General features: G+C 67.1%; 104 protein-coding genes and 1 tRNA gene (2 of these 105 running past the window's edge). 48 read left to right on the forward strand and 57 right to left on the reverse strand.

Annotation, left to right across the window (positions count from 1 at the left end; all coding sequences use genetic code 11):
- Both IEW24_RS03645 and IEW24_RS03650 read right to left on the reverse strand, forming a co-directional pair.
- Positions 1-853 carry the 5' portion of a hydantoinase B/oxoprolinase family protein gene (locus IEW24_RS03645; protein ID WP_188575494.1) on the reverse strand. It extends 836 nt beyond the left edge of the window, so 853 of the gene's 1,689 nt are visible here — the first part of the coding sequence; it begins with the start codon at positions 851-853; the stop codon falls past the left edge of the window.
- Positions 850-2,886 (reverse strand): hydantoinase/oxoprolinase family protein, encoded by a 2,037-nt coding sequence (locus IEW24_RS03650; protein ID WP_244644133.1) that lies wholly within the window; start codon positions 2,884-2,886, stop codon positions 850-852. Before IEW24_RS03650 ends, IEW24_RS03645 begins: the two co-directional genes overlap by 4 nt.
- A gap of 480 nt (positions 2,887-3,366) precedes the next feature.
- On the opposite strand from IEW24_RS03650, the gene IEW24_RS03655 reads away from it, so the two are divergent.
- The gene (locus tag IEW24_RS03655; RefSeq protein ID WP_188575498.1) at positions 3,367-4,233 is read left to right on the forward strand and encodes a LysR family transcriptional regulator; all 867 of its coding nucleotides are present in this window, start codon (positions 3,367-3,369) and stop codon (positions 4,231-4,233) included.
- Positions 4,234-4,285: 52 nt separating this feature from the next.
- Here the strand turns inward: IEW24_RS03655 and IEW24_RS03660 are convergent, their stop codons facing one another.
- From IEW24_RS03660 to IEW24_RS03735, 16 genes are all read right to left on the reverse strand, one after another.
- The gene (locus tag IEW24_RS03660) at positions 4,286-5,068 is read right to left on the reverse strand and encodes a MipA/OmpV family protein (RefSeq protein ID WP_188575499.1); all 783 of its coding nucleotides are present in this window, start codon (positions 5,066-5,068) and stop codon (positions 4,286-4,288) included.
- An 11-nt stretch (positions 5,069-5,079) separates the two neighbouring features.
- The gene (locus IEW24_RS03665; protein WP_188575501.1) at positions 5,080-6,462 is read right to left on the reverse strand and encodes a sigma-54-dependent transcriptional regulator; all 1,383 of its coding nucleotides are present in this window, start codon (positions 6,460-6,462) and stop codon (positions 5,080-5,082) included.
- A 1-nt stretch (position 6,463) separates the two neighbouring features.
- Entirely contained in the window at positions 6,464-8,263 is a 1,800-nt protein-coding gene (locus IEW24_RS03670; RefSeq protein ID WP_188575503.1) for an ATP-binding protein, read from the reverse strand.
- A 6-nt stretch (positions 8,264-8,269) separates the two neighbouring features.
- On the reverse strand, positions 8,270-8,743 hold the full coding sequence (locus IEW24_RS03675) for a DUF2147 domain-containing protein (RefSeq protein WP_188575505.1): 474 nt from the start codon (positions 8,741-8,743) through the stop codon (positions 8,270-8,272).
- On the reverse strand, positions 8,731-9,156 hold the full coding sequence (locus IEW24_RS03680; protein ID WP_188575507.1) for a DMT family transporter: 426 nt from the start codon (positions 9,154-9,156) through the stop codon (positions 8,731-8,733). The genes IEW24_RS03675 and IEW24_RS03680 overlap by 13 nt, the downstream gene beginning before the upstream one ends.
- The gene (locus IEW24_RS03685; RefSeq protein ID WP_188575509.1) at positions 9,153-10,364 is read right to left on the reverse strand and encodes a GNAT family N-acetyltransferase; all 1,212 of its coding nucleotides are present in this window, start codon (positions 10,362-10,364) and stop codon (positions 9,153-9,155) included. The genes IEW24_RS03680 and IEW24_RS03685 overlap by 4 nt, the downstream gene beginning before the upstream one ends.
- The gene (locus IEW24_RS03690; RefSeq protein ID WP_188575511.1) at positions 10,354-11,238 is read right to left on the reverse strand and encodes an alpha/beta hydrolase; all 885 of its coding nucleotides are present in this window, start codon (positions 11,236-11,238) and stop codon (positions 10,354-10,356) included. Before IEW24_RS03690 ends, IEW24_RS03685 begins: the two co-directional genes overlap by 11 nt.
- Entirely contained in the window at positions 11,211-11,603 is a 393-nt protein-coding gene (locus tag IEW24_RS03695; RefSeq protein ID WP_188575513.1) for an EamA family transporter, read from the reverse strand. Before IEW24_RS03695 ends, IEW24_RS03690 begins: the two co-directional genes overlap by 28 nt.
- Positions 11,600-12,523 carry a hypothetical protein gene (locus IEW24_RS03700; RefSeq protein ID WP_188575515.1) on the reverse strand — a complete coding sequence of 308 codons (924 nt, stop codon included), beginning with the start codon at positions 12,521-12,523 and terminating at the stop codon, positions 11,600-11,602. Before IEW24_RS03700 ends, IEW24_RS03695 begins: the two co-directional genes overlap by 4 nt.
- A gap of 5 nt (positions 12,524-12,528) precedes the next feature.
- Entirely contained in the window at positions 12,529-13,950 is a 1,422-nt protein-coding gene (locus IEW24_RS03705) for an aspartate aminotransferase family protein (protein WP_188575517.1), read from the reverse strand.
- Entirely contained in the window at positions 13,943-14,635 is a 693-nt protein-coding gene (locus IEW24_RS03710; protein ID WP_188575518.1) for an HAD-IB family phosphatase, read from the reverse strand. Before IEW24_RS03710 ends, IEW24_RS03705 begins: the two co-directional genes overlap by 8 nt.
- A 277-nt stretch (positions 14,636-14,912) precedes the next feature.
- On the reverse strand, positions 14,913-15,674 hold the full coding sequence (locus IEW24_RS03715; protein ID WP_188575520.1) for a DeoR/GlpR family DNA-binding transcription regulator: 762 nt from the start codon (positions 15,672-15,674) through the stop codon (positions 14,913-14,915).
- A 12-nt stretch (positions 15,675-15,686) separates the two neighbouring features.
- Positions 15,687-16,760, reverse strand: coding sequence for an ABC transporter ATP-binding protein (locus tag IEW24_RS03720; protein ID WP_188575522.1), 1,074 nt, complete (start codon positions 16,758-16,760; stop codon positions 15,687-15,689).
- 11 nt (positions 16,761-16,771) lie between these two features.
- Positions 16,772-17,662: a carbohydrate ABC transporter permease gene (locus IEW24_RS03725; protein WP_188575524.1), complete on the reverse strand. Its 891-nt coding sequence runs from the start codon at positions 17,660-17,662 to the stop codon at positions 16,772-16,774.
- Positions 17,663-17,664: 2 nt separating this feature from the next.
- The gene (locus tag IEW24_RS03730) at positions 17,665-18,567 is read right to left on the reverse strand and encodes a carbohydrate ABC transporter permease (protein ID WP_188575525.1); all 903 of its coding nucleotides are present in this window, start codon (positions 18,565-18,567) and stop codon (positions 17,665-17,667) included.
- Between the two features lie 66 nt (positions 18,568-18,633).
- Positions 18,634-19,944 carry an ABC transporter substrate-binding protein gene (locus IEW24_RS03735; RefSeq protein WP_188575527.1) on the reverse strand — a complete coding sequence of 437 codons (1,311 nt, stop codon included), beginning with the start codon at positions 19,942-19,944 and terminating at the stop codon, positions 18,634-18,636.
- Positions 19,945-20,249: 305 nt separating this feature from the next.
- Between IEW24_RS03735 and IEW24_RS03740 the strand changes: the two genes are divergently transcribed.
- The 4 genes from IEW24_RS03740 to IEW24_RS03755 all read left to right on the forward strand — a co-directional run bounded on the left by IEW24_RS03740 (position 20,250) and on the right by IEW24_RS03755 (position 24,133).
- Positions 20,250-21,014 carry a phosphodiesterase gene (locus IEW24_RS03740; protein ID WP_188575529.1) on the forward strand — a complete coding sequence of 255 codons (765 nt, stop codon included), beginning with the start codon at positions 20,250-20,252 and terminating at the stop codon, positions 21,012-21,014.
- A 196-nt stretch (positions 21,015-21,210) separates the two neighbouring features.
- Positions 21,211-22,257, forward strand: a complete 1,047-nt coding sequence (locus tag IEW24_RS03745; protein ID WP_188575531.1) for an ABC transporter substrate-binding protein — start codon at positions 21,211-21,213, stop codon at positions 22,255-22,257.
- 115 nt (positions 22,258-22,372) lie between these two features.
- The gene (locus IEW24_RS03750) at positions 22,373-23,230 is read left to right on the forward strand and encodes an ABC transporter ATP-binding protein (protein ID WP_188575532.1); all 858 of its coding nucleotides are present in this window, start codon (positions 22,373-22,375) and stop codon (positions 23,228-23,230) included.
- A 21-nt stretch (positions 23,231-23,251) separates the two neighbouring features.
- Positions 23,252-24,133, forward strand: coding sequence for an ABC transporter permease (locus tag IEW24_RS03755; protein WP_188577326.1), 882 nt, complete (start codon positions 23,252-23,254; stop codon positions 24,131-24,133).
- A gap of 17 nt (positions 24,134-24,150) precedes the next feature.
- Here IEW24_RS03755 and IEW24_RS03760 read toward each other — a convergent pair whose 3' ends face one another.
- From IEW24_RS03760 to IEW24_RS03770, 3 genes are all read right to left on the reverse strand, one after another.
- The gene (locus IEW24_RS03760; protein ID WP_188575534.1) at positions 24,151-25,569 is read right to left on the reverse strand and encodes a sensor histidine kinase; all 1,419 of its coding nucleotides are present in this window, start codon (positions 25,567-25,569) and stop codon (positions 24,151-24,153) included.
- Complete coding sequence (locus IEW24_RS03765; protein WP_188575536.1) at positions 25,559-26,227, reverse strand: response regulator; 669 nt, start codon at positions 26,225-26,227, stop codon at positions 25,559-25,561. The genes IEW24_RS03760 and IEW24_RS03765 overlap by 11 nt, the downstream gene beginning before the upstream one ends.
- A gap of 69 nt (positions 26,228-26,296) precedes the next feature.
- Positions 26,297-27,121: an AraC family ligand binding domain-containing protein gene (locus IEW24_RS03770; RefSeq protein ID WP_188575538.1), complete on the reverse strand. Its 825-nt coding sequence runs from the start codon at positions 27,119-27,121 to the stop codon at positions 26,297-26,299.
- 185 nt (positions 27,122-27,306) lie between these two features.
- Between IEW24_RS03770 and IEW24_RS03775 the strand changes: the two genes are divergently transcribed.
- From IEW24_RS03775 to IEW24_RS03790, 4 genes are read left to right on the forward strand one after another with little or no spacing between them, the layout of a single operon-like run.
- Positions 27,307-29,466: a TonB-dependent siderophore receptor gene (locus IEW24_RS03775; protein WP_188575540.1), complete on the forward strand. Its 2,160-nt coding sequence runs from the start codon at positions 27,307-27,309 to the stop codon at positions 29,464-29,466.
- 8 nt (positions 29,467-29,474) lie between these two features.
- A complete protein-coding gene (locus IEW24_RS03780) occupies positions 29,475-30,614 on the forward strand; it encodes an ABC transporter substrate-binding protein (RefSeq protein WP_188575542.1) in 1,140 nt (379 codons plus the stop codon).
- Positions 30,611-31,672, forward strand: coding sequence for a FecCD family ABC transporter permease (locus IEW24_RS03785; protein ID WP_244644135.1), 1,062 nt, complete (start codon positions 30,611-30,613; stop codon positions 31,670-31,672). The genes IEW24_RS03780 and IEW24_RS03785 overlap by 4 nt, the downstream gene beginning before the upstream one ends.
- Entirely contained in the window at positions 31,672-32,451 is a 780-nt protein-coding gene (locus tag IEW24_RS03790) for an ABC transporter ATP-binding protein (protein ID WP_188575544.1), read from the forward strand. Before IEW24_RS03785 ends, IEW24_RS03790 begins: the two co-directional genes overlap by 1 nt.
- Before the next feature lie 78 nt (positions 32,452-32,529).
- Here IEW24_RS03790 and IEW24_RS03795 read toward each other — a convergent pair whose 3' ends face one another.
- The 7 genes from IEW24_RS03795 to IEW24_RS03825 form a co-directional block, all read right to left on the reverse strand.
- Positions 32,530-33,105 carry a tyrosine-protein phosphatase gene (locus IEW24_RS03795; RefSeq protein ID WP_188575546.1) on the reverse strand — a complete coding sequence of 192 codons (576 nt, stop codon included), beginning with the start codon at positions 33,103-33,105 and terminating at the stop codon, positions 32,530-32,532.
- Between the two features lie 51 nt (positions 33,106-33,156).
- Entirely contained in the window at positions 33,157-36,258 is a 3,102-nt protein-coding gene (locus IEW24_RS03800; protein ID WP_188575548.1) for an efflux RND transporter permease subunit, read from the reverse strand.
- Positions 36,258-37,406, reverse strand: coding sequence for an efflux RND transporter periplasmic adaptor subunit (locus IEW24_RS03805; RefSeq protein ID WP_244644136.1), 1,149 nt, complete (start codon positions 37,404-37,406; stop codon positions 36,258-36,260). Before IEW24_RS03805 ends, IEW24_RS03800 begins: the two co-directional genes overlap by 1 nt.
- A gap of 515 nt (positions 37,407-37,921) precedes the next feature.
- The gene (locus IEW24_RS03810; RefSeq protein WP_188575552.1) at positions 37,922-38,140 is read right to left on the reverse strand and encodes a hypothetical protein; all 219 of its coding nucleotides are present in this window, start codon (positions 38,138-38,140) and stop codon (positions 37,922-37,924) included.
- Positions 38,137-38,883 carry a COG4280 domain-containing protein gene (locus IEW24_RS03815; protein WP_188575553.1) on the reverse strand — a complete coding sequence of 249 codons (747 nt, stop codon included), beginning with the start codon at positions 38,881-38,883 and terminating at the stop codon, positions 38,137-38,139. Before IEW24_RS03815 ends, IEW24_RS03810 begins: the two co-directional genes overlap by 4 nt.
- 396 nt (positions 38,884-39,279) lie before the next feature.
- Positions 39,280-40,635: a sensor histidine kinase gene (locus tag IEW24_RS03820; protein WP_188575555.1), complete on the reverse strand. Its 1,356-nt coding sequence runs from the start codon at positions 40,633-40,635 to the stop codon at positions 39,280-39,282.
- Positions 40,622-41,305 carry a response regulator transcription factor gene (locus IEW24_RS03825; RefSeq protein ID WP_188575556.1) on the reverse strand — a complete coding sequence of 228 codons (684 nt, stop codon included), beginning with the start codon at positions 41,303-41,305 and terminating at the stop codon, positions 40,622-40,624. The genes IEW24_RS03820 and IEW24_RS03825 overlap by 14 nt, the downstream gene beginning before the upstream one ends.
- Before the next feature lie 198 nt (positions 41,306-41,503).
- On the opposite strand from IEW24_RS03825, the gene IEW24_RS03830 reads away from it, so the two are divergent.
- A complete protein-coding gene (locus IEW24_RS03830) occupies positions 41,504-42,181 on the forward strand; it encodes a response regulator transcription factor (RefSeq protein ID WP_188575557.1) in 678 nt (225 codons plus the stop codon).
- Between the two features lie 28 nt (positions 42,182-42,209).
- Here IEW24_RS03830 and IEW24_RS03835 read toward each other — a convergent pair whose 3' ends face one another.
- Positions 42,210-42,710, reverse strand: a complete 501-nt coding sequence (locus IEW24_RS03835) for a hypothetical protein (RefSeq protein WP_188575559.1) — start codon at positions 42,708-42,710, stop codon at positions 42,210-42,212.
- Positions 42,711-43,176: 466 nt separating this feature from the next.
- Here IEW24_RS03835 and IEW24_RS03840 point away from each other — a divergent pair, with 466 nt between their 5' ends.
- The 3 genes from IEW24_RS03840 (at position 43,177) to IEW24_RS03850 (ending at position 44,722) form a co-directional block, all read left to right on the forward strand.
- Entirely contained in the window at positions 43,177-44,079 is a 903-nt protein-coding gene (locus IEW24_RS03840; protein WP_188575561.1) for a MurR/RpiR family transcriptional regulator, read from the forward strand.
- A gap of 197 nt (positions 44,080-44,276) precedes the next feature.
- Positions 44,277-44,489 carry a Trm112 family protein gene (locus IEW24_RS03845; RefSeq protein ID WP_188575562.1) on the forward strand — a complete coding sequence of 71 codons (213 nt, stop codon included), beginning with the start codon at positions 44,277-44,279 and terminating at the stop codon, positions 44,487-44,489.
- A gap of 32 nt (positions 44,490-44,521) precedes the next feature.
- Positions 44,522-44,722 (forward strand): hypothetical protein, encoded by a 201-nt coding sequence (locus IEW24_RS03850; protein WP_188575564.1) that lies wholly within the window; start codon positions 44,522-44,524, stop codon positions 44,720-44,722.
- 179 nt (positions 44,723-44,901) lie between these two features.
- Here the strand turns inward: IEW24_RS03850 and IEW24_RS03855 are convergent.
- Positions 44,902-44,976, reverse strand: a tRNA-Thr gene (locus IEW24_RS03855).
- A 422-nt stretch (positions 44,977-45,398) separates the two neighbouring features.
- Here IEW24_RS03855 and IEW24_RS03860 point away from each other — a divergent pair.
- From IEW24_RS03860 to IEW24_RS03890, 7 genes are all read left to right on the forward strand, one after another.
- Positions 45,399-46,571, forward strand: a complete 1,173-nt coding sequence (locus tag IEW24_RS03860) for an ABC transporter ATP-binding protein (RefSeq protein WP_188575567.1) — start codon at positions 45,399-45,401, stop codon at positions 46,569-46,571.
- A gap of 35 nt (positions 46,572-46,606) precedes the next feature.
- Positions 46,607-47,524, forward strand: coding sequence for an ABC transporter permease (locus IEW24_RS03865; RefSeq protein ID WP_188575569.1), 918 nt, complete (start codon positions 46,607-46,609; stop codon positions 47,522-47,524).
- On the forward strand, positions 47,521-48,336 hold the full coding sequence (locus IEW24_RS03870) for an ABC transporter permease (protein ID WP_188575571.1): 816 nt from the start codon (positions 47,521-47,523) through the stop codon (positions 48,334-48,336). Before IEW24_RS03865 ends, IEW24_RS03870 begins: the two co-directional genes overlap by 4 nt.
- 68 nt (positions 48,337-48,404) lie before the next feature.
- Entirely contained in the window at positions 48,405-49,421 is a 1,017-nt protein-coding gene (locus tag IEW24_RS03875) for a TRAP transporter substrate-binding protein (protein WP_188575574.1), read from the forward strand.
- 237 nt (positions 49,422-49,658) lie between these two features.
- Positions 49,659-49,913 (forward strand): NINE protein, encoded by a 255-nt coding sequence (locus IEW24_RS03880; protein WP_210324122.1) that lies wholly within the window; start codon positions 49,659-49,661, stop codon positions 49,911-49,913.
- A 230-nt stretch (positions 49,914-50,143) separates the two neighbouring features.
- The gene (locus tag IEW24_RS03885; protein WP_188575578.1) at positions 50,144-52,081 is read left to right on the forward strand and encodes an acyltransferase family protein; all 1,938 of its coding nucleotides are present in this window, start codon (positions 50,144-50,146) and stop codon (positions 52,079-52,081) included.
- Positions 52,082-52,149: 68 nt separating this feature from the next.
- Complete coding sequence (locus tag IEW24_RS03890) at positions 52,150-52,488, forward strand: DUF6968 family protein (protein ID WP_188575580.1); 339 nt, start codon at positions 52,150-52,152, stop codon at positions 52,486-52,488.
- A gap of 24 nt (positions 52,489-52,512) precedes the next feature.
- Here the strand turns inward: IEW24_RS03890 and IEW24_RS03895 are convergent, their stop codons facing one another.
- The 5 genes from IEW24_RS03895 to IEW24_RS03915 form a co-directional block, all read right to left on the reverse strand.
- Entirely contained in the window at positions 52,513-53,265 is a 753-nt protein-coding gene (locus IEW24_RS03895) for a hypothetical protein (protein ID WP_188575582.1), read from the reverse strand.
- 195 nt (positions 53,266-53,460) lie between these two features.
- Positions 53,461-55,527, reverse strand: coding sequence for a hypothetical protein (locus IEW24_RS03900; RefSeq protein WP_188575585.1), 2,067 nt, complete (start codon positions 55,525-55,527; stop codon positions 53,461-53,463).
- A gap of 64 nt (positions 55,528-55,591) precedes the next feature.
- The gene (locus IEW24_RS03905) at positions 55,592-58,414 is read right to left on the reverse strand and encodes a DUF4159 domain-containing protein (RefSeq protein ID WP_188575586.1); all 2,823 of its coding nucleotides are present in this window, start codon (positions 58,412-58,414) and stop codon (positions 55,592-55,594) included.
- 46 nt (positions 58,415-58,460) lie between these two features.
- Complete coding sequence (locus IEW24_RS03910) at positions 58,461-59,408, reverse strand: DUF58 domain-containing protein (RefSeq protein ID WP_373869999.1); 948 nt, start codon at positions 59,406-59,408, stop codon at positions 58,461-58,463.
- 4 nt (positions 59,409-59,412) lie between these two features.
- Positions 59,413-60,417, reverse strand: a complete 1,005-nt coding sequence (locus IEW24_RS03915; protein WP_188575587.1) for an AAA family ATPase — start codon at positions 60,415-60,417, stop codon at positions 59,413-59,415.
- Positions 60,418-60,696: 279 nt separating this feature from the next.
- Here IEW24_RS03915 and IEW24_RS03920 point away from each other — a divergent pair, with 279 nt between their 5' ends.
- From IEW24_RS03920 to IEW24_RS03935, 4 genes are read left to right on the forward strand one after another with little or no spacing between them, the layout of a single operon-like run.
- Positions 60,697-61,338, forward strand: a complete 642-nt coding sequence (locus IEW24_RS03920; RefSeq protein ID WP_188575589.1) for a DUF1285 domain-containing protein — start codon at positions 60,697-60,699, stop codon at positions 61,336-61,338.
- Complete coding sequence (locus tag IEW24_RS03925; protein WP_188575591.1) at positions 61,335-62,006, forward strand: CoA pyrophosphatase; 672 nt, start codon at positions 61,335-61,337, stop codon at positions 62,004-62,006. The genes IEW24_RS03920 and IEW24_RS03925 overlap by 4 nt, the downstream gene beginning before the upstream one ends.
- On the forward strand, positions 62,003-62,263 hold the full coding sequence (locus IEW24_RS03930) for a DUF6111 family protein (protein ID WP_188575593.1): 261 nt from the start codon (positions 62,003-62,005) through the stop codon (positions 62,261-62,263). Before IEW24_RS03925 ends, IEW24_RS03930 begins: the two co-directional genes overlap by 4 nt.
- Positions 62,260-63,522 (forward strand): CCA tRNA nucleotidyltransferase, encoded by a 1,263-nt coding sequence (locus IEW24_RS03935; protein ID WP_188575595.1) that lies wholly within the window; start codon positions 62,260-62,262, stop codon positions 63,520-63,522. Before IEW24_RS03930 ends, IEW24_RS03935 begins: the two co-directional genes overlap by 4 nt.
- Before the next feature lie 21 nt (positions 63,523-63,543).
- Here IEW24_RS03935 and IEW24_RS03940 read toward each other — a convergent pair whose 3' ends face one another.
- The 4 genes from IEW24_RS03940 to IEW24_RS03955 form a co-directional block, all read right to left on the reverse strand.
- Positions 63,544-63,753 carry a YodC family protein gene (locus IEW24_RS03940; RefSeq protein ID WP_188575597.1) on the reverse strand — a complete coding sequence of 70 codons (210 nt, stop codon included), beginning with the start codon at positions 63,751-63,753 and terminating at the stop codon, positions 63,544-63,546.
- Between the two features lie 67 nt (positions 63,754-63,820).
- On the reverse strand, positions 63,821-64,768 hold the full coding sequence (locus IEW24_RS03945; protein WP_188575600.1) for a hypothetical protein: 948 nt from the start codon (positions 64,766-64,768) through the stop codon (positions 63,821-63,823).
- Between the two features lie 73 nt (positions 64,769-64,841).
- Positions 64,842-65,726 (reverse strand): oxygen-dependent coproporphyrinogen oxidase, encoded by an 885-nt coding sequence (gene hemF, locus IEW24_RS03950; protein WP_188575604.1) that lies wholly within the window; start codon positions 65,724-65,726, stop codon positions 64,842-64,844.
- Positions 65,727-65,803: 77 nt separating this feature from the next.
- Complete coding sequence (locus tag IEW24_RS03955; RefSeq protein WP_188575606.1) at positions 65,804-66,271, reverse strand: tRNA (cytidine(34)-2'-O)-methyltransferase; 468 nt, start codon at positions 66,269-66,271, stop codon at positions 65,804-65,806.
- A 253-nt stretch (positions 66,272-66,524) separates the two neighbouring features.
- Here IEW24_RS03955 and petA point away from each other — a divergent pair, with 253 nt between their 5' ends.
- From petA to IEW24_RS03975, 4 genes are all read left to right on the forward strand, one after another.
- The gene (gene petA, locus IEW24_RS03960; protein WP_188575608.1) at positions 66,525-67,049 is read left to right on the forward strand and encodes a ubiquinol-cytochrome c reductase iron-sulfur subunit; all 525 of its coding nucleotides are present in this window, start codon (positions 66,525-66,527) and stop codon (positions 67,047-67,049) included.
- 39 nt (positions 67,050-67,088) lie between these two features.
- Positions 67,089-68,372 (forward strand): cytochrome b, encoded by a 1,284-nt coding sequence (locus IEW24_RS03965; RefSeq protein WP_188575610.1) that lies wholly within the window; start codon positions 67,089-67,091, stop codon positions 68,370-68,372.
- Between the two features lie 13 nt (positions 68,373-68,385).
- Positions 68,386-69,222 (forward strand): cytochrome c1, encoded by an 837-nt coding sequence (locus tag IEW24_RS03970; RefSeq protein ID WP_210324123.1) that lies wholly within the window; start codon positions 68,386-68,388, stop codon positions 69,220-69,222.
- 160 nt (positions 69,223-69,382) lie between these two features.
- On the forward strand, positions 69,383-69,925 hold the full coding sequence (locus IEW24_RS03975; RefSeq protein ID WP_188575612.1) for an adenine phosphoribosyltransferase: 543 nt from the start codon (positions 69,383-69,385) through the stop codon (positions 69,923-69,925).
- A 73-nt stretch (positions 69,926-69,998) separates the two neighbouring features.
- On the opposite strand, the gene IEW24_RS03980 is transcribed toward IEW24_RS03975, so the two are convergent.
- Positions 69,999-71,672, reverse strand: a complete 1,674-nt coding sequence (locus IEW24_RS03980; RefSeq protein WP_188575615.1) for an electron transfer flavoprotein-ubiquinone oxidoreductase — start codon at positions 71,670-71,672, stop codon at positions 69,999-70,001.
- Positions 71,673-71,856: 184 nt separating this feature from the next.
- Between IEW24_RS03980 and IEW24_RS03985 the strand changes: the two genes are divergently transcribed.
- Positions 71,857-72,765, forward strand: coding sequence for a uracil-DNA glycosylase (locus IEW24_RS03985; RefSeq protein ID WP_188575617.1), 909 nt, complete (start codon positions 71,857-71,859; stop codon positions 72,763-72,765).
- A gap of 150 nt (positions 72,766-72,915) precedes the next feature.
- Here the strand turns inward: IEW24_RS03985 and IEW24_RS03990 are convergent, their stop codons facing one another.
- From IEW24_RS03990 to IEW24_RS04030, 9 genes are all read right to left on the reverse strand, one after another.
- Positions 72,916-73,218, reverse strand: a complete 303-nt coding sequence (locus tag IEW24_RS03990; protein ID WP_188575618.1) for a hypothetical protein — start codon at positions 73,216-73,218, stop codon at positions 72,916-72,918.
- Between the two features lie 33 nt (positions 73,219-73,251).
- Positions 73,252-73,578: a hypothetical protein gene (locus IEW24_RS03995; protein ID WP_188575620.1), complete on the reverse strand. Its 327-nt coding sequence runs from the start codon at positions 73,576-73,578 to the stop codon at positions 73,252-73,254.
- A gap of 265 nt (positions 73,579-73,843) precedes the next feature.
- Positions 73,844-74,908, reverse strand: coding sequence for a zinc-binding metallopeptidase family protein (locus tag IEW24_RS04000; RefSeq protein ID WP_188575622.1), 1,065 nt, complete (start codon positions 74,906-74,908; stop codon positions 73,844-73,846).
- A gap of 132 nt (positions 74,909-75,040) precedes the next feature.
- Positions 75,041-75,514 (reverse strand): CYTH domain-containing protein, encoded by a 474-nt coding sequence (locus tag IEW24_RS04005; RefSeq protein ID WP_188575624.1) that lies wholly within the window; start codon positions 75,512-75,514, stop codon positions 75,041-75,043.
- Between the two features lie 176 nt (positions 75,515-75,690).
- The gene (gene pyk, locus IEW24_RS04010) at positions 75,691-77,166 is read right to left on the reverse strand and encodes a pyruvate kinase (RefSeq protein WP_188575626.1); all 1,476 of its coding nucleotides are present in this window, start codon (positions 77,164-77,166) and stop codon (positions 75,691-75,693) included.
- 149 nt (positions 77,167-77,315) lie between these two features.
- Positions 77,316-78,248: a 2-hydroxy-3-oxopropionate reductase gene (gene glxR / locus IEW24_RS04015; protein ID WP_280514967.1), complete on the reverse strand. Its 933-nt coding sequence runs from the start codon at positions 78,246-78,248 to the stop codon at positions 77,316-77,318.
- 160 nt (positions 78,249-78,408) lie between these two features.
- Positions 78,409-79,188, reverse strand: coding sequence for a hydroxypyruvate isomerase (gene hyi, locus IEW24_RS04020; RefSeq protein WP_188575630.1), 780 nt, complete (start codon positions 79,186-79,188; stop codon positions 78,409-78,411).
- 158 nt (positions 79,189-79,346) lie between these two features.
- Entirely contained in the window at positions 79,347-81,122 is a 1,776-nt protein-coding gene (gene gcl, locus IEW24_RS04025) for a glyoxylate carboligase (protein WP_188575632.1), read from the reverse strand.
- 155 nt (positions 81,123-81,277) lie between these two features.
- Positions 81,278-81,883 carry a TetR/AcrR family transcriptional regulator gene (locus IEW24_RS04030; protein ID WP_244644137.1) on the reverse strand — a complete coding sequence of 202 codons (606 nt, stop codon included), beginning with the start codon at positions 81,881-81,883 and terminating at the stop codon, positions 81,278-81,280.
- Positions 81,884-82,023: 140 nt separating this feature from the next.
- Between IEW24_RS04030 and IEW24_RS04035 the strand changes: the two genes are divergently transcribed.
- Together IEW24_RS04035 and IEW24_RS04040 are read left to right on the forward strand one after the other, a co-directional pair.
- Positions 82,024-82,992, forward strand: coding sequence for an SDR family NAD(P)-dependent oxidoreductase (locus IEW24_RS04035; protein WP_188575633.1), 969 nt, complete (start codon positions 82,024-82,026; stop codon positions 82,990-82,992).
- A 141-nt stretch (positions 82,993-83,133) separates the two neighbouring features.
- Positions 83,134-83,694 carry a regulatory protein RecX gene (locus tag IEW24_RS04040; RefSeq protein WP_188575635.1) on the forward strand — a complete coding sequence of 187 codons (561 nt, stop codon included), beginning with the start codon at positions 83,134-83,136 and terminating at the stop codon, positions 83,692-83,694.
- Between the two features lie 9 nt (positions 83,695-83,703).
- On the opposite strand, the gene IEW24_RS04045 is transcribed toward IEW24_RS04040, so the two are convergent.
- Both IEW24_RS04045 and IEW24_RS04050 read right to left on the reverse strand, forming a co-directional pair.
- On the reverse strand, positions 83,704-83,889 hold the full coding sequence (locus IEW24_RS04045) for a hypothetical protein (RefSeq protein WP_188575637.1): 186 nt from the start codon (positions 83,887-83,889) through the stop codon (positions 83,704-83,706).
- Between the two features lie 156 nt (positions 83,890-84,045).
- On the reverse strand, positions 84,046-84,786 hold the full coding sequence (locus IEW24_RS04050) for a FadR/GntR family transcriptional regulator (RefSeq protein ID WP_280514954.1): 741 nt from the start codon (positions 84,784-84,786) through the stop codon (positions 84,046-84,048).
- Between the two features lie 370 nt (positions 84,787-85,156).
- Here IEW24_RS04050 and IEW24_RS04055 point away from each other — a divergent pair, with 370 nt between their 5' ends.
- The 12 genes from IEW24_RS04055 (at position 85,157) to IEW24_RS04110 (ending at position 99,626) form a co-directional block, all read left to right on the forward strand.
- The gene (locus IEW24_RS04055; RefSeq protein ID WP_188575639.1) at positions 85,157-86,236 is read left to right on the forward strand and encodes a four-carbon acid sugar kinase family protein; all 1,080 of its coding nucleotides are present in this window, start codon (positions 85,157-85,159) and stop codon (positions 86,234-86,236) included.
- 37 nt (positions 86,237-86,273) lie between these two features.
- On the forward strand, positions 86,274-87,314 hold the full coding sequence (pdxA, locus tag IEW24_RS04060; RefSeq protein ID WP_188575641.1) for a 4-hydroxythreonine-4-phosphate dehydrogenase PdxA: 1,041 nt from the start codon (positions 86,274-86,276) through the stop codon (positions 87,312-87,314).
- A 10-nt stretch (positions 87,315-87,324) separates the two neighbouring features.
- On the forward strand, positions 87,325-88,485 hold the full coding sequence (locus tag IEW24_RS04065; RefSeq protein ID WP_188575643.1) for an iron-containing alcohol dehydrogenase: 1,161 nt from the start codon (positions 87,325-87,327) through the stop codon (positions 88,483-88,485).
- 1 nt (position 88,486) lies between these two features.
- Positions 88,487-89,692, forward strand: a complete 1,206-nt coding sequence (locus IEW24_RS04070) for a sialidase family protein (protein WP_244644139.1) — start codon at positions 88,487-88,489, stop codon at positions 89,690-89,692.
- 39 nt (positions 89,693-89,731) lie between these two features.
- The gene (locus tag IEW24_RS04075; RefSeq protein ID WP_188575646.1) at positions 89,732-90,541 is read left to right on the forward strand and encodes an ABC transporter ATP-binding protein; all 810 of its coding nucleotides are present in this window, start codon (positions 89,732-89,734) and stop codon (positions 90,539-90,541) included.
- Positions 90,541-91,413, forward strand: a complete 873-nt coding sequence (locus IEW24_RS04080; RefSeq protein WP_188575648.1) for an ABC transporter permease — start codon at positions 90,541-90,543, stop codon at positions 91,411-91,413. Before IEW24_RS04075 ends, IEW24_RS04080 begins: the two co-directional genes overlap by 1 nt.
- Positions 91,414-91,518: 105 nt before the next feature.
- Positions 91,519-92,589 (forward strand): ABC transporter substrate-binding protein, encoded by a 1,071-nt coding sequence (locus IEW24_RS04085; protein WP_188575650.1) that lies wholly within the window; start codon positions 91,519-91,521, stop codon positions 92,587-92,589.
- Positions 92,586-93,293: an SDR family NAD(P)-dependent oxidoreductase gene (locus IEW24_RS04090; protein WP_188575652.1), complete on the forward strand. Its 708-nt coding sequence runs from the start codon at positions 92,586-92,588 to the stop codon at positions 93,291-93,293. Before IEW24_RS04085 ends, IEW24_RS04090 begins: the two co-directional genes overlap by 4 nt.
- 188 nt (positions 93,294-93,481) lie before the next feature.
- The gene (locus IEW24_RS04095; protein ID WP_188575654.1) at positions 93,482-93,988 is read left to right on the forward strand and encodes a sigma-70 family RNA polymerase sigma factor; all 507 of its coding nucleotides are present in this window, start codon (positions 93,482-93,484) and stop codon (positions 93,986-93,988) included.
- 121 nt (positions 93,989-94,109) lie between these two features.
- Complete coding sequence (locus IEW24_RS04100; RefSeq protein ID WP_244644141.1) at positions 94,110-95,084, forward strand: FecR family protein; 975 nt, start codon at positions 94,110-94,112, stop codon at positions 95,082-95,084.
- 122 nt (positions 95,085-95,206) lie between these two features.
- On the forward strand, positions 95,207-98,767 hold the full coding sequence (locus IEW24_RS04105) for a TonB-dependent receptor domain-containing protein (RefSeq protein WP_188575656.1): 3,561 nt from the start codon (positions 95,207-95,209) through the stop codon (positions 98,765-98,767).
- Positions 98,768-98,795: 28 nt separating this feature from the next.
- Entirely contained in the window at positions 98,796-99,626 is an 831-nt protein-coding gene (locus IEW24_RS04110) for an energy transducer TonB family protein (RefSeq protein ID WP_188575657.1), read from the forward strand.
- 8 nt (positions 99,627-99,634) lie between these two features.
- On the opposite strand, the gene mnhG is transcribed toward IEW24_RS04110, so the two are convergent.
- Genes mnhG through IEW24_RS04140 form a run of 6 tightly spaced genes read right to left on the reverse strand, consistent with a single transcriptional unit; the run spans position 99,635 to position 105,719 of the window.
- Entirely contained in the window at positions 99,635-99,985 is a 351-nt protein-coding gene (gene mnhG, locus IEW24_RS04115) for a monovalent cation/H(+) antiporter subunit G (protein WP_188575659.1), read from the reverse strand.
- Positions 99,982-100,251, reverse strand: coding sequence for a K+/H+ antiporter subunit F (locus tag IEW24_RS04120; RefSeq protein WP_373870028.1), 270 nt, complete (start codon positions 100,249-100,251; stop codon positions 99,982-99,984). Before IEW24_RS04120 ends, mnhG begins: the two co-directional genes overlap by 4 nt.
- A gap of 35 nt (positions 100,252-100,286) precedes the next feature.
- A complete protein-coding gene (locus IEW24_RS04125) occupies positions 100,287-100,835 on the reverse strand; it encodes a Na+/H+ antiporter subunit E (protein ID WP_244644144.1) in 549 nt (182 codons plus the stop codon).
- Positions 100,832-102,475: a monovalent cation/H+ antiporter subunit D gene (locus IEW24_RS04130; RefSeq protein ID WP_188575663.1), complete on the reverse strand. Its 1,644-nt coding sequence runs from the start codon at positions 102,473-102,475 to the stop codon at positions 100,832-100,834. Before IEW24_RS04130 ends, IEW24_RS04125 begins: the two co-directional genes overlap by 4 nt.
- The gene (locus IEW24_RS04135) at positions 102,475-102,813 is read right to left on the reverse strand and encodes a Na+/H+ antiporter subunit C (RefSeq protein WP_188575666.1); all 339 of its coding nucleotides are present in this window, start codon (positions 102,811-102,813) and stop codon (positions 102,475-102,477) included. Before IEW24_RS04135 ends, IEW24_RS04130 begins: the two co-directional genes overlap by 1 nt.
- The gene (locus IEW24_RS04140; protein WP_188575668.1) at positions 102,813-105,719 is read right to left on the reverse strand and encodes a monovalent cation/H+ antiporter subunit A; all 2,907 of its coding nucleotides are present in this window, start codon (positions 105,717-105,719) and stop codon (positions 102,813-102,815) included. Before IEW24_RS04140 ends, IEW24_RS04135 begins: the two co-directional genes overlap by 1 nt.
- A gap of 476 nt (positions 105,720-106,195) precedes the next feature.
- Here IEW24_RS04140 and IEW24_RS04145 point away from each other — a divergent pair, with 476 nt between their 5' ends.
- The 5 genes from IEW24_RS04145 to IEW24_RS04165 all read left to right on the forward strand — a co-directional run.
- On the forward strand, positions 106,196-107,437 hold the full coding sequence (locus IEW24_RS04145) for a CaiB/BaiF CoA transferase family protein (RefSeq protein WP_188575669.1): 1,242 nt from the start codon (positions 106,196-106,198) through the stop codon (positions 107,435-107,437).
- 137 nt (positions 107,438-107,574) lie between these two features.
- Positions 107,575-108,420 (forward strand): N-acyl homoserine lactonase family protein, encoded by an 846-nt coding sequence (locus tag IEW24_RS04150; protein ID WP_188575671.1) that lies wholly within the window; start codon positions 107,575-107,577, stop codon positions 108,418-108,420.
- A gap of 195 nt (positions 108,421-108,615) precedes the next feature.
- Positions 108,616-109,821, forward strand: a complete 1,206-nt coding sequence (locus IEW24_RS04155) for an FAS1-like dehydratase domain-containing protein (protein ID WP_188575673.1) — start codon at positions 108,616-108,618, stop codon at positions 109,819-109,821.
- 80 nt (positions 109,822-109,901) lie between these two features.
- The gene (locus tag IEW24_RS04160; protein WP_188575675.1) at positions 109,902-111,119 is read left to right on the forward strand and encodes a CoA transferase; all 1,218 of its coding nucleotides are present in this window, start codon (positions 109,902-109,904) and stop codon (positions 111,117-111,119) included.
- On the forward strand, positions 111,116-111,829 hold the 5' portion of the coding sequence (locus IEW24_RS04165) for a CaiB/BaiF CoA transferase family protein (protein WP_188575677.1). Its footprint extends 477 nt past the window's final position; 714 of the gene's 1,191 nt are visible here — the first part of the coding sequence; the start codon lies at positions 111,116-111,118; its stop codon lies off the right edge, out of view. The genes IEW24_RS04160 and IEW24_RS04165 overlap by 4 nt, the downstream gene beginning before the upstream one ends.

The raw sequence follows: 111,829 nt of genomic DNA on the forward strand, positions 1-111,829 counted from the left end.
TGAAATTGCCGGGGACCTGCGGATCGGTGCCCTCGAAATCGAACAGGATGCGGTCGCCGGTCTTCTCGATGCGCAGCACGATCTTGATGTCTTCGGTGCCCGCGCCGTCGTCATCCATATAGTCGGTGAAGGCGAAGACGCCGTCGGGAAGGGACTGGATCGCCTTGCGCATGCGCATTTCGGTGCGCGCGACAATCTCGGAGAAGACGGCGGTGATGCGGTCTCCCCCATGCTCGCGCACGATGTCCTCCAGCCGCGAGACGCCCAGCTTGCAGGCGGCGATCTGGGCGTTGAGGTCGCCCTTGCGCTCGTCGGGGAGGCGCATGTTGAGCAGCAGGAGGGTCAGCAGGTCCTCGTCCAGCACGCCCTTCGAGAACAGGCGCATGATCGGGATGCGCAGGCCTTCCTTATAGATCTCGTTGAGCCCGCCGGACATGGAGCCCACGGCCGCCCCGCCCACATCCGCGTGATGGATGATGTTGGCGACGAAGCCGATCAGGCGCTCACCATCGAAGACCGGCATGGCCAGATTGATATCGGGCAGGTGGGTGCCACCGGCCACATGGGGATCGTTGGCGATGAAGATGTCGCCCGGCGAGATATCGTTGCCGAAACGCTCGATCAGCGTGGTCATCAGGCCGCGCATGGAGGCGAGATGAATGGGCAGCGCCATTTCCGCCTGTACGATCAGGCGGCCCTGCGCATCGGCGATGGCGGTGGAGTGGTCGTGCCGCTCTTTCACATTGGTGGAGAAGGCGCTGCGCATGATGCTGATGAAGCATTCATCGGCGATGGACTTCAGGCCGTTCCAGGTGATCTCGAGCGAGATGGGGTCGATGGCAATCTGGCTCATTTCGCGATTTCCATGATCAGGTTCAGCGCGGCATCGACGGTCACGGTCGCCCAGGGCGGCACGACCGTGGTGGAATCGAGCTGGGTGATGATGGCCGGGCCGGCGAGGACGGTGCCGGCCGGCAGGCCCGCCCGGTCATAGAGGGGGGTCGGCACGGGGCCACTTTCGTCGAACCAAACGTCCTTGGTGTCGAACGCCTCGGCCCGCTCGGTGGGAGAGAGGGTCATGGACTGGCTCTGCGGCAGCTTGGCCAGTGCGCGCAGGCGCACGTTCACGATCTCGATCGGCGCCTTGGCGTCATAATGCCCGTAGGAGCGCTCGTAGGCGGCGAAGAAGGCCGCCTGCATCGCCTCCGGGGCGGGCAGCACGATGGCGTCGGCGCCGCTCGCCACTTCCACGGCCAGCTCGTAATTCTGGCCGACGTAGCGCATGTCGAGCGAAAGCACGAGACGGGTCTCGATGGCGCCGTCCGCCTCCTCGGTGAGCCACGCCTGCCCCTGTGACGCGAGGCTTGAGACCACCGCCTTGACGTCGTCCATGTCGGGTTCGACACGGGCGCGGCAGCTCACCACGAAATCCTCCTGCAGGTCGGAGAGGATGAGCCCCTCTGCGCACAGGATGCCGGGCGCATGGGGCACGATGATCTGCGAGATGCCGAGCGCGCGCGCCACGTCCGTCGCATGCAGGCCGCCGGCGCCGCCGAAGGGCATGAGGGTGAACTTGCGCGGGTCGTACCCCTTCTCGATCGTCACCGCGCGGATGGCGCGGACCATGTTGGAGGTGACGATGCCGACGATGCCGAGGGCGGTCTGTTCGATGCCGAGGCCGAGCGCGGTGGCCAGCGGTTGCACCGCCGCGACGGCGCGATCGCGGTCGATGGTCATGCCGCCGCCCGTGAGTGTCATAGGCAGGCGGGCGAGGATGACATTGGCGTCGGACACGGTGGGCAGGGTGCCGCCGCGGCCGTAGCAGGCCGGGCCGGGCACCGCACCGGCGCTGTCGGGGCCGACCTTCATCAGGCCATCGGGGCCGAGCGAAGCGATGGAGCCGCCGCCCGCGCCCACGGTGTGGATGTCCACCATCGGCAGGCGGATGCGGAAGCCGGAGATGTCGCGGGTGCTGGCGATGGCGGTGCGGCCGTTCTGGATCAGGCAGACGTCGGTGCTGGTGCCGCCGATGTCGAGGGTGATGAGATCACCGAGATCCGACATGGCACCGGCCCCCGCCGCGCCGACCGCGCCCGCCGCCGGGCCGGAGAGGGCGGTGCGCACCGGAAACTGCGAGGCGCGGTCCACCGACATGAGGCCGCCGCTAGACTGGAAGATGCCGAAGTCGGCCTTCGGCGCCACCGTGGACACCTCCGCCTTCAGCCGGTCCATGTAGCGGCTCACCTCCGGCTGGAGGAAGGCGTTGATGAGCGTGGTGGAGAAGCGCTCGAACTCTCGGAATTCGGGCTGCACCTCGCTCGACACCGACACGAACAGGTCCGGGAAGGCCTCGCGCAGTGCGGTGGCGAGCCGCGCCTCATGGGCGGGGTTCAGGAAGGAGAACAGCAGGCAGACCGCGATGCCCTGCACGTTCTCGGCGCCGCGAATGTGCGCGATCAGGTCCTCGATGTCGCCGTCTGTGAGCGGACGGATGATCTCGCCGGACGGGCCGATGCGCTCGTCGATCTCGAAGCGAAGCGCGCGCTCAGCAAGGGGGGCGGGGGCATCGAGCTGGAGGTCGTAGATGTGGGGGCGGACCTGACGGCCGATCTCCAGCAGATCGCGGAACCCACGCGTGGTGACGACCGCGACCTTGGCGCCTTTGCGCTGCAGAAGAGCATTGGTTGCGACGGTGGTTCCATGCGCAAAGCGGACGATGTGCTCGGCGTTGATGCTGTATTTATCGGTCAGCTCGCGCAGCCCGTGAATAACGGCGCGCGACGGATCATCCGGGGTGGACGGGCGTTTGTGGATGAGGACGCGACCGGTATCGATCTCACGCGCCGAAAAGTCGGTAAACGTCCCGCCAACGTCGACGCCAACCACCCATTTTTCATTGGAAGTCTGTGCAGTGTTCATCTCGCCTGCCTGCTGGTTCAACCCGTCCCGGCGCTAAGTATCCAAACGGTATACTAAACAATGCGGCCTTCAAGCCCAAAATCGGATCGCTGGGAGCTTAAGTTTGGTGCACCGCAACCCTCGGCCATCGAACTGCCTGGCCCTATCGCCTGGGCCATCGACGGCGATCGGCGGTGCACGGATCCACGGCAGCGGGCGCGTGCGAGCGCTAATCTTTTAGGCGCTCAATATCCGGATCCTGCCTCGCATCCGGATCACGTCACCCGGCGGGTGCAGGGTCTTGCTCGATCCGGTGAGCCATGCGCCGGACGGTCTTCGCGGCGCTCTCATGGTCCCGGGAGACTTTCGAAGTATGGCTTGTGCCGAAGCGCGCCCAAGCAATAGAATCCGTGCCAGTGACCCCGTTTTTGTTTCTGGCGGCCCCGGTTGATGCGAAACTTGCCCCCCTTGAGCGGCCTCCAAGCATTCGAGGCGGCGGCCCGCCATCTGAGTTTCACGGAAGCGGCGAAGGAGCTGAATTGCACGCAGGCAGCCGTGAGCCAGCGGGTAAAGGCGCTGGAAAGCTACCTGTCGCGCACGCTTTTCATCCGCAAGTCCAATACGCTGCAGCTCTCCGAGGTCGGCGAGGCCTATCTGGCGGGCGTGACCGAGGCACTCAATCTGGCCGCCGCCGCCACCGAGGGCCTGCGTGGCCGCAAGGTGCCGCGGACGGTGGCCATTTCCGCGCCGGTGTCCTTCCTGACCCTATGGATGGCGCCGCGTCTGGAGCATCTGGTGGCGGCGTGTCCGAAAGCCGAGGTGCGCCTCAACAGCGCCATCTGGACCGACCCGAATGCCGAGATCGCGGATGTGGTGGTGGAAGTGCGCGATGTGGCCGAGGTGGATCCCGCCTGCCCGCATCTGCCGTGCGAGCGGCTGGATCTGGTCTGCACGCCGGCGATGGCCGAGGCGCTTGGCGCCATGTCCATGCAGCGGGTGCTGCGGGAGGCGCGACTGATCCTCATTCAGGGCCGGCACAACATCTGGCGGCGCTGGGCGGACGAGATGGGCGTCAAGCTTGACGGCGAGATGCCGACGCTGAAGGTGGACAATGCCGTGACCGCGCTGGAGATCGCCGCACAGGGGCTTGGCGTCACGGTGGCCTATTCCACCTATTCGGAACCCTATGTGGCCGCGGGCCGGCTCGCCCGCATCGAAGGGGCAGGGCTGAACACCAGCCTGTGCCATGTGCTGCTGGGGCCGCCCGGCCAGCCCACATGGCATCCGGCGCATGGTGTCTTCAACTGGCTCAAGGCGGCGTTTGCCGCGCCCTGAACGACCTCGTCCGGGTGCGGCGAGGTGCGGATCCTGCCGGCGCGCATCGCCATCAGCGCAGTGAGAATTCGCGCTCGAGGCCGATACCGAGCGTGAACTGGTTGGTGCCGCCCAGAGAGCGGGTCACTGGGCTGTCGGCGGCGTCGCCCGCAAGCCGGTAATAGCCGCCGAAGAGCGTGGTCGTCCAATGATCCGGAAGCGCATAGGCGAGGGACCCGACCAGCCCGCTGGTGGTGAGGCCACCGGCGGGCGCGAATGCCGAGAGCGAGGGATTCACGAGACTGGTTACGGGCGACACGCCGAACATGGTGTTCATGGAGGTCCGGTCGGCGAAGTCCAGCCGTGTCCCCAGAGAATAGGTGAAACTGCCGGCCTCGTGCACCCAGTCGACGCCGAGCTTGCCCGTCAGCCCATCGCCTGCACTGACGCCTTGCCGGAGTTCGGCCCGGACCCGGATCGCCTTGTCCAACGGCCAGAATTCCGCAAACGCGCCAAACTCCGCCGACGAGCCATAGCCGGGCAGCCCGTACAGCACATTGTCGCTCCGCGACGCACGAAGGGAGGCGGTCGGCCCGATGGAGATGCCGCCGAACTCGAACAGGGGGATCGAGAAGTCATCATCCGGCGCGCCGAACGTCGCGGGCTCTCCCGCGCGCCGGATGTCGAAGCTCGGCGAAAAATCCAGACTGGTTTGCTTTGCGCCCGGAAAGCTCGGAGCCACTGCCGTTTGCAGGCCGATGGTAATGATCCATCCTTCGCCGAGCGCCTCCTGCGCGAAGCTCGGCCCGTCCGCAAGCAGGAAGAGGGCGAAGGCGAGGAGCAGGGGTCGAAGCACGCGCGAGCCTTTCAGTCTTCGGTTTCGGCCACCCGCGACACCTTGATCGCGAGTTTCCGGATGCGGTGCCATAGGCTGCGTTCGGTGATGCCGAGGCGTTCGGCGGCGCGCGCCTGCACGCCGTTGGTCTGTTTGAGAGCCTCCAGTACGAAGTCCCGCTCCAGACGCTCCAGCTCCGCGTCGAGATCGGAGGGCAGGGCGCCGGAGGCGGCCACGCTCCCGCTCTCCGGGCCGAACAGCAGCAGGTCCCTGGTTTCCACCATGGACCCGTGCGCGACGATGGCGGCCCGCTCCATGCAGTTCTGCAGCTCGCGGATGTTGCCGGGCCATGCATAGGCCTTCAGCGCCTCCAGAGCGGCGGGGCTGAGGCCGGAGATGCGCTTGCCCATCTCCCGCGCCGCGTGCGCCAGAAAATGGGCGGCGAGGAGGGGGATGTCGTCGCGCCGTTCACGCAGAGCGGGCAGCGTGATGGGGAAGACCGCCAGCCGGTAATAGAGGTCCATGCGGAATTCGGCGGCCGAGATCGCCTTCTGGAGATCCTTGTGGGAAGCGGCGACGATGCGCACGTCCACCTTCAGGCTCCTGCTGCTGCCGACCGGTTCGAAGGTCTGCTCCTGGATCGCGCGCAGAACCTTGGCCTGAACCGCCAGCGGCATGTCGCCGATCTCGTCGAGAAACAGCGTGCCGCGATGGGCGGCGCTGAAGCGGCCTTCCCGGTTGGCGGTGGCGCCGGAAAATGCCCCCTTCACATGGCCGAACAGCTCGCTCTCGATCAGCGTCTCGGGGATGGCCGCGCAATTGACGGCGACGAACGGCAGGTCGCGGCGCGGGCTGTTGTAGTGAATGGCGCGGGCGATCAGTTCCTTGCCGGTGCCGCTCTCGCCGTGCAGCAGCACGCTGGCCCGGCTCTGCGCCACCTCCCCGACTTGCCGGAGCATGTCCTTGAAGATCGGGCTCTCGCCGATCAGGGTGTCGAAGCGGTAGCGTCCTTCCAGCTCCGAGCGCAGCCGCGCATTCTCGCTGACGACGGCGCGAATGTTGAGCGCCCGCTCGATGGTCGCGACCACGTCGTCGGTGTCGAAGGGCTTGGCCACATAGTCGAAGGCGCCGTCCTTGATCAGATCCACGGCCCCCCGCACGGTGGCATAGGCAGTCATGATGATGACGGGCAGGTCCGGCCGGCCCTTCTTCAGGGCCACCAGCAGTTCGCGTCCGCTCATGTCCGGCATGCGCAGGTCGGTGAGGACGAGGTCCACGGCATGGTCCGCGCAATGGCTGAGCGCCGCCGCCGCGCTGGTGACGGCGGCGGTCTCGAAACCGCGTTCGTTCAGCGCCGCCGCGAGCACCTCGCCGAGCCTTGCCTCGTCGTCCACCACCAGGATGGCTGATCCCATCTCATCGTTCTCCGTGGGTCGGTGCGGGAACGGCGCCGACGGTAGCGGCTCCGGTCCCGGCCTCAGCGAGGGGCAGGCGCAGGCTGAAGATGGCCCCGCCATTGGGCGCGTGCCGGTAGGCAATGGTGCCCCCATGGGCCTGCAGGGTGGTCTGCACCTTGGCGAGGCCGAGGCCGGTGCCGTGGGCCTTGGTGGTGATGAAGGGCTCGAACATGCGTTCGCGCATGTCGTCCGGTACGCCGGGGCCGTTGTCCTCGACCTCGACCACGGCCATGCCGTCGCATGCCGAGAGGCGGACGATGACGTGCCCGTCCTTCGTCGCGGCATCCATGGCGTTCAGCAGCAGATTGAGGATGGCCTGATAGAGGCGGTCGCCGTCGCCATCGACCATCAGGGGACGGTCGGGGAGGACGAGCGCGCTGGTCATGCCGCGCCGGGTCAGCTCCGGTGAGGCGAAATCGAAGACGGGCCGGACCACGCTGGCGCAGAGGTCCACCGGGCGCCGCTCGCACTGGATGGGGCGCACATAATCGAGCAGGTCCGCCACCATGCGCTCAATCCGGTTGACCTCGTCCAGCACGAAGCCGAGCAGGCGGTCCTCGGCGGGCGCGGGGGCGCTGCGCTTGCGCACCAGTTCGGTGGAGGTCTTGATAATGCCGAGCGGATTGCGGATCTCATGGGCAATCACCGCCGCCGCCTCGCCCAGCGTGGCGAGCTGCGCCCGGTGGCGCATGGTGGCTTCCAGCGACCTCAGGGTTTCCAGCTGGGCTGTCATGGCATTGAAGCCGTTGGCCAGCTCGTCCATCTCGCGGCCTCCGGGGCGCCGGATGCGCACCTGATAATCGCCGTCCGCCACCGCCTTCAGGCCGGCGCTGAGATGATGCAGGGGCGCGCTGAGGCGGCGCGAAATGGCGACGCCCACGGCGAGGGACAGCAGGCCTGCGATGGAGGCAAGAGCCAGGAACAGCCACCACGTGCCCAGCCGCTCGAAAACGGCGGAGGCGCCATCGAGGCGGCAGACGATGATCCCCACCAGCCGGTTGCGGTTGTCGCGCAGCGCGGCATAGGCGACGGCCGGCCCGGTGCCGAACATGTCGCTCTGGCTGACACTGTCCGTACCGTTCCGAAGTCGTGTGATGACATCCGGCGGCACGGTGACGGTGCCGCCGCTGCCGTGCATCATGTCGCGGGCGGCCGTTCCGCCCTCGGTGACTTCCACCAGATGCACTTCCAGCGATCGGATGCTGCCGGGCGCCTTGAAGAACTTTTCGTCCAGCAGGTCGCCGACGAAGAGGAAATAGTCCGAGCGCCCGATGTGCAGGGCCTGCACGGCGCCGACCATCATGACGGGCTGGCCGCCGGCCCTGGCGAAGAAGATGGACGTGATCTGCTCGCGCGGGAGGGGCTGGGAGACTTCCAGCTCGCCATTGGCATAGAGGACGGTGCCGGCGGCATCATACAGGCGGACATAATCGTAGCCGACCGAGGTCAGCAGGTCGGCATAGGCTTCGAGCGATGCATTGTCCTGCGTGAGGCTTGTCGTGTTCTGTGAGAGGGCGGCGGCGATGATGGAGGTGGCGTGCCGGGTTTCGTCCTGCGCATCGACCGCCTCATAGGCCATGAACTGGGCGATTTCGCCGATCCATTGATCCACATTGCGCTCGAAGGCGCGGGACATGGTCTGCGCGGCGATGAAGCTCGCGATCAGCACCGGGGGCACGCTCACCATCAGAAAGGACAGCGTCAGCTTCGGCCGCAGCCCGAGCCGCGACCACCAGTTTCGGGAAGCACGGGCTGGCATGCGCCCTCAAAGTCCGGTGCTTCCGGCGCCGGGCGCGCAGCGCGGCAGGTCCACGGGCGCCCGCCGCCATTTGACCCTTCGCCCGAAGGTCTCGATGCCGACGAAGCCGGTCACGTCCAGCGTGTCCCGCTGGCGCTGGCGGATGGCCACCTGATAGCGCGTGCCACCCTCGGGGTCGTAGATCCAGCCGCCGTCCATCTGATCCCCATTCCGATGCAGGCTTCCGATGACCGCGAGGCCGCAGAGCGGACGATCGCGCAGCCGTGGGTCAGGATTGTGATCATCGCGGGCCGGCTCGCCATCGTCCAGCGGGGACTTCAGCCAGACGATGACCCCGCAAAGCCCTTCGCCGCAGGTCCGGAACTCGATGGCCGCTTCCCCATCATCGGTTAGCCAGGGGCCGGAAAATTCGCTCCCCGGGGCATAGGCGATGGTGGTCAGTTTCAGCAGGAAGGTGATGGTGGCGATCATTCCGTGCATGGCAGGTCTTCCTCGGCGCAGGCGCGGCTGGAGGTGTCCTCGGCGGCGGCGATGACGAGGACACCCAGGCAGATGAGCAGGATGCCGGTGGCCGGCAGCCAGCCGATCCGCTCGCCGAAGAGGGCCCAGGCCCCCAGCGGCACCGTTACGTAACTCAGGGCCGTGAGTGGAAAGGCGCGCCCGAGCCCGGCCTGCTGAAGGATGGCGATCCAGAGCACGTAGGTGATGAGATAGCTCAGGGCGGCCACCCAGACGGATGGCATCTGGAAGGCCGCGACGAGCAGCGCGCCATCAAGCGGCAGCCGGTCGAGATCAAGCGCCGCCGCCTTGAAGGCGAGCTGCGTGCCCGTATCGGCAGCGAGGAATGCGATGAGGAGTGGCACCGCCACACGGAGGGAAACGGAGCGCGTCATGCCGTTGCCTTCCGTGCCCGGTGGGCGCGCAGATCCGGATCCCAGCGCGGGAAGGACAGGAGGGGAGCGGCCAGCCGGACGGCGCCCTGAAGGAGGGGATTGCGGTGCTTCACCATATGGGTGGAGGGCCGCAGCGCGCTGCCAAAGCGCAGCTTGGACGCATAGGCGGTCTGTCCGGTCTGGAGATAGCGGCGGCCGATGCTCTGGCAGAAGCGCACGTTCTCGACCCAGCTCAGTGCATAGAGGTCGTGCTCGCGGGCGAGCGGGTAGCGCATGCCGAGAAACTTGTCGATCACGCGGTCAGTTTCGATGAAGAGCAGGTTGAAGGCCGCGAGGACGCCCGCGACACGATAGCAGGCGAACGCGACCTGCCCCGGCATCTGGCGGGAGAGCCGCGCGAAATAGTCCTGCGGCAATTCCTCGAAGGCGCCGTAATGGACGTGGCTCTGGGCGCGGGTGGAGGCGTAGAGATCCGCGATCTCAGCTTCCAGCCCCTCGATATCGCTGCGCCACTCGACGCTCACGGCGTCCTTCCGCTTCAGCTTGCGGCGGATGTCCTTCCGGGTGGCGGAAGACAGGCGCGCCAGATAGGCATCGAGAGTGCGCGTGTCTTCCAGATCGAGCACTGCAAGCGGCAGGCTGTTGATGGGGGCGTAGCCCGCCGCTTGCAGGATCGGGCCCACGCGCGCGAAGTCGCTTTGCCCGATGTCCTTGAATGCGATGGCCGCAGCGCCGCGCTGCCGGGCCTCGCGCTCGATGCCGGTGATCAGGGCCCCGAGGGCCGCGCCCCGTTCCGCCTCGGACAGGCGCGGATGAACCGCCAGCGGGCATTCCTCGGAGAAAGGCGAGCCCACGCCGATCAGGCGCCATTCCAGCAGCCCCGGAAACCGGCGTTCGATGCCGTCGCACGCCCTGCCCAGCCATCCCCCCTGAAGGGGCGTGTCCAACCGGTATCCGACCTCGAACAGGGGCGCGCCCGCCGCGAAGCCGCGCGCATCGTCCACACGCGCGGCGGACAGGCGGAAGGCCGGCGGCGTGCCGATTTCGCAGGCTCTCAGATAGGCCCAGCCCTCCGCCTCGCCCGGCCGACAGGCGGACCAGTCGTGGCGCGGCACGTCCGCCATGCCGGAAACGACCCGGCCCGATGAGGGAGCCGCGCCGGCCGTCTCCGACGCGCGGAGCATGGGCAGCGCCGTCTCACGCCACATGGCAGGCGGCTCCGGTGGTGGGGACAGCGATCGTCTCGTGCGGCCGCCGATCCTGCCGCACGGCAGGGGGGATGGCGGTCGTCAGCGTGGCGATGAAGCTCACCACGCGCTCGGTGACGAGATGGCGCTGCCGGTCGAGCGTCACGAGGTGGTAGCTGTCGTCGAGGATCAGGCAGTCCACGGGGCCGCCGAGGCGGGCCTGCAGCAGGACGGCATTCTTCAGGCTGGCGATGTCGTCATGCCGCGCGTGGACGAGTAGGGTGCGCTGGCGGATGGTCGGTAGCAGTGGGCGGATGGTGGCGACGAGACGCCATAGCTCCCGCAGGGCGGGTGCGGGCGTGGCGGTGAGGCCGGCCACGCCGGAGTTCTGGCGCAGAGCCCGGACGATGATCGCGCGGATGCGCTCGTCCTTCACCCCGTAAGGCTCGCGCTCTTCGAACTGGTAGCGCCGGCCGATGGGGGTATCGATCAGCAGTCGCAGCAGGAAGCTGTACCAGGGGATCGACCAACCGTCGTAGCGCAGCGTCGGTGCCAGCATGATGAGGCCGCGCACCCGCTCGGGCTGGCGGGCTGCGAGCAGAGCCGCCAGCACCGCCCCCATGGACAGGCCGCCGACGAGGACGGTGTCGCAGCTCTGCTCCAGCGTCGCGAGGGCTTCCAGGACGCTGTCGTACCAGTCCTCGAACGTGGTCGCGGTGAGGTCGTCGGCAGTGCCGCCATGGCCGGCGAGCTGGCAGCACAGCACCGTGTGTCCGGAGGCGCCGAGCGCGCGGGCCACGTCGCGCATTTCGATGGGCGTGCCTCCGAGGCCGTGGATGAGCAGCACGCCCACCGGGCCGCGTTCGATCATGAAGCTGCGATCAAGGATGGCCATGTCGGGTCCCACAGGCTGCCGGCGACGAGCGCGATGCCCGCCATGACGAGAACGGCGCCGGCATACTGGCGGCGGTTGATGGGCTCGCCGAGCACCAGATGGCTGGCGAGCATGATGCCGATGATGTTGAGGCTGGCGAGCGGGAAGGCGATGCCGAGCGGGGCGATCATCAGCACGCGGATCCAGATGGCGAACTCCGCGCAATAGATGGCGATGCCGAGCAGCAGCCAGGGCGCGCGGAACAGGGCGACGAGGAAAACCCCGAGGTTGGCCGGCCGAGGCAGGGTATCGGCACCCTTCTTGAAGGCGAGCTGCCCGGTGACGTCGCAGACCACGGAGAGGGCCAGGAGGAAGAGCATGCTCATTGCAGCACCTGCGCCATGTGCCGGAGAATGCGCAGATTGGTGTCGCCATTGATGGCGGCGCCGGTGAAGGTGGAGATGCGCCGCTGGGAGCGGTCGCAGAAGGCGAGGAAGCGGCGCCACGGGCCGAGCCCGTCAGCTGCCGAATAGTCGCCGCAGACGTCCATGCCGGCGATGGGGCGATGGCGCGCGAAAATGCTGACGGCCTCCAGCACCAGAGACAGGCTGAGGCTGCCCTGATCCCAATTGGTCACAGCCTCCTGACGGGACAGCACGTCCTTGTCGAGCGTGACCCACAGCGGGGCATCCGGCAGGCGCGTGGCGATGGTCTCGATCTGCGCGGGCCAGTCCCCGCCCGACAGGCCGGGCCACGCGAGGCCCCGCCCGCCGGTGCCGTGCGGCGCGCTCACCCCATGGGCGCGGAACGCCGAGCCGGCATAGGCGGTGGTGCCCCCGTGGAGCGGGTGGACTTCCAGCCGTCCCTCGCGGATCGGCCGCAGCGCCGCGCCCTTGGCCTGCGGGGTGCGCAGGTCCTCGCTGTCGGGACCGAGCGTGATGATGCGCAGCACGTCGGGGCGCTCCAGCGCGCGGGCCACCCAGGAGCCGCAATTGAGACTGGCGGGCAGGCGGATCCAGTCGGGATGGTTGTCGAAATGGATGATGCTCACGGGGGCGCCGACGCGCTCCACCAGCTTCAGCGTGAGATGGTGGAAATCGCCGGAGCCGATGAAATACAGATCGCCGTTCCGGTGGGGGCCGAGCTGGCGGTCCAGCGCGCGGAGCGCGGCCTTTTGCGCCAGCAGGCGAAGCTTCGGGGCGAGGGCGCGGGCGGCGATGAGATCGCCACCCGCCTGCGCACACGCGGCCACGAACCCGGGCTGAACCGCGAGCGATCCGTCGAGGTCTATGACGCGGGCGCGCATGACCGTCACCGGGGCGTGACGCGGGTGAAGAGCTGGTCGAGCAGCGCCAGCGCCATGTCGATCTCCGCATGGGAGATGGTGAGCGCCGGCGCAACGGTGATGACGTTCTTGTGGTAGCCGCCCACATCGAGCACGAGGCCGTAGCGCTCGCCCTGATAGTCGAGGTCGCCCTTCATGCCCTCGTCCGACATCAGGTCCACGAGCTTCTTCGACGGCGTGTAGCTGTCGTGCGGCTCGCAGATCTCGATGCGCAAGGCAAGACCGAGCCCGTCCACATCGCCGACGATGGCGTGCTTCTTCTTCAGCTCCTTGAGCCCTTCGAGGAAGTGCGCGCCCTTCTCCATGACGCTGGCGCCGAAGCCGTCCTCGTTCATGAGCTTCATGGCTTCCAGCGCCACCGCCGTGCCGAGCGGATTGGCGTTGAAGGTCGAGTGCGTGGAACCGGCGGGGAAGACCTGCGGATTGATCAGCTCTTCACGCGCCCACAGGCCGGACAGCGGGTTGAGGCCGTTGGTCAGCGCCTTGCCGAACACCAGCACGTCCGGCTGGACACCGAAATGCTCGATCGACCAGAGCTTTCCGGTCCGGTAGAAGCCCATCTGGATTTCATCCACCACCAGCAGGATGCCGTGCTTGTCGAGCACGCGCTTCAGCTCCGGGAAGAAGTTGGCGGGCGGGATGACATAGCCGCCGGTGCCCTGGATGGGCTCCACATAGAAAGCGGCATATTCCGACTGGCCGACCTTGGGGTCCCACACGCCGTTATATTCGCTCTCGAACAGGCGCTCGAACTTGCGCACGCAGTGGAGGCCGTATTCCTCCTTCGACATGCCGCGCGGGCCACGGAAGTGATATGGAAACTCCACGAACTGCGCGCGCTCGCCGAAATGGCCGTAGCGGCGGCGGTAACGGTAGGACGAGGTGATGGCGGAGGCGCCCAGCGTGCGGCCGTGATAGCCGCCCTCGAAGGCGAACATCAGGCTCTTGCCGTTGCTGGCGTTGCGCACCAGCTTCAGGCTGTCCTCGATGGCCTGCGCCCCGCCCACGTTGAAATGCACGCGGCCCTTGCGCCCGAAGCGTTCCTGCGCGCCGACCGAAATCTCGGCGGCAAGCTCGATCTTCTCGCGGTGCAGATACTGGCTGGCCACCTGCGGCAGGCGGTTGAGCTGGCGCAACATGGCATCGTTGAGCCGGGGATTAGCATATCCGAAATTGACCGCCGAATACCACATCTGCAGGTCGAGGAACGGCTTGTCCTCGTCGTCGAACATGAACGAGCCTTCGCAGCGCTCGAAGATCTTCGGGAACTCGGTGTAATGCACGGTGTCGCCGTGCGAGCAGTAGGCGTTCTCCAGCGCGAGGAGGCGCTCGCGCTCCTCGGTGACGGTGTCGGGAGCGTCGGCGAGCAGCAGGTTGCGATCAAGCATGGAGGGTCTCAGGTCGGCGGCCGGACTGGCCGGGGGTGGGGAGCGGGGAGAGGGAGGAGAGCGGCGTGCGCGCGAGCCAGGCGAGGGCATCCTCGAAGCCGGCGATGGGCTGATGGGGCAAGGCGTGCTCGCGGCAGAAGGCGGCGAGGCGGCCCTTGGCGAGCACGAAGTCGGCATGCCGGGCGAGGCAGAAATCCGAGCGCCCGTCGCCGACGAGGATCACGCGGCGGGCCATCTCGCCGGCCGCGAGGCACTTGCAGGAGCCGTTCGGGCAAGCGGGCGTCTGCGATCCGAATTGCGCCTCCCACCGCCTGCCGCCGAGGTGCAGGAGACGGTTGGCGCTGAAGGGCAGCCGCGTGCCGCCGGCAACCAGAAGGGTGCGGATGAAACGGTCGAAGCCATCCGAAATGACGGACACGCTGGCGCCCGCTGCCAAGGCGGTGCCGACGAAAGCGGGAAAGGCCGGATCCAGCCGGATTTCGGTCAGCGCGGCGTCGATCTCAGTGGGGTCGGCGTCGATCAGGCCCACCTGCCGGCGCAGGCATTCTCGGGTCGTGATGGCGCCCCGTTCCCATTCCGCTTCGATATCGTGCCAGGCAGGTGCGGCGAAACGCTCAAGGATGAAGTCGGTGACGTCGACAGGGCAGATGGTGCCGTCGAAGTCCAGGGCAAAATGCCAATCCATGAAGAGGGCCTCAGATTTTCCCTCTCCTCATCGCAAGTCGTGTGCCAATGAATAATTGTCTGATAAATAAAGGTTTTTAAAATATGCAGATACGGCTGAGCCGCCGCGAAACGGGGGAAGCTCCAAAAAATGTAGCCCCGCTCATGGCCGCGCGGCAGGGGTTGATCGCGTAGGGGAATGATGGAGATGGGGAAGGCCGCAAGGCGGTCTCCCGGTCCCCCCGTGCCGGACGACCGGGGGCGGCAAAATCATCCTGACCTTGCGTCGTGCCCGACCGCTAGTTCGCGACCAGCACCTCGGCATGCTCCAGCGAATGGGCGATCGCCTCCGGCGGCGGGGCGTCGCTGACAAAAATGTCGATCGCGGACCAGCCGCAGACCTGGATCAGGCCGTGCTTGGCGTATTTTGAGCTGTCGAGCAGCAGCATCACGCGCTCGGCGAGCGGGATCATGGCGCGCTTGAACTCGGTCTCGAACATATCGAAGTCCAGGCATCCACGCCCCGCCGATGCGGCGGCGACCGACATCACGAACAGGCCCGGTGTGAAGCGCGAGGCGAACTCGATGGCGGATGCGCCGACGAGGGTGCGGTCTTCCGCCCGCAATTCCCCGCCCGGCAGGATGATGCGGTGGTGCGGGCCGGCCGACGACAGGATCGAGGCCACCTCCACCGAGAAGGTAATGGCGGTGAGCCCGCGCCGCCGCGCCGCCAGTTCGCGGGCGAGGAAACAGGAGCTGGAGCTATTGTCGAGCAGGATGGTGGCCCCGTCCTCGATCTGTTCGGCGGCGGCCGCCGCGATGCGCCGCTTGGCGCCCGCCTGCTGCTGGAGGCGGCGCTCGAACGGGGCTTCCCACGCCATTTCGTTCAGCCGCACGCCGCCGTGGAATTTCTCCACGATGCCGCTTTCCGCAAGGGTCTTCAGGTCCCTGCGGATGGTCTCGTCGGAAACCTGGAAGTGGTCGGCAAGGTCGAGAACGGTGCTCGCCTGATTTTCCCGCAGCCAGCCGATGATCTGCTGCTGCCGCAACGTCTGGGACATGGGTCGTGATCCTCAGGCCGCGAGCGCGCGGCCGGTGTTGGCGTCGAACAGGCGGGCGCGGGTCAGGTCGAAAGACAGCGAGACCTGCGCACCGCTCTCGGGCACGTCGGCGACCGGCATGCGGGCGGTGATCCGGTCCTGTCCCAGCATGATCTCCGCCAGCGCCTCGGAGCCGATAAGCTCCGTCCGCTCGACGATACCGCGCGCCATGCCGGGGACGGAATGGGGATGGACGTGGATTTCCTCCGGCCGCACGCCGAGGAACACGTCGGGATTGGCCGCATCGGCGTCCAGCACCATGCTGAAGCTCTCGTGATCCAGCCTGGAGCCTGTGCCGTCGGCCTTCACCGCGCAGCGCAGCAGGCTCATCTCCGGCGTGCCGATGAAGGTGGCGACGAAGGTGTTGGCCGGGCGCATGTAGAGCTCCATGGGCGCGCCCACCTGCTGGAGGCTGCCCTGCGACAGGATCGCCACGCGGGTGCCGAGCGTCATGGCCTCGATCTGATCGTGGGTGACATAGATGACGGTCAGCCCCAGTTCCTTGTGCAGGCGCTTCAGCTCGCCCCGCATGCGGGTGCGCAGCTTGGCGTCGAGATTGGAGAGCGGCTCGTCGAACAGGAACACCTTGGGCTGGCGCACCAGCGCACGGCCGATGGCGACACGCTGGCGTTCACCACCGGACAGCTCGTTGGGCTTGCGCTCCAGCAAATGGGTGATGTGCAGGATCTCGGCCGCCGCGCGGATGCGGCGGTCCACCTCCGTCTTGCCGAGGCTGGTGGTCTTCAGCAGGCCGAACGCCATGTTGCGATAGGCCGTCATATGCGGATAGAGCGCGTAGGACTGGAACACCATGGCGATGTCGCGCTTCTGCGGCGCGGCGTGGGTGACGTCCGCCCCGTCGATGAGCAGGCGGCCGGCGGTGATCTCCTCCAGCCCCGCGATCATGCGCAGGGTGGTGGACTTGCCGCAGCCGGAAGGGCCGACCAGCACCATGAATTCCTTGTCCGCGACGGTGAGGTCCACGGCATGGACGGTGGGGCGGCCATTATAGGCCTTGCTCACGCCCTGGAGAATGACTTCGGCCATTGATCCGATCCTTACTTGAGCCCGGCGTGCATGAAGCTGTCGACGAAGCGGCGCTGGAAGATGACGAAGAGGAGCAGCAGGGGCGAGACCACCACGACGGTCGCCGCCATCAGCCGGGTCCAGTCGGCGCCGCTGTCGGACTTCGCCAGCAGGCCGAGGCCGATGGGCAGCGTGCGCACGTTCTCGCTGTTGTTGACGAGCAGCGGCCACATATAGTCGTTCCAGTGTGTGACCACGGTGATGATGCCGAAGGCGATGAGCGTCGGCTTCACCAGCGGCAGGTAGACGTGCCACAGGATGCCGAGATGCCCGCAGCCGTCGAGGCGGGCGGCATCCGCCAACTCGGTCGGCACCTGCCGGAAGGACTGGCGCAGCATGAAGGTGCCGTAGCCGGAGGCGACGAAGGGCACGATCATCGCCGGCAGCGAATTGAGCAGGCCGAGCTCCCGCACGGTGACGAAATTGGTGAGGAAGGTGGCGTAGATCGGGAACATGATCTGCAGCAGGAACAGCGTGAACAGCAGGTTCTTGCCGGGAAAGGTCTGCCGCGCGAAGGCATAGGCCGCCAGCGTGATGGTGACGAGCTGGGCGATCAGGATGCCGCCGGTCACGAGGACCGAATTGACCAGATAGATGCCGAACGGGGCCACCGAGAGCGCGCCGGGATAGTTCGCCCATTGCAGCACCTGCGGCAGGAAGCCGGCGGCGGGATCGAACACTTCCGTGCGCGTCTTGAGCGAGGTGACGAGGATCCAGACCAGCGGGCTCAGCCAGAGCAGCGCCAGCGGGACCATGACCACGTGCAGCCATCCGCGCTTCAGCGCAGCGAGGCGGAACGGCTGGCGGGCCTCCTGCGTGAACGGCAGCGTCTTGGCGTCGGTCTGGCCGTGAAGTGTGGTCATGCTCAGCGCCCCAGATAATGCACGCGCCGCCCGAAGACGGTGGCGATGACGGCGATCAGCCCGCCGACGAACAGCAGGAGGACGTTGGCGAGCGTCGAGGCATAGCCCACGTCCTGATACTGGAAGCCGTTCTGGTAGATGTAGAAGGTCAGCACGTTGGTGGCATCCGCCGGCCCGCCGTGGGTCATGACATAGACGTAGTCGAAGATCTGGTAGGAATGCAGCAGGCCGATGATGATGACGAAATAGAGCGTCGGCGAGATCAGCGGCAGGGTGATGTGGATGAGCCGGTTCCAGGCGGAGATGCCATCGAGCCGGGCAGCCTCGTAGAGGTCCGAGGGCACGAGCTTCAGCGCGGCCAGCAGGATCAGCATGAAGTAGCCCGAATACTTCCACACGCTCATCACCATGATGGCCGGCAGCGCCCATTTGCTGTCGTAGAGCCATGCGGTGTCGGGAATGCCGATCAGCGACAGCCCCTTGTTGATGGGGCCGTAGCTCGCGGAATAGAGGAACACCCACACCATGCCCGCCGCCACCGATGGGATCATGACCGGATAGAAGAAGGCCGAGCGATAGATGGCCATGCCGCGCAGCTTGCTGTCGAGCGCCACCGCCAGCAGCAGGGCGCAGGTGATGGCCAGCGGAATGGTGATGACGGTGTAGAAGGCCGTGTTGCCGAAGGCCTTCCAGAACAGCCGATCTTCCAGGAGGCGCTGATAGTTTTCCAGCCCCAGCCAGATGATCTTGCTGTCGCCCAGCACCACGTCGTGGAAACTGAACCAGATGGAGCGCAGGATCGGCCAGTAGGTGAAGGCCGCGAGGAATGCGAGCGAGGGCAGCAGCAGCAGATAGGCGAGGCCGGCCTCGCGGATGCGGGCCGAAAGCGCGGTACTGATGACCATTCGCTCATCTCCATTGGAAGGAAACCTGCCCGCCACGGTCGCGGCGGGCAGGGGGCTGGTTGAGGATCAGCCGCGACGACGCAGCAGGCGCTGGATCTCGCGGTTGGAGGCATCGTTCGCCTCCTTCAGCGCCGCGTCCGGCTTGATCTCGCCGGCCAGCGTACGGTCGAGGGCGCTTTTGAGATATTCGCGCACCTTGTGATAGCCGGGCACCTGCAGGAAGGCGCCGGCATAGGCCGACTGCTCCAGCGCCACCTTCGCCTGCGGCACTTCCTTGAGATAGGCCAGCATTTCCGGCGTTTCCCAGGCCGACTTGCGCACCGCCAGATAGCCGGTGTCGCGGCACCACTGCGACTGCACTTCCGTGCTGGTCATCCACTGCGTCAGCGTCCACGCCGCCTCGAGCTGGGCGTCGGTCTGCTTCTTGGCGATCATGATCGGGCCGCCGCCCTGCGCCGCGCCGAACACCTTGTTCTTCGGCATGAAGGCCACGTCGACCTCGAACTTGGACGACTTGCGCAGGTTGGTGAGCGAGCCGGTGGAGTGGTAGAGCATGGCGGTGCGGCCGGCCATGAAGTCGTTGGCCGAGCCTTCCCAGGTGGAAGCCTTCGGCATCACGCCGGCCTTTTCCATCTTGACCCAGAACTCAAGAGCGTCGAGCGCCGCCGGATTGTCGAACAGCACCTTGTCCTTGGTCCACGGAACCAGCTCGTTCTGGCGGCAGTAGCACTCGAAGATCCAGTCGTGCCAGCCGCCGCCGATGGTCAGGCCCCAGCGCTTCAGCTCGCCGTTCTCGCGGATGGTGAGGGTTTTCGCCACCTCCAGCAGCTCGGTCCAGGTCTGCGGCGCCTTGGCGATGCCGGCTTCCTTCATGGCGGTGCGGTTGAGATAGAGCACCGGGGTCGAGGGCTGGAAGGGCAGGCCGTAGAGCTTGCCGTCGGACACGCAGGTGTCGAGGAACTGGGGCAGGAAATCCTGGTAGATGTCGCCGGCCTTGGCCTTCTGGGTCACGTCGGCCAGCGAGTCGAGGCCGAGGAAGGTCTGCAGGGCCGAGTTGATCGGCAGCCAGGTGGAGGGCGGATCGCCCACGCCGAGGGAGGTGATGACCTTCTGCTCGGTGTTGTCGTAATTGCCGGCATAGATCGCCTCGACCTCGATGGTCGGGTGCGCGGCATTGAACTTGGCGACCATGCCGGAGACGATCTTGTTGATGTCGCCGGACACGCCCACCGGATACATGAACTGTACCTTGGTGGCGGCCTGGGCGCGTGCGCCGCGCAGCACGGCCGCGCTGGCGACGGCGGCGGTGCCGCCGACCATGAAGGCGCGACGGGAGACGCCCGACGCGATTTGGCCAAATGTGGATTTGTTCGACATGGCAACCCCTTCCGAGCGACGTGAAAACGACGGGAGCTAGAACCGCACCTTGGGTGGATAAGGCTTGTTCTTATTCGGGTTCCGACAACGAACGCCGCCAAATTGGCCGATGCGCGTGACGCTGCGGAACGGCTCCGCTTCTGCCCGCGACCGATGACAACGTGATGACGTGACGATGATGAATTTGGTTTTATGCGGTGCAATATGGATCAATCTCACATAAAACCACAAGGGCAATGTGACGTCTTGACCGGCCTTCGCCGCTCGGGCACGCCGGCATGGATTGATGCCGGAGGCTTGATGGAATGCTGGTTCTGCAACTGACGGATTTCCACGTGATGCGCGCCGGCGCGTTGCTGTCCGGTGTGGACACGCGTGGCGCGTTCACACGCCTTCTGGAACGGGTGGGCCGGCTCTCACCCAAGCCGGACCTCATCATCGCCAGCGGCGATCTGGCGGAGGACACCTCCGACGACGTCTACGCCTTCATCGCGGAGAGCCTGCGCGGGCTGGGCGTGCCTCTGGTGGTGGTGCCGGGCAATCATGATCAGCGCGAGCCCTTCCGGCGGGGCTTCGCCAGGGAAGTCGGTGCCGATCCCGAGCATCTGGCCGCAGCGCATCTGGTCGATGGCCTGCACGTCATCGCGCTGGATACGCTGGTGGAGGGCAAGGCCCATGGGGAATTGTCAGAGCGTCAGCTCGCGTGGCTGCGAACCGAACTCGATGCGGCGGCCGAGGCGCCGGTCCTGATCGTCATGCATCACCCGCCGTTCCGGACCGGCCTGCCGGCCATGGATGAGATCGGGCTGATCGCCGGGCGCGCCGAGTTGCACGATCTGCTGGCCGGGAGGAAGAACGTGACGGGCCTCCTCTGCGGCCATGTCCATCGCGCCATGGCTGGCACGTTCGCCGGCCACCCGGTGCGCATCGCGCCATCGGCCAGCTTCCAGTTCAGGCTGGATTTCGAGCATGCGGGGCGCTTCGAGGTGGTGCAGGAACCGCCCCAGTTGATGCTGCACCGGATCGGCGACGGAGCGGAAGGCATCACGAGCTACCTGCTTCCGTGCTGAGTGCGAAAGGGCGGCACGGGCAGAACCGATGATGGCAAGGGCGCGCGAATTCCCCGGGCGATGAAAGCCGGCTGAAAGCTTGGGCAGGTTACAAGGCTGACACGGCGCAAAGCCGACCCATAACAGAATGCCGAACGGCACGATCTCGAACGGATGGAAACGCGGGCGCCCGTCGCCCCCTGAGGAAGGTCAACCGATGCTCAAGATTTCTGCGCCCCGCAAGGCGGGCCTGCGCCTGAAGCTCCTTGCCAGCTCGCTCGCCATTGCCGCCAGCCTGCTCGGCGCCTCGCAGGCCTTTGCCGAAAAACTCGTCATCATCGTCGGCGGCATGGAAAAGCAGATCTATCTGCCCGCGGCCCTGACTAATTCGCTCGGCTATTTCAAGGACGAGGGCCTTGATGTCGAGCTGATCAATTCGCGCGCCGGCGTCGAGGCCGAGAACGAACTGCTCGCGGGCGCGGTGCAGGGGGTGGTGGGCTTCTATGATCACACCATCGATCTGCAGGCCAAGGGCAAGTTCCTGACCTCCATCGTGCAATTCAGCCAGGCCCCCGGCGAAGTGCAGATGGTGGCCACCAAATATGCCGACCAGATCAAGTCGCCGGCCGACTTCAAGGGCCATACGCTGGGCGTCACCGGCCTCGGCTCCTCCACCGACTTCCTGACCCGCTATCTCGCTGCGCGCGGTGGCCTGAAGGCGGGTGACTACACCCTGCTGCCCGTGGGTGCCGGCAACACCTTCATCGCCGCCATGAAGCAGGACCAGATCCAGTCCGGCATGACCACGGAGCCGACCATCGGCCAGTTGGTGAAGACCGGCGCGGCCAGAATCCTCGTGGACATGCGCACGCCCGAGGCGACGGCGGCGGCGCTGGGCGGTCCCTATCCGGCGGCGTCCTTCTATGTGCAGCAGTCCTGGCTCGATGCGCATCCGCAGGAGGCGCAGAAGATCGCCAATGCCTTCGTGAAGACCATGCGCTTCATCGCATCCCACTCGGCGGCCGAGATCGCCGACAAGATGCCGAAGGACTATTACGTCGGCGACAAGACGCTCTACATCCAGGGCCTCGCCGAGGGTAAGGCGCAGTTCACGCCCGATGGCCGCATGCCCAAGGATGGGCCGGAGACGGTGCTGAAGGTGCTGCAGGCGTTCAGCAAGAACGTGCAGGGCAAGCAGATCGACCTCTCCAAGACCTACACCACCACCTATGTGGACGCCGCCGCCAAGGCGGTGGGCAACTGACGCCCGCCTGATCGGCTCCGCGCCGCCCGGCCCTCCGACATGGCGGGCGGCGCGCCTCTCACAGTCTGAACACTGAAAGCTCGCCGCGCGTCACGCCGGCGGGAGGAGGAAACGCATGTCCCTTCACACCCTTGAGGTGGCCCGTCCGCCGCTTTCGCCGGCAGCCGGCTTCAGCCCCGCCATCGAGCTGGAGAACGTCACCCGCCGGTTTCTGACGCCGGACGGCAAGTCCATGACGGCGCTGCGGGATTTCACCATGACGGTGGATCGCGGCGAGTTCGCCTGCGTGGTCGGGCCCACCGGCTGCGGCAAGTCCACGACGCTCAATCTCGTCACCGGCCTTGCCAGGCCGAGCGCAGGCGAAGTCCGGGTCATGGGCGGCCCGGTGAGCGGCATCCATGAGGATGTGGGTTTCGTGTTCCAGGCCGATGCGCTCTTCCCGTGGCGCTCCGTGCTCGACAATGTTGCGGCCGGTCCCATCTATCGCGGCCTGTCCAAGGCACGGGCCTATGAGAAGGCACGGGACTGGATTGCCCGCGTGGGGCTCTCCCGGTTCGAGAAGCACTATCCGCACCAGCTCTCCGGCGGCATGCGCAAGCGCGTGGCGCTGGCCCAGACCTTCATCAACGAGCCGAAGATCCTGCTCATGGACGAGCCCTTCTCGGCGCTCGATGTGCAGACCCGCACGCTGATGCAGAACGAGCTTCTGGACCTGTGGTCCGGCTCGGGCGCCTCCGTGGTGTTCGTCACCCACGATCTGGAAGAGGCGGTGGCGCTGGCCGACAAGGTCTATGTGCTCACCGCAGGCCCCGCCACGGTGAAGAGCGTCTACAGGATCGACCTGCCGCGCCCGCGGGTGATGGAGGAGATCCGCTACGACAGCGCCTTCGTCGAGCAATGCCGCGTGATCTGGGACGACCTGCGCCAGGAAGTGCAGATCGGCCAGCAGCGCACCCTCGACACCGGCCACTGAGAACAGGAGGAAACCATGAGCATGCCCGCCCACGCCGTGTCGGCGCCCTCCACGGCCGCCCCTCGCGCCATCCCCACCGAGGCCGAGATCGAGGCCAAGGCCCGCGCCCGCATCAAGGCGCGGCGCACCCTCGTCATCAGCCTGCGCATCGCCATTCTGGTGGCGGTGCTCGGCATCTGGGAGATCGGGGCCGAAACCGGCTTCATCGATCCCTTCTTCTTCGCCAGCCCCTCGGGCATCGCCGACCAGATCTGGATCTGGATGACGGAGGGCACCTCGCAGGGGCCGCTGTGGACCCAGATCCTGGTGACGCTGGAAGAGACCGTGCTCGGCTTCATCATCGGCGCCGTTGGCGGCGTCGTGTGCGGCATCCTGCTCGGCCGCAACAAGCTGCTCGCGGATGTGTTCTCCATCTACATCAAGATCGCGAATTCCATCCCGCGCGTGGTGCTCGGCTCCATCTTCATCATCGCGCTCGGCCTCGGCATGCCGTCCAAGGTGGCGCTGGCGGTGGTGATGGTGTTCTTCGTGGTGTTCGCCAACGCCTTCCAGGGCGTGCGCGAGGCCGACCGCGCCATGATCGCCAATGCGCAGATCCTCGGCGCATCGCCGTTCCAGATCACCACCACGGTGATCATCCCCTCGGCCATGAGCTGGATCCTCGCCTCGCTCCACGTCTCCTTCGGCTTCGCGCTGGTGGGCGCCGTGGTGGGCGAGTTCCTCGGCGCCAAGCAGGGCGTGGGCCTGCTCATCGCCACCGCGCAGGGCGCGTTCAACGCCAATGGCGTGTTCGCGGCCATGATCATCCTCGCGGTGCTGGCGCTGGTGATGGAATTCCTCATCACGCTGGTGGAGAACCGTCTGGTGAAATGGCGTCCGGTGCCGTTCAACGAGCAGAACTGAGGCTGCGCAACCTGCGATCAGGCGACGGCCGGGGGGCTCCCCGGCCGTTTCGCGTCCGCAGTGGCTGAATCCAGCGGCAGGTGCATCTCGGCTTTGAGGCCGCCCATGTTCGATTGGCTGAGCAGAAGCTCACCACCTGCGCCATCCACCACCTCGCGCACGATGGACAGGCCGATGCCGGAGCCGTCGCCGGGTGCGCCGGCCATGCGATAGAAGCGCTCGAACACTCTCTCCCGCTCTTCAGGCGGAATGCCGGGGCCGGAATCCTCCACCACCAGCACTGCGAGGTCGCCCTGCGAGCCCACGGTCACGGTGACGCTGCCGCCCGCCGGGGTATAGCGCAGGGCGTTGTCCACGAGGTTCACGATCGCCTCGCGCACCATGGGGCCATCGCCCGGCGTGGTGGCCGGACCAAGCACATCGAGGCCGAGGTCGATGCCGCGCTCCACCGCGAAGTCGGCGAGCCCCTCCAGCACCTGCCGGGCCGAGGCGACGAGATCGATAGCCTCGTCGCGCGGCCGCCGGCCGCCGGGCTCGGCGCGTGACAGGGTGAGAAGCTGTGCGGCGAGACGGGCAAGGCTGCGCGTGGAGGCTTCGACGCCGGCAAGAGCCTGATCACGCTCGGCACCATCGGCGGCGCGACGGGCGAAGGTCGCCTGCGTCGCCAGCAGGGCCAGCGGCGTACGCAGCTGGTGGGCTGCATTGGCCACGAACCGGCGCTGGGCCGCCATCTGTCCCGTCACCCGCGCCATATAGCCATTGAGTGCCACCACCAGCGGGCGCAGCTCGCTCTGGATTGCGGTGTCGGGCAGCGGGGTCAGGTCATCCCGGCTCTTCTCCAGCACCGCATCCCGCAGCCGCATGAGCGGCGCGAGGCCGCGTTGCAGCCCGATGAGAACCAGTATGGCGGCGGCGACGAGCAGGAGCACCTGCCGGCCGGCGTTGCCGACCCATTGTTCGCGCACCATGGCCTCGTGTCCGGCCAGAGTGACCCCGACCACCACCACCACGCGCTCGTTGTCCGTTGCCCCCACGATGGGATAGCGCAGGGCTGCGAGGCGCAGGGGCTCATCGCGATAGGTGGCGGTGAATTGCGCCAGCGTGCCTTCCGTCAGCCCGATCCCCGGGACGGGGAGATCGGGATAGCCGATCAGCAGGCGGCCCGAGGCGGTGTCCACGCGATAATAGACCCGGTCGCGGTGACCGGTGTCGAACATCTCCAGTGCTACGGGCGGCACCACCGCGTCGATGACGCCCCGGTCCACCCTGACATCCTCGGCGATGGCGCGAGCGGCAGCGTCCAGCGTGCGGTCCGTGACCAGATCCGCCGTGGCATGGGCCTGACGGAAGCTCGTCCAGACGTTCAACGCCATCAGGGCGGCCAGCGGAAGCAGCAGCCAGCAGAGCAGTTGGAGGCGCAGGCTTTCAAGTCGCATGTCTGAGAAGATAGCCAAGCCCGCGCAGGGTGACGATATGGACGTCGCTGCCTTCCAGCTTTCGCCGCAGCCGGTGCACATAGATCTCGATGGCGCTGGGGTCCGCGAGATCGTCGAGGCCGAAGATGGTCTGCGAGAGCTGGGTCTTGCTGACCGTCTGCCCGGTCTTGACGAGCAGGGCTTCCAGCACGGCATGTTCCCGGGGCGTCAGGGCCAGAGGCGCATCCTGCAGCTGGAACTGGCGGGTGTTGGTGTCGAACGCCAGCGTGCCGCAGGTGAGGACGGGATCCGGCCTGCGGGCGGAGCGGCGGAGCTGCACGCGGATGCGGGCTTCCAGCTCCTCCACGTCGAAGGGCTTGGCGAGATAATCGTCCGCGCCTTCGTCAAGCCCCGCCACGCGGCCATCGAGGCTGGCGTTCGCGGTGAGAATGATCACGGGAACAGCGTCCCCACGGGCCCGGACCCGGCGCAGGAGCTGGATCCCGTTCATGCCGGGCAGGGTGAGGTCGAGAATGACGAGGTCGTACGCCTCAAGGCTCAGGGCCTGATCGGCAGCCTCGCCGTCGTGAAGCACATCCACGACGAAATTGTCGCGACGCAGAATCTTCGCGAGCCAGTCGGCGAGCTCGAGATTGTCTTCAACCAGTAGAAGGCGCATCACACATCAGCCCGTCGATGCGCCACTCTAGCGCATGGCTTTCATGCATGCCAACGGTTCCGGCCCTTTCTAGGCGCCGGGCGCGGGAGGCAGAGCTTCTTCTGAGCTGTCCTCGGCCGTGACGTGGCGCTTCAGCATGCCGCGCAGGCCATGCACGGTCTTGTATCCGACCACGTCCAGAACCTTGTGGATCGGAATGCCGCTGGAAGACTGCATCATCGCCCGCGCCGCCCGCAGCCGGCGCCGCCACTCCCCGAAGCTGAGTGAGGTTTCGTCCTTGAATTTGCGGGTCATTGTGCGCCGGCTCAAGCCGGCGGCGGCTGCCCAGTCATCGATATCCGCTGAGAGCGAGGGCTCTTCCATGAGCAGCGAACAGATGCGGCGCAGCCGGTGATCGCGGGGCATGGGCAGGACGAACTGGATGCTCTCCGCCCGCTCCAGTTCGCTGATCACCACGCGCGTCAGAAGCCCGGTGCGCCCGTCGGCATCGTAGGCGCTGTCGCTGTCCTCCGCCAACGCCCGAAGCGCCGCGTCCAGAAGTGCGGAGACGCGCACCATGCGGCAGGGCGGGGCGTCCGCCATGCCCTGGATCGCCGTGGGATCGATATAGGCCGTGCAGAGGCCCAGCCGTCCCTCGCAGGCTGCATCGTGCCGGGTGGAGGGCGAAATCACCATGGCGAAGCCGGTGGGAACCATCCACGTACCGTCCTCGGTGGAGACCACCATCAGGCCCTCGGTGGCATAGAGCAACTGCGTGCGCTGGTGCGCGTGCCAACCCGTGCGGCCGGCGCGGAGGATCGTGCGGCGTAGCGTGACAACGGGCGCGCCGGTTTCTTCCTCCGAATTGTGCACCTGTGTCTTCAGAGAGCCCCGGCCCTCTACATTGCGCAGCATGTTTGGCCCGATCGTGTATAGAACGGCCCAACCATTACCGGAGCCTGCGCTAAAATACAGAGTAATTTCAATGTATTAGAATTTCTCTAATCACGGAGGATTCTTGCATTGGCCCAGAGGTGAAGGTGGGGACGGGTGGGATGCGGGCTGCGCGGAATAGCCAAGTGATTTCAAGATCGGCGCTTTTGGCCTCCACGGCACCGGTGCGGTGTCTGGTTGCGGCGGTGACGGTCCTCGCCATGGCCGCCCCGGCGGCCGCGCAGGAGGCGGCAGGGGCGATCAGCCTCGATACGGTCTCGGTGGACGCTCCCGCCGGGAATCAGGGCTTCGTCATCGAGCAGAGCCGTTCGGCCATGAAGACCGACACGCCGCTCATCGAGACGCCGCAGTCGGTCTCGGTCATCTCCCGGGACCAGATGGTGATCACGGGCGCGCGTTCGCTGGGCGAGGCCACACGCTATACGGCCGGCGTGCGCGAACTGATGGGCGGCGCCGATCCGCGCTACGACCAGTATCAGATCCGCGGTTTCAATGCCTCGACCACCGGCGTCTATCTCGACGGAATGCAGATGCTGGCCTCGTCCGGCCTGCCGTTCCGCCTCGACACTTATGGCCTTGAGCGCATCGACGTGCTGCGTGGGCCGTCCTCCGTGCTGTATGGCGGCACCAATCCGGGCGGCCTGATCAACGCCATCACCAAGAAGCCCACCGAATATGCGTTCGGCGAGATCACGGCCGGCGTCAATTCGTTCGGCAATGCCTATACGGGTATCGACATCGGCGGGCCTCTGGCCAAGGCCGCGCCGGAAGCCGGCGGCGGGGAGTGGCTCTATCGCCTGACGGCCGTCGGCAAGCTCGGCCCGACGCAGACCGATTTCAGCGAGGACGACCGGGCCTATGTGGCCCCGGCCTTCACCTGGAAATCGGGCACGGGCACCACCTTCACCGTGCTCGGCTCCTACCAGAAGGACAAGACCACGGGCGTGCCCTTCCTGCCCTATGTGGGCACGGCGGTGAATGCGCCATGGGGCAAGATCCCGACGGATTTCGTGACTTCGGGCAAGAATGAAGGCGGAATGTTCAACGGTGTCGAGCGCACCCAGGCCATGATCGGCTACCAGTTCGAGCACCGCTTCGACAACGGCCTGACCTTCCGCAGCAATGCGCGCTACAGCCATGGCGAGAACGAGCTGTTCTCGATCATCGGCAGCGGCTATGTGGGCAACAATCCGGCCTCGGCCCGGCTCAACCGGATGGGCTTCTACGCCAATCCCATCGTCGACCTGTTCACCATCGACAATCAGCTGGAGGGGCACTTCGCCACCGGCGCGGTCCAGCACACGGCCATCGTGGGGCTCGACTACAAGCACGCGCGCTTCGACGACACCCAGCGCACGGGGGCGGCCTCGCCCATCAGCATCTTCTTCCCGAACTACAACCAGCCCTTCAACGGCCTGACCACGCTCGGCATCAGCTCCCTGTCCAAGCAGGATCAGGTGGGCGTGTATGTGCAGGACCAGATGAAGCTGGAGCGGCTGAGCTTCGTGGTGGGCGGGCGCTACGACAGCGTCCAGACCAGCGTGGACAATTATCTGAACGCCGCCCTGAGCGACAGCGCCTCCGAGGGCGCCTTCAGCGGGCGCGTGGGGGCGATCTACGAGCTGCCCTTCGGCTTTGCCCCCTATGTCAGCTACTCCACCTCGTTCCAGCCGCTGGTGGGCATCAACAGCGCGACCCAGCAGTTGCTGAAGCCGGAGGAAGGCGAGCAGTATGAGGTGGGCCTGAAGTTCCAGCCCACGGGCTGGGATGCCTTCGTGACGGCCTCGCTGTTCGACATCACCCGCAGCAATTTCCTGGTGGTCAATCCCGCCAATCCGCTGCAATCCATGCAGAGCGGCGAGGCGCGCTCGCGCGGCTTCGAGATCGAGGCAGTGGCCACCCTCGCCAAGGGCCTCAACCTCATCGCCTCCTATACGGGCTTCAACATCGAGAACACCGAGAACCTCAATCCGGCGCTTATCGGCCTCGCCCCGCAGAACACGCCGGAGCATTATGCCTCGACCTTCCTCGACTATACGATCCAGACCGGGGCGTTCGCGGGTCTCGGCGCGGGCTTCGGCGTGCGGTTCATGGGCAGCTCATGGGCCGATGCGCTCAATACGGTGGCGATCCCGAGCTACACGCTTGCGGATGCGGCCCTGCACTATGAGAAGAACAACTGGCGCGCCGCGGTCAACGTGTCCAATCTCATGGACGACGTGTTCGTTGCGCAATGCAGCAGCACCAGCCAATGCTTCTACGGCGAGCGGCGCAAAGTCACCGGGAGCCTGACGTACAGATGGTGAGGACGCGGATGGGGAGAACCGGGGCGGGCCTGTCGCGGCGTGCGATGCTGGCCACGCTCGCGCTTGGCTCCCTGGGGGCCGTCGCGGCCTCCCGTGCCCGCGCCGCCACGCAGGTCAAGGCCGTGGACGTGGTCGGGCGCGAGATTGTGCTCGACCGGCCGGCCCGGCGCATCGTCATCGGCCCATGGGTGACGCTGGATGCCCTCGCACTCGTGCATCCCGATCCTGCCAGCCTGCTGGTGGGGTGGGGCGGGGATGCGGGGGCGAACCGCTTCCAGCTCGATACGTTCCGAGGGCGGTTTCCGGCTATCGACAAGGTGCCGGTCATCGGCCGGAACACCATCGAAACCATGTCGATGGAGACCATCATCGCGTCGCGGCCCGACCTCGTGGTGTTCAGCCGCCTCGACGCCTATCGCTTCGGCCCGGCGGACACCAATCCGCAGCTCGCGCAGCTGGAGGCGGCGGGCATCCCGGTGGCCATCGTGGACTTCTTCCTCGATCCCGGTGCCAATACCGAACCGAGCCTGCGCCTGCTCGGCGCGCTGCTCGGGCGCGAGGAACAGGCCAAGGCGTTCCTCGATTTCTACGGCACGCGGTTCGGGCGCCTGAAGCAGCGGCTCGCGGGCGTGCCGCTGCCGAGCGTCATGTTCCACGCCTTCGCCGCCCGGCCGGAGTGCTGCTGGACCACGGGGCCGGGCAACCGCGATCCCCTGATCTCGCCGGCGGGCGGGCACAATATCGGCGCGGACGTGCTGAAGGGCGCCATCGGGCAGCTCAATCTCGAATTCGTCTACACCCGTCAGCCGCGCTTCTACGTGGCCACCGGCGGCGGGGATGCCGTTGCCACGCAGGATGCCTTCGCCATCGGCCGGGACGTTTCCGCCGCGCGGGCGCGGGAGAGCTTCCGGGCCCTGCTTCAGCGCCCCGACATCGCGGCCATCGATGCGGTGGAGCAGGGGCGGGCCTTCGGCGTCTGGCATAATTTCGTGCATACGCCGCTGCGGATCGCGGCGGTGGAGGCGCTGGCGCGCGGCTTCCATCCCGATCTGTTCGGGGACGTGGACCCGGAGGGTACGCTGGCTGAGATCAATGCCCGCTTCCTGCCGGTCCCGCTCGAAGGGACATTCTGGATTTCAGCGGCATGAAGAGCATGGATTGCGCCGAAACGGATGCCGCGCTGGTCGCCTATGACCGACTGGTGCGGCGGCGGGTGCTGGTTCTGGCCGCGCTCGGCCTCGCCTGCCTGGCCGGCTTCCTCGTCGACATCACCAGCGGGCCGTCGAGCCTCGGGGTCGTGCGCTCCCTGTCCGGCATCCTGATGCCCGACATCCTGTCCCGCGCTGAGCATGTGATGATCTGGAACCTGCGTCTGCCGGTCGCGGCCATGGCCGTGCTCGTGGGCATGGCGCTGTCGCTGGCCGGCGCGGAGTTGCAGACGGTGCTCAACAATCCGCTGGCGAGCCCCATGACGCTGGGTCTGTCCTCGGCGGCCTCCTTCGGTGCGGCGCTCGCCATCGTGCTCGGCATCGGCATTCCCGGCGTGCCGTCTGCGCTGATCGTGACCGCCAATGCCTTCCTGTTCGCCTTCGGCTCGGTCCAGATGCTCCAGGCCCTCGCGCGCCGCTCGGCGGGGGACAGGGACACGCTGATCCTGTTCGGCATCGGCCTCCTGTTCACCTTCAATGCCGGCGTGGCGCTGGTCCAGTTCCTAGCCTCGGCGGATGCGCTCCAGCAGTTCGTCTTCTGGGGCATGGGCAGCCTGTCGCGCGCGAACTGGATGTCGGTTGCCATTCTGGGCGCTGTCGTCGTGCTGATGTTCCCCTTCTCACTGAGGACCGCATGGCAGATGACCGCCCTGCGGTTCGGCGATGACCGCGCGCTGAGCTTCGGCGTCGACGTGCGGCGCCTGCGCTTCTTCGCCCTGCTGCGCATCAGCCTGCTCGCTGCCACCGCCGTGGCCTTCTGCGGCACCATCGGCTTCATCGGCATCGTCGGTCCCCATATCGCGCGCATGCTGATCGGCGAGGACCACCGCTTCTTTCTGCCCGCGAGCCTGCTCACGGGCGCGCTGGTGATGACCTTCGCCAGCATCGCCAGCAAGTCGCTCATGCCGGGCGTGGTCATCCCCATCGGCATCGTCACCTCGTTCGTTGGCCTGCCCGTCTTCTTCCTGCTCGTCATGCGCCGGGGGACGCCGCGCTGATGACCGGACTGAAGATCTCCGGGCTGAGCGCCGGATATGGCCGCCGGCCCATCGTGAAGGCGGTGTCCCTGCCTGCGCTTGGGGCAGGGCAGGTGATGGCGCTGGTGGGGCCGAACGGCGCCGGCAAGTCCACCTTGATGCGGGCCATCGTCGGTCTCGTGCCCGCCACCGGCGCGGTGGAGTTCGACGGCACCGATCTGCTGCAACTGCGGCTGCGCGAACGGGCACGGCGCGTGGCCTATATGCCGCAGACCCTGCCGGGCGGCATTGGCCTGACGGTTCTGGAGGGCGTCCTGACCGCTTTGCGGGCTTCGCCGGATCATGAGGGCCTGCCCCGTTCTACGGATGCGCGGCAGGCGCTGGCGACGCTGGTGCGCTTCGGCATCGGTCATCTGGCATCGGAGCGCATGGATCGGCTGTCCGGGGGGCAGCGGCAACTGGCGGCGCTGGCACAGGCGGCGGTGCGCATGCCGCCGCTTCTGCTGCTGGACGAGCCGACCAGCGCGCTCGATCTGGCGCATCAGGTGCAGGTCATGCGGTGCATCCGCTCCTATGCCGAAATACAGGGGGCGGTGGTGGTGATCGTGCTCCATGATCTGGAACTCGCCTGCCGCTGGGCCGATGCCATCGCGGTCCTCAAGGACGGGGCCCTCGCGGCTTTCGGCTCGCCCGAGCAGGCCATCACCCCGGACACCCTGCGCCAGGCCTATGGCGTGGAAGCCCGGATCGACCGGGACGCTGCGGGTCGCATCCGCGTGCTGGTGGAAGACGCGCTCTAGAGCATGTTCGGCTTTGATTGCTCCGCAACCCAAGCCGAAAGACATTCTCTATCAAAGACTTGGAGCGTTTCGCGCGGACTACCAGGCCCAGGGTGTGACGGCCTCAAGTGTCCTGTCCATGGCGTAGGCCCCGAGCCAGGGCAGGGCGACATGCCCGTAGCGGAGCGAAAGCTGGCCTTCGGACGCCTGTCGCCCCTGATGGGCGATGGCGCCGACGTAGAGGGCCGAGGCGAGCCCGCTGCGATCCGCCCCGGCCTGACAATGCACGAGGACCGGCTTCTCGGCGGTCCTGAGCAGTTCTGTCAGCGCGGCGGCCTCGGCATCCGACAATTCGTGGCTGGCGGACATGCGGAAGTCGACGTGATGCATGCCGATCAATTGCGAGGTCGCCACCTCGGCGTCGTACCAGTCCTTGCCCGGATTGGCGCCACGCAGGTTCACCACTGTGCGGATGCCATATTCGGTCCCGTATCGCACCAGCGCATCCGGCGAGAGCTGGGCGGAGCGATAGAGTTCGTGCGGTACCACCTCATGGAAGTTGCCCGTCAATTGTAGGATGCCGAAGTAGCTTCCGATGCACAGGCTCAGCAGCAGAGCGATCGCTGCCGTCTTTCGCGCAGCCGGATAGGTATGCGCGAGCCGGTTTCCGGTCATGGGTTTCTCCTGAAGCATGCGGGACTGCCGGGTGCGCGTCGGCGCCGCCCGTCATTCGGCGGGGGCGGGCAGGCTGGGGGGCGCAAGGTCCGCCTTCGGCTTCGGGCGCGTCACGAAGCGGTCGAAGGCCAGATAGACCACGGGCGTCGTGAACAGCGTCAGCACCTGCGAGATGACGAGGCCGCCCACGATGGCGATGCCGAGCGGTATCCGCAGCTCCGCGCCGGGGCCATGGCCGAGGGCGAGCGGCAGGGCGCCGAGCAGCGCGGCCAATGTGGTCATCATGATCGGCCGGAAGCGCAGCAGGCAGGCCTCGCGGATGGACTGGAGCGGGGACAGCCCGCGCTCGCGTTCGGCCTCCAGCGCGAAGTCGATCATCATGATCGCATTCTTCTTCACGATGCCGATCAGCAGGATGATGCCGATCATGCCCATGATGGAGAGATCCTGCCCGCTGATCAGCAGCGCAAGAAGGGCGCCGATGCCCGCGGATGGCAAGGTGGAGATGATGGTCAGCGGGTGGATCGCGCTCTCATAGAGCACGCCCAGCACGATATAGACCGCAATGATGGCAGCCAGGATCAGCCAGGGCTGGCTGGACAGCGAGGCCTGGAAGGCCTGCGCCGTGTCCTGGAAGGTGCCGATGACATTGACCGGCATGCCGAGGTCGAGCTGGGCCTTCTGGATTTCGGTCACGGCGTCGCTCAGCGCGTATCCCGGCCCGAGATTGAACGAGAGCGTGACGGCGGGCATGGCGCTCTGGTGGTTCACAGTCACCGGCAGCACGCCGTTGCGCACGCTTGCCAGCATGTCGAGGGGCACCAGTTTGCTGGTGGTCGATGACTTCACATAGAGGTGCTGGAGCGCATCGGTGTTGAGCTGGAAGCGCGGGTCGAGCTCCATCACCACGTGATACTGGCTGACCTGCGTGAACAGCGTTGCCACCTGCCTTTGGCCGAAGGCGTCATAGAGCGCATCGTCGATATCCTGCACCGAGACACCGAGGCGCGCGGCGGTCGGCCGGTCGATGTCCAGCGTGGCGCTGGTCGCCGGCTTCTGGCGGTCGGACGACACGTCGAGGATGCCCGGCAGCTTGGCCATGGCGCCCGACATGGCGGTGGCCCATTTGTCCAGTTCTGCCGGATCGGAGCTTTGCAGCGTGTACTGATAGGCCGCCGCCGAGGCGCGGCCGCCCACCTGAATGTCCTGCCGGATCTGCATGTTGAGCTGCAGCCCCTCCAGATTGGCGGTGGCCGCCTTGACCCGGTCCATGACCTGAAAGGCGGTGGCGCTCCGGTCCGCGAACGGCTTCAGGTTGATCTGGATCTGGCCGACGCTGGCGGAGGGGCTGGGGTTGATCCAGTAGGCGACGTTCAGGACGGCCGGATCGTCCGATGTGATGGCGCCCAGCTGCTGCATCTTCTGCGACATCAGGTCGAAGGAGATGTCGGTGGCGGCGCGCGCCTGCCCCACGATGAAGCCGGTGTCCTGCAACGGCAGGAAGCCCTTGGGCGTGACCACATAGAGCCAGCCGGTGAGCGCGATGGTCGCGAGGGTCACGAGGAGCGTCAGGGTGCGATGGGACAGCACCACGTCGAGGCAGCGGCCATAGCCGGCGGTGACGGCCTCGAACGCCCGCTCCGACCAGCGGTAGAGGCGCCCGTGCTGGGCATCGTGATCATGCGAGATCAGCCAAGCGCACATCATGGGCGTGACGGTCAGCGAGATCAGGCCGGACATCAGGATGGCGATGCTCACCGTGACCGCGAACTCGCGGAACAGCCGCCCCACGATGCCGCCCATCAGCAGCAGCGGAATGAATACCGCGATCAGCGAGATGGTCATGGAGATGATGGTGAAGTTCACCTCGCGGGCGCCGTCGATGGCCGCCTGCAGCTTCGACTTGCCCATCTCCAGATGGCGGATGACGTTCTCGATGACGACGATGGCGTCGTCCACCACGAAGCCCACCGCGATGGTCAGGCCCATGAGCGAGAGATTGTCGAGGCTGTAGCCCAGCGCATACATCACGCAGAAGGTGCCCAGCAGCGACAGCGGAATGGTGATGCTGGGGATGATGGTGGCCCACAGGTTGCGCAGGAAAGCGAAGATGACCGCCACCACCAGCGCGATGGTGATGAGCATGGTGAACTGAACGTCGTCCACCGAAGCCTGGATGATCTGCGTGCGGTCGCCCACCACGGTCAATTTGATGCCCGCCGGCAGCCCGGCCTGGAACTCGGGCAGGCGGTCCTTGATGGCCTGGATGGTCTGAAGGACGTTGGCGCCGGCCTGCTTGTGGATGTCGATCATCACCGCCCGCGTGCCTTGCAGCCATGCGGCCTGATGATTGTCCTCCGGCGCGGTGATGACGGTGCCGAGGTCGCTCAGCAGGATGGGCGCGCCGTTGCGATAGGCGACCACCATGTTGCCATAGGCGGGGGCATCGATGAGCTGATCGGTGGCATCCAGCACGACCGTGCGGTCGGCGTTCGAGAGCTGGCCCTTGGGGGCGTTGACGGTCTGCTCACCGATGACGGTGCGGATGTCGGCCAGCGTCAGGCCGCGCGCCGCCACCTTGTCCGGATCGAGCCGGATGCGGACCGAGGGGCGCTGCGGCCCGTGGAAATCCACCAGCCCGACCCCCGACATCATGGAGATCTGCTGGGCGATGACGTCCTCGGCATAATGATCGACCTCGGTGGTCGGCACCACGTCGGAACTGAGCGAGAGTGTGAGCAGCACTGCCTCCGCCGGATTCACCTTATGGAAGGTGGGTGGATTGGGCAGGTTCTTCGGCAGCGCGCCGGCGGCGGCGGAGATGGCGATCTGCACGTCCTGCGAGGCGGCGTTGATGTCGCGGTTCAGGTCGAATTGCAGGACGATGTTGGTGCGCCCGGACGAACTCACCGAGGTCATCTGGGCGACGCCCGGCACGTTGGTGGCGAGCGAGTTTTCCAGCGGCGTGGCGACGGACGTCGCCATGGTCTCGGCGCTGGCGCCCGGCAGGCTGGCCGAGATCTGGATGGTGGGGAAATCCACCTGCGGCAAAGGCGCGACGGGCAGCTGGAAATAGGCCACCACGCCCAGCAGGATCAGGCCGATGGCGAGCAGGCAGGTGCCGACGCGGCGGCGGATGAAAAGCTCGCTCATCACCTGGCCTCCGACGCGACGTGCTGGGCCTGCGGAGCAGAGAACGTCACGGCCACCCTGGTGCCGCGCGTCAGCCGCGACTGGCCGGAGAGAACGACGGTCTCGCCATCCTTCAGGCCGCTGCTGATCGCCGTCACATCGCCCACGGTGGGGCCGGTGCCCACAGCGCGGATGTCCACGGTGTCGTCGGGCTTCACCACGAACACATAGGGGCCCTTCTGGCCGCTCTGCACGGCGATGGAGGGCAGGGTGACGGTATTCGCGTCGTCCCGCAGATGGACGCGGGCAGTCACGAGCTGACCGGGCCAGAGGGTACGGTCGGCATTGGGAAACTCGGCCTTCAGCTTCACCATGCCGGTGGTGCTGTCCACCTGGCTGTCGATCACGGTGAGCTTGCCGTCCGCCAGATGCTGGCTGCCGTCCCGGCTATCGACCGAGACGCTGAGCGGGGCCTTCGCCTGCCCGGCGAGAAGGTCCGGCAGATTGTCCTGCGACAGTGGAAACTGGACGGCGATGGGCTCGACCTGGGTGATGGTCACGAGGCCGGCATTGTCTCCGGGGTGAACGATGGCGCCTTCGTTGATCTGCTTCAGGCCGACACGGCCGGAGATCGGGGCGGTGATGGTGGCGTAGCCGAGATTGAGCCGGGCGGTGTCGACCGCGGCCTGATCGGCCAGAACGGTGGCCTGCAGCACGGCCACCTGTGCCTTGGTGTTGTCGGCCGCCTGCGCGGTGCCGAAGCCCTTGGCGTTGAGCTGTTGAGCGCGCGCTTCCTCCACCTTCGCATTGGCGAGTTGCGCCTGATCCTTCTGGAGGGTGGCCTGCGCGCCGGCCAGCACGGCCTGATAGGGGCCGGGGTCCACCTGCGCGAGCAGATCGCCCTTGCGGACATCCTGCCCTTCCCGGAAGGCGATGGTCTGCACCTGTCCATCGACGCGGACCTTCACGTCCACCTGATTCAGCGGCGACACCGTGCCGAGGCCTGACCTCACGATGGGCAGCGTGGCCGTGGTGGCCTTGACGGCGGTCACGGGGATGGCCGCAGGCGCTGCGGCCTGATGCGCCGGGGCGCCGGCCGAGTGCAGCGTGTAGAAGACGCCGCCACAGATCGCGATTGCGGCCACGCCCAGCAGCGCCCAGCGCCGCACTCCGCCTGCTCGGGCAATACGTACCGATCCGGTGGCGGCGTCATCGAAGGGGGGCGGTGACATGCGGTCCACGAAGGCTGCCTTTCAGGTCTTGGGCGTCGGCCGGCGAGGGGCGACGCGAGGGCGAAGCGCGACACTCAGGCCCCGATGGCTTCGGCAGGCTCCTGACCCAGGGCGGGAAGTCGGCTGGAGCATGCGTCGGCGCATCGGGGGCTGATGGCGGGCAAGAAGGGGATGCCCTGCAGCCTGATCATGGAGGCGCAGCCCTTGGCTGCAGTTCGCGCCGGCATGAAATGCATTTCATGATCGGGGGCGCCGTGGCGGCTTTGGTCAGGGTGCCTTCGCTCCGGCGTGAGCGGCGCGAGCCGGCCGCCCCTCCCGGCGCCCGCCGCGAGAAGAAGCGGCGCGGCGGCAGAAGGGCTTCAGGCGTGAGGCTCTGTCAGCAAATCTGGTCCCGGCACGCCGGAGACGCGCGGGCGCGCTGCCTGCCGCCATCAATCCCGATGAGGCGGTCGTCAGCGCCCGAGCTTCTTGCGGGCCGCGCGGCGGACGCTTTCGAGCAGGATGGCGAGGCATCCGGCCAGCAGCAGTACGCTGCTGGCGAGGGGCGGGGTTCCCGCCACCTCGACCGCCAGCGCGACGACGGCAATCAGGGCGACACTGGCGAGGGCGAGCGCGCCGTCATCGATGAACATGCCGAGGAGTTCGGCGATGACGCTGCGGAGAAATTTCATCGCGGGGCTCCTGCGAGGGTGAGCTGGCGCAGCCACTGGACGGCGCCCAGCGCCACGAGGGTGAAGATGGCGAAGATGACGAGCAGCGCGAGATCGGCGCCGGGCCAGTCCGCCCCCAGCCCCTCGCCGACCCAGAACACGCCGAAGGCGCTCAGCATCAGGCCGACGGTGAACTTGAGCGTGTTCTCGGGCACCCGGGACAGCGGCCGATGCACGGCAAGGCCGACGAGCATCACGAGCAGGCAGGCGGCGAGGGCGCCGAGGCTCGCATAGGCCATCAGCCCATGGCCGGCGCCGACCGCGATGACGATGAACACCACCTCCACGCCTTCGAGCAGCACCGCCTTGAAAGCGGCGGAGGCGGCAAGGAAATCAGCCCGCCGGTCCGCGCTCTGCCGCAGCAGCATGTCGCTCTCGCTGGCGAAGGCCTGATCCTCGTCATGCAGCGGGATGAAGCCGGAGGCGCGCAGGATGGCTTTGCGCAGCCAGCGCATGCCGAACAGGATCAGCAGCGTGCCGATCACGAACTGCATCAGCTCGATGGGGATCATGCTGATGAGCGGGCCGAAGATGAGGACGAGGGCGGCCAGCACCGCCAGCGCCAGTCCCGCGCCGGCGAAGGCGGGCTTCCAGCCGCGCGAGAGGCCGACCGCGAGAATGATGGTGAAGGCTTCCACCACCTCCACGAATGAGCCGAGGAAGGCGGCCGCCATGGTGGACCCGATTGTGGTCATCGTCGTCATGGGCAGTGTGTCCCTTGCGTGTCTCAGCGCCGTTCCGCATCGAAGTTCCGTGACGCCGTGTCTCTCGAGGGGCGACGGGGAAATCCGGCCATGCCGATCTGTGTAGTAAATGCTACTCAATCTCAGTATCGGAAATATACGCTTCAGGAAAGCGCCTTACGCTGGGGTGCCTGGCGAAAAATGTGCCCGCTCGTGTGCTCGGATAAGGAGCGACACGCGACAGATGGGGCGGTAGCTGCTGCCCTCTCGAGGGCGGGCTTTGGCGTGCCCCTCCGAAATCCTGCTGCCGATGACGCCGTGCTGGCGATGGACGCCATCGATGGCGGTGCGACCGGGCGGTCCGCGCGTCCACATCTGCGTGGCCGGCGAGCATATGTTCGGATTGAAACGGCCCGTTCAGGCGTCGGGCATCTTCGCCAAAGTGATCCGGCAGCCGGGATCATTGTCGGCGAGCGTCAGCGCCATGCCGTGCAGGCCGGCGATGCCGGCAACGAGGCTGAGGCCGAGGCCACTGCCGGGCGTGCTCCGGCTCTTCTCCGTCCGGTAGAAGCGGCGGAGCACCGCCTCCCGTTCGGCCGGGGGAATGCCCGGTCCGTCATCGGCGACACTCACGCCACGCCCCGCAGCGGAGACGAACAGCTCGACCCGCACGTGACCGCCGGGAGGCGTGAACTTGATGGCATTATCCAGCAGATTGCCCACCGCCTCGAACAGCAGGCTGGCATCCCCCATGAGCGGCAGGCTGACGGGCTGCCCGCTCAGGCTCAAGGCGAGCTGCTTCTCATCGGCCAGCGGCTCGTAGAAATCGACGGCATCCTGCACGATGGCGGCAAGATCGACGCTGACAAAACCGGAGCGCCGCGCGCCGTCCTCCACCTCGGAGATGCGCAGCAGCGCGGCGAAGGTCTTCAGTATGCCCTTGGTTTCGGTGATGGCGTCATCCACGGCAAGGCCGTACGCCTCCTTTGGCGGGTCGTGCCGGCGCACCCGTTCCAGCCCGCCGAGAAGGCGTGTCAGGGGCGTGCGCAGATCATGGGCGATGTTGTCGCACACGCCCTTCACCTCACGCATAAGGCGGTCGATCTCCTCCAGCATGCCGTTCACCACATGGACGAGGCGGTCCACGTCGTCGGATGTGCCCCGTGTGGGCAGGCGGTTGGATAGGTCGCCGGCGACGATCTTGCGGATCGCCAGCGTCACCGCATCGAGGCGCCGGACCGCGCCGACGCCGACGAACACCGCACCGCCGAGCCCGAGCACGACAGTCAGTATGCCGCCGATCAGCATCGCCCGGACAAGTGCTTCGTTGAATTCGTCGGTCTCGTGCAGGCCCTGGGCGATGAGCAGGGTGTCGCCCGTCTCCAGCCTGCGGGCGATCCCGCGATACTGCTCCCGCTTGCCGTTCAGGGCGACGGCGAAGTCGAAGGGCGTGTCCCAGGCGGGGATGGTGGCGGGAGCGGGCAGGGCAGTCCCGTCGAGACGCCGGCCGGCAGGATCGAAGATGGCCATGGCCCGTTCCAGGCTGGGATCGACGAGAGCGCGGGCCTGAAGGCGCGTGCGCAGCTCTTCGGGGCTGAAGCGCGACAGGTCCACCCGCTCGCGCAGCAGCCACTCATCGGTCCGGGCCACGAGGAAGCCCTGCATCTGCACATACAGCACGCCGAAGAGCGTGACGGAGGCGCCGCCGAACAGCAGCAGGAAGAACAGGGCGAGGCGGAAGCTCGTGGTGCGCGGGAGTTCACGAAGCCGCATTGAGGATGTATCCGGCGCCCCGAATGGTCTGGATCATGGGCGAGGCCCCTTCCGGATCGATCTTGCGGCGCAGCTTGCTGATATGCACGTCGATGACGTTGCTGGATTCGGGATAGTGATACTTCCAGACCTGCTCGAACAGCATGGTGCGGGTGACGACCTGTCCCGCCTGCCGCATCAGATATTCCAGCAGCTCATATTCGCGCGGCAGAAGGTCGAGTGCACGGCCGGCGCGCGTGACGCGGTGGGTGATGAGGTCGAGTTCCAGATCGCCCACCTGCAGCCGGCTCACCCGCGTCGGCGCTGTACGGCGCCGCAGGAGGGCCTCCACCCGTGCGGTAAGCTCCACGAACTCCACCGGCTTGACGAGATAGTCATCCCCGCCCGCTTTCAGTCCCCGCACGCGTTCATCGACGGCGGAGAGGGCGCTGACGATCAGTACCGGCACCTCGACCCCCACCGCCCGCAGGGTGGACAGCACGCCGAGGCCGTCCAACTCGCCCGGCAGCATGCGATCGAGGATGATGGCGTCATAGCCGCCTGCGGCCGCCTTCAGCAGCCCTGCCTTGCCGTCTTGCGCATGATCGACCTCGAAGCCGTGATCCTCCAGCGCCGCGCGGAGTTCCTGCGCAGTGATGGTGTCATCTTCGACCACGAGCATGCGTGTCATTGTCCGGCTTCCCTGCGCGGGCCGCATCCTGCCGCCCGATGTTTGCGCTGCATCGCTGCAAGTGGCGGAATTCAACTCTGCTAAATAGGTCTAGCCTTGGGAAGATACCGGGCAGGTCTCCGCAAGATGAAACATATTTCATGTTTCTCTCCGACCGGGTGAAAGGGGCGCTCCGTGGCGCCGTGAAATGGGTCAGGCATGCGTATTCTCGTGGTGGAGGATGACGACAGGACCGCGCAGCATCTCGTGCGCGGCCTGTCCGAGAGCGGCCATGTGGTGAACCGCGCGGCGGACGGCGCGCTGGGGCTGGCGATGGCGCTGGAGGACATTTACGACATCGCGGTCGTGGACCGGATGCTGCCGGAGCTGGATGGCCTCACCCTCGTGCGGCGCCTGCGGGACGAGGACAGGCATCTGCCCGTGCTGATCCTGAGCGCCATCGCCTCGGCGCAGGACCGGTCGGAGGGCCTGCGCGCCGGTAGTGACGACTACCTCGCCAAGCCCTTCCACTTTTCCGAACTGCTGGCGCGGCTGGAGGCTCTGGCACGGCGCACGGATCGGGCACGGGCGCAGGCCGTGCTGCGCGTGGCCGATCTCAGCCTCGATCTGCGGTCCCGGCGCGGGGTGCGCGGCGCGCGCGACATCGGCCTCCAGCCGCGCGAGTTCCTTCTGCTCGAAACCCTGATGCGGAACGCCCATCAGGTGGTGAGCCGCAGCATGTTGCTGGAAGCGGCGTGGGATTATGATTTCGAGCCGAAGGGCAACATCATCGACATGCATATTCACCGACTGCGCCGGAAGGTGGAGGTGGCGGCCGAGCGCCCCCTGATCCATACGATAGCGGGCGTCGGCTACATGCTTTCGGATCGGCCGTAGCAGGCTGGTCCGGCGCGGCCCCGAAATCTCAGGACACCTCGGTCCGGCGTGAGCGCCGCCGCAGACCACGGGTCGGGCGCCAGGAGCCTTGCGGGGCGTGTGCGCTGTCATCGGAGGAGGGAACTGTTTCTTCGGCAAGGGGAGCGGGATTCTCGGCCGGGCGAAAGGAGAGCCCGCGCTCCCTGAGCCAGAGCGAAACCTCCATCACGGTGACGGCCCCGACACCGGGTTCCGTCGCGAACTCGCCTTGCGTGTAGGCTGAGGCAATCTCCGCGAGACGCTGGGTCCGTTCGGCGAGCGTGTTCCCGCCACTGGGCGCGTGTGGGCCGTTCAGAAGCGCGACGAGAGCCCGGCGCGAGAGAACCGGCGTGATGGTCTTCTGGCGCGTCGTCGGGCACAAGGCGCGCACATCCTGAAGGGTGATCTCCAGTACGTCCGCGATCACGTCGTGGCCGAGGCCGAACATGTGCAGCGTTTCGACCTCCTCGCGCAGCCGCGCGAACAGGCTGCGCCGGGTCTCTCCTTGCATGACCTCGAAACTCGCGCGGCGCGATGCCTGTGTCGGCGCTTTCGTCCTGGTGCGTGTCAAAGCTCGGCCTCGCCGAAGATATGGCAGGAGGGACATGGTCGGACGGGCATGCGTGCCTGCTATCGGCCCACGCGCCGGGCGAGCGAGGGTCCGACAGCATTCTCTGTCTCGCATGTCTTCATCTGAGCGCCTCCACCCCGATCGCCCCGGCAGCGCCTCGGATGGGATCAGCAAGGCTTGCCTCGGGATGTTGTTGCACAGCGCAGGTAGTGATCGCAACAATGCAATTATTAAATGTCGCAAATGAAACCTGCCCCGATCCACCAGCCGCACGCCGTTCATCGCCGCGCGCAGCGGGGCTACCCGGACCGATTGAACCGAAACAACCGGCCATTGACCTCCGGATGCGTGCGCCTAAGGGTTAGGACGGGTTCCGGGACGAGGATCGAATCGTGAAGTCAGCCGAATGAGCGCAACGAAGAAGCCGGAGCGGGGCGCTCCCTTGCCGCCGGCATTCGAGGCTCGGATCGCAGGCGCCATGGGGCATCTGCGGCCGGCGGAGCAGCGCATGGCGCGGTTCTTCGTCGATCAGAAATCGACAGTGCTGCTGAATTCCGCGGCGGAGATTGCCGAGAAGGCCGGAACCAGCGATGCGACCGTCGTGCGCACGGCACGGTCTCTCGGCTTCGACGGCCTCGCCGGTCTGCGGGAGGCGATCCTCTCGGACATCACCGGGCCGGCACCTGCGGATCGGCTGGCCAGGACGCTTCAGGATGTGAGTGCCGCATCGGAGAGCGCGCTGACGCACGTTCTGAAGGAGCATTACGCCAGCGTGAACTCCATGGCGTCGCCGGAATTCGGGGCGGCCTTCGAGCGTACGGTCGACACGCTGTTCACAGCGAGGCGGCGCCATGTGTTCGGCATCGGTCCTTCAGGCTGCATCGCGGAATATGCGGCCATGCAGTTCAACCGGATCGGGCTTCGCAGTTCATCGCTCTCAAGCAGCGGGATCGGCTTGGCTGACAAGCTGCAGGAGATGGAGGCCGGGGATGCGGTGCTCATGCTCGCCTATGCTCCGATCTATCGGGAGGTCTCCGTTGCTCTCGACCGCGCGGATGAGCTCGGCGTCCCGACCATTCTTATCAGCGACAGCCTGGGCACGCTGGATGGTCGTATCGCGGAATTGCTTCCTGTTGCTCGGGGCAGGGCCGATCATCTTGCCATGCATGGCGCGACGCTTGTGCTTGTCGAGGCGATGATCGTGGCCCTTGCCTCCCGCGATAAGAGCAGTGCCGTCGATTCGCTCCGGACCTTTGGCGCCCTGCGTGGCGCACTCGACAAATCCTGGCTGAAGCGGCGGGTCCGCTGATGTGCCGCGTGGTCCTCACAGTCTTGGTCATGGACTAGGGACCACACATTCCCTGCGGGGACGGCTTAACTGTCCCTGCAATGCCGCAAGCCGTTCCCGCGAGGGTCCGTCCCGGAGCGATAAGCACTTGGAGCGCCGGGAGCCCGCCGATATGGTACTGCCGAAGCGGCGCGCGGCGCCTGCGATGAGGGAAGGCGATGCCCAACACCCAGCGCCCCGGCCACGAGGTCGATCCCAGGCTGCTGGAAGTTCTGGTCTGCCCGATTACCAAGGGCCAGCTGGACTATGACCGCGACCGGCAGGAACTCATCTCCCGCTCGGCCCGCCTCGCCTATCCCATTCGCGACGGCATCCCGATCATGCTGGCCGACGAGGCCCGTCGCATCGAAGAGAGCAAAGTGAAACACTGAATCGCCCGCTTGTTGTCCCTCCGGAGGTTGCAATGGCCGATCAAGACCACACCCCGCCCGCACCCCCACCCAAGGCGGATGCGCCGGTTGCCCTCCCGGACGAGGCGCTCGACGCCGTTTCCGGTGGCACCACCGCCGCTGCCGACGGAAACATCGTTTTTGTGTCGGGCAGCGGGATGGTCAACCGCACCTCGACCTATATGAACGATCTGCTGCGGCCACGCGGCGGCTAGAGTTTGGCTGTCCAGGCGCGGGCATCAGAGGCGCCTGACCACGTCCGAAACAGTGCGCAAATTCTGCACAGCGCGTTGCGGATGTTGCCCCATGTTCCGCGCGCCAGGGGAGGGCGAAAGGGGGGACGTCGGCCTTTAATGCCAGACCGGTTTTCCATTTGTTTTTTCAGGAAGTTAGATGGTGCTGCGAGAGAGGATTGAACTCTCGACCTCTCCCTTACCAAGGGAGTGCTCTACCACTGAGCTACCGCAGCAATGGATCGCCTTGTCTGCCGGAGCAGGCCCTGCCGAAGCAGGTGGCTGATCGGCTCAGGCGCCAAAGCGTCCCGAGCGGGGGGTTCCTTGCCACATGCAGATGGTGGGCGCAAGCCCGCTCTGCCCGAAGCTGCCTCGAAGCTGTGATCAACCTGTTGATTGTGCAAAACTGGCCGCTTGTGCCGGGGGCAGGTCTGGGCCACACCCACTCATCCGTCGCAAGCGCCGCCTTTTTGGTCCTGCACAGCGTTTGAGCGGTCGCAGGGTCGCTGGAGAAGGGCCGGATCCGATCAGATGGACGCAACCTGATCGCCGAATTCGTCTCCCGCACTTTGATGGAGAACGTTTTGCCGGTCAGTTTGCGTTGCAATCTGACCGGAACGTGCTCTAGCCTTGGCTTTGGCGCAGCAGGGGGGCTTGCATGGCAGCGGATCAGGGGCGCACGCAGACGATCGGCGCCGTACGGCGCACGTTCGCGCCCTGGGACAATCCCGCAGCCACGCCCCTCATCCGCTTCGAGAATGTGGTCAAGACCTTCGGCGCCTTCACCGCCGTCAACAGAGTCTCGCTGGACATCTATGAGCGCGAGTTCTTCGCGCTGCTCGGCCCCTCCGGCTGCGGCAAGACCACGCTCATGCGCATGCTGGCAGGCTTCGAGGCGCCCACCGAGGGGCGAATCACGCTGAACGGCGAGGATATCTCCGGCGTGCCGCCCTACCGGCGGCCGGTGAACATGATGTTCCAGTCCTACGCCCTGTTCCCGCACATGACCGTTGCCGACAACATCGCCTTCGGTCTGAAGCAGGACGGCATGGCCAAGGCCGACATCAAGGCCCGCGTCGAGGAGATGCTGGCGCTGGTAAAGCTGGAGAGCTTCGCCAAGCGCAAGCCGCACCAGCTCTCCGGCGGCCAGCGCCAGCGGGTGGCGCTCGCCCGCTCGGTGGCCAAGCGCCCCAAGGTGCTGCTGCTGGATGAGCCGCTGGGCGCGCTGGACAAGAAGCTGCGCGAGGAAACCCAGTTCGAGCTCATGGACCTGCAGATGTCCCTGGGCATGACCTTCCTGATCGTCACCCACGATCAGGAGGAAGCCATGACCGTGGCCGACCGCATCGGCGTCATGAACCATGGCGAACTGGTGCAGGTGGCCCCTCCGGCGGTCATCTACGAGCAGCCGGCCACCCGCTACATCGCCGACTTCATCGGCGACGTGAACCTGCTGGAGACGAAGGTGGTCGCCGCCGGTCCGGACGAGGTGGAGCTGGCCTGCGAGAAGACGCCAGCCCCGCTCAGGGTGGCGCAGGGGCTGGGCGTGCCGGCGGGCGACACCGTCTTCCTTGCCATCCGGCCAGAGAAGATGCGGGTGGAACTCAAGGAGGCCGAGGCCGGGCCGCTGCCTGAAAACGCCTTCGAGGGCGTGATCTGGGACATCGGCTATCTGGGTGATCTCTCCGTCTACCATGTGGAACTGGCCTGCGGCACGCGGATCAAGGTCTCGAAGCCGAACGTCTCCCGTCTCGTGGAGCGGCCCATCACGTGGGAGGACAAGGTCCGCGTCACCTTCGCGCCCGATGCGGGCGTGGTGCTGACGCGTTGAGCCGGGCACGGAGACAGGCGGAAAGGGAGGGGGACATGGCCAGAGCGGGATCGACGGGCCGGGGCCGCCTTCTGGTGATCGCCATCCCCTATCTCTGGCTGCTGGCGCTGTTCCTGGTGCCGTTCCTCATCGTGGTGAAGATCAGCCTGTCGCAGGATGCGCTGGCCCAGCCGCCCTATACCCCGGTGTTCGATCTCGCGCAGGGCTGGGCCGGCTTCAAGGATTTCGTCTCCCAGCTCTCGCTGGACAATTACGGCTATGTGCTCGGCTGGGATAACGGCTTCGTCGAAGCTTATGGCTCCAGCCTCGTGATTGCCTCCATCTCGACGGCATTGCTGCTGCTGGTGGGCTATCCCATCGCCTATGCCATGGCGCGGGCGCCCAAGGGGGTCCAGCCGGCGTTGCTGATGCTGGTGATCCTGCCGTTCTGGACCTCGTTCCTGATCCGCGTCTATGCGTGGATCGGCATCCTCTCGCCGGAGGGCTTCCTCAATCAGGGCCTGATGACGCTGGGGCTGATCGACCAGCCGCTGGAACTGCTCAACACCGATCTCGCTGTTTATATCGGCATCGTCTATTCCTATCTGCCCTTCATGGTGCTGCCGCTCTATTCCGCGCTGGAGAAGCTCGACGGCACCCTGCTGGAAGCGGCCCAGGATCTCGGCTGCCCGCCCTTCAAGGCGTTCTGGAGCATCACCTTCCCGCTCTCCTTGCCCGGTGTCGCGGCGGGGGCGCTGCTGTGCTTCATCCCGGCGGTGGGCGAGTTCGTGATCCCGGATCTTCTGGGCGGCTCCGACACGCAGATGATCGGCAAGTCGCTCTGGACCGAATTCACCGCCAATCGTTCGTGGACCGCCTCCTCGGCGGTGGCGGTGCTGCTGCTGGTGGTGCTGGTGGTGCCCATCGTCATCTACCAGAACATTCAGGCGCGCCAGCTGGAGGCGGGTAAATGAGCAGCCGCCTCTCCTGGTTCAATGTCACCTCGCTGGTGCTGGGCTTCGCCTTTCTCTACATCCCCATCCTGTTGCTGGTGCTCTATTCCTTCAACGCCTCGCGCCTCGTCACCGTGTGGGCCGGCTTCTCCACCCAGTGGTATGTGGAGCTGTGGCAGAATGAGCAGCTCATCGACGCCTTCTGGGTGACGCTGCGCATCGCCTTCCTGTCCTCGCTCGTGGCCACCGTGCTCGGCACGCTGGCGGCCATCGCGCTGACCCGCTACGGGCGGTTTCCCGGGCGCACGGTCTTCTCGGGGATGACCTACGCGCCCCTCGTGATGCCGGAAGTCATCACCGGCCTGTCGCTGCTGCTGCTGTTCGTGGCCATGGGGCTGGAACGCGGCTTCTGGACGGTGACGCTGGCGCACATCACCTTCACCATGTGCTTCGTGGCGGTGGTGGTGCAGTCGCGCCTCATCACCTTCGACCGCTCGCTGGAGGAGGCGGCGCTCGATCTCGGCTGCACGCCGCTGAAGACCTTCTTCGTCATCACTTTGCCGCTCATCCTGCCGGCGGTGATCTCCGGCTTCATGCTGGCCTTCACCCTCTCCATGGATGACCTTGTCATCGCCAGCTTCACCACCGGCCCCGGTGCCACCACGCTGCCCATGCGCATTTATTCGCAGGTGCGCATGGGGGTGACGCCGGAGATCAACGCCATCTGCTCCATCCTCATCGGCATCGTCGCCGTCATCGTGCTGGCCGCCTCCCTCTTCGCCAAGCGCCAGGAAGCGCTGCGCCGGCGGGAGGAGCTGGCGGCGCGCGGGTGAAGCCCGCCGGTCGTTTCATTTCACGTTTTCATCGCCGTCCCTCCAGTGCTGTTCGTTGAGGAGTTGTCATGCGTCTGTCCCTGTCCCGCGCCGTTCGCGGCGGCTTCCTGTCGCTTTGTCTCGCCACAGCTGCGGTGCTGCCCGCAGCCGCCCAGCAGGCGGCGGCGCCCGTCACCTGGGAGCTGATCGACGAGTATCCCGCCTCCGCCATTCCGGGGCAGGCGGACACGGCCTTTGCGGCGGCAGTGGAGAAGGAGACGGCCGGCAAGCTGGCCATCAAGCCCATCCCCGACGCCAAGTCCGGCCTGCGCTCCAAGGAGCAGCTGAAGGCGGTGAGCGAGGGCAAGTTCGCCATGGCCAACAGCTTCGGCGGCGCACTGGGAGATGAGGGGGCGCTGTTCCTGCTGTCCTCGCTGCCCTTCGTCACCGCCTCCGCGGATGAGGCGCAGAAGCTCTATCTGGCGGCCAAGCCCCTCTATGAGGCCGAGTTCGCCAAGCGCGGCCAGAAGCTGCTGTTCGTGACCCCCTGGCCGCCGAGCGGCATCTGGTCGGCAGAGGCGGTCTCCAGCCCTGCCGCGCTCAAGGCGCTGAAGATCCGCACCTATGACAAGACCAGCGCGGAGGTCTTCACCGCCACCTCCGATGTCTCCGCCGTGGTGTCCTTCGCCGACCTCATGCCCAAGCTGAAGAGTGGCGAATACAATGCCGTGCTCTCCTCGGGCGACGGCGGCGCGGGGCGGGAGCTGTGGAACTACACCCGCAACTTCTCGCAGATCACCTATGCGGTGCCGCTGAGCTTCGGCACCGTGTCTCAGGCGGCGTTCGACGCGCTGGACAAGGACACGCAGGCCGCTGTGCTGCGCGCCGGCGAGACCACCACCGCCGGCCAGTGGAAGGCCATGGAGGGGCGCGTGGCGACCAACTACAAGCGCATGCGCGACAATGGCGTCACCATCGACGAGACGCCGCCCGCCGCCGTGATGGATCTGCTGCGCGCCGCCGCCGCCAAGCCCATCGCCCAGTGGCGCACCACGGCCGGGGCCGAGGCGGTCGCCGTGCTCGACGGCTTCAAGCCGGCGCGCTGAGCCTCTGGCGCTTCGAGAGAGACCGTCCGGCCCTGTTCAGGCCGGACGGTGCTTCGGTAGGTTGGGGTGCAATCCCTCCCAAAGCTCTGATATAACAGGGGAAACGAACGTTTCCGGAGCAATGGCTGAATGGTGCGGATCCCCAACGCAGGCAGTCGAAACACCTATTCGCTGGACGCTCCGGCGCCGCCCGACTCCACAGCCCGCCCCTCGGCATGGGGGAGTGGGCAGAAGTCGATGCTCATCGCCTATCTGCTGCACCTCATGGGCGGGGGCGGCATCTTCGGCTTTCACCGCTTCTATCTCGGCTACACCCGCTCGGCGCAGATCCAGGCGGCGCTGGGCGCAACCACGCTGCTGCTGCCCCTGATCATCCGGTCGAACGATTTCCAGCTCTTCCTGCTGCCGCCGGCCATGGTCTGGTACATCGCCGACCTGTTTCTCATTCCGCGCATGGTTCGTGCGCGCAATGGAGACGCCGGGACGCGCTGAGCCCCGTCCACCGGCTGCCCGGCCACCGGGGGTGACGGGCCGGATCGTCTTCTCTACAAGCGGTTGCGTGGTGGGAGAGGGACCAGGATCCCTCGTGACCCCGGCTGACCTGTCGCGCATGCGGCGGGAGCGCCGGGCGCGAGGCGTTGCGCGCTCGAACCTGCCGACAGGTTCCCTCGCGTGCCAGCGGCCCGGCCGCCGGCGCGCCCCGCGCAGGATCATTTCCCCGCATGCGATACCGGGCAGACATCAGCGGCCTGCGCGCGCTCGCCGTGGTGCCCGTGGTGCTCTACCACGTGGACCCGCGCCTGGTGCCGGGCGGCTACGTGGGCGTGGACATCTTCTTCGTCATCTCCGGCTATCTCATCACCTCCATCCTCGCGTCCGAGATGGCGGCGGGGCGCTTCAGCTTCCTGACCTTCTACGACCGGCGCATCCGCCGCATCGTGCCGGCCTATGCGGTGGTGATGCTGGCGACCGCATTGGTGGCGCTGGCGACCTTGCCGCCCTTGATGCTGGACACCTTCGGGCGGTCGCTGCAATTCGCCTCGCTCTTCCTCGCCAACCGGCATTTTCTCGCCACTGCCGGCTATTTCGCGCCGGGGGCGGAGGAGCAGCTTTTGCTGCACAGTTGGTCGCTGGCGGTGGAGGAGCAGTTCTATCTGTTCTGGCCGGTGGCGCTGCTGGCGCTGTTCCATCCGCGCCTGAAGCGCTGGCGCGGCCCCATCATCTGGGCGCTGCTGATCGGCTCGCTGTATCTGGCCAGCAAGAACGCTTACCTGCGGCCCAACAACGCTTTCTACAACTTCACCTCGCGCGCCTGGGAGCTGCTGCTCGGCGCGGTGCTGGCGCTCGGCCTGCTGCCGCGCCTGCGCGGGCGCCTCCTGCCCGAGGCCGCGGGTCTTCTCGGCCTCGCGCTGATCGGCACGGCGCTGGCGTTCTACACCACCAAGACCGTCTTTCCCGGCCTCGCCGCTCTGCTGCCGGCGGGCGGTGCGCTGCTGCTCATCTGGGCAGGCGAGGAGGGGCGGCAGACGCTGGCGGGGCGGCTGCTGGGATTGAGGCCCTTCACCGCCATCGGGCTCATCTCCTATTCGCTCTATCTCTGGCACTGGCCCATTCTGGGCCTCTATCGCTTCCACGCCGGGCATGAGCCGGGCCTTCTGGCCGGCACGCTGCTGGTGGTGCTGGCGGTTGCGCTGTCCGCGCTGACGTGGCGCTTCGTTGAGGCGCCCTTCCGCCGCCACGGGCAGGTGACGCGGGTGCTGGAGTGGAAGAGCGTGCGGGCCGGTGTGCTGACGCTGGCGGCGTTGGCCGGCCTGGGCTTCCTCATGGGCGAGACGGGTGGCCTGCCGCAGCGGGCGAGCGCCGCCTATCGCGCGGCGGAAGCGGGCTTGAAGGACATCTGGCCTGCCACCCGCGCCTGTTTGCAGGGCCCGGGATTGGCCCCGGCCGGCACCCATTGCCGCTTCGGCGCGGCGGGAGACGAACAGCCAGTGATCGCCCTCTGGGGCGACAGTTTCGCCAACCATCACGCCCCGGCACTTGATGCCATCGCCCGCGATGGCGGTTTCGGCCTGTTGCAGGAGACCAAGGCGGGCTGCGCGCCGCAGGCGCCGAACCCTCCGGGCGGCAGCGTGGAAGCGCAGGATTGCGAGATTTTCCGTGCGGAAACCCTCTCCGCGCTGGCGCAGGACCCGCAGGTGAAGGTGGTGGCCATCGGCGGCCTGTGGCTGCCCGGTCCGGGCTTCGGCAGCGCCATGACCGGCCTCAAGACAGCCGTGCTTCTGCTGCGGCAGGCGGGCAAAAGCGTGGTGCTGATTGGCCCGCCGCCGGACTTCGGGGGCGGGGGTGGCGCGCGCTGCATCCTGCGCCGCCGCTTCCTCGGCCTCGACGAAGGCACATGCCTGCTGCCGGCAGCGCTCGCCGCCCGCAATGCCGCGCCGGTCGAGACCGCCCTGCGCGAGATTGCCGATGCCGTGCCGGGCACGCAACTGGTGCTGCCGCGTACGGCTTTCTGCGATGCGGAGCTGTGCCGCCCCACCGTGCCGGACGGCGGCCTCGCCTATATCGACGCCGGCCACATGAACCGCCCCGGCTCCCTGCATCTGGTGCCGCTGCTCAAGGGCGCGTTGGAACGGGCGGAGACGAGCGAAAAGAAGTCCTGACGGGTAGGCTATGCATCCCGCCTGTGGGTGTAGCTGCGGCTATGCTTTAGCATCGCCGGAGGTGCAGCATGGACGTGATCGCGAGACGGACCCTTCAGCTCTGGGGGGATGACGACAACATTACCGACGTCGAAATCCGCATTCATGCGCCCAAGGAACGCGCGGGCGCGTGGCTGTGCCGCTATGAGATCGACTGGCCTCACGGCATCAAGGTCATGGATGCGGCCGGGGCCGACTCCGTTCAGGCCATCTTTATCGCGCTGGGGATGATCGGAGCTGAACTCTATACGAGCGCGTATCACGAGGATGGCGAGCTCCAGCCTTGGAGAGACTGGATCGGCTATGGCTTTCCCGTCCCAAGGAGCATCCGCGACATGCTGTTCGGCGACGACGCCAAGTATCTCTGACGTCTCGCGTCGCCGCCGCCCGCCTTACTTCCCGCTCACGCTGATGGAGGTCATGGTGTCCATCAGATCCCACATCTCCATGTCCGGCTGGAAGGTGCGGTCCTTCACGTCCACGAGGATGCCTACCGGCTCCTCGGCCTTGGCGCGGGCGGGGGCGTTGAGGTCGAGCAGGATGTTGACGCCGCCGCCATTGCTGTAGACCTCATAGACCAGCGCCGGATCATGTCCGGCGATGAAATCCGCGTACCAGTCCTGCTCGCCATAGGCATCGCCCAGCTCGGCGAGCGTGTGCAGGCCGCCGAGATGGGAGAGGCCGCCGCCGCCCAATATGCTCTCGAAGCCGTCGAACAGCTCGCGATAGACGCGGGTGAGATGGGGCGGCGCGCGATCGAGGAAGGCGCGCTCCATGCTGTTCAGATGCTCAGCGGGTAGCGGGGCGCGGGAGATGGCGGAATAGAGCTGCTCGCCCTCCGCATCGTCCCATGAGGCCTGATTGTAGATGCGCGCGATGCGCGGGCCGTGGCGGGCATCCTGATAGCGCACGAGGAAGACGTCGCGCGTCATCTCCAGCGTGGCGACGGCCGCCTTGGGCAGCACCGCGCCCAGCTCGGACAGCTCCCCCTTGAGGTGGGCCATGCGGGTGCCGTGGTCGGGCGAGAGATAGGGCTGCCAATAGGCCGGCAGGCGCGGCATGGCGTCGGCATGGTCCGCGGTGAGGAGCACGGCGGAAGGATCGAGATAGGTCTTAACGTCGTCAAGACGGAAGGTGTCGGGCATGCGCCTCTCCTTTCGGTCTTGTGGAGGGGGACCGGCCGTGACGGCCGATCATGTGCGGGATGGAGGCGTCCTGCGCCTGCCGTACGCCATCTGCGGCGCTCCCACCCTGCCTACACGCCCAAAGGGGCGTTCATGGGGCAGAGGTTTTTTGCCGCGAAGGGCGCCCTGGTGCCCTTCGCGGACCAAATGGGCGCCTCAGCGTCCCTCTCGCACCCACGTGGCGGTGATCACGCCGAGCAGGAGCAGCAGGCCGGTGAGGCCCGCGAACAGCGGGAACAGGCCGATGCCGCGCACCACCGAGACCTCGCGGGTGCGCAGGCCCATCCAGTCCTCGCCCGCTAGCCGCTCGCCGGAGGACACCGCCACCACGCGCGGCACGGAGCCGTTGAGATCGGCCAGCCGCCACAGCCCGCCGCCGGTGGCGGTGGAGATGGGGGTGAGCCAGTCGCGCGTGCTGGTCACTTGCTCATATTCCTTCGGATTGAGCGGGCCGATGTTGGCAAGCGCCGTCAGCTGCCCGTTCACCGCCCGCCACAGGCCGAGTTCGTCGGCCGGCGTGGTGGCGCGCCACAGGCCGGGCTCGGCCTGCGTCAGGGTGAGGTTGCGCACCGCGCCGGAGGGCGTCGTCACCTGCGCGTTGGGCACGGTGTCGCCCATGGTCTGGCGCTCCACCACGAGATCGCGGCCGGAGGTGGAGAGCTTCAGGCGCTCCTCTTCCAGATCCGGCTCCTTCATGAGCCAGTGGGAGAGGCGGCGCAGCAGGTCGATATAGGGGCCGCCGCCGTCATAGCCGCGCGCCCACAGCCAGAAATGATCGGAGAGCAGCAGCGCCACGCGGCCCTGATCCACCCGGTCGAGCTGGAGCACCGGCTTGTCGCCGGGCGCACCCATGACCGTGACGCCGGAGCGGGGGTCGGCATCCACCACCCGGAAGAAGCGGCTCCAGTGCGGCGGATCGCTCTCCGAGCCCGGCAGGCCGCGCGTCACCGGATGGCGCTTTCCGGGGTCGGTGAGGCGGGCCACATAGGGCGCTTCCGTGGTCTCGCCGGAGGGGGCGGCGGGCAGGATCTCGGCGAGCGGCGTGTTGAACAGCGAGCCGGTGTCCACGAAGTCGGTGCCGGCGGCCACCAGCAGCGCGCCGCCGTTGCGCACGTAGCGCACGATATTGTCGAAATAGACCTGCGGCAGCACGCCCTGCTGGGAGTAGCGGTCGAAGATGATCAGGTCGAAATCGCGGATCTTGGTCTGGAACAGCTCGCGCGTCGGGAAGGCGATGAGCGATAGCTCATTGATGGGCGTGCCGTCCTGCTTCTCCGGCGGACGCAGGATGGTGAAGTGGACGAGGTCCACATTGGCGTCGCTCTTCAGCAGGTTGCGCCAGGTGCGCTCGCCCACGTTCGGCTCGCCGGAGACCAGCAGCACCCGCAGCTTGTCGCGGATGCCGTCGATGGAGACGGCGGTGCGGTTGTTGATGGGCGTCAGCTCACCTTCGAGCGGGGGAACCTCCAGCTCGACGATGTTGGCGCCCGCATGCGCGATCTCCACGTCCACCTGCGCGCTCTGTCCGGCGGTGACGACGGGCGTCGCGATCACCTCGCCGTCGCGGCGCACGGTGACGCCGACGCGCGCACCGGCCGGCGCACCCTCATCGGTGACGCGGAAGGTGAGGCTCTGGCGCTGGCCGACGATGCCGAAGCGCGGCGACTTCTCCAGCGCCACGCGCCGGTCGCGCTCGCCCGCGCGCCCGGTGATGAGGCCGTGCACGGGGGCGGAAAAGCCCAGCGCGGTCATCTGTTCGGGCACGTCATGCACGCGCCCGTCTGTAATCATGATGGCCCCCGCCACCCGCTCCGGGGGCACGTCTGCGATGCCGGCAGACAAAGCGGAGAACAGGCGCGTGCCATCGGTCTCGCCGTCGCGGGCATCGGCCTCGATCGTGCGGATCTCAAGGCCCGGAATGCGCTTCAGCCGCTCGTCCAGCGCCTTGGTGGCGGCCTGCGTCTGCTGTGTGCGTTCGCCGAAATTCTGGCTGGCGCTCTTGTCCACCACCACCGCCACCACGGAGGACAGCGGCTCGCGCTCCTCGCGCGTCAGCGAGGGATTGGACAGCGCGATCAGGCCCACCAGCAGCGCAAGGGAGCGCACCAGCGCGCCGCGCGTGCGGGAAAAGAGCAGCAGGCCGGCCAGAACCAGCGCCACCAGCGCCACCGCGCCGAGCGCGGGCCAGGGAAGGAAGGGCTCGAAAGCAAGGCCGTAATTCATGCGCGCCTTTCGCAGACCAGATCGATGCGCCCCCGCATGATCCCGAAGCGGATGTCAGATGCCCTCATTGTCCCAGCCGCTCCAGCAGCGCGGGCACATGCACCTGATCCGCCTTGTAGTTCCCCGTCAGCACATACATCACCATGTTGGCACCGGCCCGGAAGGCCATCTCGCGCTGGCGCGGCTCGCCGGGGGTGAGCGGCAGCAGCGGATCGCCATTGGTGCTCACCGCCCATGCGCCGGCCAGATCGTTGGCGGTGATGATCACTGGCGAGACGCCGTCGCCTGCCCGTGCGGGGCGCTCGTCGCCGTCTGCGGCGGCGGGCAGGGCCTCAACCCATGTGGTGCCGCCGGTGAAGCGGCCCGGAAAGTCCTTCATCAGATAGAAGGCCTTGGTAAGCACGTGCTCGCGCGGCACCGGCGAGAGTTCGGGAATGTCGAGCCCGGAGAGGATCTCGCGCAGCCGGGCGCTGGCCGGCGAGAGCGGGCCGGTGCTGCCCTGCGGGGTCTCCAGCGCATCGCGTGTGTCGAACACCACCGTGCCGCCCTGCTTCATGAAAGCGTCGATGCGCGCCAGCACGGCGGGGGAGGGCACCGGCGCATTGGCGAGGATGGGCCAATAGAGCAGGGGAAAGAAGGCGAGTTCATCGCGCGAGATGTCCACGCCCATGGGATCGCCCGCCTGCAAAGCGGTGCGCTGGGCGAGGAAGGTGGTGAGCCCCTGAAGCCCCTGCCGGCTGATCTCGTCCACCTCTGCGTCCCCGGTGGAGACATAGGCGAGACGGGTCTGCGAGGTCGCTTTGACCGCGAAGTCCGAGGCCGCGTCCGCCCGCGCCGGGCTCGGCGTGAACGATCCGGCCGCGCCCAGCGCCAGAGCCATGGCGAACACAGCGGCGGCGGCGGGGCGGCGGCCCATGCGCTTCAGCCCGCCGGAGAGGAACAGCACCGCCAGTGCATCGAGCAGCAGCAGGGCCATGCCGGTCATGAGCACGATCCCGCGCAGATCGTGCGGCTGGGCTTCCCTCAGGGGCGCGGCGGTGGCGCCCAGCGCGGAGAGGTCGAGCGGGGCGAGCGTGTCGTCGGGCAGCAAGGCGTTCACGGCCAGCAGGCCGTCCGGCGGGCCGTAGAAGCCGGGCGGATGCTCGGCGCTGGCGCGGCCGGAGAAGGTGGCGGGCACCGGCCGGGCGGTGGGGCCGGGCGGCGAGAAGGCGCCGTAGCCATCCAGCAGGCGGCTCGGCGGAATGGTGGTCACCGGGGCGGAGGCGCGGGCGCCAGTGGCGTCGGCGCGTCCCTCATCGGTGGTGGCGGCAGTGTCGGCGAGAGCGATGACCCGGCGCAGCATGTCCACGAATGTGCCGGAAAGCGGCAGGTTAGACCAGCTTGTGTCGGCGGTGACGTGGAACAGCACGGCCATGCCCTTGCCGCGCGCGGTGCCCGTCACCAGCGGCGTGCCGTCCGCCAGCGCGGCCCAGGTGCGCTCGCCGAGATTGCCATCGGGCTCGGCCAGCACCTGCCGGGTCACGGTCACGTCGTTCGGCAGCTTCATGTCGCGGAAGGGGCCGTCGGGGCTGAGGCTGCCCAGCGCCTGCGGGGTTTCCCATGAGAGCGAGCCGCCGAGCGTGCGGCCGCCCCGGCGCAGGCGCACCGGCAGTAGGTCGTCCTGCGCATTGGCAAGGCGGGGGCCGGCGAAGCGCACCAGCACGCCGCCGTCCTCCATGAACTTCACGAGGCGCGTGCGGGTGGCGGGCGGGATGGTGCCCACATCGGTGAGCACGATCACCGGCACGCGCTGGTCGAGGAAGCGGTTGATGTTCTCCGCCGGCGCGCCGGCTTCCCCGAGGCGGATATCCGCGAAGGGGCCAAGGGCACGGGCGAGATAATAGGTGGGAGCGAGCAGCGGCTGGCCGGTATCGGCGGAGGCGCCGGAAACGACGCCCACGGTGCGGCGGCGCCAGCGCTTGTCGAGCAACTGCACCGCGCCCGCCGAGCGCTCGCCGACGATTTCGAGCCGTGACACCTCGTTGCGGATGTCCACCGGCAGATTGAAGGTGGCGAGCGTCTCCCGCGCGCCGGGCTGGAAGGCGAAGGGGGCTTCGCCGAGCGCAAGACCGCGCAGGTCGCGCGCTTCCACCGCACCGGCGCGGGCCGGGCCGTCATCGGGGCGCAGCACCTTCACGGTGAGGGCACCGGCGGCATTGTCGGGGGCGGCGAGCGCCAGCGGGGAGGCGACACCGCCTGTCACCACCAGCGGCGGGCGGCTGCCCTTCAGCGCCGCAAGCTGCTGGGCGAGGTCGGGATCGGCGGCGAGGTCCACGCCGTCGCTCACATAGACAAGGCCGGCGTCGGACTGCGCGCCCATGATTTTGGCGGCCAGCGCCAGAGCCTCCTTGCGGGCCGGGGCCCAGGAGACGGGGCTGAGCGAGCGCAGGCGCTCGCGGGCCTGCGCAGGCAGAAGCAAAGTGGCGTCCTTCGGCACGTCGCCGGTGGGGATGAGGGCGACGCCGCGTCCGTTGGCGGCGGCCTCGTCGATGAGGCCGTTGGCGGTGGAGACACGCTGCGCCCATGAGGAGGCGGCGGGCCAGCCCTGATCGATCACCATCACCAGCGGGCCGCTGGAGGAGGGGGCGGCGGCGGGCGGATTCCAGATCGGGCCGGCGGCGGCGAAGATGACGAGGGCGGCGAGCAGCAGGCGCAGCAGCGTCAGCCACCACGGGGTGCGCGCGGGCGTCTCTTCCTTCGGCTTGATGTCGAACAGCAGGCGGGTGGGCGGAAAGGCGATCTCGCGCGGACGCGGCGGCACCACGCGCAGCAGGAACCACAAAGCGGGCAGGGCCAGCAGGGCCGTGAGCAGCAGCGGAGAGGCAAAGCTGAGGGGCAGGCCCATCATGCGGGAGAGATCCTCCGCGGGTCGGGTGTCTGGATGGGGACGAAGCTCATGCGGCGGTCTCCCCGGTGGGGGCCGGCGTCACCGCCCCGCCCGCGCCCATCCGCATGTGAAGGGCCAGCAGCAGGTCGCTGGCCGGCCGGTCGGTGCGGTGGACCTGGAAGCTCCAGCCCATGCGGCTGGCGGCGGCGCGGATGGCTTCGCGATGCAGGGCAACGCGGGTCTCATAGTCCGCGCGCCACGTCTCGGCCCGGCCCACGGTGATCTCCGCTCCACCCTCGGGCTCACGGAAAGCCACGCGGCCGGTGAAGGGAAAGGTCTCTTCGGACGGATCGACGATCTGCACCACATGGCCGTGGGCGCCACCGCCGGACAGCGCATCGATGCGGGCGGTCACTTCCGCCGTGGGGCTCCAGAAATCGCCCAGCAGAACCACTTCGGAGAGCGGCGAGGGGTGGAAGGCGGGGGGCAGGCTGCCGGGCAGGGCTGGTGCATGCAGCACCGCTTCCGCCATGCGCTCGACGATGCGGCGGCTGGCGGTGGGGCGCAGGATGTCGGGAATGCCTACCCGCTCGCCACCCTTCACCAGCAGCTCGGCCAGCGCGAAGGCAATCAGCAGCGCCCGGTGGCGCTTGGTGTCCAGCTTCTCCGAGGCATAGTCCATGGAGGCGGACAGGTCCGGCCAGATCCATACCGTGTGGGCGGCCTCCCATTCGCGCTCGCGCACATAGAGATGATCGTCACGGGCCGAGCGGCGCCAGTCCACGCGTGCGGCGGCCTCGCCGTCTGTGAAGCGGCGATACTGCCAGAAGTTCTCGCCCGCGCCGGAGCGGCGGCGGCCATGGACGCCGTGCTGCACGGCGGCGGCGATGCGGCGGGCTTCCAGCACCAGACGCGGCATGGCGGCGGCAAGCACCGACGCCTCGTGGGACAGGCGCGCGATGCCCACGGCGGTGTCGGTCGCCGTCTCCTGTGTCTCCTTCGGGCGCAGCGCCACGGGCTCAGCCGAGCTTCGCGGCGAGGCGGCGGATGATGCCGGCCACCGTCTGGCCTTCCGCGCGGGCGGCGAAGGTCAGCGCCATGCGGTGCTTCAGGACCGGCTCGGCGAGGGCCACCACGTCGTCCAGCGAGGGGGCATAGCGTCCGTCGAGCAAAGCGCGGGCGCGCACCGCCAGCATGAGCGCCTGCGAGGCGCGGGGGCCGGGGCCCCAGGAGATGAAGCGCTGCTCGTCGCTCTCGCCGGTGCCGGGGCGGGCGGAGCGCACGAGGGTGAGGATGGCCTCCACCACCGATTCGCCCACCGGCAGGCGGCGGACGAGGCGCTGGGCGGCCATCAGGTCTTCCACGCTCATGGCGGCGCGGGGCTTGGTCTCTTCCGCGCCCGTGGTGTCGAACAGGATGCGGCGTTCTGCGTCCCGGTCGGGATAGTCCACGTCGACCTGCATGATGAAGCGGTCGAGCTGGGCTTCGGGCAGCGGATAGGTGCCTTCCTGCTCCAGCGGATTCTGGGTCGCGAGCACGTGGAAGGGTTTCGGCAGGTCATGCCGCTCGCCGGCCACCGTCACGTGATATTCCTGCATGGCCTGCAGGAGGGCCGACTGGGTGCGCGGCGAGGCGCGGTTGATCTCGTCGGCCATCAGAAGCTGGGCGAACACCGGGCCACGGATGAAGCGGAAGGCGCGGGTGCCGCCCGCGCTCTCCTCCAGCACTTCCGAGCCGAGGATGTCGGAGGGCATGAGATCGGGCGTGAACTGCACGCGGCGGGCATCGAGGCCGAGCACAGTGCCGAGCGTCTCCACCAGCTTGGTCTTGGCAAGGCCGGGCACGCCCACCAGCAGCGCGTGGCCGCCGGAGAGAATGGTGACGAGCGCCTGATCCACCACCGTTTCCTGGCCGAAGATCACCGAGGAGATGGCGGTGCGCGCCGTGCGAACGTTGGCGGCGGCAGTTTCCGCGTTGCGGATGATCATCTGGTCCAGATCGAAGGTTTCGCTCGGTGCCGACATGCCGTATCTCCGCTTCACCAGATGCGTCTTACATGCCGCCGTGGCGCCGGTGCGGCGTCCGAGGGCGGGTGTCTCTGCCGGGAGACTCGCTGCCAATCACGGCAACACGAGGCCCGGAACCGAACAGGGCTGCGGAGAGGTTCATCCGTTCGGGACAGAATCCTCCGGCTGCAACCTGCCGGAAGAACCAGCTTACGATAAGTTGGCTCCGCGTCGAGGCATCCGTTTGCGGTGCGGTGGAGAACGCGTCTCACGTCATCGCGAGGAAGCGGGCACAACATGGGCGAGCAGGAGCGGCCGCAGGGCCGGGCAGAGGAACGCGAAGCGAGCGCCGGCGCGGCGTCCGGCCGCCTCGATGCGCTCATGGCGGCGGTCAAGGCCACCGGCGGGCGCGGTCCGGCACCGGTGGAGCGCTGGAACCCGCCCGATTGCGGCGACATGGACATGCGCATCGCCGCTGACGGTACGTGGTTCTATATGGGCACGCCCATCGGCCGCCCGGCCCTCGTCCGGCTGTTCGCCTCCGTGCTCACCCGTGAGGACGAGCGCTACGTGCTGAAGACGCCGGTGGAGAAGATCGGCATCCGCGTGGATGACACCCCCTTTCTCGCGGTGGAGATGGCGGTGGACGCGGGCGAGGGCGGCGCCGAACTGGTGTTCCGCACCAATCTCGATGACCTCGTGCGCTGCGGCCCCGGCCATGACCTGCGCTTCGTCCCCGGCGAGGGGGAGGGCGAGGTCCGGCCCTATGTGCATGTGCGCCACGGGCTGGAGGCGCGCCTCACCCGCGCGGTCTTCCTCGATCTTGTGGAGCGGGGGGAGGTGCGGGAAGCGGATGGCATCCCCATGTTCGGTGTGGCGTCGGGGGCCGCCTTCTACCCTATGATGCCCGCGTCCGCTCTCGATCTTGCAGGCCAATGACCGCCTCTTCCCCTCTACAAGCCTCTTCCGCTCAGGCTCCGCGCGCGCTGGACGATTTTCTCGCCCGTGCCGCCGCCCGCCTCTCGCAGGTGCCCCCCGCACCCTATGCGGCGGATAGCCATGCCACGCTGAATGGCGACCATGCCCTTGGTGGCCACGGACAAGTGAACGACAAGCCGCCGCGTCCGGCGGCGGTTCTGGTGGCGGTGGTGGCGCGCCCCGAGCCCACGGTGCTGCTCACGCTGCGCTCGACGACCCTTTCCGCCCATGCCGGCCAGATCGCCTTTCCCGGCGGACGACGGGATCCGGAGGACAAGGACGAGGTGGCGACCGCCTTGCGCGAGGCGCGCGAGGAGGTGGGTCTGGCCGCATCTCTCGTGCGACCATTGGGCTTTCTGGACGGCTACCTCTCCAGCACCCATTTCTGGATCGTGCCGGTGGTGGGGCTGGTTCAGCCCGATTACGCCCTCACCCTCAATCCGGCCGAGGTGCAGGAAGCGTTCGAGGTGCCCTTGTCCTTTCTCATGACGCCGGCCAACCACCAGCGCCAGTCGCTCATGCGCGACGGGGTCAAGCGGCAGTTCTATGCCATGCCCTATGAGGGCCGGTTCATCTGGGGCGTCACCGCCGGCCTGCTCCGCAACCTGTATGAGCGGGTGTACGCATGATCAGGACCGTGCTGGTGGAAACCGCGCTCTTCCTGTCGCCCTTCATCGCCTATGGGCTGATCCTGCTGGCGCTGAAGGGCTCCGTGGTGCCGCAGCACTGGTCGCCGCGGGCGCTCGCCATCTGCGCCGTGCTGGCGGTGCTCCTGGTGGCGGCGGGCCTCTATGTCTTCGAATGGGATCGGGGCGCGCCGCCCGGCAGCGTCTATGTGCCGGCACACATGCAGGACGGCAAGTTCGTGCCCGGCTCCTATCGATGAGCGCGATTGACGATCGCCACATTGCCGATGCGCCGTGGCTGAAGACGCCCGCCCTGAAGGCCGTGTTCGCCGCGCTCAACGGGGCCGGCGAAGAAGTGCGGGTTGTGGGTGGGGCCGTGCGCAATGCGCTGCTCGGTGTGCCCGTGCATGACGTGGACCTCGCCACCACCGCCACGCCGGAGGAGGTGGTGCGCCGGGCCGGGGCGGCGGGGCTCAAAAGCGTGCCCACGGGCATCGCCCATGGCACGGTGACGCTCGTGAGTGCAGGCACGCCCTTCGAGGTGACGAGCCTGCGCGAGGATGTGGAGACCAACGGCCGCCACGCGGTGGTGCGCTTCGGCCGCGACTGGGCGCGGGATGCGGCGCGCCGCGACTTCACGCTCAACGCCTTATATGCGGATGCCGAAGGCCGCCTCTACGATCCCGTCGGCGGCCTGCCGGACCTGCTGGCCCGCCGGGTGCGCTTCATCGGTGATCCGGGCATGCGCATCCGCGAGGATCATCTGCGCATCTTGCGCCTGTTCCGCTTTCATGCCGCTTATGGCAACGGCCCCGTGGACGGCCCGGCGCTGCTGGCCTGCGTGCGGCAGCGCGAGGGGCTGGACCGGCTGTCACGCGAGCGGGTGCGGGCGGAGATGTTGAAGCTGGTGGTGGCGGTGGGCGCTCCCGCCACGCTGGTGGAGATGAGCGACGCCGGCCTGCTCGGGCGCATCCTCGGCGGCGTGGCAGACCTTCCCGGCTTCGCCCGGCTGGCGGCGCTGGAGACGGCGCTCGGCCTTGCGCCCGTGGCCGTGCGGCGGCTCGGCGGACTGGCGGTGCGCATCACCGAGGATGCGGAGCGGCTGCGGGACCGACTGCGGCTTTCCAATGCGGAACAGGCCCGGCTGCTGGCTTTGACCGGTGCACCGATGGTCTCTCCGGACATGCCGGACGGCGTGGCGCGACAGGTGCTCTACGGCGTGGGTGCGGAGGTTTTTCTGGACCGGCTGCTGATCGCCGCTGCCCGTGGCGGGGGCGATCCGGCGCCGCTGGCGCGCATGGCGGCGGACTGGCAGCCGCCGGATTGCCCGATCACCGCGGGCCGCCTGATGGCACAGGGTCTGAAGCCGGGACCGATGCTGGGCGCCACGCTGGCGCGTGCCCGCGCGGACTGGGTCTCGGCCGGTTTCCCGGCAGAGCCCGATGATATCGACCGTATCATCCGCGCGACACTGACTCCTGCGGGAGAGCCGGGCCGCGCGGATGAACGGGACGCATGACCCCCCGTTAAATCGCGGACCTCAGTCCTCGTCTTCCTCGTCGTCTTCCTCGACCTCGAACTCCGGCACTTCCAGCGCTTCCAGCACGATGGCGTCGAGTTCCTGAGTGCGGAATTCGCCAGTCTCGTCCGAATACCAGATCACCTTCACGCTCTCGCCGGTCTCGGCGATGACGGTGAGGGCGGGGCTGCCGGACTTGAGCTGGACGATATCTCCGGGGGCGAAGGCCATGACGTGATCCTTGTGCGCCGCCACCATGCGGCGCGCCGAGGCTTAGCCGGGGTTCGTGACGGTAGGATCACGGCCGCCGGAAACTGATGAAATCCAGAAAGGAGATGGGGCGGCTATTCAGTCGGACCTGTTCCACCTGCGTGCTGCCGAGCGCGGAGAAGCCGTTCAGGCGCTGCACCTGATTGTTGAGCTGGGTGCCGATGACCTGTGCCATTGGGCCTGTCATCGCAACGGGAGCGGTCGGGTTGGCGGTGGGCGGATTGGCGGGGGACGGACTACCGGCCCAGATCCGGGCGGGTTCGATCAGATTGTGCAGGGTCCGGAAGCAATAGTTGAAAATGATGAGGTGATGGGTGCTGCTCCGCCAGTCCACGTCGAACCACCCCTTGAAGCGGGACGGCTCGAAGGTCTGGTGATCGGAGGATTGCGGCATGCTCTTCTCGGCCGCACAGTCGAACTCACCCGCTGCGGCGCTCTGGGCGATCTTGCCGTAGCTCAGCGGATCCAGATCGATGCCGTTGGACAGGATAAGCTCGGGCGTGCCGGCAGTGCTCGCCCAGTCGAGGTGGCGGCGGACATCGAAGATGTAACTGTCGATCTTCGCGCGCAGCTCCACGCGCCCCTTCTCATAGAGCACGAACGTCTCTCGCCCCCGGGCAAGCAGGAAGCCGGCTTTTTCGGGCGTCGGAGAGGCGGTCGCATCCTTGTAGAGAAAGAACAGGATTTCCTGCAGGGACTGCATGCGGGCGAGATCGCCGGAGATGGTCCGGAATGTCTGGTCGGCCGCTTCGAAGTCGGTCTTGGCACGGGCCAGCCGCTGGTCCACGTCCCAGCGATTATACTGGAAATACACCGTGGTCAGGGCTGCGGCGACCGTGGAGATAAGGCCCACGATAAAGCTGGTGAGGCCGAGATCCCGCAACCTTGCCCAGAAGCCGGGCCGCTGCGGGGGCGACGACGTTTCGCTCAGAATGCGCAGCGGCTGCGGCAGACGTGAAAGGTCGACCTCCGGCATGGCCCCATCCCCGGTATATGCCCATGGGGGAGTATGCCACGACCGGGGACGGAGTGCCTGCCAGTGTTGCTCCTCAGGGCCACTTCACCACGGGCGGCATGGAGGACAGGATGGAGGCGACGTTGCCGCCGGTCTTCAGGCCGAAGATGGTGCCGCGATCGTAGAGCAGGTTGAACTCCACATAGCGCCCGCGCCGCACCAGCTGCTCCTCGCGCTCGGCCTCGCTCCAGGCTCTCGCCATGTTGGCGCGCACGAGGCGCGGGTAGATGTCGAGAAAGCCCTCGCCCACTGCGCGGGTGAAGGCGAAGTCGGCATCGAAGGCGCCACTGTCCAGCCAGTCGTAGAAGATGCCGCCGACGCCGCGCATCTCATTGCGATGCTTCAGGAAGAAATATTCATCGCACCACGTCTTGTAGCGCTCGTAATCGGCCACCGGATGCGCCCCGCAAACCGATGAGAAGGCGGCATGGAAGGCCTGCGTGTCCGCATCCTCCTGCGTGCGCCGGCGATCGAGCACGGGGGTGAGGTCGGCGCCGCCGCCGAACCAGCTTTTGGTCGTCACCACGAAGCGGGTGTTCATGTGCACCGCCGGCACATGCGGATTGTGCATGTGTGCGATCAGCGAGATGCCGGAGGCCCAGAAGCGGGGATCCTCCGAGGCGCCGGGGATCTGGGCGCGGAATTCGGGGGCGAATTCGCCATAAACCGTGGAGGTGTGGACGCCCACCTTCTCGAACAGGCGTCCGCGCATCAGGCCCATGGTGCCGCCGCCGCCGGGCGCGCCGGTATGGTCGGTGCGCTCCCAGGGCGAGCGCTCGAAGCGGCCGGCGGGGCCGTCATAGAGGGCGGCGGGGGCGTCGTCCTCCAACTGCTCGAAGGCGGCGATGATCCGGCCCTGCAACGCCTTGAACCAGTCGCTCGCCGCGCGCTTGCGGGTTTCAAGGTCGGTGTCGGTCATCATCTCGCTCCATGGGGGTGTGGGGTTCTAACCCGTGACGTCCCACAGGCAAAGCAGCGCGGGGAGCGCGGCCTCTCTCACCCGCCGTCCACGGGAAAGGCGCCGGTCTGGCGCAGGCCCTCGCCGAGCGCCATGGCCGCCGATACCGCCACATTCAGCGAGCGCATGCCGGGGCGCAGCGGAATTTTCACCCGCGCATCCGCCACTGCATGCACCTCCTCCGGTACCCCGGCGCTCTCACGGCCCATGAGCAGCACGTCGTTGCTTTGAAAAGCAAAGGCGGGCAGGGGCGTCGCGCCTTTGGTGGTGAACAGCACCAGACGCCGGCCTTCCGCCCGGCGCCAGGCCTCGAAGGCGGCAAAGGAGGCGTGGCGCTGCCACTCCACCGCATCGAGATAATCCATACCCGCGCGCCGGAAGGCCGGCGCGCTCACCGGAAATCCGGCGGGTTCGATGATGTGCACGGGCACGCCGAGGCAGGCCCCGGTGCGCAGGCAGGTGCCCGTATTCTGGGCGATGTCGGGGCAATAAAGTGCGAGGATCATCCGTAAACTTACTTAGGTAGCGACATTTCAGGTGGATGGATGGCTCACCTAGGACCGCGTGCCGCATGCAGCGATCTGGACAGACTCTCAAGAGGGTGTAATTAGAGACACTTGAAGGTGCGATCCTCATTTCCGGGGATGGTGTGCCTGTGAAAACTTATGTCGTTCGCAACTGCGAAAGCTTTAACGGCTTTTCGCAGGTTTTTTACTGCGCCTGCGAAGGCGGAGCGAACAATACCTGAGGAAAAGCGCCGTGGCACATGCGGAGACCCCCCAGACTACCCGACGGGATTTCCTGTACATCGCGACCGGCGCCGTTGGGGCCGTGGGCGTTGCCGGCATGGTCTGGCCCTTTGTCGCCCAGCTTCAGCCGGATGCCTCCGTGCTCGCGCTGTCCACCACCGAGGTGGATCTGGCGCCGATCGCCGAGGGACAAATTGTCACAGCCCAGTGGCGCGGCAAGCCCATCTTCATCTTCAACCGCGCTCCGAAGGACGTGGAAGCGGCCCGCGCCGTGCCGCTGAAGGATCTCATCGACCCGCAGTCCGATCAGGACCGGGTGAAGGCCGGCCACGACAACTGGCTGGTGGTGATCGGCATCTGCACGCATCTCGGCTGCGTCCCGATCGGCCACCAGGGCAATTACGACGGCTGGTTCTGCCCCTGCCATGGCTCGCAATACGATTCCTCCGGCCGCGTGCGCGTAGGCCCGGCGCCGCTCAATCTGCCGGTGCCTCCCTACACCTTCACGTCCGACACCAAGATCACGATCGGCTGACGCGCGCGTCCCCTCGCACAATTCAAGAAGGTTGGCTCCATGGAAGGACACTCCACCTACCAGCCCAAGAGCAAGGTGGCGCGCTGGTTTGAAAGCCGGCTGCCGCTCGTGGGTCTGGTGCATTCGAGCGCCATCGCCTATCCGGTGCCCAAGAATCTGAACTATTTCTGGACCTTCGGCGCGATCCTCACCCTCATGCTGGTGGTGCAGATCCTGTCGGGCGTGGTGCTGGCCATGCACTACACCGCCTATGCGCCGGTGTCCTTCGCCCGGGTCGAGCACATCATGCGCGACGTGGATTTCGGATGGCTCATCCGCTACATCCACGCCAACGGCGCCTCGATGTTCTTCATCGCCGTCTACATCCACATGTTCCGCGGCATGTATTACGGCTCCTACAAGGCGCCGCGCGAGGTGCTGTGGATCCTCGGCGTCATCATCTACCTGCTGATGATGGCCACCGCCTTCATGGGCTACGTGCTGCCGTGGGGCCAGATGTCCTACTGGGGCGCCACCGTCATCACCAACCTGTTCTCGGCCATCCCGATCGTCGGCGAGACCATCGTGCAGTGGCTGTGGGGCGGCTATTCGGTCGGCGATCCCACGCTCAACCGCTTCTTCTCGCTGCACTATCTGCTGCCGTTCATGATCGCGGGCGTCGTCATCCTGCACATCTGGGCGCTGCATCACGTGGGCCAGAACAATCCGGACGGCATCGACGTGAAGAGCGTCGCCAAGGACACCGTGCCCTTCACCCCCTACGCGACCATCAAGGACGTGTTCGCGATGGTGGTGTTCCTGCTGTTCTTCTCCTGGTTCATCTTCTACGCGCCCAACTACATGGGCCATCCGGACAACTACATTCCGGCGAACCCGCTCTCCACCCCGGCGCACATCGTGCCTGAGTGGTACTTCCTGCCCTTCTACGCCATCCTGCGGTCCATCCCGGACAAGCTTGGCGGCGTGATCTGCATGTTCGGCGCCATCGCGGTGCTGGCCTTCCTGCCCTGGCTGGACACCTCCCGTGTCCGCTCGGCCAAGTACCGTCCGCTGTTCCGCCAGTTCTTCTGGATCTTCAGCATCGTGGCGGTGGGCCTGGGCTATCTCGGCTCGCAGCCGGCGGAAGGTGGCTACGTGATCGCCTCGCGCATCTTCACCGCTTACTATTTCGTCCACTTCCTCGTGATCCTTCCCCTGCTCGGCTTCATCGAGAAGCCCAAGCCCCTGCCGGCTTCCATCGCGGATGCGGTGTTGGCCAAGAATGGCGGAGCCGGTGGCGCAACGGTGGTCGCCGGGGCCTCCGCCCCGCAGACCAAGGGCTGAGAGCTGGAGACAGATGATGAAGAAGACCATCCTCTTCGGCGCCGCCGCGCTGGCCCTGCTGCTTGCCTCTCCGGTCAAGGCAGCCGAGGGCGGGCATGACGACCTGCCGCATCGCGAAAGCTGGTCGTTCGCGGGCCCCTTCGGCACCTATGACACCGCGCAGCTTCAGCGTGGCTTCAAGGTGTTCCGCGAGGTGTGCGCCGCCTGCCACTCGGCCAACTACCTCTACTTCCGCAACCTCGCGCAGCCGGGCGGCCCCCGCTTCTCGGAAGCGCAGGCCAAGGCGGTGGCGACCGACTACCAGATCACCGATGGGCCGAACGACCAGGGCGAGATGTTCCAGCGCCCCGGCCGCCTGTCCGATCACTGGCCGGCGCCGTTCCCGAACGATCAGGCCGCACGCGTGGCCAATGGCGGCGCCCTGCCGCCGGATCTCTCGGTGATCGCCAAGGCCCGTGCCTCGCACGTGGGCTTCCCCGGCTTCATCACCGACGCCTTCACCCAGTATCAGGAAGGCGGCGTGGACTATATCCACGCGCTGCTGACCGGCTATGTGGATGCGCCGGAAGGCTTCAAGCTGCAGAGCGGCCTGAACTACAACAAGTATTTCCCGGGCCACCAGATCGCCATGCCCAAGCCCATCAGCGACGGGCAGGTGGAATATACGGATGGCACCCCGGCCACGGTGGATCAGTACTCCCGTGACGTGTCGGCCTATCTGATGTGGATGGCGGAGCCGCACCTCGATGCGCGCAAGCGCATCGGCTTCCAGGTGTTCGTCTTCCTCATCGTGCTGGCGGGCCTGCTCTATTTCACCAAGAAGAAGATCTGGAAGAACGTCGCCCACTGAGGGTGTCCCTTCCGCCAGAGCGCTTCCATGCCCGGGCTCGTCCCGGGCATTTGCGTTTCAGGGACACCGGCGCAGGACGCAGGGTTGCGCGGTGCGCCACTGGCCCCGGTGGCGGGGCGGTGGTAGTCGGAAAGCCGATCTCCCATCGGTTTGGCGACCCATGACCCCCATTTCCACCAATCTCATCGACGCGGTCCGCACCATTCCGGACTATCCCAAGCCCGGTGTGATGTTCCGCGACATCACCACCCTGCTCGGCAATGCCCGCGCGTTCCGCCGCACGGTGGATGAACTGGTGCAGCCCTGGGCCGGGGCCAAGATCGACAAGGTGGCTGGCATCGAGGCGCGCGGCTTCATCGTCGGCGGCGCGGTGGCGCATCAGCTTTCCGCCGGCTTCGTGCCGATCCGCAAGAAGGGCAAGCTCCCGCACCAGACCGTGCGCATGGCCTATGCGCTGGAATACGGGCAGGACGAAATGGAGATGCATGTGGATGCGGTCCATGCCGGCGAGCGCGTGCTGCTGGTGGACGATCTCATCGCCACGGGCGGCACAGCGGAAGGCGCGGTGAAGCTGCTGCGCCAGATCGGGGCCATCGTGGAAGCCGCCTGCTTCATCGTGGACCTGCCGGAACTGGGCGGCGCCGAAAAGCTGCGCGCCATGGGCGTGCCGGTGCGCACCCTCATGAGCTTCGAGGGGCACTGAACCCCTCGGTCTGAGAGCGGGCATCAAAAAAGGGCGGCCACTGGCCGCCCTTTCGCGTTTCGAGGGATGCCCCTCACATGTTGGGATAGTTCGGGCCACCGCCGCCTTCTGGCGCGGTCCAGTCGATATTCTGGTTCGGATCCTTGATATCGCACGTCTTGCAGTGGACGCAGTTCTGCGCGTTGATCTGGAAGCGCGGCTCGGCGCCGGTCTCCTCCACCCACTCATAGACGCCCGCCGGGCAGTAGCGGTTGGACGGGCCGGCGAAGATGTCGTGCTCCGACGACTTCTGCAGGCCAAGATCACGCACCTTCAGATGGATCGGCTGGTCTTCCTCGTGATTGGTGTTCGAGATGAACACCGAGGACAGCTTGTCGAAGGTCAGCACGCCATCGGGCTTGGGATAGACGATGGGCTTGAACTCGGAGGCGGGCTTCAGGCTCTGCGCATCGCTCTTGCCGTGGCCGAGCGTGCCGAAGAAGGAGAAGCCCAGCGTGTTGGTCCACATGTCCAGCGCGCCGAGCGGGATGCCGATATAGGTGCCGAACTTCGACCACAGCGGCTTCACGTTGCGGACCTTGTGGAGATCCTTGCCCACGGCGGAGCTGCGCCAGGCGCCCTCATAGCTCGCCACTTCGTCATGCGAGCGACCGGCGACGAGGGCATCGGCCAGATGCTCGGCGGCCAGCATGCCGGAGAGCATGGCGTTGTGGCTGCCCTTGATGCGGGGCACGTTCACGAAGCCCGCCGCGCAGCCCACCAGCACGCCACCGGGGAAGGTGAGGCGCGGCACGCTCTGGTAGCCGCCTTCCGTGATGGCGCGGGCGCCGTAGGAGATGCGCTTTCCGCCCTCGAACGTGTCGCGGAAGATGGGGTGGGTCTTGAAGCGCTGGAACTCGTCGAAGGGCGAGAGATAGGGGTTCTGGTAGTTGAGGTGGAGCACGAAGCCCACCATCACCTGCTCGTCTTCCATGTGGTAGAGGAAGGCGCCGCCGCCGGTCTTGCCGCCCAGCGGCCAGCCGAAGGCATGCTGCACGAGGCCGGGCTTGTGCTTCTCCGGCTTCACCTTCCACAATTCCTTGAGGCCGATGCCGAATTTCGGCGGCTCGCGGCCGGCATCGAGGCCGAAGCGGGCGATGAGGCGCTTGGTGAGATGGCCGCGCGCGCCCTCGGCGAAGACGGTGTAGCGCCCGCGCAATTCCATGCCGCGGGTGAACTCGCCCTTGGGATTGCCCTCGCGATCCACGCCCATGTCGCCGGTGGCGATGCCGCGCACGGCGCCATTGTCGTCATAGAGCACTTCGGAGGCGGCAAAGCCGGGATAGATCTCCACGCCGAGGGCTTCGGCCTTCTGCGCCATCCAGCGCGTGACATTGCCCAGCGAGCCGATGAAGTTGCCGTGGTTGTTCATCAGCGGCGGCATGACGAAATTGGGCAGGCGGGCGCCGCCGGCGGGGCCGAGCAGGTAGAAGTGATCGTCATTCACTTCCGTCACGAGGGGGCGGTCGCTCTCCTCGCGCCAGCCGGGGAGGAGGGCATCGAGGCCGACGGGATCGACCACGGCGCCGGAGAGGATATGGGCACCGGCCTCCGAACCCTTTTCCACAACCACGACCGAGAGGTCTTCGCCGCGTTCTTCCGCGATCTGCCGGAGGCGGATCGCAGTGGCGAGGCCGGCCGGTCCGGCGCCTACGACCACCACGTCGTAGTCCATGCCTTCGCGTTCCGGCAGTTCCGCCTCGGTCATTTTCACAGTCCCCAGTGTTATCTCGTGCCCGCTGACCTGCGGTCGCGCGGAGGTTGGAGTTGTTCCATGGATGCCCTCCGATGACAATTTCTTTCACCCGCCGGAAGATGGGAGCATTCCGCCGGAACGGTTTCAGCGGGGCGCGGGTCTGCTATAGAATGGCTCGGAGCGCCCCGGAAACCTGATGAACTCATTCGTACACAAACAGTTTGCCGATATTCTCGCCTTCTATGCGGAGGCGGGGGTTGATGTGGCTGTGGGCGAAGAGCCGGTGGATCGCTTTGCCGAGAGTGCGGCCGAGCAGGCCAGCCGCAGCGCCCGATCGGTGCAGCCCGGCCGTTCCGCTGATTCGCGGGCGGCTCCCGATGGCCAGCGGCCGGCGCAGCCCATGCGCCCCGCTGCGCCGCAGCCGGGCCCCATGGCATCGGGCCTGCACGGCACGCCGCACGGCGCACCCTTGCCGCCGCAAGTGGCGGCCCAGCATCCCGATGAGGCCGTGATGGCGGCGCGTGATGCGGCGCGCACGGCGACAAGTCTCGATGAGCTGAAGGGTCTGCTGGAGGCGTTTGACGGCTGTCCGCTGAAGCGCACGGCCACGCGCCTGGTGTTCGCGGACGGCAATCCGCAGGCGAAGGTGATGTTCGTGGGTGAGGCGCCGGGCCGGGACGAGGACGTGCAGGGCCTGCCCTTCGTTGGCCGCTCGGGGCGGCTGCTGGATCTCATGATGGCGGCCATCGGGCTCGACCGCACCAGCGCTTATATCGCCAATGTCATTCCCTGGCGGCCGCCGGGCAACCGCACGCCGACGCCGCAGGAGACTGCCATTTGCCTGCCCTTCATCAAGCGGCAGGTGGAGCTGGCCAATCCTGATATTCTGGTGTGCATGGGCGGGCCTGCCGCCCAGTCGCTGCTGGGCATCACGGACGGCATCACCAAGGCGCGGGGGCGGGTGATGCCCTATGAGACCGGCAGCCGGACCATCAAGGCCATCGCCACCTTCCATCCGGCCTATCTTTTGCGCACGCCGCTGGGCAAGCGCCTTGCCTGGCGCGACCTGCTGGCCATCGAAGCCCTGCTGAAGGGCGAGGGCTAGAGGACGTCTTGCGGCTCACCTGTTCGAGCCGCGAAGAGCTTCATCAAGACATAAGAGGCCCGGCACGGACGGCGGGGGCAGTCGGGTCCGTGCCGGGCCTGCTCATGCACCGTTCCAGAGCCCTGTCGGGCTCTGGCGATGCAAGCTCATTCAGCCGTTGTGAGACGGGCCGGAATGGGGATCGTTATCCGAGAACGGGCCGTAGTGCGGATCGAGGCTGCCGGCGGGCGCCATGCTGATCGTACGCTCAAAGCTGGCGGGTTCTGCGTTGACCGGCAGCTGGACCTGATTGCCGGCGACGGGGCCGCGCTGATCGTAAGCGCCGGCGGCGACCGCCTGGAACTCGCGATTGCCCTTGTTGATCGTCTCGTCGGCCATGGCCGAGGAGGCGGCACCGGCGAGGCCGGCGGCGATCATGGAAGCGGCGATGAGCTTGGTGGTGAAGGTGGTCATGGATATCTCTCCTGATTTCGCTTGGTTGTTCGCTCAGTTATGGGCCGGGCCGGAATGGGGATCGTTGTCCGAGAACGGGCCGGACTGCGGATCCAGGCTGCCGGCCGGCGCGCTGAACGACGGAGCGTTGAACGGCGCAGTAATCGAGCGCTCAAAACTGGTGGCCGCCGCATTGGCGGGCAGCTCGTACTGGTTGCCGGCAGCGGCCGCCGGGCCGCGGTGATCATAAACGCCGGCGGCGACGGCATGGAATTCGCGGTTGCCACGATTGATCGTCTCGTCGGCCATAGCCGAGGACGCGGCGCCGGCGAGGCCGGCGGCAATCATTGAAGCGGCGATGAGCTTGGTGAAAGTGGTCATTGTTGTCTCTCCAGATCCCAGCCCCTCGGTTTGACCAAGGTGGGGACGAAGCCTCGTGGGCTCCGTTTCCTCGAGACGGAATTTATGTCCTCGCCACCAATTCGCAAGTAACGAGCCCGTGCTTTCGGGGATGACAAAAATGTTATTGGTTCTTGTGTCGTAATTTCTCCGTAAGTTGTGCCAACTGTTTAACGGATGTGGCGAGATTTGGGTTTGAATGTCTTGGATATGTATCAAAATGTAAAAGCGTATCGTCTTTGGATACTTATTTTTTGGCGTGAATTGCGGTGTGGATGAAGTCGAGCTTCTCGATCACCGGTGCGTTGAGCACGAAAGGATAGAGATCCGGCTGGCCCATGGAGCGGTTGATGGCGTTGATCGCCACCGTCAGCGGCACGAAGGCCTCCACCAGTTCTGTGATGGTGGCCGCGCGATAGGGCGAGAAGTCCACCTCCGCCGCCAGTTCCTCTGCCCCCTTGATGCGCGGGCGCAGTTTCAGGCCGAAGGTGCCGGCCGTCTCCAGCGCGTCCACCATGTGCAGGTAATGCGCCCAGGTCTCGGCGAAGTCTTCCCATGGGTGAGCAGTGGCGTAGGTGGAGATGAAGGCATTCTGCCAGTCGCCCGGCGCGCCATTGTCGTAATGCGCCTGCAGCGCCGCGCCATAGTCCGCGCGCTCGTCGCCGAACAGGGCGCGGAAGGCGTCAAGCCGCCCGCCGTCGCGCACCAGCACGTCCCAGTAAAAATGCCCCACCTCGTGGCGGAAATGGCCGAGCAGGGTGCGATAGGGCTCGTGCATGGCGGTGCGGCGGGCCTCGCGTTCCGCATCGTCAGCCTCGGCGATGTTGATGGTGATCAGCCCGTCCGCATGGCCGGTGAGCACCGGCTGCGGCGTGCCGTCCGGTGCGGTGCCGTCGGACAAGAAGTCGAAGGCGAGGCCGTGGGCGGGATCCTCCGTGCGATCCGGCGCCGGCAGGCCCCAGCGCAGCAGCGAATAGAACAGCTGGTGCTTGGCGCCTTCCAGCTTGCGCCAGTTGGCGAGATTCTCCGGCACCGAGAGATCGGGCACCGTGCGGTTGTGCCGGCAGGCCTCGCACAGGGTGCGGCCGTCATCGGCCGGAACGAGCCAGTTGCAGGCGTCGTGTGCTGCGTTCTCGCAGGAGAAGTAGAGGCGCTCCTTGTCCGCGAGCGGTCGCCACCCGCCGTCCGCCGCTTCCAGGGCCGAGATCTGCGCCTGCGCGGGCAGATACCCCAGCGGCATGCCGCAGCTGACACAGGCCGTATTGTCGAAATGGACGACGTTGCCGCAGTTCTGGCACTGGAAGAGCTTCATGGGATCGCCTCGCCGGAGCGTGCCGCGGCTGATCCGTCGGGGGCTGATCCTTGGCGGTAGCCGGCACGTGCCGACATCAACCCCGCGCGACGGCAAAGGTTGCGTTCGGAGCTGCCGGTTGTGCCGGGGGGCTCAGGGGGCCTGGGTGCCCGGAGCGGGGGACAGCGAGAGGGCGGAATTGCGGTAGCGTGGATCTTCCGTCACTTCCTCGCCGACCCATGGGGGCAGGGGCACGCTCTCGGCGGGATGGTCCAGCTCCACTTCCGCCATGATCAGTCCGGAATTCTCCGCGCCGAATACGTCCACGCTCCACAGCTTGCCGCCGAAGGAGACGTCGTAGCGGGTCTTCTCGATCAGCGGGCGGCGGCAGAGGTCGCGCAGCATGTCCTGCGCGTCGGAGAGCGGGATGGGATATTCGAACTCGGCCCGCGACATGCCCTCCGACGGCCCCTTGATGGTGAGGAAGGCGGCATCCCCTGCGATGCGCACGCGCACCGTGGTCTCGTCGGAGGTGTCGATATAGCCCTGCCGGAAGGAGGCGCCTGTGGCGTTCGCGCGCCAGTCGTCCGAGGTCACGAGGAACTTGCGTTCCACTTCCACAGCCATTGGGGGGCCTTGTCGCCGGGAAAGAAGTGGAAGCGATATTCCTCCATCGGCGGCACCGGCGCCAGCCGCTTTTGCGGGCGATGGAGAGCACTGCCTCCTAACAAATCGTCGCATGTCCCGCCCGTTTGCAGCCGGGGCGGGACCATGGTGCGGCGCGGCGCATGACGTAGCGAAAGTTAGCCGCCGGTGCTTTCATCCACGTCGTGCTTGCTGGGCGGGGTGGTGTCGCCGATGGTGGTCACGCGCAGGATGTTGGTGGTGCCCGCGCGGGCGAAGGGCACGCCCGCCGTGATGGTGAGGCGTTCTCCGGGGGAGCCGATGCCCTGTTCCACCGCCACCTGCACCGCCCGGTTCACCATCTCGCCGAAGGAGTGGATGTCCTCGCCCACGTTCACCGCATGCACGCCATAGGAGAGGGCGAGGCGGCGGGCGGTGTCGTTGCGGGTGGTGATGCCGAGGATCGGCATGGGCGGACGCTCGCGGGCGGCGCGCAGGCCCGTGGTGCCGGACAGCGTATAGGCGACGATGGCCACCGCATCCACTGCCAGCGCGGTCTGGTAGGCGGCCTTGGTGACGGCGTCGCCGATGGTCTTGCCCCACTCCGCCTGCGTGGCGTCGAGGATCTTCCGGTAGCCGGGATCGCGCTCCACGTTGCGGATGATGTCGTCCATGAAGGACACCGCTTCCACCGGATACTGGCCGGCGGCGCTCTCGGCCGAGAGCATCACGCAATCGGCCCCTTCGTACACGGCGGTAGCGACGTCGGAGACTTCGGCGCGGGTGGGAACCGGCGAGGAGATCATGCTCTCCAGCATCTGGGTGGCGACGATGACCGGGCGTCCCTGACGGCGGGCCTCGGTGATCATGCGCTTCTGCAAAGCGGGCAGTTCGGGCAGGGACAGTTCCACGCCGAGATCGCCGCGCGCCACCATGATGGCGTCGGAGAGTTCCACCAGCTCGGTGAGATGCTCCACCGCCGCCGGCTTTTCCATCTTCAGCATGATGGCCGCACGGCCCTTGATGAGCTCGCGCGCCTCGTGGATATCTTCCGGCCGCTGCACGAAGGAGAGGGCGATCCACTCCACGCCCTGCTCCACGGCGAAGGCGAGGTCGATGCGGTCCTTCTCGGTGAGCGGCGAGAGCGGCAGCACCACGTCGGGGATGTTGAAGCCCTTGTTGTTGGACAGGCGCGTGCCGCTGACGACTTCAGCGTCCAGCCAGCCCGGCCCCTTGTCCACGACCTTCAGGCGCACCTTGCCGTCGTCGCAGAGCACGGTGGAGCCGATGGTGAGGGCTTCGATGATGTCGGGATGGGGGATCGGCACGCGGTCCGTATCGCCGAGGCGTTCGACCTCGGCATCGAAGCGCAGCTTCTTGCCGGGGGCGAAGGTAATGGCATTCTCCGTGAAGCGACCGATGCGCAGCTTCGGGCCCTGCATGTCGGCGATGACGCCGATGGGGCGGCCCACTTCCGCTTCGAGATTGCGGATGTGCGAGAGCACGGTGCCATGATCGGCCTGCGTGCCATGGCTGAAATTGAGCCGGAACACATCAACGCCGGCGAGGAACAGTTCGCGCAGCTTCTCCGGCGAATTGGAGGCCGGGCCGACGGTGGCGATGATCTTGGTGGCGCGGTTGCGCTTCAGCGGCATGGCCATTTCTCCCCCTGCGGCCTTCTTTGCGGCCGTTTCCGAACAGGTCGGCCCGGGCGGCGGCGCAGCCCGTGCCGTCTATTATCCCCCGCGTACGGCCATGGCGTGACGGTCCCGCCCCGTGGTCTGGCCACGGGGCGGGAGAGGCGTCAGGCGATGTCGTGATCGGCCATCAGCTCCAGGGCTTTCGCCATGGCCGAATGGTCGAGCTTGGAGCCGCCGCGCGCGGCAACCGCATTGAACAGCTCCTGCGCGGTGGCGGTGTTGGGCAGGGAGACCTTCAGCGCACGGGCCGAGGAGAGCGCGAGGTTGAGGTCCTTCTGGTGCAGCTCGATGCGGAAGCCCGGATCGAAATTGCGCTTCACCATGCGCTCGCCATGCACTTCGAGGATGCGCGAGGAGGCAAAGCCGCCCATGAGCGCCTGCCGCACCTTGGCCGGGTCCGCGCCCGCCTTGGAGGCGAACAGCAGCGCCTCGCCCACCGCTTCGATGGTCAGCGCGACGATGATCTGGTTGGCCACCTTGGTGGTCTGGCCGTCGCCATTGCCGCCCACGAGGGTGATGTTCTTGCCCATCTTCTCGAACAGCGGCTTCACCGTCTCGAAGGCAGCTTCGGGACCGCCGACCATGATGGTGAGGGAGGCGGCCTTGGCGCCCACGTCGCCACCGGAGACCGGGGCGTCGAGATAGTCGCAGCCGAGCGCATTGATCTTCTCGGCGAACTTTTTCGTCTCCACCGGCGAGATGGAGCTCATGTCCACCACGATCTTGCCGGCCGACAGGCCCTCGGCCACGCCGCCGGGGCCGAACAAAGCGGCGTCCACATGCGGGGTATCGGGCACCATCAGAATGATGACGTCGGCGGCCTTCGCCACCTCGGCGGAGGAGGCGACCGCCTTGCCGCCCTTGTCGGTCAGCTCGGCCGGAATGTTCACCACGTCATAGAGGAAGACGGTGTGGCCGGCGGCGATGAGGTGGCCGGCCATGGGGGTGCCCATGATGCCGAGCCCGATGAAACCCACGTTCATTGGCGTTCTCCCGGTGGATGTTTGGTGGCGCCGGGTGTGCCCGGCCGCAAGAATGGTGAAGGGCCGGGTCCGCCCCCCGGTGTTTGCCCCCGGCGGACCCGGCGCACGTCCGGCCTTGATTGCGCGGCAATCCAAGCTTTGGGACGTTTTCCGTCTCGGTAGGAGAGGCGGATTCACGGGTCAGAAAATCTGACCCGATCCGGCTCTCGTCCGTTCAGCCCTTGTAGGGGCCGAACCAGCTGATGCCTTCGTCGGTGGTGGTCTTCGGCTTGTATTCGCAGCCGATCCAGCCGTTGTAGCCGGTGTCGTCGATGGCCTTGAAGACGAAGGGATAGTTGATCTCGCCGGTGCCCGGCTCGCCGCGCCCCGGATTATCCGCCAGCTGGATGTGCTTGATGCGGTTGATGTTCGCGCGGATGGTGGGGACGAGATCCCCTTCCATGATCTGCATGTGATAGATGTCGTACTGGAAGAAGATGTCGTCCGCGCCCACTTCGTCCAGCAGCGCCAAAGTCTGCTTGGTATTGTGGAGGTGGAAGCCGGGAATGTCCCGCGTATTGATGGCTTCCACCACCAGCGGGATGCCGGCCTTCTTCAGCTCGGCAGCGGCGAACTTCAGGTTCGACACCAGCGTCTCATGCACGGTCTCGGCCGGCACATCCTTGGGCGTGAGGCCGGCGAGGATGTTGAGCGTCTGCGTGCCAAGGGCCTTGGCGTACTCGATGCCCTTGCCCACGCTGTCCTGGAACTCGCCCACCCGGTCCGGCAGCACGGCGATGCCGCGCTCGCCCTTGGCCCAGTCGCCGGCGGGCAGGTTGTGCAGGGCCTGGGTGAGGCCGTGCTTCTGCAGGCGCTCGGCCAGTTCCTCTTTCGGATAGGCATAGGGAAAGAGATATTCCACGCCCGTGAAACCGGCGTCCGCCGCCTTGGCGAAGCGGTCCAGGAAGTCGATCTCGTTCCAGAGCATGGTCAGGTTGGCTGCAAACTTGGGCATTCACCTCTCCGCTGGCTGAGCCTTGGCTGTTGCGGCACGTTGCGGCCGCTTGTGGTGGTTCTGAAAAGCCCGTCCGGTTGGGGATGCGGGCAGAGCAGGCAGGCTGCGCCCCGCCGCAAGCCGGGAGACTTGCGGCGGGGCGCCTGCGCAGGATGGCTCTATTCGGCGGGTTCCGCCACCCGGACGGTGTCGAGCGGCAGGTCGAGGACTTCCTCGAACTCGTTCACCTTGTCGATCTCGACGCCCATGGCGATGTTGGTGACGCGCTCGAGGATGAACTCGATCACCACCGGCACCTGATGCTCGGCCATCAGCTTCTCGGCCGAGGCGAAGGCATCCTTGAACTCGTTCGGGGTGCGCACCCGGATGGCCTTGCAGCCGAGGCCCTCGGCCACCGCCACATGGTCCACGCCATAGGCGCCGATCTCTTCCGAATTGATGTTGTCGAAGGAGAGCGAAACCTCGAAATCCATCTCGAAGCCGCGCTGCGCCTGCCGGATGAGGCCGAGGTAGGAGTTATTCACCACCACATGCAGGTAAGGCAGCTTGTGCTGGGCGCCCACCGCCAGCTCCTCAATGAGGAACTGGAAGTCATAGTCGCCCGACAGAGCGACAATCTTGGCGTCCGGCTTGGCGGCGCGCACGCCGAGCGCCGCGGGCAGCGTCCAGCCGAGCGGGCCGGCCTGTCCGCAATTGATCCAGTTGCGCGGCTCGTAGACCTTCAGGAACTGCGCGCCGGCGATCTGCGAGAGGCCGATGGTGGTGACATAGGTCACGTCGCGGCCCAGCGCCTCGTTCATCTCCTCATAGACGCGCTGCGGCTTCAGCGGCACGTTGTCGAAGTGCGACTTGCGCAGCATGGTCTGCTTGCGGCCGAGGCATTCCTTCGCCCAGCCGGACCAGTCGGGCAGCTTGCCGGCGGCCTTCCACTCGCGGGCGACCGCGATGAACAGCTCCAGCGCCGCATGGGCATCGGAGACGATGCCGAAGTCCGGCCCGAACACGCGGCCGATCTGGGTCGGCTCGATGTCCACATGCACGAACTTCCGGCCCTTGGTGTAGACCTCCACGGAGCCGGTGTGGCGGTTGGCCCAGCGGTTGCCGATGCCGAACACGAAGTCGGAAGCCAGCATCGTCGCATTGCCGTAGCGGTGCGAGGTCTGGAGGCCGCACATGCCGGCCATCAGCGGATGGTCGTCCGGGATCGTGCCCCAGCCCATGAGGGTGGGGATGACCGGAACGCCGGTCAGCTCCGCGAACTCCACCAGAAGGTCGGAGGCATCCGCATTGATGATGCCGCCGCCGGAAACGATGAGCGGACGCTCAGTGGCCGCCAGCATGGCGATGGCCTTCTCCGCCTGCGCGCGGGTGGCCTTCGGCTTGTAGACGGGCAGGGACGAATAGGTGTCCTCGTCGAACTCGATCTCGGCCATCTGCACGTCGATGGGCAGGTCGATCAGCACCGGGCCGGGGCGGCCGGAGCGCATGACGTGGAAGGCCTGCTGGAACACCATGGGCACCAGCGCGGGCTCGCGCACGGTGACGGCCCACTTCGTGACCGGCTTGGCGATGCTCTCGATATCGACCGCCTGGAAATCCTCCTTGTACAGGCGGGCGCGGGGTGCCTGGCCGGTGATGCAGAGGATCGGGATGGAGTCGGCGGAGGCCGAATAGAGGCCGGTGATCATGTCGGTGCCGGCGGGCCCGGAGGTGCCGATGCACACGCCGATATTGCCGGCGACCGCGCGGGTGTAGCCCTCGGCCATGTGCGAGGCGCCTTCCACGTGGCGGGCGAGCACGTGGCGGATGGAGCCGCGCGCCTTCATGGCGGAATAGAAGGGATTGATGGCCGCGCCGGGAACGCCGAAGGCACAATTGATGCCTTCCTTCTCCAGGACACGGACGGCGGCATCGACGGCACGCATGCGGGCCATGGCGTTTCTCCCATAATCGAAGCGTCCTTTTCGGACGTTGGTATTATGGATACGCCTGTACCGGCCGAGGCTCTATGGCAAGAAACGGCATCACATTGATGCCTTCCTGGAAATAATCTTGCTGCAATGCGACCTGAAGAGGCCTTAAGGGGCGCTCAGGCGTCCGGCGGCGTCGTCCGCATGCCGGCGATGAGAATGTCCACCACCCGGCGGGCGGATCTGTCCCAGTCGGGGCCGGCGCTGATGTAGACCACGCCGCCGACGGCGCGGAGCAGGTCCATGGGCTCCATATCGAGACGGATCTCGCCGCTTTTCACCGCGCGGTCGGCCAGTTCCGTCATCGCACTGATGAGCTGCGGGCCGGTGTTGGCATAAAGCTCGGTCGTGCCGCCGACGATGGAATTCAGCGCCTCCGCCATGCCCTGCTTGGTGCCCATGTAATCCACGAACAGCAGCAGCCAGTCCCGCAAAGCCTCCACCGGCGGGCGGGTGGCGCCGAGCCGTGTGGCAGCCTCCATGAGCTGGCGGGTCTCGTTGCGATAGACCTCGGCGATCAAGGCATCGCGGGTGGGGAAGTGGCGGTAGAGCGTGCCGATGCCGACCCCTGCCGTGCGCGCGATCTCCTCCAGGCTGGCGCCTGGCCCCTTCTGCGCGAAGGCCGCCTTGGCCACCTCCAGCAGATGCAGGCGATTGCGCTCGGCATCGGCGCGCGGCTTGCGGCCGGTGGAAGCCGCGCGGTCCTTGGAACGGTCTTCGGGCACGATCTTGAAATCACCCCTTGATAAACGGAGGATGCCTCCGTATTTAATCCGGAGCCACCCTCCTTTTAACCCGTGAGGGCACGCCCGGCAATGTCTGTCGCGGCGACGGGAGAGGTGCGTCCAACGAACAGGAGACCGTCATGGCTGATGCTTTCGGAGCCACCTCCACTACCGACGACGTGCTGCGCGGCGTAGACCTCGCCGGCAAGCGCGTGCTCGTCACCGGCGTGTCCGCGGGTCTCGGCGTCGAGACGGCGCGGGTGCTCGCCGCCCATGGCGCGCAGGTGGTGGGCGCCGCCCGCGATCTCGCCAAGGCGGAGCGCGCCACGGGTGAGGTGCGGGCACAGGCGGCGAACGGCGGCGGGCTGGAGCTGGTTCAGCTCGATCTCGCGGACCTGAAGAGTGTGCGCGCCTGCGCCGATGGACTGAATGCCGATGGCCGCATCTTCGATCTGGTCATCGCCAATGCGGGCGTCATGGTGCCGCCCTTCGGCCATACGGCGGATGGCTTCGAAACCCAGTTCGGCACCAACCACCTCGGCCATTTCGTGTTCGTCAACCGCATCGCCGGCCTGATCAGGGATGGCGGGCGGCTGGTGAACCTCTCCTCCGCCGGCCACCGCTTCGCGGACGTGGATCTGGACGACCCCAATTTCGAGCGCACGCCGTATGACGCCTGGCAGGCCTATGGCCGCTCGAAGACCGCCAATGCGCTGTTCGCGGTGGCGTTCGACCGCCGTCACAAGGCGCGTGGCGTGCGCGCCGTCGCCGTGCATCCGGGCGGCATCCGCACCGAACTCGCCCGCCATATCGGCGAGGACACCATCACCGCCATGCTCACCCAGATCCAGGCGGATCGCGCCGCGCAGGGCCTGCCGCCCATGGAGTGGAAGAGCATCCCGCAGGGTGCTGCGACCTCGGTCTGGGCCGGCGTGGTGGCGGGAGCCGATGAGGTGGGCGGCCGTTATTGCGAGAACTGCCATGTGGCCGAATTGGTGGGTGCCGACGTGAATATCGCCAGCGACGGCGTACGCGCCTATGCGCTCGATCCCACCCGCGCCGAAGCGCTGTGGGCGAAGAGCGAAGAGATGGTGGGCGAGCGGTTCTAATCGCGCGCCCATCGACGCCGCGCGGCAACCGCCCCCGCCGCGCGGCGTCACCCCTTTTCCGGCGGCTCTGGCGATCCGGTGCGCGGGCCTGTATCTCAAGGACGAGTGCCGGCCGATCCGCCGGGCCGATGAGGAGATAGGGTGACGGAGACCACCGGAGGCAGCAAGCGCGCCGCCCGCCACGCGACCTGGATGCGCAATTCGGCCATGTTCTATCTGGGCCAGCGGGCCGCCAGCGAGGCGCATTTCCGGCAGGTGATGCTGCGCAAGGCGGCGCGGCGTATCGGCGAGGAGCTGGACGAGGCCGAGATCGCGTGCCTGCTGGACGAGACGGTGGCCTATTGCCGGGCCAACGGCTTCCTCAATGATGACGACTATGCCGAGGCCAGAAGCGCTGCCGGCGCGCGCCGGGGCCTGTCGCGGCGGCGCGTCGGCATGATGCTGGACGCCAAGGGCATCGACCGCGAGCAGATCGGCCGGGCGCTGGAGGATTTTGACGATCTGGCTGCTGCCGTTCGGCTCACCAAGAAGCGCCGTATCGGCGCGTGGCGCCGGGATGACGGGCAGCCGGGCGAGGTGGACACGCAGCGCGAGATCGCCATTCTCGCCCGCGCCGGCTTTCCCTTCGAGATCGCGGGCAAGGCGGTGCGCATGAGCCTGGAAGAGGCCGAAGAGGTGCTCTTCGGCCCCGCCGAGGGCTAACGGAGAGCTTCAGCCCACCGCTTCCGCATAGGCGGCGGAGAGGGCGGCGACCTTGGCGTCCACGTCGTTCGCGATCAGCAGCGGCGCGCGGCTCGCGCCCACGTCCGGCATGGCATGGCGCAGGGCGCGCTTGACCAGAGCCGGCGGGAAGCCGTGGGCATAGAGATCCCTGCGGAGCTGGCTGAAGCGCGTCATCCTCCGTCGGGGCGGTTGCTCCGCCTCCTGTTCCGGGCCCGTAGCCGGATAGGATCAGATGACATCTGAGCCGTGAAAGCGCCTCCAAGCCCACGATCATTAAGGCTTTGGCGCGCCTACATGTCAACATGTTGTAATAGGGTCGTGATCACGCCGTCAGAGGGCGAGGTCGAGCACCCGGCCCTCGAACAGGCGGTCGTAGGAGCCACGGATATGCACCCGCATGGCCTCGCGGGCGGCGTCCGAATCGCGGTCGCGGATGGCGGTGAAGATGGTCGTGTGCTCCTCCAGCACGCCGGCGAGGCCGCCGGCCGGGCCGAGCAGGGACAGGCCGTGCAGCTTCATGCCGACGGCGATGTGCTCTTTCAGCGCCTGCATGGAGGAGAGGAAGAAATAATTGTTCGCCGCCTCGGCGATGGCGATGTGGAAGGCGTAGTCCGCATCCTCGCGATGGCGGTGCGCATAGGTGCTGTCGCGCAGCAGATCGAGCGCCTGGCCGATGGTCTGCAAAGCGGTGTCGTTGCGCCGCTGGGCGGCGTAGAAAGCGTTGGCCGGCTCCACTTCCAGGCGGAATTCGTAGCAGCGCTGCACATCCGCGATGGTACCCACCGGCGCATAGGAGAGCGCCTTGCTGCCCTCGCCCTCGGGGCCGCGCACGAAGGTACCGGCGCCCTGCCGCGAGAACACCAGTCCGTCATCCCGCAGCCGCCGCAGCGCCTCGCGAACCACGGGGCGCGAGACGCCGAACTGGGCGGACAGGTCATGTTCCCCCGGCAGGCGCGAATGCGCCGCGTATTCGCCCGCCGTGATGCGGGCGCGGAGCTGATGGTGGACCCGCTGCACCATGGGCGACGGCGGCGATGCGGAGGCCGGGGTGGGGGAGGGGGAGCGAGCCATGCACCATCAATTACAAGCAATGACAACTTCGTCAACACCCTATGTTTCCCTTACATCCTGTGCCCGTTCCGGCCGCACATGGATGTGATAATTACAACATGTTGACATCTCGAATGGGATGGGTTCTTGTCTGAGCCAAGGTCCGCTAGAGACCTGCCGACAGGAGTTGAGACGCCGGGATGAGCTGCTTTTGCGGCCGCCTTCGTTCGTACCTGTCTGCGCTTCTACAATCCTGACGGGTGGATGATGTCGCAACTCAACGCCAGAGACCCAAAAATCTGCCCGCGCCGGCGCTTTCCTGCCGGGGTCGCGGCGCGCGTCATCTCCTCTGTTGCGCGGCGGATCAGCCGCTCTTTGGCGGAGAACTGACATGTCCGAGCCTGTCCTGCGCATGTTGGCCGACGACCTGACCGGTGCGCTGGACAGCGCCGCCGCCTTCGCGTCCCCGGCCGCTCCCGTCGCCGTGCGCTGGTCCGGCCCTGCGGTGCAGGGGCGGGGGGCTGTGGCGCTGGACAGCGGCACCCGCGAGGTGGGTGCGGCCGCAGCCGGTGCCGCCGTCGCGGCGCTGGCGCCCGGGCTCTGGGCGGAAACGTCCGGCACCGTCGCCTTCAAGAAGCTGGACAGCCTGCTGCGCGGCAACGAGGTGGCCGAGCTGTGCGCCTGCCTCGACATTCTGCTCCCCACCACCTGCATCATCGCCCCCGCCTTTCCGGCCCAGCGCCGCATCACCCGTGGCGGCCGCCAGATGCAGTGGGTGGATGGCCTGTGGTGCACGGTGGCGACCGATCTCGTCTCGTCCCTTCGCCGCGCGGGATTTGCGCTGGCGGAACTGCGCCCCGGCGCAAGGCTGCCTGCGGGCATCGCCGTCTTCGATGCGGAGAGCGATGCGGATCTTGATGCCATTGTCGCCGCTGCGGCGGGGCAGGAGGATGTGCTCTGGGTCGGCAGCGGCGGCCTTGCCGCTGCGCTGGCCCGCGCCCATGGCGTCCACGGCAGCCGCGCGCCCGCACCGGCCTTTCCCCTGCTCGGCCTCGTGGGGTCCGAGCATCCGGCGGCTTTCGCCCAACTGGCCCGGCTCGGCCAGAGGCATGTGGCTTTGTCCGGTCAGCGGGGTGAGGACAGAAACATCGCCGCCCGCCTCGCCGGCGAGGGCTGTGTCTTCGCCACCGTGTCGCTGCCTGCCGGAACGAAGCGCACAAACGCCGCCCGCCTCATCGCGGCGCGCTTCGCCGCGTTGGTGTCGGCGCTGGAGCCGCCGAAAACCCTGTTCGTGGCCGGCGGCGAGACGCTGCGCAGCCTGTGCGCGGCGCTGGGCGCCGATCATCTCGACGTCACCGGCGAGATCATGCCGGGCGTGCCCTGTTCCATCCTGCGTGGCGGCCGCTGGGACGGCGCGCGATCATCTCCAAGTCCGGCGCCTTCGGTGAGCCGGAGCTTCTTCAGCAACTGATCGCGGAAAAACCCGCCAGCCTTCCCGGAGCCGCCGCATGACCCCTCATCTCGCCATCACCATGGGCGATCCCGCCGGCGTTGGTCCCGAGATCATCGTCAAGGCCTGCGTGGCGCTGAAGGACCGGATCGCCAAGGGCGATCTGCGCCTGCTGGTGATCGGCAGCAATCCGGCGCTCCATGCCGCGCGGCAGGCACTCGGTGCCGATGTCGAGATTCCGGAAGTGAATGAGCGCGATCATTGGCCGAACCTCGCCTGTCTGCAGGCGGGGCCGGAGGGCGCACCCATCCTGCCCGGCGTGCTCTCCGCCGATGGTGGCCGCTTCGCCTATCTGGCGGTGGAGGCCGGCGTGCGCCTCGCGCAGGCCGGTCGCATCCAGGGCATTGTTACCGCGCCGCTCAACAAGGAGGCGCTGAACAAGGCGGGCTACAAGTTCGCCGGCCACACCGACATGCTGGCCACCCTCACTGGCGCCAAGGGCTCGGTGATGATGCTGGCCCACGGCAACATGCGCGTCAGCCACGTCACCACCCATGTGGCGCTCAAGGATGTGCCCGGAAAGCTCACCCCGGCGCGCCTGCGCTATGTGATCGAGTATACCGACGAGACCCTGCGCGCCCTCGATCTCGGCCGTCGCAAGATCGCCATCGCCGCGCTCAATCCCCATGCGGGGGAGGGCGGCCTGTTCGGCACCGAGGATGACGATGTCTCCGCCCCCACCATCGCGCAGGCGGTGAAGGACGGCTTCGACGTGGTGGGGCCGGTGCCCGGCGACACCGTGTTCGTGAAGCTGCGCGCCGGCCAGTATGACGCGGTGGTCGCCATGTATCACGATCAGGGGCATATCCCGGTCAAGCTGCTGGGCTTCAACGTGAATCCCGAAACCGGGAAATGGGATGCGCTGTCCGGCGTCAACATCACGCTCGGCCTGCCCATCGTGCGCACCTCGGTGGATCACGGCACGGCCTTCGACATCGCCGGCAAGGGCATCGCCAACGAGCTGAGCCTGATCGAGGCCATCGATTATGCGGAAAAGCTGGCCGCGGCGCGCGGGATCACCGCCCGCGATGCGGCGTGAGGAGAGAAGCATGAATGTTCACGCATCCGCCGCGCTCGCCTCGGCGAGCCTGGCAACCCCCATCACCCTCCAGCGCCCCCGCGTCATCGAGTTCGGCGCCGGTACCGCCCGCCTTGCGGGCCTGTGGGCCGCCGAGCAGAAGCTCTCCCGCATTCTCGTGATCGCCGATGCCTTCAATGCCGCCCGCGTGGAGGTGCTGGAGCTGAAGGGCGATGTGACCGTGTTCGGCAACGTGAAGCCCGAGCCGGACGTGCCGAACCTCGACGCCGCGCTGGCGGTGGCCGCGCAGGTGAGGCCCGATCTCGTCATCGGCTTCGGCGGCGGCAGCGCCATGGATCTGGCCAAGCTGGTGGCGGTGCTGCCCGGCAGCGGGCAGACGCTCACCGAAGTGGTGGGGCCGGAGAAGGTGAAGGCCAAGGGCGCCGCCCTCATGCAGGTGCCCACCACCTCGGGCACGGGCAGCGAGGCCGGCACGCGGGCGCTCGTCACCGATCCGGTGACGCAGAACAAGCTGGCGGTGCAGAGCCTGCACATGCTGGCGGACATCGCCATCATTGATCCCGCGCTCACCCTCACCGTGCCGTCCGCCGTCACCGCCGCCACCGGCGTGGACGCCATGGCCCATTGCGTGGAGGCCTTCACCAGCCGCAAGGCGCATCCGCTCATCGACATGTATGCGCTGGAGGGCATCACCCTGGTGGGCCGCTTCCTCGGCCGCGCCATAGCGGACGGCTCCGACATCGAGGCCCGTGCCGGCCTCTCGCTGGCCTCGCTATATGGCGGTTTCTGCCTCGGGCCGGTGAACACGGCGGCGGGCCATGCGGTGTCCTATCCGCTGGGCACCCGCCACCACATCGCCCATGGTGCGGCGAATGCGCTGATCTTCCCGCACACGCTGGCCTTCAACGCGCCCGCGGTGCCGGAGAAGACGGCGGCCATCCTTGCCGCTCTCGGCCTCAAGCCTTCCGCGCGGGAGGAGGAGGTGTTCGCCGCCGCGCATCGCTATTGCGCGGACCTGGGCTGCGAGATGAAGCTCTCGGCGCTGAACGTGCCGCGCGACGACCTGCCCGCCATGGCGACCGAGGCCCATGCCATCCGCCGGCTGCTGGACAACAACCCCCGCGACATCAGCCGCGACGAGATCCTCGCACTCTATGAAGAGGCCTACTGAGATGGGCAGCCACGACACCCAAATTGAACCCGCCGGCCTCACCGAGCGCAGCGGCCTGCTGCATCCGCGGGCGGGCGATCCGGCCCGCATGGAGGCCTATCTGCCCTCGCCCTGCGTGCAGAACCATGCCGCCAACATCACCTTGCTCGGCAATGGTGATCTGGCGACCGTCTGGTTCGGCGGCACGCAGGAAGGCATTCCGGACATCTCGGTCTATTTCTCGCGCCTCGGCCGCTTCTCCGGCCAGTGGACGAAGCCGGTGAAGCTCTCGGACGACCCGGGCCGCTCGGAGCAGAACCCGGTTCTGTTCACGACCCCTAAGGGCGAGCTGTGGCTGATCTGGACCGCGCAGGTCTCCGGCAATCAGGACACTTCGCTGGTGCGCAAGCGCGTCTCCCGCGACCATGGCCTGACCTGGGGCCCCATCGAGACCCTGTTCGAGGCCCCGGAAGGGCACGGCCTGTTCGTGCGCCAGCCGCCGGTGGTGCTGGATGATGGCGCATGGCTGGTTCCGGTGTTCCATTGCGTCAGCGTGCCGGGCGCGAAATGGGTGGGTGATCGGGATGTCAGCGCGGTGCGTATATCCACCGACGAAGGCCAGACCTGGAGCGAACACGTGGTGCCGGACTCGCTCGGCTGCGTGCACATGAACGTGCTGAAGACGAAGGAAGGCCTGGTTGCGCTCTATCGCAGCCGCTGGGCCGACTTCATCTATCTCAGCCGCTCGACGGATGGTCGCGTGTGGTCCGCCCCCGAGCCCACGACGCTACCCAACAACAATTCCTCCATTCAGGGCACCGTGCTGGCCGATGGCCGCATCGCCCTCGTGTTCAACAATTCCAGCTTCAAGGATGCCACCGACCGCCGCACCGGCCTTTATGACGACATCGAAGACGACACCCCGCCCGTGGGCGAAGCAGAGGCAGCGCCGGCGCCAACCGGCCGCACCGCCTTCTGGGGGGCGCCGCGCGCGCCCATGACGCTGGCCCTCTCCGCCGATGCAGGCCGCACCTGGCCGGTGCTGCGCGATCTGGAGACCGGCGACGGCTACTGCATGACCAACAATTCGAAGGACGGCCTCAACCGCGAGTTCTCCTATCCGTCGATCACGCAGACGTCGGACGGGCAGCTCCAGATCGCTTTCACCTACTACCGCCGCGCCATCAAGCACGTCCGCGTCGCGCCCGAATGGGCCGAGGCGAGCTGATCCGCGCGCAAAGAACCAGAAGAACAGGGAGACACGCCCATGGCTGCCTTGGCGCAAACTCAGACCATCGAACCATCCGCAGGACCGGCGCGGGATCTGATCCGCATCCGCAACCTCGAAAAGACCTATTCGGACGGCAGCGTGCATGCGCTGGCCAACATCAATCTCGACATCAAGGAAGGCGAGTTCGTCTGCGTCGTCGGCCCGTCCGGCTGCGGCAAGTCCACCTTGCTGCGCATCCTCGCCGGCCTCGATGACTACGACAGCGGCACGGTGACGCTCGACGGCACGCCGATCACCGGCCCCTCGCGGGACGTGGGCGTGGTGTTCCAGGCCGCCAACCTGCTGCCCTGGCTGACCGTGCGCGAGAATGTGGCCCTGCCGCTGCGCGTGGGCGGCAAGCAGAAGGGGCAGGCCGAGGATATCGACCGGCTGCTGGACGTGGCGGGCCTGAAGGATTTCGGCCATCGCTACCCCTATGAGCTGTCCGGCGGCATGCAGCAGCGTGCCGGCATCTGCCGCGCGCTGGTGCGCAGCCCGCGCGTGCTGCTCATGGATGAGCCCTTCGGCGCGCTCGATGCGCTCACCCGCGAGCGCATGAACCTGGAACTCCAGCGCATCTGGCAGGCCAGCCGCAAGACGGTGATGCTGATCACCCACTCCATTTCGGAAGCCATCTTCCTGGCCGACCGCGTGGTGGTGATGTCGGCCCGTCCCGGCCGCGTCATCCGCGAGCTGGAGGTGCCGATCCCGCGCCCGCGCAGCAACGACAGCATTATCAGCCACCCCTCCTATCCGGCGCTCGCCAAGGAAATCCGTGGCCTTCTGAACGCACAGGGAGACGAGTGATGAGCGAGGCAAAAACCACGATCGCGGCCGATGCCGTCGCCATCGAGACTGCGCCCTCCAAGCCGCGGGCCAAGGCCGGCAAGAAGAAAGCCGGGAGTGGCGCCAGCGGCACGGCGATCATGCTCGTCGGCCTCGTACTGCTGTTCCTCGGCTGGGCGCTGGCGGTGAAGTACCTCGACGTGCCGTCCTACATCCTGCCCTCGCCGGTGGCGGTGTGGCATGCGCTGTGGTCCGGCCTCGCGGTCAGCCCCACCAGCCCGCTGGGCTATTATCTGCCGCTGTGGGGCACGCTGAAGAACGCCTTCATCGGCTTGGCCATCGGCTCCGGCCTCGGCCTCACGCTCGGCTCGCTGATGGCGGAAAGCCGGGTGATCGAGAAGCTGCTGATGCCCTATGCCTTCGCGCTGCAGAGCCTGCCCAAGGTGGCCATCGCGCCGCTGGTGGTGATCTGGTTCGGCTTCGGCGACGGCTCGAAGATCGCCATTGCCGCGCTGCTGGCCTTCTTCCCCATGCTGATCAACAGCTTCACCGGCCTGCGCTCGGTGGAGCCGGAGCGGATCGACCTCATGCGCTCGCTTTCGGCCTCGCGCTTCGAGACCTATCGCATCGTGAAGCTGCCGAATGCCGCGCCCTATATCTTCGCCGGCCTCGATATGGCGGTGGTCTATGCGCTGCTCGGCACCATCGTGGCCGAATTCCTCGGCGCGCAGCAGGGCATGGGCGTGGTGATCACGCAGGCGCAGGCTGTGACCGACGTGGCCGGGGTGTTCGCGGCCCTCGTCATCCTCGGTGCCATGGGCATCCTGCTGCACGGCATCGTGCGGGGCATGGAAGCGCGCATCGTCCATTGGGGTGATCGCGGCCGCAAGTGAGTAGAGGAACATTCCGGCGGAGGTGCTCGGTGTCTCCGCCGGAAATGCCGTGGATGAAGTGATTTCAAGATCAACGACAAAACGAACAGTTTAGGGAGAAGCTTCATGATCACACGCAGACAGTGGCTTCAGGCGAGCGCCGCCTTTGCCGGCGCGATGGCGCTGGGCCCCCGTTCCCTCTTCGCCCAGGCGACGAAGACGGTGAAGGTGGGCGTCGGGCTGAAGTCCATCAACGCCAGCGTCATCAACCTGCTCATCGGCGAGGCCCTCGGCTACAATGCCGAAGAGGGCTTCAAGGTGCAGGGCATGGCGCTGGGCGGCAACGCCAACGTGCAGGTGGCCACCAACAAGGGCGACGTGGACGTGGGCATCGGCGTGCCCTCCTATGCGCTGCCCATCCTCGCCAAGGGCGAGTGGGGCAATGCCCAGTGGTTCTACCAGTACACCTATCCCTACAAATGGGACGTGGCGGTGAAGCCGGGCACGCCCATCAAGGCCTATGCGGACCTGAAGGGCAAGAATATCGGCGTCTCCGATTTCGGCGGCACCGAATATCCGGTCACGCGCAACGTGCTCAAGCAGATGGGCATCGATCCGGACAAGGATGTGAAGTGGACGGCGGTGGGTGCCGGCACGCCGGCCGGCGTGGCGCTTCAGCGCGGCGCCATCGACGCGCTGGCCTATTACGACACCGGCTTCGGCATCATCGAGGGCGCTGGCATCCCGTTCGAGATCGTGCAGCGGCCGGCCGATCTGCCCATGATCGGCGGCCAGTTCCTGATGGCCCTGCGCGAGCGCATCAAGGCGGAGCGGGAGCTGTTCGTGGGCTTCGGCCGCTCCACGGCGAAGGCATCCGTCTTCATCCTCGCCAATCCGGCGGCGGGTGCGAAGGCGTTCCTGAAGCTCTATCCCGAGACCGCGCCGCGCGGCTCCTCCGAGGAGCAGGCGGTGAAATCCGTGCTGGAAGCCATCAGCCGTCGCATCAAGCTCTATGAGCCGCCCTATGCGGGGGCCAAGATGGGCAGCATCCGCGAGGATGAATTCGTCACCGAAGCGAAGATGAACGGCTGGGACATCACGGACTTCTCCAAGATCTATACCAATGATCTGATCGCCGACATCAACAAGTTCGACGTGGAGAAGATCAGGGCGCAGGCGAAGGCGTACGGCCAGTGAGTGCTGCTGACTTTGAGACCGGCGAGCGCGCGCCCCGCGCGCTCGTCACCGGCGCCTCCTCGGGGATCGGGGAGGCGATCACCGCCCGCCTGCTGGAGGAGGGGTGGCATGTGACCGGCTTCAGCCGGGGCAAGCCTGCCTTCTCCCACCCGCGCTTCTCTCACGTGCCGGTGGACATCTCCGATCGCGCCGCGCTGGCCGCCGCTCTCGAGGGCCTCGGCCCGCTGGATGCGCTGGTGCATGCGGCCGGCGTGCTGCGGGTGGGTACGCTGGGTCATCTCGATCCGGAGAACGGCAAGGCCATGTGGCGGCTGCATGTGGATGCGGCCGAGCAGATGGTGGAGGCCCTCGTGCCGCGCCTGCCCGATGGTGCGCGCATCGTCTTCATCGGCAGCCGCACCGCTGCCGGCTCCGCCGGGCGGGCGCAATATGCGGCCACCAAGGCGGCGCTGGTGGGCATGGCGCGCTCGTTCGCCATCGAGCTGGCGCCGCGTCGCATCACCGTCAACGTGGTCGCTCCCGGCGCCACCGACACGCCCATGCTGAAGGATCCCAACCGCGCCTCCGTGGCGCCGAAGATGCCGCCCATGGGCCGGCTCGTGAAGCCGGAGGAGATCGCGGCGCTCACCGCCTTCCTGCTGTCGGCGGGGGCGGCGAGCCTCACCGGCCAGCAGATCGTGGTGTGCGGCGGGGCCTCTCTGTAAGAAACCGCACCTGATCAATATCTGCGCGCCCGGCTGCCGGGCGCGCAGTCTTGTCTTAGAATAGCTGTAAATCATTGACCTTGCGATCATTTGACGGCCCATTTAGATAGCGACAGATCCTCCCTGTCGGCCGGCCTTTCCACTTGATGCCGCGGCACGTGGGGGTGAGATCCGGAAGGCCGCTAGGGATGACGTGGGACATCCATCAGCTGTTCAGACGCCATGCCGCGGGCATCATGCGATCCCTGCGCAGGCGCGGCCTGTCCGAGGATGTGGCCGCCGATCTGACGCAGGATACCTTCCTGCGCGTGCTGGCCTCGCCGCCGCGCAGGGATGCGGAGAACCACAATCCCAAGGCGTACCTCTATCAGGTTTCGCGCTCGCTCAGCATCAACCACCAGCGCCGCGTGCAATTGCTGGCCATCGCCGATCTGGCGGAGGAGGCGTTCGCCGAGATCGCCGATCCGGCACCGACGCCGGAGAAGATTGTCTATGATCGCCAGTGCCTTGCCCGCACCGAGGCGGCGCTGGCCGAACTGCCCGAGCGCACCCGGCGGGCCTTCGAGATGCACCGGCTGGAGGAGCGCACCATCGCTTCCGTGGCCGAGGAACTGGGCCTCTCGGTGACACGCACCTGGGGCCTCATCCGCGAGGCCTATCGGCATCTGGTGATGCGGGTGGATGCGGCGGACTGATTTTTTCCGCCCGGTGGGGGAAAAAGCGGCGATCCCGATTGTAAGAACCATAAGAAGCCGCGCGCGCCCGTCGCGTGCAGGCCCGGACATCTGCGCGCATGCGCCGTCATGCGCGCCATGAATGAGTGAGGGTATGCGCCAGCCGGAGCCGGATGAGGCTGATCTGATCGACGAGGCCATCGACCTCGCCATCCGCCTGCAAAGTGCTCCGGACAATCCGGTGGCACAGGAGCGAGTGCGCGTGTGGCGCGCGCGCGGCCCGGCCCACGAGGCTGCATGGCTGCGGGTGGCGCGGGTGCATGGGGCGGCCGGCAAGGTGCTCTCCGACCAGCGCCGCGCGGAGCGGCACGGCAACGCGGGCTTGAGCCGCCGCACCATGGTTCTGGGGGGTCTGGTGGGGCTCGGCGCGGCAGCCACCGGCGCAATGGTCGTGCCCGACCTGATGCGGCGCGCCGGTGCGGACCATGTGACCGCCAAGGGCGAGGTGCGGCGCGTGGCGTTGCCCGATGGCGGCGGCGTGACGCTCGGCCCCGATAGCGCGGTGGCGCTGGATTTCGGCGCCTCCCGGCGCGGTGTCAGGCTGCTGGACGGCATGGCTTTTTTCGATGTCGCGCGGGATGCGGAACGTCCCTTCTCGGTGGCGGCGGGGGATCTCATCCTCACCACGGCCGCCGGTGCGCTGGATGTTTCCACGGATGCCGGCCGCATCGGTGTAGCGCTGGCGCAGGGGGCGGCGGAGGTGCATCTGGGCGCCGCCGAGCTGCCCGGCGGCGCGCGTCTCCGGCCGGGCGACTGGCTCGCCTTCGACACCTCTTCACGAACCACGGAGCGTGGCCGGCGCGATGCCGGCCAGATCGCCTCCTGGCGCGAGGGGCTGGTGGTTGCCGAGCATGACAGCGTGGGCACGCTCGCTGCCCGCATCGGTCGCTGGCTGCCGGGTCGTATCGTCATTACGGATCAGGAGATCAGCAATGCCCGCGTGAGCGGCGTGTTCGATCTTTCCGATCCGCTGGCGGCGCTGGAGGCGGTGGTGCAGCCCACGGGCGCACGCGTGCGGCAGGTCGCCTCGCTGGTGACGATAGTTTCGCATCTCTAAAAAGTGCGGCTGCTCAGTAAAAAATGGAGCCCCCCGACTGTATGAATAGTCGGAGCGGCATCTGCGCAGGTTCTTCAAGGAACATGCGGCCCTCCAGACATTCGGTTTGGAGCATTCTGGACATGGCGTTGGGTCGGGATACGGGCGTCGCTCGCGGGCGGGGCATGCGGGTGCTCATGGCGGCACTCATGATGAGCACCTCGGTGGCCGTGATCGCCGGCATGGCGAGCCGCCCGGCCGCCGCCCAGAGCGCCAGCCAGATCGCCTTCTCCGTGCCCGCCGGCCCGCTGGATCAGGCGCTGGTGCAGTTCGGCCGGCAGGCGGGCCTGCAGGTCACATATCTTGCCCCGCTGGCGGCGGGGCGTTTGTCGTCCGGCATCAGCGGCACCATGAGCCGCGATCAGGCACTGGCGCAGCTGCTGCGCGGCTCCGGCCTCTCCTACAGCTTCACCAACGCGCGCACGGTGCAGATTTCCGGCCCCGGGGCTTCCGCATCGGCGGTGGTTGAAGGCGCCATGCAGCTCGACATCATCGATGTGTCGCGCGGCGGCATGACCGCCACGGCACCCTATGAGACCCCGGCGCCCGTGAGCCATATCTCGCAGGAGAATATCGAGCGCTTCCGTGGTTCCAGCCCTGCCGACATCTTCCGCGGCACGCCGGGCGTCATGTCGGGCGAGAGCCGCAATGGCGGCGGCGGCATCGACGTGAACATTCGCGGCATGCAGGGCATGGGCCGCGTGGCGGTGACGGTGGATGGCGCGGAGAACGGCATCTCCGTCTATCAGGGCTATCAGGGCGCTTCCAACCGCACCTTCGTGGATCCCGATCTTCTGGCCGGCATCGACATCAAGAAGGGTTCGGACGTGGCCTCGCGCGGCATCGCCGGCACTGTGACCATGCGCACGGTGGGCGCCGACGATGTGGTCAAGCCCGGCGACAGCTGGGGCATGCGGGTGAAGGGCGGCTTCGGCACCAATACGGCCGAGCCGGATGCGGGCGCCGTGGGCGGCTATCGCTGGCCGTCCTCGCCCTCGGCCGCGCCGGTGGCGACGCCGTCGGCCGAGGGCATGGACCGGCCGGGCTTCTTCCAGCCCACCTCAGGCTCGGGCAGCGCCATCGTGGCGGTGAAGCAGGAGGCGTATGACCTCCTGTTCGGCTATGCCTATCGCGCGCAGGGCAATTATTTCGCCGGCACCAATGGCGCCGGCGCCAATCCGGTGAATATCGGGCCACAGCGCATCTGCACGGTCTCCGGCTATTGCCAGAACTGGCCGAGCTATGTGGAGAACCAGGGCCTGACCAATTATCGGGCCGGTGAAGAGGTGCTCAACACCCAGTCGCGCACGGAGAGCTGGCTCGCCAAGACCACGCTGCGGCTGGAGAACGACCAGACCATCCAGCTCGGCTACACCGGCTATGTGGGCGAGGCGGGCGATCTGCTCGCCTCCCGCTTCACGGGGGAGCGGGGCCAGCCCACGCAGCAGAAGCTCACCTCCGGCACGAAACTCGACAGCGTCACCGCGCGCTATCGCTGGAATCCGGTGGACGATGATCTGTGGAACGTCACCGCCAATCTGTGGCTCACCAATCTGGAGATGCGCAATCCCCGGCGCGGCGGCGGCGTCATCACCCCGCAGGCCATCGGTCTCGGCGAGGATTTCCGCACGGGTGCGGATTCACGCATGTGGGGTGGTGATGTGGCCAACACCTCCGTCTTCGCAGACGGCCAGTGGAAGCTGACGCTGGGCGCCTCCTATATCAGCGAGGACACCCGCCCCAGCGACTATTCGGACATATTGGAAGGCTGGCTGAACCTGCGTGATGCACAGCGGCAGGAAGCGGCGACCTATACCAAGGTGGCCTACCAGCCCTTCGACTGGCTGACGCTGAACGCCGGCCTGCGTTATGCCCATTCCTGGACCGAGGACCGGCGCACCTCGGCCAATACCGACGATTATCTCAGCGACGATCCGAACAAGGATCAGGGCGGCTTCAGCCCCTCCGTGGGCGTTGTGGTTGAGCCCATCGACGGGCTTCAGTTCTACACCAATTATTCCAGCACCCTGCGCTTCCCCAGCCTCGTTGAGGGCGTCTCGGCCTTCACCCTCATCGTGAATGAGAATGTGGAGCCGGAACGCGCGAACAACTGGGAAGCGGGCGTCAATTACAAGATCGACAACGTTCTCGCCGCCAACGACAAGGCGATGTTCAAGTTCGGCTATTTCAACTGGGACATCGAGAACTACATCGCCCGCCACTACACCAGTTTCTATGACGTGGCGGGCGGCTACACCTACACCGGAATGCAGATATTCAATATCGACCGCGCCCGCTTCTCCGGCCTGGAATTCTCCGGCCGTTACGAGTGGGGCGGGCTGACGGCGGAGCTGGCGGCCAATTATTATCTCGATATCGAATATTGCCGCACCGCGGACACCTGCGAGAACAAGTCGCTCTATGGCGACTATGCCACCAACCACGTGCCGCCCGAATATGCCGCCAGCCTTACGCTGTCGCAGAAGCTGTTCGACGATGCCCTGACCGTTGGCGGGCGCCTCTCCTACACCGGCCCGCGCGCCATCGAGCATGGCGACGTGACCGCGCAGGGCGCCGCCCAGTTCATCGAGCAGATCAAGTGGAACCCCTACTGGCTGCTGGACGTGTTCGTTGAATACAAGATCAACGACAACTGGACCGCCAGCGCCCGGGTCGAGAACGTCACCGATACCTATTATGTGGACCCGCTTGGTCTCGTGAACCAGCCGGGGCCGGGGCGCACCTTCTATGCCAACCTCACCGGCACGTTCGGGGGCAGTGAGATGGTCGACGTGCCGCGCTTCCCGCGCTTCAACAAGCCCGCCGGCACGCGCAACGACTGGACCGGCTTCTATGTGGGCGGTCACGGCGGCGGCGCCTTCGCCGACCTTGTCGGCACCACCACCACGTCGGCAGGCGTGCCGGTGCCGCTGGAAAACGTGGACCAGCAAACCAAGGATCTGATGTTCGGCGGCCAGTTCGGCTTCAACTATCAGTTCGACAACCGCTTCGTGGTGGGCCTCGAGGCCTCCTACAGCCGCACTTATATGGAAGGCTCCAGGGATATACTGGCCAGCGAGGGCACGCTGGGCGCAAACGGCTATCTGGCGTCCACCACGCATTACGAGTTCGACTGGATGGCTACCCTGCGCGGCCGGCTCGGCTACAGTTTCGACCGGCTGTTCGTCTATGCCTCCGGCGGCCTCGCCTTCCTGCACGAGGAGCAGACCCGCGACCAGTACCGCTCCGACAGCGGCGACAAGTGGGCGCCCTATGGCTATGCCACCCAGCCCTATTTCATCGAGAGCGCCAAGGCCAACCGCACCGGCTGGACCATCGGTGCGGGTGCTGAATATGCGCTCAATGATCGCTGGAGCGTTTCGGCGGATTATGCCTATGCCCGCTTCGGGGCCAAGGACTTCAACTTCGCCAATGCCCGCTCCGGCATGACGCGGGACTATACGGAGTCGGTGGGCACCATCATCGGCTACGAGCCAGATGTCTCGGACCCCAGCGTCCTGTGGCCGATCTACGAATACTCCAACGTTCAGCGTGCCGGCACGTCGGGCATGGTGGTCGGCCGCAAGTCCTCCACCGGCATCGACCTGTCCACCCTCAAGATCGGCCTCAACTATCGCTTCTGATGTTGCAGGCTCGAAGAGAGGGAACACCGTGACCGCCGCAGCTCTCCTGCCGTTCGAGCCCGAGGGGCGGGGCAGGGGAGTGCTGTGGTGCCTCGCAGGCCTCTGCGTGGCGGCGCTGCACGGCGGGCTGCTCTATGCCGTCCTCAACCCCTCTGCTCCGCCCGAGCCGCCCGCCGAGGCGCCGGCGGCGATCATGGTGGAACTGGCGCCCCTGCCGGTGGCACCCGACGTGCCGGAGCAGGATGTGGCGCCGGGCCCGCCCATGGTGATGTCGCAGGCCGCCACCCCCGCGCCCGATCAGGAGGTGCCGGAGGAGACGGAGGAGGAGCCCGTCGCGGAAGCCGAGGTGCCCCCGATCCCGGTGCAGCCTTCGGACGCCATGATCACGCAGGTGCCGATGCCGGAGCCCGCGCCCGAGCGCCCGCGCGCGGAAAAGCGCAAGCCGGTGAAGCCGAAGGAGGCCCGCAGCCGGCCGCAGGATCGCTCGGCCCTGAACGCGCCCGCCACCGCCGCACCGCAGGCGGCGCCCGTGCGGAACGCCGCCACCAATGCCGCGCCCAGCGTCGGCATGGCCGCGTCCGTGTCTCCCACCAGCTGGCGCAACCGGCTAGTGGCCCATCTCAATCGCCACAAGCGCTACCCGCCTGGCGCCGGGCGCGGCACGGCGACTTTGGCCTTCGTCATTGGCGCCGATGGCGCGGTGCGCTCAGCGCGGCTGGCCCGGTCCTCGGGCGATGCGGCGCTGGACAGCGAGACGCTGGCGCTGGCGCAGCGGGCCAGTCCCGTGCCGGCACCGCCGCCGGACCTCGTGCAGGGCGGCACGATGCTGCTCGCCGTGCCGATCCGCTTCGGGAATTGAAAAGGCCGTCAGTCCTTGGCCTTCGGCGGGGCTTCGTCCTGTGTTTCCGCGCGGTCGCGATGGAGCGTGGCGCGGGAAAGCAGCATCAGCGTCACCGGCGTGGTCACGGTCAGGAAGACGGCGATCAGCACCTCGTGCAGCACCCACCGGCCTCCCAGCACCGAGAAGCACAGCATGGAGGCCACCAGCACCCCGCCGGTGCCCAGCGTGGCCCCCAGCGTGGGGGCATGCACGCGGGCGTAAAAACTCTTCAGCCGCCACAGGCCGGCGGAACCGATGAGGGTGATGGCCGCCCCGGCGACCACCAGGAGCGACACCAGCAAAGCGGTCCAGACGGGCAGTTCGGGCGCGGCGGTCATTCGATCACCTCGCCGCGCATCAGGAACTTGGCGGAGGCCACCGTGCCCACGAAGCCGAGCAGGGCGATGCTGACGGCGGCCTCGTAATAGAAGTTGCTGCCCTGCCGCATGCCCAGCGTGAGGAACAGCAGCATGGTGTTCACATAGAAGGTGTCGAGGCCGAGGATGCGATCCTGCGCGCGCGGCCCGCGCAGCATGCGCAGCGAGGCGCACACCATGGCCAGCGCCAGCAGGATCTGGGCCAGCGTGATGGCGCAGCCGAGCATCAGGGTCGCCCATGGCGCGCTCTGGAAGAGGGCGCTCATTCGAAGATCTCCATCAGCAGGCGCTCGTAGCGCTGTTTGATCAGGTCGATCCAGTGCTGCTCGTCATCCAGATCCAGCACATGCAGCAGCAGATCACCCCGCGCGGGATCATAGTTCATCCACAAGGTGCCGGGGGTGGCGGTGAGCACGATGGCGAGCACCGCCAGACCGTGATGGCTGGCGAGGTCGAGAGAGACCGTCATGAAGCCGGAGGAGCGCCCCTTCGGCAGGCCGAACAGAATGATGCGGCCCACCGCCAGATTGGAGCGGAAGATGTCCACCAGAACCCGGCCCGCGAGGCGGATCATGGCGGCGGGCCGCTTGAGGCGGACCTCTTCCATGTCGAAGGCGGTCATCGTCCATGCGGCGCCATAGGCGATGAGGCTGCCGAGCAGGATCTGGCCCGGCGACACGCTCATGTTCAGCAGCAGCCACATGACCAGCAGAGCGAGGAACAGCAGCGGATGCGGCAGCAGGCGGCGCAGACCCTGGCGCTTCACGGTCGGGGACGTGGCAGTCGAGCGGCCGGCAGCGGGGCGACTCATGGCTTGGCACTCCCGCTCTGCTTGTAGGCGGGCACGGGCGGGGCCGCGAGCACGTCCTGCATATAGGCGGTGGGGGTGGCGATCATGCGCGCCGTGGCGTCGGTGAAGCGCATCACCGGGCCGCCGAACACGGTCATGCCGAGGCACAGCAGCAGCAGGCCGGCGACCGGCACCAGTTCCACCGCCCGCACGTTCGGCAGGTTCGCCTCCATGGGCACCCAGAAGGTGGTGATGCCGGTACGCGCCATGGCGATGAGCGCGGCAAGGCCCGAGATGGTCAGCAGCGCGATCAGCGCCCAGGAGCTGCCCGGAACCGTCGCGCCGTCTCCCATCAGCGCGGCGAACAGAGACAGCTTGGCGACGAATCCGGAGAGCGGCGGCAGGCCCGCCAGCAGCAGGGTGGAGCCCACGAAGGCGGCGCCCAGCACGGCCATGGTGAGGGGCAGGGGAATGCCCACTTCCTCCTCCACCTGCTTCTCCTCCGTATCCTCCTCGACACCGAAGAATTCCATGGACACCGCCAGCACGTCGGCACCGGCCGCGCGCCCGCGCTCCACCAGCTCGATCAGCAGGAAGAAGGTGGCGATGGCGAGGGTGGAACTGAGTAGATAGTAGATCGCCCCGGAGATCACCGGCTCGCTGCCCACGCCGATGGCGGCCAGCAGGGTGCCGGAGGATACCAGCACGCTGTAGCCGGCAAGACGGGGCATGGACTGGGAGGCAAGAACGCCGATGGTGCCGAAGGCGATGGTGGCGAGGCCGCCATAGAGCAGCCAGGGCGAGCCGAAGCCGGCGGAGGGGCCGCTGTCATGGCCGAACAGCAGCAGGTCGAGGCGCAGGATCACATAGATGCCGACCTTCGACATGATGGCGAACATGGCCGCCACCGGCGCTGTCGCGGCGGAATAAGCGGTGGGCAGCCAGAAGTTCAGCGGCCACATGGCGGCCTTCACCAGGAAGGCCACCGCAAGGATGGCGGCCCCCGCCTCCAGCAGCATGCGCTCTTCCGGGTGAACGCCGCGGATGCGGCCGGCGAGATCCGCCATGTTCAGCGTGCCGGTGACGCCATAGAGCAGGCTGACGCCGATGAGGAAGAGCGAGGAGGCGACCAGATTGATGGGGATGTAGTGCAGGCCGGCCTTGATACGCGCGGTGCCCGAACCATGCAGCACGAGGCCGTAGGAGGCAGCCAGCATCACCTCGAAGAAGACGAACAGGTTGAACAGGTCGCCGGTGAGGAAGGCGCCGTTGAGGCCCATCTGCAGGAACAGGAAGATGGAATAGAAGCGCGGCCCGGCCTTGTGCCAGCGGGCGAGCGCGAAGACGAAGCTGGCCAGCGCCAGCAGCGCGGTCAGCGTCAGCATCAGCGCCGAGAGCCGATCCGCCACCAGCACGATGCCGGCGGGGGCCGGCCAGTTGCCCAGCAGATGCACCAGCACCCGCCCGGTGCCGTTCTCCCCGCCGGTGCTGCAGATGACCAGCAGGGCGATGGCGTTGGCGAGCAGCGCCAGAATGGTGGCGAGGCTGACGCTCACCTTCACCACGCGGCGCCTGTCCTCGAACAGCAGCAGCAAGGCCCCGGCCAGCAGCGGCAGCAGAACGGGCAGGATGGCGAGGATATCGAGGGGAAGCCGGTTCATCAGTCCTCCCGCCCGTCCACATGGTCGGTGCCGGTGCGGCCGCGCGCGGCCATCACGACGACGAGAAAGAGCGCGGTCATGGCGAAGCCGATGACGATGGCGGTGAGCACCAGCGCCTGCGGCAGCGGGTCATCGAAGGCCACCGGATCGCCCACCATGCCCTTCTCGAGGATGGGCGGCGCGCTCACCCGCAGCCGGCCCATGGCGAAGATGAAGAGATTGACGGCATAGCCGAGCAGGGACAGGCCGATGATGACCTGGAAGGTGCGCGGGCGCAGCAGGAGCCACACGCCCGCTCCGGCGAACACGCCGATGCCGATGGCGAGGATGGTCTCCATCACTGGTCTCCCGGCACGCGCTCGCCGCGCGAACCGCGCAGCGACTGATGGGCGAGCGCGATGAGGATGAGCACGGTGGCGCCCACCACCAGCGAGAATACGCCGAGATCAAACGGCAGCGCCGAGGCCACCGGTATGTCTCCGATCACCGGCAGGCTCACATAGCGCGTGTGCGAAGTGAGGAAGGGATAGCCGAACACGAAGGCGCCGGCGCCGGTGAGGCCGGCCATCAGCAGGCCGAGACCCATCCAGCGCAGGGGCAGCACGCGCAGGTCCGCCTCCGCGCCGCGCACGCCGCTGGCCATGTATTGCAGCACGAAGGCGATGGACAGCACGATGCCCGCCGCGAACCCTCCGCCCGGCTGGTCATGCCCGCGCAGGAAGACATAGATGGCGAACACGATGATCACCGGGAACAGCCAGCGCATCACCAGCTGCGGGATCAGCAGATAGTCGGTCAGCGTGTCGCCCACCTTCCGGTCGGGGGCCTTGTCGTCATAGGCATTCTGGAGCCGCTGCTGTTCCGGCGCCGCCTCGCTGTCGGAGGCGGGGCGGAAGCGGCGCAGCATGGCGAACACGGTCAGCGCCACCACGCACAGCACGGTGATCTCGCCGAAGGTGTCGAAGCCGCGGAAGTCCACGAGGATGACGTTGACGATGTTGGTGCCGCCGCCCTCCACATAGGCGCGCTCGACGAAGAAGCGCGAGACGGTTTCCGGCAGCGGGCGGGTCATCACCGCATAGGCGAAGACGGAGAGGCCGATGCCCACCATGATCGCCAGAACCAGATCGCGGAAGCGGCGGGCGAGCACGGCGCCGGAGGGCTTCAGATCGTCCTCGCTGGCGATGCGCTTGGGCAGCCAGCGCAGGCCGAGCAGGATCAGCACCGTGGTGACGATCTCCACCAGCAGCTGCGTCAGCGCCAGATCGGGCGCGGAGAGCCAGATGAAGGTGACGCAGGTGACGAGCCCCGCGCCGCCCGTGAGCACCAGAGCCGCGAGGCGGTGGAACTTGGCCTGATAGGCGGCGCCGAGCGCGCAGGCGAGGCCGATGGCCCACAGCAGGATGAAGGCGGGCTCGGCCGGCGTCACCGGCTTGCTGCCGACGCTGGCGGCGCCCCGGAACACCAGCGGCAGGAAGCCGGCGAGAACGGCGGCGCCCACCACGAGGCGCAGTTGCACCTGCAGCCGGCGTGTGCCGAGCATCTGCTCCAGCGCGCGGGCCCATTTCCACGAGAGCGTCAGCATGACGTTGTCGAAGATGCGCTGGCCCTTGACGCCCTGCATCAACGGCGGATCGTCCCGCCCGACCGCCAGATAGGGCCGCAGGCTGAGATAGAGCACCACGCCGCCGGCAAGGGCGATCACGCTCATGAGCAGCGGCAGGGTGAAGCCGTGCCAGACCGCGAGGCTGTAATAGGGCAAGGCGGCGCCGACGGCGGCACGGGCGGCATCGGCCAGCAGCGGACCGACGGTCCAGCCGGGCAGGATGCCGATGAGCAGGCAGATCACCACCAGCAGTTCGATGGGGAAGCGCATCCAGCGCGGCGGCTCGTGCGGGATGCGCGGCAGATCGGTGGGGGCGGGGCCGAAGAAGGTGCCGTAGATGAAGCGCAGCGAATAGGCCACGGAGAAGATGCCGGCGAGCGTCGCGAAATAGGGCAGGCTGTCGTCCAGCAGCGAGCCGGTGTGATTGGCCACGGCCTCGGCGAAGAACATCTCCTTGGAGAGGAAGCCGTTCAGCAGCGGCACGCCGGCCATGGCCGCCGCCGCCACCATGGCGAGCGAGCCGGTGAAGGGCATGTAGCGGAACAGGCCGGAGAGCTTGCGCAGGTCGCGGGTGCCGGTCTCATGGTCGATGATGCCGGCGGCCATGAACAGCGAGGCCTTGAAGATGGCGTGGTTGAGGATGTGGAACACCGCCGCCACCGCCGCCAGCGGGCTGCCGAGGCCGAGCAGCAGGGTGATGAGCCCGAGATGGCTGATGGTGGAATAGGCCAGCAGGCCCTTCAGGTCGTTCTGGAAGATGGCGAGATAAGCGCCCAGCACCAGCGTGGCGAGGCCGGCGGGCACCACCAGATAGAACCACTCATTGGTGCCGGCCAGCACCGGCCACAGCCGGGCGAGCAGGAACACGCCCGCCTTCACCATGGTGGCGGAGTGAAGATAGGCGGAAACCGGGGTCGGCGCCGCCATGGCGTGGGGCAGCCAGAAGTGGAAGGGGAATTGCGCGCTCTTGGTGAAGGCGCCGAGCAGCACGAGGATCAGGGCCGGCAGATAGAGCGGGCTGGCCTTGATGGTGTCCCCCGCCGCCAGCACCACGGACAGATCGTAGCTGCCCACGATGCCGCCGATGAGCAGCGCGCCGACGAACAGGCAGAGGCCACCGGCGGCGGTGACGGTGAGCGCCATCTTGGCGCCGTCGCGGGCGCCGGGATTGTGGTGCCAGTAGCCGATGAGGAAGAAGGAGAACAGGCTGGTGAGTTCCCAGAAGAACACCAGCAGGATGAGGTTGCCGGACAGCACCACGCCCATCATGGCGCCCATGAAGGCGAGCAGCAGGGCGAAGAAGCGGGGGGCAGGATCCTCCGAGGCGATGTAGTAGCGCGCGTACAGCACCACCAGCGCGCCGATGCCGGAGACGAGGAAGGCGAACAGCCAGGCCAGCCCATCCACCCGCAACGTGAAATTCAGCCCGACGGATGGCAGCCACGCGGCCTCGAACACCAGCGCGCCGCCGGCCACGGTGGCGGGATAGAGCAGGATGGTGATGAGGGTTGCGGAGAGGGTGACGGCTGCCGCGGTGAGGGACGCGGCGTTGCGGGCCGATCTCGGCAGGACACTGGTGATCAGGCTTCCGGCGAAGGGAAGGACGACGAGGGCGAGGATGAGCAACTCGTCGAACATTGGCGCGGGCCTGCCTCCCTGAGTTGGTGTGAGATGGCTGATGCGCCAAGACCTGATTTTTCAGCATTATGACGGATTGCGTTGTGCGCAATCAAGTTCTGACTCGGCATGGAGGGGAATTTTTATCGTAGAGATATGGATATCATGTCTATTGGATATCCTTTTATAAAAGGCAGTTGGGCAAAATAATTCTTGAGTATATTGAGATATTTTTCTTTTCGTTACGGAGATAAAGAGTGCGTTATCGGTGCGTCTGCCTGTGGATGCCGCTTCGACCGGAGCACAGATGCGCGGATCGGCCTCAGGCTGTGCACCTGCACCTACCGGCGCAGGGAGGGAACATCCGGTCTCGTCCGGGGCGATGCCAGACAGTCGTCGTTTGACATTCGGCAAAAGAATGCATTATGCATTTTCTCGTGGCGCCGGCGGAGATGCCCTGTGGCATCGGTGGCCGGCCCGTGGTGTCGGGAGACGTCATGACGCGCGACAGTCTGGTCGGGAAAACGGTGCTGGAGATCGGCACCATGCTGGCGGCGCCCTTCGCCTCCCATGTGCTGGCGCAGATGGGGGCCGAGGTCATCAAGCTGGAATCGCCCGTGGGCGACCCCACCCGCAGCCTCGTCCGAGGCGGCCCGAGCGGCACCTACATCGCCTATAGCCGGGGCAAGCGCAGTCTCTGCGTCGATCTCGCCACGCCGGGCGGACAGGCGGTGCTGGCCCGGCTGCTGCCTACGGTGGACGTGGTGCTGCACAATCTGGCGCCGGCCTCGGCGCGCCGGCTGGGCGTCACCCATGAGGCCTGCATCAAGGCCAATCCCGATGTCGTCTACTGCCACATCCGCGGCTACAACGATGGTCCGCAGGCCGATGATCTCGCCTCCAACCCCATCGCCGAGGCGGCCACGGGTGTGATGGATGCCCATCGCATTGAGGGGCGTCCGAGCCGGCTCGGGCCTTCGTATCACGACCAGTTCGCGGGCTGCTATGCGGTGATCGGCATCCTCGCTGCCATGCTCGACCCGCACGCCGGCCCCGAGCAGCGCAGGATCGAGGTGGGCCTCTACGAGACCGGCCTGCATGTGGCCGCCCGCGACTATGCCGGGGTCCAGCTCAAGATGCATCTGACCGGCCGGCCCGATCCCGAGCCCTCCGGCGAGTTCAGCATGCCGGGCTATGGCGCCTATGAGACGGCGGACGGCCGCTGGATCTATCTCGTCATGCTCACCGACCGCCATTGGGCGGATTTCTGGCGGGCGCTGGATACGCCCATGCCCCCGGACACCACCACGCTCCGCGCGCGCAAGAAACAGCGCGACGCCGTGGAAGCCCTTGTCCGGGAAGCGGTGGCGCGCTTCTCCTATGACGATCTGGCGGCGCTGCTCGCGGCGGGCGGCACCGGGTTCACCGAAGTGCTGCCCATGGAGCGGGTGCTCGATGCGCCGCAGGCGCGCCACGGGCACAAGGTGGCCCATGTGGAATTCCAGCAACTGGCCTTCGACCTGCCGGATCTCCCCTTTGCCTGGGATGCCGCAAGCCGGCCCGAACGGCCGCCGCCGCTTCTCGGGGAGCACACGCGTGCGGTGCTGGGCGAACTGGGCTTCTCGGCGCAGGAGTGCGAGGGGCTGGTGGCCACCGGCCATGCGGTCGAGCCGGCGCCGGGCGCGCCCGTCTGGGCACCGTTGCGCGAGAAGACGGTGGCGGAGCCCTCTCAAACATGAAAGAATGCATTCTGCATTTTTAAGTTCGCGTGCCCGTCCTGTTGGGCTGGCGGGCTGGGGCGCTTACAGTCAGCAGCAAGCATATGAGCGGGGCGCATCGGACGTCCCGCCGGGGAAATATCCGAGGGAAGGGCGCCATGAGCAGACCCGAAGCCACGTCCAGTCAGGCCAAACCCTACCAGATCTACGCCATCCGCTACGCGACCAACACGAAGCGGCGCCGGGGCCAGAACTTCATCCTCGAAGCGCAGCCGGACGCCCTGCTGACGATGGATTTCTTTTCCTGGGCGCTGGTGGGCGAGGATCGCACCATCATCATCGACACCGGCATGGAGCGGGCGCGGGCGGAGCGTAACGGCCACACCTTCCTGCGCGAGCCGGCGGACGGGCTGCGCGCCATCGGCATCGATCCGCAGGCCCAGACGCAGGTGGTGCTGACCCACGCCCATTACGACCATATCGGCAATGTGGACCAGTATCCGAACGCCGAGTTCCTGATGCCGCTGGCGGAGATGCAGGCGGTGGTCGGGCCGGACATGCACCATGCCTGGATGCGCCACGCTTATGCCGGGGAGGAGATCGGGCGCCTCGTGCAGTATCTCCATGCCGGGCGGCTGAGGCTTCACGATGCCGACCATGAGGTCGCGCCCGGTGTTTCCATCCATGTGGTGGGCGGGCATACGGCGGGGCAGGCCATCGTGCGCGTGCTCACCGCGCGGGGCTGGGTCGTCCTCGCCTCCGACGCGCTGCATTATTACGAGGAATATGAGCGCGGGGTGCCGTTCGCGGTGGCCCATTCAGTCTCGGACATGATGCGGGCCCATGATCGCATCCGCGATCTGGCGGACAGCGATGACCATGTGCTTCCCGCGCATGATCCCCTGTTGCTCCAGAAATATCCGGCCGCGCGGCCGGATCTCGATGGCTTCGTGCTGCGGCTGGACGTGCCGCCACGCGGCATCGCCAGCATTCAGGCTGCCTGACGAGGCGCCTCCGACATGTGAAGGGAACGCGGGCACCGGCTCGGGTTCTCCAGAAGCCTGAGAATGCATTCTGCATGATTTCACGCGCGTTCATCGCGCGAACGATGGCTTGCGCCCTGCGCCACCTGTGCGGGGCCGACGCGAGGAAAACGGGCCGGGGCAGTGCCGGCCAAAGGGATGAAACGGGAGAAAGACATGGACGCAGTGACGGAAAAGGACGTGGGCCACGCCCCGGCGGAGGGCAAGATCACCGATGCGGCGGTGGCGGATGCCCGCGAGATGATCGGCCTCCAGCTCCGGCCGGAGGGGCCTTATCTTCAGGACGCCAGCCAGGACACCATCCGCAATTTCTGCAACGGCATCGGCGACCTCAATCCGCTGTACCGGGATGCGGAACATGCGCGGCAGAGCCGGCTGGGCGGTGTCGTGGCCCATCCCATGTTCCCCATGGCCTTCGGCTGGGTGGGGCGCACCCGCTGGGGCCTGTCCGGCGTGCACGGCTTCTATGCCGGCAACGACTGGGAGCTGTTCCGGCACATCCGGCCCGGCGACCGCATCACCGCCATCGAGCGCGTGGTGGGCGTGGAGGAGAAGAAGAGCGAATTCTCCGGGCGCCTGGTGCTGCAATATGTGGAGGCCACGTATGCCAACCAGCGCGGCGAACTGGTCGCGCGCGCGCTGGGAACCTGCACCCGGCACGAGCGCAAGGCGGCGCGCGACGCCGGCAAGTACAAGGACATCAAGACCCACGAATACACGCCCGAGGAGTTCGACGCGATCGACGAGGCGATCCTGCGGGAGGACGAACTCATCCGCGGCAACAACATCCGCTACTGGGAGGATGTGAAAGAGGGGGAGGAACTGCCCCCCATCGTGCGCGGCCCGCTCTCGCTCATGGACACCATGGGCTTCCTTGTGGGCTGCGGGCGCGGCCACACCCACGGCATCGTGCTGAAATCGGCGGTGAAGCATCCGGGCCACTTCTTCCGCAATCCGGAGGCGGGCGGCGGCATCGAATACACCGGCATCGGCCACCATCGGGAATCGGTGGCCAAGGAAGTGGGCGTGCCGGGCACCTATGATTACGGCCCCCAGCGCTCGGCCTGGATGTGCAGCCTCGTCACCAACTGGATGGGCGATGCCGCCTTCCTGAAGCGCGTGCGCACCCAGATGCGGCGCTTCAACACCATGGGCGACTGCACGTGGTGCAAGGGCAAGGTGGCGCGCAAATACATCAAGGACGGCTTCGCGCTCGTGGATCTGGAGATCTGGGGCGAGAACCAGCGCGGCGAACTGACGACCCCCGGCCTCGCCACCGTGATGCTGCCCTCTCGCTCGGTGGAGAACCGTGTGTTCTTCGACGGCGCGCAGCTCGATCTCGACCTGCCTGCGGTGCGCTGAGGCGGGCCATCGAGAGTACCGATCAGATCGCGACGCGATCTGATCGGAAAAACGTCCTCCCCATCGGTGGCGGTGTTCCCATGACCAACCACGTCGAAGGGCCGCTCAACGGCCTCACCATCGTCGAACTGTCATCGGGTGCGGGGGCGGCCTATGCGGGCCGCCTCCTCTCCACCCTCGGCGCGCACACCGTTCTGGCAGAACCGCCGGGCGGCTCACTGCTGCGGCACAGGCCGCCGTTTCTGCCGCCGTCCGGGGAGGGGGCGGGTGAGGTCAGTGCCCTGTTCGCCTATCTGGCCGCCGGCAAGGCGAGCGTGGTGTGCGATCTTGCCACCGTTGCCGGACGCGAGGATCTCCACCGCCTGCTGGAGACGGCGGATGCCTTCATCTGCGACGTGCCGCTCGCGCAGCGGGCCGGACTGGGCGTGGACGAGGCGGGCCTGCGGGCAACCCACCCGCATCTGATCCATGTGTCCGTCCTGCCCTATGGCGCCAGCGGCCCCCATGCCGATTGGCATGGCGAGGAGATCAACCTCATCCACGCTTCGGGCGAGGGTTTCCTGCTGCCCAACGGCCTGTCGGCGGAGATGTTTCCCGATCGGCCGCCCCTCAAGATCCACGGACATTTCGCGGAGATGCAGGGCGGCGTCGTGGCGGCGCTCGGGGCGCTTGCGGCCCTGCTTGCATCAAGGCAGGGAGAGGGGACGGCGGGAGAGGCCGTGGACGTGTCGATCCAGGATGCGGCGCTGGCGGTGGGCGCCTTCGCCATCCAGCGGCTGGGCGACGGATCCCTTGAGCACAGGCTCACCCGTTCGTTCAAATATGGCGGCGTGCTGGAATGTGCCGATGGCTATGTGCAGCTTCTGACACTGGAGGAGCGGCAGTGGACCGGCCTCGTCGAGCTGATGGGCAGGCCCGGCTGGGCCACCGCGCCGGACCTCGCGGACCCGCTGGAGCGCAGCCGCAGGGGCGCCGAGATCAATGAACGCATCCGCGCCTGGAGCCGGACACAGCTGACGGCGGACGTGGTGGCGCGCGCCCAGACGCTGGGCGTGCCCATGGGCAAATATGCCAGTCCGGCCGAGGTTCTGGCGGGTGCGCATGAGGCCGCGCGGGGGCTGTTCCAGAGCGTAGATATTCCCGGTGCCGGGCCGGCCGACGTGCTCGTCGCGCCTTTTCATCTCGATGGCGGCGCCCTTCGGCTGCGGTCCGGCCCGCCGGCTCTGGGCGAGCATCAGTCCATCCTGTCCGGCAATCGTCGAAGGGAGGCCGCCCCCCGGGCGGTGGGTGCACGATGAAACCTCTGGCTGGTCTCCGCATCGCCGATTTCACGGTCCACGCCGCAGGCCCGTTCTGCACGCACATGCTGTCCCAGCTCGGGGCGGAGTGCATCAAGATCGAGAGCAGCCTGCGGCCCGACATCTTTCGCAAGCCGCACCCGGTCTATGGACGCATGGGGCCGGCGAGCTTCGATCAGGTGGCCGCCAACAAACTGTCCGTGCGCATCAACCTGAAAGATCCGCGCGGCGTCGATCTGGCCAAGCGGCTGGTGGCGGTGAGCGACATGGCGGCCGAGAGCTTCCGGCCCGGCGTCATGCAGCGGCTTGGGCTGGGCTATGACGTGCTCTCAGCCCTGAAGCCTGCGCTGGTGATGCTGTCGGTGTCCTCTTCCGGCCAGAGCGGGCCGGACTCCCATTTCGCGGGCTATGCGCCGCTGTTCGGCGCGTGGGGTGCGCTCGGCTCTCTCACCGGCTATGCGGACGGGCCGCCGGTGGAGATGCGGCACGTCATGGACCACTCGGTGGGCATGAATGCCGCCGTCGCCGCGCTGGCGGCGGTCTATCGCATGCGCGCCACCGGCAAGGGAAGCCATGTGGATGTCAGCGCCCGCGAGGTGGCTTCCGCGCTGGCCGGCGAAGCCATGCTGCTGGCTGCGGCCGGCGGCGAACCGGCGCGCATGGGCAATCGCGATCATGAAATGGCGCCCCACGGCGTCTATCCCACCGCG

The sequence above is a fragment of the Azorhizobium oxalatiphilum genome, assembly GCF_014635325.1.
Lineage (GTDB): Bacteria > Pseudomonadota > Alphaproteobacteria > Rhizobiales > Xanthobacteraceae > Azorhizobium > Azorhizobium oxalatiphilum.

What these genes read in the sequence shown, in the direction of transcription:
- IEW24_RS03925 (WP_188575591.1), top strand. Translation starts at nt 61,335, where the DNA reads ATGACCGCCTCTTCCCCTCTACAAGCCTCTTCCGCTCAGGCTCCGCGC.
- IEW24_RS04050 (WP_280514954.1), bottom strand. Translation starts at nt 84,786, where the DNA reads ATGGCTCGCTCCCCCTCCCCCACCCCGGCCTCCGCATCGCCGCCGTCG.
- IEW24_RS04035 (WP_188575633.1), top strand. Translation starts at nt 82,024, where the DNA reads ATGGCTGATGCTTTCGGAGCCACCTCCACTACCGACGACGTGCTGCGC.
- gcl (WP_188575632.1), bottom strand. Translation starts at nt 81,122, where the DNA reads ATGGCCCGCATGCGTGCCGTCGATGCCGCCGTCCGTGTCCTGGAGAAG.
- IEW24_RS03975 (WP_188575612.1), top strand. Translation starts at nt 69,383, where the DNA reads ATGACCCCCATTTCCACCAATCTCATCGACGCGGTCCGCACCATTCCG.
- IEW24_RS03705 (WP_188575517.1), bottom strand. Translation starts at nt 13,950, where the DNA reads ATGCTTGATCGCAACCTGCTGCTCGCCGACGCTCCCGACACCGTCACC.
- IEW24_RS03880 (WP_210324122.1), top strand. Translation starts at nt 49,659, where the DNA reads ATGCTCATCGCCTATCTGCTGCACCTCATGGGCGGGGGCGGCATCTTC.
- IEW24_RS04135 (WP_188575666.1), bottom strand. Translation starts at nt 102,813, where the DNA reads ATGGAGACCATCCTCGCCATCGGCATCGGCGTGTTCGCCGGAGCGGGC.
- pyk (WP_188575626.1), bottom strand. Translation starts at nt 77,166, where the DNA reads ATGCCGCTGAAGCGCAACCGCGCCACCAAGATCATCGCCACCGTCGGC.
- IEW24_RS03780 (WP_188575542.1), top strand. Translation starts at nt 29,475, where the DNA reads ATGGGGAGAACCGGGGCGGGCCTGTCGCGGCGTGCGATGCTGGCCACG.
- IEW24_RS04045 (WP_188575637.1), bottom strand. Translation starts at nt 83,889, where the DNA reads ATGACGCGCTTCAGCCAGCTCCGCAGGGATCTCTATGCCCACGGCTTC.
- IEW24_RS03810 (WP_188575552.1), bottom strand. Translation starts at nt 38,140, where the DNA reads ATGAAATTTCTCCGCAGCGTCATCGCCGAACTCCTCGGCATGTTCATC.
- IEW24_RS04155 (WP_188575673.1), top strand. Translation starts at nt 108,616, where the DNA reads ATGGACGCAGTGACGGAAAAGGACGTGGGCCACGCCCCGGCGGAGGGC.
- IEW24_RS04005 (WP_188575624.1), bottom strand. Translation starts at nt 75,514, where the DNA reads ATGGCTGTGGAAGTGGAACGCAAGTTCCTCGTGACCTCGGACGACTGG.
- IEW24_RS03840 (WP_188575561.1), top strand. Translation starts at nt 43,177, where the DNA reads ATGAGCGCAACGAAGAAGCCGGAGCGGGGCGCTCCCTTGCCGCCGGCA.
- IEW24_RS04000 (WP_188575622.1), bottom strand. Translation starts at nt 74,908, where the DNA reads ATGAAGCTCTTCCAGTGCCAGAACTGCGGCAACGTCGTCCATTTCGAC.
- IEW24_RS04120 (WP_373870028.1), bottom strand. Translation starts at nt 100,251, where the DNA reads ATGCTCGGCTGCGCCATCACGCTGGCCCAGATCCTGCTGGCGCTGGCC.
- IEW24_RS03895 (WP_188575582.1), bottom strand. Translation starts at nt 53,265, where the DNA reads ATGCCCGACACCTTCCGTCTTGACGACGTTAAGACCTATCTCGATCCT.
- IEW24_RS03765 (WP_188575536.1), bottom strand. Translation starts at nt 26,227, where the DNA reads ATGCGCCTTCTACTGGTTGAAGACAATCTCGAGCTCGCCGACTGGCTC.
- IEW24_RS03830 (WP_188575557.1), top strand. Translation starts at nt 41,504, where the DNA reads ATGCGTATTCTCGTGGTGGAGGATGACGACAGGACCGCGCAGCATCTC.
- IEW24_RS03920 (WP_188575589.1), top strand. Translation starts at nt 60,697, where the DNA reads ATGGGCGAGCAGGAGCGGCCGCAGGGCCGGGCAGAGGAACGCGAAGCG.
- IEW24_RS04085 (WP_188575650.1), top strand. Translation starts at nt 91,519, where the DNA reads ATGATCACACGCAGACAGTGGCTTCAGGCGAGCGCCGCCTTTGCCGGC.
- IEW24_RS03990 (WP_188575618.1), bottom strand. Translation starts at nt 73,218, where the DNA reads ATGACCACCTTCACCACCAAGCTCATCGCCGCTTCCATGATCGCCGCC.
- mnhG (WP_188575659.1), bottom strand. Translation starts at nt 99,985, where the DNA reads ATGACCGCCGCGCCCGAACTGCCCGTCTGGACCGCTTTGCTGGTGTCG.
- IEW24_RS03985 (WP_188575617.1), top strand. Translation starts at nt 71,857, where the DNA reads ATGAACTCATTCGTACACAAACAGTTTGCCGATATTCTCGCCTTCTAT.
- IEW24_RS03900 (WP_188575585.1), bottom strand. Translation starts at nt 55,527, where the DNA reads ATGAATTACGGCCTTGCTTTCGAGCCCTTCCTTCCCTGGCCCGCGCTC.
- IEW24_RS03795 (WP_188575546.1), bottom strand. Translation starts at nt 33,105, where the DNA reads ATGACCGGAAACCGGCTCGCGCATACCTATCCGGCTGCGCGAAAGACG.
- IEW24_RS03740 (WP_188575529.1), top strand. Translation starts at nt 20,250, where the DNA reads ATGCTGGTTCTGCAACTGACGGATTTCCACGTGATGCGCGCCGGCGCG.
- IEW24_RS04095 (WP_188575654.1), top strand. Translation starts at nt 93,482, where the DNA reads ATGACGTGGGACATCCATCAGCTGTTCAGACGCCATGCCGCGGGCATC.
- IEW24_RS03815 (WP_188575553.1), bottom strand. Translation starts at nt 38,883, where the DNA reads ATGACGACGATGACCACAATCGGGTCCACCATGGCGGCCGCCTTCCTC.
- IEW24_RS03700 (WP_188575515.1), bottom strand. Translation starts at nt 12,523, where the DNA reads ATGCGCGCCCGCGTCATAGACCTCGACGGATCGCTCGCGGTTCAGCCC.
- IEW24_RS03750 (WP_188575532.1), top strand. Translation starts at nt 22,373, where the DNA reads ATGTCCCTTCACACCCTTGAGGTGGCCCGTCCGCCGCTTTCGCCGGCA.
- IEW24_RS03685 (WP_188575509.1), bottom strand. Translation starts at nt 10,364, where the DNA reads ATGTGGCGTGAGACGGCGCTGCCCATGCTCCGCGCGTCGGAGACGGCC.
- IEW24_RS04145 (WP_188575669.1), top strand. Translation starts at nt 106,196, where the DNA reads ATGACGCGCGACAGTCTGGTCGGGAAAACGGTGCTGGAGATCGGCACC.
- IEW24_RS03725 (WP_188575524.1), bottom strand. Translation starts at nt 17,662, where the DNA reads ATGACCACACTTCACGGCCAGACCGACGCCAAGACGCTGCCGTTCACG.
- IEW24_RS03710 (WP_188575518.1), bottom strand. Translation starts at nt 14,635, where the DNA reads ATGGATTGGCATTTTGCCCTGGACTTCGACGGCACCATCTGCCCTGTC.
- IEW24_RS03735 (WP_188575527.1), bottom strand. Translation starts at nt 19,944, where the DNA reads ATGTCGAACAAATCCACATTTGGCCAAATCGCGTCGGGCGTCTCCCGT.
- IEW24_RS03860 (WP_188575567.1), top strand. Translation starts at nt 45,399, where the DNA reads ATGGCAGCGGATCAGGGGCGCACGCAGACGATCGGCGCCGTACGGCGC.
- IEW24_RS03940 (WP_188575597.1), bottom strand. Translation starts at nt 63,753, where the DNA reads ATGGCCTTCGCCCCCGGAGATATCGTCCAGCTCAAGTCCGGCAGCCCC.
- IEW24_RS03760 (WP_188575534.1), bottom strand. Translation starts at nt 25,569, where the DNA reads ATGCGACTTGAAAGCCTGCGCCTCCAACTGCTCTGCTGGCTGCTGCTT.
- IEW24_RS03720 (WP_188575522.1), bottom strand. Translation starts at nt 16,760, where the DNA reads ATGGCCGAAGTCATTCTCCAGGGCGTGAGCAAGGCCTATAATGGCCGC.
- IEW24_RS03690 (WP_188575511.1), bottom strand. Translation starts at nt 11,238, where the DNA reads ATGGCCATCCTTGATCGCAGCTTCATGATCGAACGCGGCCCGGTGGGC.
- IEW24_RS04140 (WP_188575668.1), bottom strand. Translation starts at nt 105,719, where the DNA reads ATGTTCGACGAGTTGCTCATCCTCGCCCTCGTCGTCCTTCCCTTCGCC.
- IEW24_RS03875 (WP_188575574.1), top strand. Translation starts at nt 48,405, where the DNA reads ATGCGTCTGTCCCTGTCCCGCGCCGTTCGCGGCGGCTTCCTGTCGCTT.
- IEW24_RS04130 (WP_188575663.1), bottom strand. Translation starts at nt 102,475, where the DNA reads ATGAACCGGCTTCCCCTCGATATCCTCGCCATCCTGCCCGTTCTGCTG.
- IEW24_RS03755 (WP_188577326.1), top strand. Translation starts at nt 23,252, where the DNA reads ATGCCCGCCCACGCCGTGTCGGCGCCCTCCACGGCCGCCCCTCGCGCC.
- IEW24_RS03715 (WP_188575520.1), bottom strand. Translation starts at nt 15,674, where the DNA reads ATGTCCCAGACGTTGCGGCAGCAGCAGATCATCGGCTGGCTGCGGGAA.
- IEW24_RS03995 (WP_188575620.1), bottom strand. Translation starts at nt 73,578, where the DNA reads ATGACCACTTTCACCAAGCTCATCGCCGCTTCAATGATTGCCGCCGGC.
- IEW24_RS04070 (WP_244644139.1), top strand. Translation starts at nt 88,487, where the DNA reads ATGGGCAGCCACGACACCCAAATTGAACCCGCCGGCCTCACCGAGCGC.
- IEW24_RS03970 (WP_210324123.1), top strand. Translation starts at nt 68,386, where the DNA reads ATGATGAAGAAGACCATCCTCTTCGGCGCCGCCGCGCTGGCCCTGCTG.
- IEW24_RS04075 (WP_188575646.1), top strand. Translation starts at nt 89,732, where the DNA reads ATGGCTGCCTTGGCGCAAACTCAGACCATCGAACCATCCGCAGGACCG.
- IEW24_RS03800 (WP_188575548.1), bottom strand. Translation starts at nt 36,258, where the DNA reads ATGAGCGAGCTTTTCATCCGCCGCCGCGTCGGCACCTGCCTGCTCGCC.
- IEW24_RS03835 (WP_188575559.1), bottom strand. Translation starts at nt 42,710, where the DNA reads ATGCAAGGAGAGACCCGGCGCAGCCTGTTCGCGCGGCTGCGCGAGGAG.
- IEW24_RS03695 (WP_188575513.1), bottom strand. Translation starts at nt 11,603, where the DNA reads ATGAGCATGCTCTTCCTCCTGGCCCTCTCCGTGGTCTGCGACGTCACC.
- IEW24_RS03770 (WP_188575538.1), bottom strand. Translation starts at nt 27,121, where the DNA reads ATGCTGCGCAATGTAGAGGGCCGGGGCTCTCTGAAGACACAGGTGCAC.
- hyi (WP_188575630.1), bottom strand. Translation starts at nt 79,188, where the DNA reads ATGCCCAAGTTTGCAGCCAACCTGACCATGCTCTGGAACGAGATCGAC.
- IEW24_RS03730 (WP_188575525.1), bottom strand. Translation starts at nt 18,567, where the DNA reads ATGGTCATCAGTACCGCGCTTTCGGCCCGCATCCGCGAGGCCGGCCTC.
- IEW24_RS03785 (WP_244644135.1), top strand. Translation starts at nt 30,611, where the DNA reads ATGAAGAGCATGGATTGCGCCGAAACGGATGCCGCGCTGGTCGCCTAT.
- IEW24_RS03850 (WP_188575564.1), top strand. Translation starts at nt 44,522, where the DNA reads ATGGCCGATCAAGACCACACCCCGCCCGCACCCCCACCCAAGGCGGAT.
- IEW24_RS03825 (WP_188575556.1), bottom strand. Translation starts at nt 41,305, where the DNA reads ATGACACGCATGCTCGTGGTCGAAGATGACACCATCACTGCGCAGGAA.
- IEW24_RS03845 (WP_188575562.1), top strand. Translation starts at nt 44,277, where the DNA reads ATGCCCAACACCCAGCGCCCCGGCCACGAGGTCGATCCCAGGCTGCTG.
- IEW24_RS04065 (WP_188575643.1), top strand. Translation starts at nt 87,325, where the DNA reads ATGAATGTTCACGCATCCGCCGCGCTCGCCTCGGCGAGCCTGGCAACC.
- IEW24_RS03905 (WP_188575586.1), bottom strand. Translation starts at nt 58,414, where the DNA reads ATGATGGGCCTGCCCCTCAGCTTTGCCTCTCCGCTGCTGCTCACGGCC.
- IEW24_RS04160 (WP_188575675.1), top strand. Translation starts at nt 109,902, where the DNA reads ATGACCAACCACGTCGAAGGGCCGCTCAACGGCCTCACCATCGTCGAA.
- IEW24_RS03930 (WP_188575593.1), top strand. Translation starts at nt 62,003, where the DNA reads ATGATCAGGACCGTGCTGGTGGAAACCGCGCTCTTCCTGTCGCCCTTC.
- IEW24_RS04150 (WP_188575671.1), top strand. Translation starts at nt 107,575, where the DNA reads ATGAGCAGACCCGAAGCCACGTCCAGTCAGGCCAAACCCTACCAGATC.
- IEW24_RS03885 (WP_188575578.1), top strand. Translation starts at nt 50,144, where the DNA reads ATGCGATACCGGGCAGACATCAGCGGCCTGCGCGCGCTCGCCGTGGTG.
- IEW24_RS04100 (WP_244644141.1), top strand. Translation starts at nt 94,110, where the DNA reads ATGAGTGAGGGTATGCGCCAGCCGGAGCCGGATGAGGCTGATCTGATC.
- IEW24_RS03870 (WP_188575571.1), top strand. Translation starts at nt 47,521, where the DNA reads ATGAGCAGCCGCCTCTCCTGGTTCAATGTCACCTCGCTGGTGCTGGGC.
- IEW24_RS04055 (WP_188575639.1), top strand. Translation starts at nt 85,157, where the DNA reads ATGTCCGAGCCTGTCCTGCGCATGTTGGCCGACGACCTGACCGGTGCG.
- IEW24_RS03745 (WP_188575531.1), top strand. Translation starts at nt 21,211, where the DNA reads ATGCTCAAGATTTCTGCGCCCCGCAAGGCGGGCCTGCGCCTGAAGCTC.
- IEW24_RS03945 (WP_188575600.1), bottom strand. Translation starts at nt 64,768, where the DNA reads ATGCCGGAGGTCGACCTTTCACGTCTGCCGCAGCCGCTGCGCATTCTG.
- IEW24_RS03955 (WP_188575606.1), bottom strand. Translation starts at nt 66,271, where the DNA reads ATGATCCTCGCACTTTATTGCCCCGACATCGCCCAGAATACGGGCACC.
- IEW24_RS04080 (WP_188575648.1), top strand. Translation starts at nt 90,541, where the DNA reads ATGAGCGAGGCAAAAACCACGATCGCGGCCGATGCCGTCGCCATCGAG.
- IEW24_RS04125 (WP_244644144.1), bottom strand. Translation starts at nt 100,835, where the DNA reads ATGAGTCGCCCCGCTGCCGGCCGCTCGACTGCCACGTCCCCGACCGTG.
- IEW24_RS03980 (WP_188575615.1), bottom strand. Translation starts at nt 71,672, where the DNA reads ATGACCGAGGCGGAACTGCCGGAACGCGAAGGCATGGACTACGACGTG.
- IEW24_RS03665 (WP_188575501.1), bottom strand. Translation starts at nt 6,462, where the DNA reads ATGGGATCAGCCATCCTGGTGGTGGACGACGAGGCAAGGCTCGGCGAG.
- IEW24_RS03790 (WP_188575544.1), top strand. Translation starts at nt 31,672, where the DNA reads ATGACCGGACTGAAGATCTCCGGGCTGAGCGCCGGATATGGCCGCCGG.
- IEW24_RS03670 (WP_188575503.1), bottom strand. Translation starts at nt 8,263, where the DNA reads ATGCCAGCCCGTGCTTCCCGAAACTGGTGGTCGCGGCTCGGGCTGCGG.
- IEW24_RS03935 (WP_188575595.1), top strand. Translation starts at nt 62,260, where the DNA reads ATGAGCGCGATTGACGATCGCCACATTGCCGATGCGCCGTGGCTGAAG.
- IEW24_RS03675 (WP_188575505.1), bottom strand. Translation starts at nt 8,743, where the DNA reads ATGCACGGAATGATCGCCACCATCACCTTCCTGCTGAAACTGACCACC.
- IEW24_RS04105 (WP_188575656.1), top strand. Translation starts at nt 95,207, where the DNA reads ATGGCGTTGGGTCGGGATACGGGCGTCGCTCGCGGGCGGGGCATGCGG.
- IEW24_RS03865 (WP_188575569.1), top strand. Translation starts at nt 46,607, where the DNA reads ATGGCCAGAGCGGGATCGACGGGCCGGGGCCGCCTTCTGGTGATCGCC.
- IEW24_RS03890 (WP_188575580.1), top strand. Translation starts at nt 52,150, where the DNA reads ATGGACGTGATCGCGAGACGGACCCTTCAGCTCTGGGGGGATGACGAC.
- IEW24_RS03915 (WP_188575587.1), bottom strand. Translation starts at nt 60,417, where the DNA reads ATGTCGGCACCGAGCGAAACCTTCGATCTGGACCAGATGATCATCCGC.
- IEW24_RS03965 (WP_188575610.1), top strand. Translation starts at nt 67,089, where the DNA reads ATGGAAGGACACTCCACCTACCAGCCCAAGAGCAAGGTGGCGCGCTGG.
- IEW24_RS03680 (WP_188575507.1), bottom strand. Translation starts at nt 9,156, where the DNA reads ATGACGCGCTCCGTTTCCCTCCGTGTGGCGGTGCCACTCCTCATCGCA.
- hemF (WP_188575604.1), bottom strand. Translation starts at nt 65,726, where the DNA reads ATGACCGACACCGACCTTGAAACCCGCAAGCGCGCGGCGAGCGACTGG.
- pdxA (WP_188575641.1), top strand. Translation starts at nt 86,274, where the DNA reads ATGACCCCTCATCTCGCCATCACCATGGGCGATCCCGCCGGCGTTGGT.
- IEW24_RS03820 (WP_188575555.1), bottom strand. Translation starts at nt 40,635, where the DNA reads ATGCGGCTTCGTGAACTCCCGCGCACCACGAGCTTCCGCCTCGCCCTG.